The organism is Variovorax terrae (assembly GCF_022809125.1).
GTDB classification, from domain to species: Bacteria; Pseudomonadota; Gammaproteobacteria; order Burkholderiales; family Burkholderiaceae_C; genus Variovorax_A; species Variovorax_A terrae.
The window spans coordinates 903,635-1,014,370 of sequence record NZ_JALGBI010000001.1 but is presented as its reverse complement, the minus strand read 5'-3'; the positions used below and the strand labels follow the sequence as shown (position 1 = coordinate 1,014,370).

The window sequence follows — 110,736 nt, the reverse complement described above, 5'->3', positions numbered from 1 at the left end:
CCGGGCAGCCAAGTGCAGGGCCCCATCCGGTTCGCCGTCGGCCAGACGGTGCTGGGCAAGGTGATTGTCGGCCGTAGCCAGCGCGGTATCTGCGCGATCTTCCTTGGCGAAGATGCACAGGCCCTGCGCGACCAGCTCGCAGCCGAATTCCCGACCATCGAGCTGCAAGCCGACGAGGATTCGCTAGAGCGAGAACTGAACCAGGTCATCGGCTTCATCGACAAGGACCAGTCCGAGGGCGTGGTCAATCTTGACATCGGTGGTACGGCGTTCCAGCAGAAAGTGTGGCAGGCGCTGTGCGGCATCCCGGCAGGCAAGACCCGCAGCTACGGCGATGTGGCACGCGATCTCGGTGTGCCGGAGGCCGTTCGCGCTGTGGCGGGCGCGTGCGCCGCCAATGTGCTGGCCATTGCCATTCCCTGCCATCGCGTGGTGCGCAGCGACGGCTCGATCTCCGGCTATCGCTGGGGTGCCGAGCGCAAGCGCACGCTGTTGGCCGAAGAGGCCGCCGGCAGGGCCACGGCGTCCGCGGCATGAAAGCCGCAGCGAGTCACGACCTGGCCCTGACGCTCGAGGCCTGCGACTGGGCGAACATCGGGCGTTCGCTCGACGCTCATGGGAACGCCGTGCTGCCCGGTCTTCTGACGGCCGAGCAATGCGATGCGCTCGCTGCGCTCTACTGCCGGGAAGAAGGCTATCGCACGCGGATCGTCATGGCTCGCCATGGATTCGGGCGCGGGGAGTACAAGTATTTCGCTTACCCGCTGCCACCGCTGCTCGACCAGCTGCGCCATGCGCTGTACCCCCGACTGGCGCCGATTGCCAATCGCTGGAACCTGCAGTTGGGCATCGACGTGCAGTACCCGGGCGACCTGGCCGCCTTCCTGCAGCGGTGTCACCAAGCCGGCCAGACCCGGCCGACACCGCTGATCCTTCAGTATGGCGAGGGCGACTACAACTGCCTTCACCAAGACCTCTACGGCGAGCATGTCTTTCCGCTGCAGGTGGTCATCCTGCTGTCGGAGCCTGGCAGGGATTTCTCCGGCGGCGAATTCGTCATGACGGAGATTTCGGCCCAGGGCCGGCGCGCGGACGTCGTTGCGCTACGCCAAGGGGATGCGGTGGTGTTCACCGTCAATCAACGGCCCGCCCCATCTTCCAGGCCAGGCCGGCGCGGCACCCGCAAGGTGGCCATGCGGCACGGCGTCAGCCGCATCCGCAGCGGCCAGCGCCACACCGTGGGCCTTATCTTTCACGACGCGAGGTGAACATGCAATCGCTCGAACTTTTCGAGGCCACTGCGCAGAACCAGCGCCTGGGGGCCGCCGCGATGGTGCTGCGCGGATTCGCTCTGCCTCATGTGCCCGATCTGATGCTTGCCATTGTGGGCATCGAGACAGCATCCCCCTTCCGGCACATGGTGATGCCCGGAGGCTTCACCATGTCGGTCGCGCTGACCAACTGCGGCGCGTTGGGCTGGACCACCGACCGGCGTGGCTATCGCTATACCACCGTCGATCCCGATACGGGCGAGCCTTGGCCGGTCATGCCGGAAGTTTTTGCCCGGCTGGCGAGCGGGGCTGCGGAGGCGGCGGGCTTTGACGGTTTCGAGCCCGACGCCTGCCTGGTCAATCGCTACCTGCCTGGCAGCAGGTTGTCGCTGCACCAGGACAAGAACGAGCGGGACTACGAGGCCCCCATCGTTTCGGTGTCCCTGGGCATGCCGGCCACGTTCCTGTTCGGCGGTCACGCGCGCACCGACCCCATAGTCAAGGTGCCGCTGCACCACGGGGACGTCGTGGTGTGGGGTAGCGCCGATCGCCTGCGCTACCACGGCGTGATGCCACTCAGGGACGAGCCCCATACGTTGCTGGGCAGCCAGCGCATCAATTTCACCTTCCGAAAAGCGGGATAGCTCCCGGAATTCAACCGCAAGAGACGGAGTGTCTTCCTGCCGTGGCGTCATTAAAGTGATCGCAGTTGCCGAGGTATCCGATGAACATGATTTCCACAGTCCTGAGGGATGAGGTGTCCGAAGCGCGTCGCCAGGTCGAGTCCCATTGCCAGTCGCTGGTGGATGCTGGCTCGGCGCATTGGCAGGTCAACGATGACGGTGATCCCGAGCTGCACATGGACAGCGGCGAGACGTACCTGTTCGGCGAACGGGGCGTGACCCGGCTGAAGTGAGCGGGCCAACGCCCAAAACCGATTCAACAAGGAGTGCATCATGAAACTGTTTCTGAACCCATTGGATTCGCCGCTGGGCACCATGCTGCTCGTCACCGATGCGCAGCAGGTCGTGCGGGCGCTCGATTTTGCCGACCACAAGGCGCGGCTGCACCGTGGCCTGCGCGAGCACTATGGCAAAGTGGAGCTGGTCGAGGCTCCGGCCCCCGCCGAGATTGCGCAGGCCCTGGCCCGCTACTTCGAGGGTGAGCTGAAGGCGCTGGACGTGCTGCGCGCGGCAACCGCCGGTTCGGAGTTGCAGCGCCGGGTCTGGGCCGCGCTGCGCCGCATCCCGGCGGGCACGACCACGACCTACGGCAAGCTGGCCAGGGAATTGGGGTTCGATGACCCGCGCGCGGCCATCGACATCGGCGCAGCCAATGGCGCCAACCCGATCGCCATCATCGTACCCTGCCACCGGGTCATCGCCAGCAATGGCGACCTCAAGGGCTACGCCTGGGGCCTGCACCGCAAGCGCTGGCTGCTGGAGCATGAGAAGGCGATGGCCGCCAGGGCGGAAGAGCCGAAGACCGCCACGCTGCCGGGGTTCTGATCTTGAGCGAAACCATTGCCGCCGACCTCTCACCTCGCGCGTACCGGCGGGCCGCCCAGTTCCTGTCCGAGCTGGACGGGGACTGGGCCCGCCACATCGCCGCGATCGGCCCCTGCCGCCATGAGGCCAAGCCCGCGCGCGAGCCCTATGAAGCCTTGGTGCGGGCCATTGCCTACCAGCAGCTGCACGCCAAGGCGGGCGACGCGATCCTGGGGCGTCTGCTGGCGCTCTACCCGGACGTGCCCTTTCCTGCGCCCGAGCAATTGCTGGCCACCGATCCGCAGGCGCAGCGCGCCTGCGGCTTCTCGGCAGCCAAGCTGGCGACCCTTCGCGGCATCGCCCAGGCGACCGTGGACGGCGTCGTGCCAAGTCTCGAGGAGGCCCGGTGCCTGCCCGATGCGGCCCTGATCGAGCGCCTGGTTTCCTTGCGAGGCGTCGGGCGCTGGACGGTCGAGATGTTCCTGATCTATTCGCTGGAGCGTTCCGACATCCTGCCGGTGGACGATTTCGGCGTACGGGAAGGCTACGGCCGCCTGAAGGGCCTGGAGAAGGCCCCCACGCCGCGCCAGATGCGTGCAATCGGTGAGGCTTGGAGCCCTTTTCGGACGGTGGCCGCCTGGTATCTGTGGCGCCTGCCAGCCGGTGAATATCGGCCGCAAGAATCGGAGTGCTTGCGATGGAAAGCCTGCGTATTCTGACTATGTGATTGATGATGACGGGACTTCTGCCATGAATATGACCCTTGCCTACGAAACCGACGACGAGCGCTGGGCGGCCGTGCAGGCACGCGATGCCGCTGCCGATGGCCAATTCGTCTACGCCGTGCGCACCACGGGCGTGTATTGCCAGCCCAGTTCGTCGGCGCGATTGCCTAAGCGCGAGAACGTGGAGTTCTTCGATACGGCGGAAGCCGCCGAGGCGGCGGGCTACCGCGGCAGCCGTCGCGCCCGTGGCGACCAGACCAGCGCGGCCGCCGAGCGCGCCGCCCTGGTGGCGCGCGCCTGCCGGTTGATCGAGTCCTCCGAAACCCCTCCCCCGCTGGATGACCTGGCGGCCGAGGTGGGCATGAGCCCGTTCCACTTCCATCGCCTCTTCAAAGCCGAAACCGGCTTGACGCCCAAGGCGTACAGCTCGGCCTACCGTGCCCGCAAGCTGCGCGAGGAACTGAGCAGCCCGCAGGCTTCCATCACCCATGCCATCTATGGCGCTGGCTTCAATTCGAACAGCCGGTTCTACGAAGCCTCCGAGCAATTGCTGGGCATGCGCGCACGCGACTACCGGGCAGGCGGCGCCGGCGCGGTCATCCGCTTCGCGGTGGGCCAGTGCTCCCTGGGCGCCATCCTGGTGGCCCAGAGCCAGCGCGGCATCTGCGCGATCTTGCTGGGCGACGATCCTGACCGGCTGGTGCGCGACCTGCAAGACCAGTTCCCCAAGGCCGAGATCATCGGCTGCGACGACGAATTCGAGCAGTTGATCGCCCAGGTGGTGGGCTTCATCGAAGCGCCTTCGATCGGGCTGCACCTGCCGCTTCATGTGCAGGGCACGGCCTTCCAGGAGCGCGTCTGGCGCGCGTTGCGCGAGATCCCGCCGGGCACGACCGTGAGCTACGCCGAAATCGCCGAGCGCATCGGCTCGCCCAAGGCGGTACGCGCCGTGGCCCAGGCCTGCGCCACAAACCACATTGCCGTGGCCATTCCCTGCCACCGCGTCGTGCGGCGCGATGGCGACCTGGCCGGCTACCGCTGGGGCGTGGATCGTAAGCGCGAGCTGCTGCGCCGCGAAGCCAACGACTGATGTGGAAATTTCTCATGACTTCACTCGACGCGACGCTCGATCGCCTGAATTGGGCTGACATCGGCATGCAGCTCGATGCCGAAGGCTATGCCCTGCTGCCCGGCCTGTTGGGCGCTGGCGTGGCGCGTGATCTGGCGCGTGGTGTGGCGCAACAGGCCACGGCGTCTGGCGCCAGCCGAGTGACTTTGGAATCCTGCGATCTGGGGCGCGGCGAGTTGTTCTACTTCGGTGCCGGTATGCCGGCGCCGCTGGAGCAGTGGCGCACGGCGCTCTACCGCCGCCTGGTGGCCGTCGCCAATCGCTGGAACGAAACCCTGGGCATCGATCATCGTTATCCGATGGAGCTGGAAGACTTTCTGCGGCGCAACCAGAAAGCAGGCCAAACGCGGGCGCAATCGCATATGAGCCGGCTTGGGGTTGAAGACCACATATCGCTGCACCAGCGCAATGACGGCGAGCTGGTGTTTCCCATGCAGGTGGTCGCGCTGCTGTCCGAGCCGGGCGCCGACTTCCAGGGCGGCGAATTCGTGATGACGGAGCAGCGCCCGCGCATGCAGTCGCGCCCCATGGTGTTGCCTCTAAAGTTGGGAGATGCGGCCATCATCGCCACAGCGGAACGCCCCTTCAAGGGAACAAAAGGCTACTACCGGGTCAACCTCAAGCACGCCATCAGCCGCGTGCGCCAAGGCGAGCGCATCGGCCTGGAACTGTCGTTCCACGATGCCTCGTGACATGGCAAGAGCACCGCGCATGCCGGCATCGGACAAGACATTCACGCTGGTGGGGCCGGATGGCAGGCCTTACTCCAGCCCGCTGCCCGGCACGCTCGGAGGGCATCGCGGCGGCAAGCTGTACGGCCGTCTCGATTGCCGTGCCGCGCTGCAGGCGATCGCCCGCGACGGCTATGTGAAGCACCGCGTTTTCTTTGCCGACGAGCCTACCGCCATCGCGGCCGGCTTCCGGCCGTGCGCCGTGTGCATGCCCCGGGAATACGCGGCGTGGAGGAAGACCCTGCCCGCCAAGGCCCCCAGCGATGCCCGAAGGGAAGCACGCTCATGAGCGCGCTACCGTCCATGTCCGCAGACGCGGACAGCCTCATGCCGCACGACCTGCCCGAAACCCGGATTGCCGCAGCGGACTGGCGTGCCGTTGAAGACAACCTGGGACGCGATGGCTACGCCGTGCTGCCCTCGCTATTGACACCGGCCAGGTGCGAAGAACTCGCGGGCTACTTCTTTCAGGACGCACGCTTTCGCAGCCGCATCGTGATGGAGCGCTACGCCTTTGGCCGAGGCGAGTACAAGTATTTCAGCTACCCGCTGCCCGATGTGGTCGGGCGTCTGCGCCAGTCGCTCTATCCCCGCCTGGCGCCCATCGCCAACCGATGGCACGCTGCCATGCGGATCGAAGAACGCTTTCCGGCGACCCATGATGAGTTTCGGGAAATCTGCCATGCTGCCGGTCAGCAGCGGCCGACGCCGCTTTTGCTGCGGTATCGGGCCGACGACTATTGCTGCTTGCACCAGGATCTGTACGGCGATCACGTCTTTCCGTTTCAAGCCATCTTCCTGCTCAACGAACCGGGGCGCGACTTCGAGGGCGGCGAGTTGCTGCTGACGGAGACCAACCCGAAGAGGCCCGGCCGGGCGGACGTGGTGCCATTGCGCCAGGGTGATGCCGTGGTGCTCGCCGTCAACCACCGGCCCGTTCGTTCCGCCCGCGGCTTCTACCGGGCCCATCTGCGCCACGGGGTCAGCCGGCTGCACGAGGGACAGCGGCATACGCTGGGCATCATCTTTCACGATGCCAGTTGACTCAGGTTCGTGCCTCGATGGTGCTTGACGAAAGACGAGCCCGGCCTCAGACCGTCGCCAGATCCCAGCGCGGCTTGACGTCGAACGCGTAGGTTCGCGTGGCGACCGCCTGCCCATCCTGCAGCCGCATGGCGGCGGCCATCGCGATCATGGCGCCGTTGTCGGTGCACAGGTGCAGCTCGGGGTAGTGCACGCGCACACCCAGCCGGGCGCAGGCCGCATTGAGCTGTTCGCGCAGCAGGCGGTTGGCGCCCACGCCGCCGGCCACCACCATGCGCTTGAGGCCCGTGGCCTTCAGCGCGGCCAGCGACTTCTTCACCAGCACCTCCGCAATGGCCGCCTCGGTGGACGCGGCCAGGTCGGCCTTGCGCGCCTCCAGTTCGCCGCCCAACTTCTTGGCCTGGGTCAGCACCGCGGTCTTGAGCCCGGCGAATGAAAAATCCAGATCGCCGCTGTGCAGCAGCGGCCGCGGCAGCTTGAACGCCGCAGCGTCGCCCTGCTGCGCCAGCCGCGACAGCGCCGGCCCGCCCGGGTAGCCCAGGCCCAGCAGCTTGGCCGACTTGTCGAAGGCCTCGCCGGCCGCGTCGTCGATGGTTTCGCCCAACAGCTCATAGCGGCCCACGCCGTCCACCCGCATGAGCTGGGTGTGGCCGCCCGACACCAGCAGCGCCACGAACGGAAACTGCGGCGGGTCCGCGCTGAGGAACGGCGACAGCAGATGCCCTTCGAGGTGGTGCACGCCCAGCACCGGCCGGGCCGTGGCGGCGCCGAGGGCACAGGCCACGCCAGCGCCCACCAGCAGCGCACCGGCCAGGCCCGGGCCGCGCGTGTAGGCCACCACGTCCACCTCCGCAAGGCTTCGCCCGGTCTCGGCCAGCACCTGTTCGGTCAGCGGCAGCACGCGGCGGATGTGGTCGCGGCTGGCCAGCTCGGGCACCACGCCGCCATAGGCCTGGTGCATCTGGATCTGGCTGTGCAGTCCATGGGCCAGCAGGCGCGGCACGCCCGGGCCCGCCGCTTCCACCAGCGCCACCCCGGTTTCGTCGCACGACGATTCGATTCCCAATACCAGCATGGGACCAAGTGTAAAGTGCGCGCGCGCCGGCAGCGCCGCGCAGGGTCTTGCGGCACGGATATTGCCTGCACCTGAGGCACGCCCATGAAATCCGGACTCAGCTTTCTCGTCGCCGCCCGCCAATGCGAGATTGGCGAACTCGAACAGCTCGCGCTCACCAGCGAGCTGGTGAGCGTCATCGGGCGGCTGATCCACGCGCTGCAGCGCGAGCGCGGGATGTCCAATGTCTTCCTCGGCTCGCAGGGCACGCGCTTTGGCGACCCGCGGCGCCAGCAGGTGGCCGAGTGCGAGCAGGTCGAGCAGCGGGTGCGCGAGCATTTCGACACGCTGGACACCGATGCCAGCCGGGTGCGCAACGGCGCGCGCCTGTTCAGCCGCATCGCCTTCGTGCTGCACGCGCTCGACGGCCTGCCCGCCCTGCGCCAACGCATCGGCGCGCAGGCCCTGCCGCCCGAGGAAGCCAGCGCCGCCTTCGTGCGCTTGATCGCCGGGCTGCTGAGCGTGGTGTTCGAGGCCGTGGACAGCGCCACCGACCCGGACATCTCGCGCGCCCTGGTCGCGATGTTCAACTTCATGCAGGGCAAGGAGTTCGCGGGCCAGGAGCGCGCCTTCGGCGCCGCCAGCTTCGCCTCGGGCCACACCGACCTCGCGCGCCAGCAGCAGTGGCGGCACCTGATCGAGTCGCAGGAGCGCTGCTTCGAGGTCTTCGCGGACTTCTCGGAGCGGCCCGTGCTCGACGCCTGGCACGCCAGCCAGCAGGATGGCGGCCTCGCGGAGCTGGAGCGCCTGCGCCGCATCGGCTGCGCGCCCAGCACGGATGGCGCGCTCGACGCCAACCTCAGCCAGGCCTGGTACGAGGGCTGCACGCGCCGCATCGACGCGATGAAATTGCTGGAAGACCAGTTGGCCGTCCATCTGCGCGGGCTGTGCAGGCGCAAGATCGCCCAGGCCCGCACCGAGCTGCGCGACCAGCAGGCCATCCTGGAGACGCTGTCGCGCGAGGCCGGCGCGGCCGGGCCCGGCACGCCGGCGCACTACGGCCCGCAGCTCGAGCGCTCCATCCTGGGCATGGTGCAGGAGCAGGCCCACCGCCTGCAGGCCATGAGCGACGAGCTGGAGACGGTGCGCGCCGCGCTCGACGAGCGCAAGCTGGTGGAGCGCGCCAAGGGCTTGCTCATGGCCAGACGCCGGCTCGGCGAGGATGAGGCCTACAAGATGCTGCGCCAGACCGCGATGAACCAGAACCGCCGGCTGGTGGATGTGGCCCGGGCGGTGCTGGCGATGGCCGACTACCTCTGAGCCGGCTGCGGGCCGGCGGCTGCTGCGCCGCACAAATTCCGTGCCTGGGCGGCGGCGATGCACCAGGATGGACCGCCGCCGCCACGCCCGCCAGGCGCCCTGGCCCCCTCACGCAAGAGCGAAACGCCAGCAGCCCCTTCCTCGGGTAAACCCTGGCACGCTTTCTGCTTGAAGCTCTTCAAAGCCGGGCCAATGGCGGTTCGGCGGCAAGTCGTCTTCCAAGGCTTCTTCGGACAACGGCGTCCATTTCCACCTGCCCCGGGGCAGGTGAGAGATGGGCGCCGTTTTTGTTTTTGATTCGTCACACCAGGAGTTGAGCATGACGCAACCGTCTTTGGGCCCCTCGGCACCCGCCCGTCGCGATTTCATCAGGAAGGCCGGCGCTGCCGGCGGCGCGGCCCTGTTCGGCGGGCTCGGCGCGCGCGGCGCCTGGGCCGCGGGCTCGGATGCGCCGGAGAAGAAGGAAGTGAAGATCGGCTTCATCCCGCTGACCGACTGCGCCAGCGTGGTCATGGCCTCGGTGCTGGGCTTCGACAAGAAACATGGCGTCACCATCATCCCCAGCAAGGAGGCGAGCTGGCCCGGCGTGCGCGACAAGCTGGTCAACGGCGAGCTCGACCTGGCCCACGTGCTCTACGGCCTGGTCTACGGCGTGCATCTGGGCATCGGCGGCCCGAAGAAGGACATGGCCGTGCTGATGAACCTGAACCAGAACGGCCAGGCCATCACGCTGTCGAAGAAGCTGGCCGACAAGGGCGCGGTGGACGGCCCCTCGCTGGCCAAGCTGATGGCCAGCGAGAAGCGCGAATACACCTTCGCCCAGACCTTCCCCACCGGCACCCACGCGATGTGGCTGTACTACTGGATGGCGGCCTACGGCATCCACCCGATGAAGGACAGCAAGATCATCACCGTGCCGCCGCCGCAGATGGTGGCCAACATGCGCATCGGCAACATGGACGGCTACTGCGTGGGCGAGCCCTGGGGCCACCGCGCGATCATGGACGGCATCGGCATCACCGGCGTGACCACGCAGGACATCTGGAAGGACCACCCTGAGAAGGTGCTGGGCTCCACCGCCGAGTTCGTCAAGAAATACCCCAACACCGCCCGCGCGGTGACGGCCGCCATCCTGGAGGCCGGCCAGTGGATCGACGCCAGCCTCTCCAACAAGATGAAGATGGCCGACACCATCGCCGACAAGTCCTACGTGAACACCAGCGTGGACGCGATCAACCAGCGCATCCTGGGCCGCTACCAGAACGGCCTGGGCAAGACCTGGGACGACCCCAACCACATGAAGTTCTACAACGACGGCACGGCCAACTTCCCCTACCTGTCGGACGGCATGTGGTTCCTCACGCAGCACAAGCGCTGGGGCCTGCTCAAGGAACACCCCGACTACCTGGCCGTGGCCCAGCAGATCAACCAGATCGCGCTGTTCAAGGACGCCGCCGCCGCCAGCAAGACGGCGGTGCCCAAGGAAACCATGCGCACCAGCAAGCTGGTCGACGGCACCGTGTGGGACGGCAAGAACCCGGCCAAGTACGCCGACGGTTTCAAGATCAAGGCCTGAAGGGGAACGCCATGGTCAGCGCCGTCTTCCACACCCCGCTCGAGGCCAGTGCCTCGCCCGACCCTCGAGTTGCTACAAAAACAATAGCACCCAATGACCACCCGACGCTGACATCCGCCCCAAAACCCTTGAAAAACCCGGCGCCGGCCCCGCGCGCGCCCTTCGACTGGCGCGGCCTGTGGCTGCGCGTGCTGCCGCCGGTGCTCGGCCTCGGCCTGCTGGTGCTGGTGTGGGAACTGGTGGCGATGAAGAACAGCAACGGCTTTCCCACGCCGGCCGACACCCTCCGGCAGGCGGTGGAAGTGTTCAGCGACCCGTTCTACAGCAAGGGGCCTAACGACCAGGGCGTGGGCTGGAACGTGCTGTCCTCGCTCAAGCGCGTGGCGCTGGGCTTCGGCCTGGCGGCGCTGGTGGGCATCCCGGCAGGCTTCCTGATCGGGCGCTTCACATTCCTTTCCCGCATGTTCAACCCGCTCATCAGCCTGCTGCGCCCGGTCTCGCCGCTGGCCTGGCTGCCGATCGGCCTGCTGGTGTTCAAGGGCGCCAACCCGGCGGCCATCTGGACCATCTTCATCTGCTCGATCTGGCCCATGGTCATCAACACCGCGGTCGGCGTGCAGCGCGTGCCCAGCGACTACATGAACGTGGCGCGCGTGCTCAACCTCTCCGAGTGGAAGATCATCACCAGGATCCTGTTTCCCGCCGTGCTGCCCTACATGCTGACCGGCGTGCGCCTGGCGGTGGGCACGGCCTGGCTGGTGATCGTGGCCGCCGAGATGCTCACGGGCGGCGTGGGCATCGGCTTCTGGGTCTGGGACGAGTGGAACAACCTCAACGTCAAGAACATCATCATCGCCATCTTCGTGATCGGCATCGTCGGTCTCGTGCTGGAGTTCGCGCTCATCAAGCTCGCCACCGCCTTCACCTTCGAGGAGGTCAAGTCATGAACACCGCCAAGTACATCGAGATCCAGGGCGTCGAGCAGACCTTCAAAACGCCCAAGGGTTCTTTCCCCGCGCTGCGCGGCATCAGCCTCACGGTGGCCCAGGGCGAGTTCGTCGCCCTGATCGGCCACTCGGGCTGCGGCAAGTCCACGCTGCTCAATTTGATCGCGGGCCTGGCCGCTCCCACGCAGGGCACGCTGATCTGCGCCAACCGCGAGATCAAGGGCCCGGGGCCGGAGCGCGCGGTGGTGTTCCAGAACCATTCGCTGCTGCCCTGGCTCACCTGCTTCGAGAACGTCTACCTGGCGGTGGAGCGCGTGTTCGGCGCCTCCAGCCGTGTGACCGGCGTGCCGGCCGAGAACAAGGCACAGCTGCGGGCCCGCACCGACGCCGCACTGGCGCTGGTGGGCCTGAGCGCCGCCGCGCAGAAGCGGCCCGGCGAAATCTCCGGCGGCATGAAGCAGCGCGTGGGCATCGCGCGCGCGCTGTCGATGGAGCCCCAGGTCTTGCTGATGGACGAGCCCTTCGGCGCGCTCGACGCGCTCACGCGCGCCAAGCTGCAGGACGAGCTGCTGGCCATCGTGGCCAAGACCCGCAGCACGGTGGTGATGGTCACGCACGACGTGGACGAGGCCGTGCTGCTGAGCGACCGCATCGTGATGCTGACCAACGGCCCGGCCGCCACCATCGGCGAGATCCTGGCGGTGGACCTGCCGCGCCCGCGCAGCCGCGTCGCGCTGGCCGAGGACACCCGCTACCTGCACTGCCGCAAGGCCGTGATCGACTTCCTCTACACGCGCCAGGCGCATGTGGAGAAGGCTGCCGCCTGACTGCCGGAGAACACCATGGACATGCGCGTGAAGAAACAGAAACTCGTGATGGTCGGCAACGGCATGGCCGGCGTGCGCACGCTCGAAGAGCTGCTCAAGGTCGCGCCCGACCTGTACGACATCACCGTGTTCGGCGCCGAGCCCCACCCCAACTACAACCGCATCCTGCTGTCGCCCGTGCTCGCGGGCGAGCAGACGCTGGAGGAGATCGTGCTCAACGGCTGGGACTGGTACCGCGACAACGGCATCACCCTGCACGCCGGCAAGAAGGTGATGCAGATCGACCGCGTGCACCGCACCGTGCAGGCCGTCGATGCCCAGGGCGGCGTCACCGAAGCGCCCTACGACCGGCTGCTGCTGGCCACCGGCTCCAACCCCTTCATGCTGCCGGTGCCCGGCCGCGACCTGCAAGGCGTGCTGGCCTACCGCGACATCGCCGACACCCAGGCCATGATCGAGGCCGCGGCCAGGTACAGGAAGGCCGTGGTCATCGGCGGCGGCCTGCTCGGGCTGGAGGCCGCCAACGGCCTGATGAAGCGCGGCATGGAAGTGAGCGTGGTGCACGTGATGCCCTGGCTCATGGAACGCCAGCTCGACGGCGTGGCGGCCCGGCTGCTGCAGAAGTCGCTCGAGGAGCGCGGCCTGCGGTTCCTGCTCGGCGCGCAGACGCAGGAGCTGGTGGGCGACCAGGACGACGGCAAGGGCGGCCGCGTGAAGTCGGTGAAGTTCAAGGACGGCACCGAAGCCGAGGCGGATCTCGTGGTGATGGCCGTCGGCATCCGGCCCAACACCGAGCTGGCCGAGAAGATGCGCCTGCACTGCAACCGCGGCATCGTGGTCAGCGACACCCTGCAGACCGTGACCGATGCGCGCATCTACGCGGTGGGCGAATGCGCCAGCCACCGCGGCATCGCCTACGGCCTGGTGGCGCCGCTGTTCGAGCAGGGCAAGGTGGTGGCCAACCATCTCGCGCAGTTCGGCATCGGCCGCTACACCGGCTCGCAAACCTCCACCAAGCTCAAGGTCACGGGCATCGACCTGTTCTCCGCCGGCGAGTTCATGGGCGGCGAAGGCACCGAAGAGATCGTGATGAGCGATCCCTTCGCCGGTGTCTACAAGAAGCTGGTGGTCAAGGACGACCGGCTGGTCGGCGCCTGCCTGTACGGCGACACGGTGGATGGCAGCTGGTACTTCAAGCTGCTGCGCGACGGCCGCAGCGTGGCCGACATCCGCGACAAGCTGATGTTCGGCGAATCCAACATCGGCGACGTGGGCCACGAAGGCCACAGCAAGGCCGCGGCCATGCCCGACGACGCCGAGGTCTGCGGCTGCAACGGCGTGAGCAAGGGCACAATCTGCAAGGCCATCAAGGACAAGGGCCTGTTCACGCTCGACGAGGTGCGCAAGCACACCAAGGCCAGCGCGAGCTGCGGCTCCTGCACCGGCCTGGTCGAGCAGATCCTGATGTTCACCGCGGGCGGCGACTATTCGGCCACGCCCAAGAAGAAGGCGGTGTGCGGCTGCACCGACCACAGCCACCAGGACGTGCGCGACGCCATCCGGACCCACCGGCTGGTCACGATCGCCGACACCTTCCGCTTCATGGAGTGGCGCACGCCCAACGGCTGCGCCACCTGCCGCCCCGCCGTCAACTACTACCTGATCAGCACCTGGCCCAAGGAGGCCCGGGACGACCCGCAAAGCCGCTACATCAACGAGCGCAGCCATGCCAACATCCAGAAGGACGGCACCTACTCGGTGATCCCGCGCATGTGGGGCGGCGAGACCACGGCGGCCGAGCTGCGCCGCATCGCCGACGCGGTGGACAAATACCAGATCCCCACCGTCAAGGTCACCGGCGGCCAGCGCATCGACCTGCTGGGCGTAAAAAAGGAAGACCTGCCCGGCGTCTGGAAGGACATCGGCATGCCCAGCGGCCATGCCTACGCCAAGGCGCTGCGCACGGTGAAGACCTGCGTGGGCAGCGAATGGTGCCGCTTCGGCACGCAGGACAGCACGCAGATGGGCAAGGACCTGGAGCGCGCCCTCTGGCGCATGTACGCGCCGCACAAGGTCAAGCTCGCGGTCAGCGGCTGCCCGCGCAACTGCGCCGAGGCCGGCATCAAGGACGTGGGCGTGATCGGCGTGGACAGCGGCTGGGAGATCTATGTCGCGGGCAACGGTGGCATCAAGACCGAGGTCGCGCATTTCTTCTGCAAGGTCAAGACCGCGGCCGAGGTGCTGGAGTACAGCGGCGCCTTCCTGCAGCTCTACCGCGAGGAAGGCTGGTACCTGGAACGCACCGTGCACTACGTCAACCGCGTCGGCCTGGACGCCGTGAAAAAGAGAATCCTCGACGACCCCGAAGGCCGCCGGGCGCTGTGGGAGCGGTTGCAGTTCAGCCTGGACGGCGAGCCCGACCCGTGGTTCGAGTTCGACAAGGCGGCCGTGGACACGCGGCAGTTCGCCCCGCTGGGCGCCTGAGGCAGCCACCCTGAACATGCCCATGAAACGCAGAACCCTTCTGATCGCCAGCGCCTGCGCCGCGCTGCCCCTGGCCGCACAGGTGGCCGACGTCAACGACGCCATCAACAAGGCCGGGCGCCAGCGCATGCTCTCGCAGCGCATGGGCAAGGCCTACCTGGCCGTGGTGCAGGAGGTCGAGGTCTCCAGCGCGCGTGCCGTGCTGGACCGCTCGATGGCCCTGTTCGACCGCCAGCTCGCCGAGCTCAAGGGCTTCGCGCCCACGCCCGAACTGCGCGACACCTACGGCCGGCTCGAGCTCGCATGGTCGGACCTCAAGGCCTCGCTGGTCGGCGCCCAACCCAGCCGCAACGGCGCCAGCCAGGTGATCCAGAACGACGCCCGGGTGCTGGCGCTCGCCAACCAGGGCACGGTGCAGTACGAGCAGCTTTCGGGCCAGCCGCTGGGCAGGCTCGTCAACATCGCCGGGCGCCAGCGCATGCTGTCGCAGCGCATGGCCAAGTTCTACATGGCCGGCGCGATGCAGGTCGAGCCCCAGCTCGCGGCCGCCGAGCTGGCCAAGGCGCGCAGCGAATTCCTCACGGCCATGCAGACCCTGCGCAGCGCGCCCGAGGCCACCGCAAGGATCCGCGACGAACTCGCCCTGGCCGACGGCCAGTGGGTGTTCTTCGACCTCGCGCTGCAGCGCCCGCAGGCCAGCACGGTGCACGCCAGGGCGCTGTCGGACGTGTTCGTGTCGAGCGAGAACCTGCTCACCATCATGGACCGCGTCACCGGTCTGTACGCCAACCTGAAAGCCTGAGGTTCCATCATGAGCGACTGGAAAGCCATCTGCCGCATCGACGACATCCCCCGGCTCGGCTCGCGCCGCGTGTCGCGCCCGCACGGGCTGGACGTGGCCGTGTTCCGCAGCGAGCAGGACGAGATCTTCGCGCTGCTCGACCGCTGCCCGCACAAGGGCGGCCCGCTGTCGCAGGGCATCGTGTTCGGCACCAGCGTGGCCTGCCCGCTGCACAACTGGACCATCGGCCTGGCCGACGGCTGCGCCCGCGCGCCCGACGAGGGCTGCACGCCCCGCTTCAGCGTGAAGGTGGAAGCGGGCCTGGTGCACCTGGACGCGCACGAGCTGCAGACGGTGGGCACCGGGCTGGCGCGTCCCACCGCCGGGCCGGCCCACCATCCGGCCGCCGCCTGAGCCATGACGGGGTGGGCGCGATGACGGAGACTCGATCGACCTGTCCCTATTGCGGTGTGGGCTGCGGACTCGCCTGCGGCGGTCCGCTTTGCGGAATCCGTGAAACGCCGCAGCCCCGAGGATGGGCGCGATGACGGAGACTCGATCGACCTGCCCTTACTGCGGCGTGGGCTGCGGCGTCATTATCGAAAGCGAGGGCCCGCAGATCACCGGCGTGCGCGGCGACCCCGACCACCCCGCCAACTTCGGCCGGCTGTGCACCAAGGGCTCGACCCTGCACCTCACGGCCAGCGCCGCCGTGACGCGGCAGACGCGCCTGCTGCAGCCGATGCGGCGGGCCGGGCGCGGCGAAGCGCCGGTGCCCGTCTCATGGGACGCGGCCCTCGACCACGCCGCCGGCAAGTTTGCGCAGCTGATCCATGACCACGGCCCCGATGCCGTCGGCTTCTACATCTCGGGCCAGCTGCTGACCGAGGACTACTACGTCTTCAACAAACTCGCCAAGGGCCTGGTCGGCACCAACAACGTCGACACCAACTCGCGCCTGTGCATGAGCAGCGCGGTCGCCGGCTACAAGCAGACGCTGGGCGCCGATGCGCCGCCCGCCTGCTACGACGACGTGAGCCACGCGCAATGCCTGTTCATCGCGGGCAGCAACGCGGCCTGGGCCCACCCCATCCTGTTTCGCCGCATCGAGGAGGCGCGCGCCGCCAACCCGGCGCTGAAGATCATCGTGGCCGACCCGCGCCGCACCGGCACCGCCGAGATCGCCGACCTGTTCCTGCCGCTACAGCCCGGCACCGACGTGATGCTGTTCAACGGCCTGCTGCACATCATGCTGTGGGAAGGTTGGACGCAGCCCGGCTACATCGCGGCCCACACCTCGGGTTTCGACGAACTCAAGGCCCTGGTGCGCGACTGCACGCCCGACCTCGTGGCGCAGACCTGCGGCATCGCCAGGCAGGACCTGTTCACGGCGGCCCAGTGGTTCGCCACCTCGGCGGCCACCCTGAGCCTGTACTGCCAGGGCCTGAACCAGTCGAGCAGCGGCACCGCCAAGAACACGGCGCTGATCAACCTGCACCTGGCCACCGGCCAGATCGGCAAGCCCGGCGCCGGGCCGTTCTCGCTGACCGGCCAGCCCAATGCGATGGGCGGGCGCGAGGTCGGCGGGCTGGCCAACCTGCTCAGCGCGCATCGCGAGCTCGCCAACCCGCAGCACCGCGCCGAAGTGGCCGCGCTCTGGGGCCTGCCCTCGGTGCCCGAAAAACCCGGCAAGCCGGCCGTGGAGATGTTCCAGGCCGCGGCCGACGGCGAGATCAAGGCGCTGTGGATAGCCTGCACCAACCCCGCGCAGTCCATGCCTGACCAGGCCATGGTGCGCCGGGCGCTCGAGCGCGCCGAGTTCGTCGTGGTGCAGGAAGCCTTCGCTACCACGGCCAGCTGCGCCCATGCCGACCTGCTGCTGCCCGCCACCACCTGGGGCGAGAAGACCGGCACCGTGACCAACAGCGAGCGCCGCATCAGCCGCGTGCGGCCCGCCGTTCCCGGCCCGGGCCAGACGCGGCACGATTGGGCCATCGCCGTCGATTTCGCGCACCGGCTCGAACAGCGGCTGCGCCCGGGCCAGCCCACGCTGTTCCCGTACCCGCTGGCCGACGCGGGCGTGGAGGCGATCTGGAATGAGCACCGCGAGTCCACCCGCGGCCGCGACCTCGACATCACCGGCATGAGCTACGCCGCGCTCGACGAGCGGCCGCTGCAGTGGCCAATGCGCTCGGGCGACACCCAGGGCCGGGCCCGGCTCTACGAGGACGGCCGCTTCCCCACCGCCGACGGCCGCGCGCGCTTCGTCGCCAACGCCTACCGGCCGGTGGCGGAGCCGCGCGAGTCGCGCTACCCGTTCGCGCTGACCACCGGGCGGCTGCGCGACCAGTGGCACGGCATGAGCCGCACCGGCACGCTGGGCCGCCTGTTCGGCCATGTGGCGGAACCCGCCGTGCAGCTGCACCCGCAGGACATGGCGCGGCGCCAGCTGCGCGACGGCGACCTCGTGCACGTGACCAGCAAGCGCGGCTCCATCGTGCTGCCGGCGCAGGCCAGCGCCGAGGTCGGCCTGAGCCAGGCCTTCATCGCCATGCACTGGGGCGAGGAGTTCCTGAGCGGCGTCAGCAGCACCGGCAAGCCGCTGGCGGGCGTGAACGCGCTCACCACCTCGGCCGCCTGCCCCGATTCGAAACAGCCCGAACTCAAGCATGCGGCCGTCAAGATCCTGAAGGCCGAGCTGCCCTGGTCGCTGCTCGCCATGGCCTGGCTGCCGGGCGAGCAGGTGCTCGCCGCGCAGACCGGGCTGCGGCGAATGATGGCGCTGTTCCCCTTCGCCGCCTGCGTGCCGTTCTCCAGCCAGGTGCCGCTGTCGCAGCAGGCCAGCGCGCGCCATGGCCTGCTGTTCCGGGGGGCCGCCTTCGAGGCGCCGCCGGCCGAGGTGCTCGCCCAACTGGAGCAATGGCTCGGCCTGGACCGGGCCGACACCCTGCGCTACGCGGACGCACGCCGCGCCCAGCGCCGCGCGGCCCGCCTCGCGCGCCACGGCGACGCCGTGACGCTGGACGGCTTCCTGCTGGCCGGCGACACCTCGGCCGAGGCCTGGATCCGCGCCGTGCTGCAGGACGGCCTGCCCGCGCAGGCCTATGGCCGCCTGCTGCTGGCGCCGGGCGCCAGGCCGCCGGTGGCCGTGGTCTCGCGCGGCAAGCCGGTGTGCACCTGCCTCAACGTCACCGACGTGGCGATCCGCGCGCAGCTCGCCGGCTGCGCGGGCAGCGAGGGCGAACGGCTCGCCGCGCTGCAGGGCGCGCTGCGCTGCGGCACCCAGTGCGGCTCCTGCGTGCCGGAGCTGCGGCGCCTGGTGCGCGACACCGAGGCCGCGCCGGCCTGAGCCCGCGTCATTCGCCATATAGCCCGAAGTCATCAGGCATCGCAGACAATCGACGGCACCCATGGGAATCAGCCAGTACATCAAGGAAATCGGCCGCGGCAAGCAGGGCGCGCGATCGCTCACGCGCGCGCAGGCGGCCGACCTGTTCGGCCAGGTGCTGGACGGCACGGTGACCGACCTCGAAGTCGGCGGCTTCTGCCTGGCCATGCGCATCAAGGGCGAAACACCCGAGGAGATGGCGGGCTTCCTCGATGCCACCTACACCCGCCTGAACCGGCTGCCCGCCAGCGACCGCCCGCTGGTGGTGCTGCCCAGCTACAACGGTGCGCGCAAGCTGCCGGTGCTGACGCCGCTGCTGGCCCTGCTGCTGGCGCGCGAGGGCCTGCCGGTGCTGGTGCACGGCACGGCCACCGAGTCGAGCCGGGTTTTTGCCTCCGATGTGCTGGAGGTCCTTGGCGTGCGGTCATTGTTAGCTATCAATAAGATAGCAAACAGCACCGTGGCCCATGCCCCGACCGAGCTGCTGAGCCCCGGCCTCAAGCGCCTGCTCGACGTGCGCCGCGTGGTGGGCCTGCGCAACCCGGCGCACAGCCTCGTCAAGCTCATGAACCCGAGCAAGGGCACGGCGCTGGTGGTGAGCAGCTACACCCATCCCGAGTACGCCCTCTCCATGGCCGCCACCTTCGAGCTCATGGGCGCGAATGCCCTGCTGCTGCGCGGCACCGAGGGCGAGGTAGTGGCCGATGCGCGCCGCACGCCGCAGATGCAGGGCTTCATCGCGGGCCGTCCCGTGCTGCTGCAGGAGGGCGTGAAAGGCACGCTGCCCAGCGTGCCCGACCTGCCGCGGGACATCGATGCCGCCAGCACCGCGGCCTACACCCAATCCGTGCTGGCCGGCGCCAGCCCGCTGCCGGCCTCGATCGCGCAGCAGGTGGAACACATCTTGCACTTGGTCTCACAGCTATGAACACAGGCAAAGTCACTCTCGTCGGCGCGGGCCCTGGCGACCCCGAACTGCTCACGCTCAAGGCCGTGAAGGCGATCCAGGCCGCCAGCGTGCTGCTGGTGGACGACCTCGTGAGCGACGCCATCGTGGCCTACGCAGCGCCCAGCGCGCGCATCGTGCACGTGGGCAAGCGCGGCGGCTGCAAGAGCACGCCGCAGGCCTTCATCGAGAAGCTCATGGTGATGGCCGCGCGCGAGGGCGAGAACGTGGTGCGCCTCAAGGGCGGCGACCCGTTCATCTTCGGGCGCGGCGGCGAGGAGGTCGAGCACCTGCGCGCGGCCGGCGTCGAGGTGGAGGTCGTCAACGGCATCACCGCCGGGCTGGCCGCCGTCACCAGCCTGGGCCTGCCGCTCACGCACCGCGACCACGCCCACGGCGTCGTGTTCGTCACCGGCCACGCGCGCCCTGGCGAGGCCGGCATCGACTGGGCGCAGCTCGCGGCCACGGCGCGCGACGCGCGCCTGACCCTGGTGATCTACATGGGCGTGGCCGGCGCCACCGAGATCGAGCGCGAGCTGCTGCGCGGCCTGCCGGCCTCGACGCCGGTGGCCATCATCCAGAACGCCACGCTGGCCAGCCAGCGCCACGCGGTGGCCACGCTGGGGCGGCTGCAGGCGACCCTCACCGCTGAAGGGCTGGCCAGCCCCTCGGTCATCGTCGTGGGCGACGTGGTGCGGGGCGCCCAGGCGGCCGGCCTGCCCGCGCTCGAGCGGGCCGCCTGAACCAAACCCCACTGGGCGTGCGCCGATAATCGGCGGCATGGGTCATTCGCGCACTGCCAAAGCCGAGAGTCACGAGCGCATCGTGAAGGTCGCTTCCGAGCGCTTCCGCGAGCGCGGGGTCGATGGCATCGGCATGGCCGACCTGATGAAGGAGGCCGGCCTGACCCACGGCGGCTTCTACAAGCACTTCAACTCGCGCGCCGAACTGGTGGCCGAGGCCATCGAGCGCGCCCTGCGCGACGGCAGCGCGGTGGCCGACAGCATCGCGGCCGACCCGAAGGCGAGCCTTGGCTGGCTGATTGACGGCTACCTGAGCCTCACGCACCGCGACAACATCGCCGCGAGCTGCGCCGTCACCACGCTGGCCGGCGACGTGGTGCGCAGCGGCGAGCGCGCCCGCTCGGCCTATGCCGCGCAGGTCAACCGCTATGCCGAGCTCATCGGCAAGCTCATCACCACGCTGCCCGCCGAAGAAAAGCGCGCGCCGGCCCTGGCGGCGCTGGCCACCCTGGTGGGCGCCACCGCCATGGCCCGCGCCGTCAGCGATGAGAAGCTGTCCCGGGAAATCCTGCGGGCGGCGGCGGCCGACCTGAAAGCCCGGCTGGGCTGAGCCCGGCCCCCCGCGCTCCACCCATACCCCACCGGCGCCCCTGCGACAGGAGCGCCACCCAGCCCCGGCGCGCCCATGTTGACGATCTGGATGTCAATCGCTATCCTCTTACCATTATGGATGTTGATTGACATCCATAATCACGCCCCTCCCGGAAAGGACATCGAGCATGCAACGCTTTCTTGCGCTACGTTTCCTGGCAGCCGCAGCCACCCTTGCACTGGCCGCGGGCTGCGCCACCCCGGTTTCTTCCCCGACAGGCTCCTCCACAGAAAGGCACACCACCATGACTCTCGACCAAACCAAGCAGGCCCTGCTGGGCGACTGGGTGAGCATCGCGCCCGAGATCCGCCCGAGCGCCACCAAGAACCCGGATGGCACGCTCAAGCCGTTCTACCTGCAGCGCCGCTTCCGCTACCTCGACGGCGACCGCTTCGAGCTGTCCATCGTCAACTCCGCCGACCCCTACGGCAAGGTCCCCCTGGCGCGCATCGACCTGCGCGGCCACATGGGCTGGCGCGGCGAGCACCCGATCGCCGCCGGCGCCCAGAAGGTGGATTTCGTCGCCGACGAAGCCTACGAAGTCACCCCGCTGCTGCAGGGCTTCGCCGACCTGCTCAACAAGGTGGCCGGCCCGGGCTACGACGCCTGGCAGGTCGGGGCGAAGCAGAGCATCTTCGGCAAGAACTTCGCGCCGTTCGGCTTGGTCGCAGGCCGCCACTTCATGGAGTACGACCTCGTCTACTTCAGCCATGGCCTGCTGTTCTGGGGCGCGCGCAACGTGGACGGCCGGGGCTTCGACACCGAAGACAACCGCCCCACCAACCTGCAGATTCCGCTGGCCAGGCCCTGAGCACCCGTACGCCCAGCGACGGGCCTGCGACGGCGCAGGCCCTTCCCTTTCCCCTTGACCCACCACGCCCCCGAGCCGGATGCCGTCCGGCCCGGATCGGCGCGCGCGGCCGCAGCAACCAAGGGTTTTCCCTATTTATGCCAAATAAAACATATTCATAAACTATTGTTCATGTCCATGAACGAAGTCAAGAGCGCCAAACGGGTGCTGGAGATCCTCCAGTTCTTCGCGGCCTCCCAGGCGCCGGCCAGTCTGTCGCAGATCTCGGCCGCGCTGGGGTTTCCCAAATCGAGCTGCCTGGCCCTGCTGGACACGCTCGAAGCCGAGGGCTATGCCTACCAGGCCAGCGGGCGCTACTACCTCACCCGGCGCTGGCTCAACGAGGCCGAGCTGGTGGCCGCGCACGACCAGGTCGCCGCCCGGATCCGGCCCGTGCTGGAGCAGTTGCGGGCCCAGCTGCAGGAAACGCTGATCCTGGCCCAGCGCTCGGGCGACCGCGTCATGTACCTGGACGTGGCCGAGGCCGACCGGACCGTGCGCTTCGCCGCCCATGTCGGACAGACCAAGCCCCTGCATGCCTCCGCGTCAGGGCGGGCGCTCCTGGGCCTGATGCCGCTGCCCGAGCGGACCCGCCTGGTCGACCGGCTGCGGCTGGAGGCCTACACCGGCACCACCGTGATCGACCGGGCCTCGCTGCTCGAAGTCATCGAGCAGGGCAACCGGCGCGGCTGGCACGCCAACCTGGCCGAGCACCAGGCCGACACGCTGTCGGTCGCGGCGCCCCTGGTGCTGCACGGCATGGCGTTCTCGCTCGTCGTCGGCGCGCCCATGGGCCGGTCGGGCGAACGTGTCGACGAGATCGGCCAGGCGCTCGCGGCCGCGAGCCGCAGCCTGGCCCAGAGCATCGAGCCCCCCAGAACCACCCCATCCACCAAGGAGTAGCCCGATGTCGGGACTGTATTTCGAAGAGTTTTCCCCTGGCCAGCAGTTCAACCACGACTGGACCCGCACGGTCACCGAGATGGACAACGTGATGTTCAGCTCGCTGACCATGAACGTGCAGCCGCTGCACCTGGACGCGCATTTCGCCGCCAAGACGGAGTTCGGCAAGCCCCTGGTCAACAGCCTGTTCACCCTGGGGCTGATGATCGGCATGACCGTCAACGACACCACGCTCGGAACCACCGTCGCCAACCTGGGCATGACCGATGTGGCGTTTCCCAAGCCCGTCTTCGCCGGCGACACCATCCACGTGCAGACCCGCGTGCTCTCGGTGCGCGAGAGCCAGTCGCGCCCGCGCGCCGGCATCGTGGAGTTCGAGCATTTCGCCCTGAACCAGCGCGACGAGGTGGTGGCCCGCTGCAAGCGCTCCGCGCTGATGCACAAGCGCCCGGCCTGAGGGAGCGCCCCGCATGACCCGTACCTTCCTGTTCGTGCCCGGCGACTCGCAGCGCAAGTTCGAGCGCGCGATCACCACCGCCGCCGACGCCCTGATCCTCGATCTTGAAGACTCTGTCGCCCCGGCCCGCAAGCCGGCCGCGCGCCCCCTCGTGCGCCAGATGCTGGCGCAGGTGCCCGCCACCCAGCAGGCCTGGGTGCGCGTGAACGCGCTGGACAGCGGCCACCTGCTGCAGGACCTCGCCGCGGTGATGCCGGCGCGGCCCTACGGCATCGTCCTGCCCAAATGCCAGGGGCGCGAGGCCCTGCTCCAGGCCGCGCACTACCTCGATGCCTTCGAGGCGCAGGCCGGCCTGCCCCAGGACAGCACGCGCATCCTGGCCATCGTCACGGAAACCGCGCAATCGATCTTCGGGCTCGGCAGCTACGCCCATGTGACGCCTCGCCTGTGGGGCCTCTCCTGGGGCGCGGAAGACCTGGCCGCCGACGTCGGCTCGCTGGGCAACCGGCACCAGGGCCGCTACACCGAGCCCTACCGGCTCGCGCGCTCGCTGTGCCTCTACGCCGCCGCGGCAGCGGGCGTGCGGGCCATCGACACCGTCTGCGTCGAGCTGGACGAGCCCACGGTGCTGGCCGACGAGGCGCAGGAGGCCTGCCGCGACGGCTTCGCCGGCAAGCTCGCGATCCACCCCCGGCATGTCGAGGCCATCAACGCGGCCTTCACGCCCGATGAAAGCCAGCTGGCCTGGGCCGCCAGGGTGCTCGAGGCCTTCGAGCGCAATCCGGATGCGGGCACCTTCAACCTGGACGGCAAGATGATCGACCAGCCCCATCTTCGCCTGGCGCGCCGGCTCATGGGGAGGGCCTGAGCGATGGCCGGTGCACTGGACAAAGTGCGGATCCTTGACCTGACCGGCGTCGGCATGGGGCCGATGGCCACGCAGATGTTGGGCGACATGGGCGCCGACGTGATCAAGGTGGAATCCGCCGCCGGGGACGTGTTCCGCCACGTCACGCCGCAGCGCCACGCGAAGATGAGCCACGCGCATCTCAACTTCAACCGCAACAAGCGCAGCGCCGTCATCGACGCGAAGACCGCCGAGGGCCGCCAGCAGCTGCTGGCGCTGCTGGAGGACACCGACGTCCTCGTCTCCAACATGCGCGCGCCGGCCATGCGCCGGCTCGGGCTGGACTACGCCTCGCTGGAGCAGCGCTTTCCGAGGCTGATCTACTGCGCCTGCTATGGCTACTCCGAGAGCGGCCCCTACGCGGGCCGGCCGGCGATCGACGACACCATCCAGGCCGTGTCGGGCCTGGCCTGGCTGCAGGGCGGCGCGGGCGCGGGTGCGGGTGCGCCGGAGTACGTGAAGTCGGTGGTGGCCGACAAGGTGGTCGGGCTCTACGTGGCCCAGGCGGTGGCCAGCGCGCTCTATGCGCGCGAGCGCAGCGGTGTCGGCCAGGCCATCGAGGTGCCGATGTTCGAATGCATGGTGGCCTTCATGGCGCTCGAGCACCTGGCCGGGCTGACCTACGTGCCGCCCGAAGGCAACGCGGGCTACGCGCGCCTGCTCAACGACTACCGGCGGCCATTCCGCACCCAGGACAGCTACATGAGCGTGGTGCCCTACACCGACGCGCAGTGGCAGCGCTTCTTCGCGCTGGTGGGCCATCCGGAGATGGCGCAGGACCCCCGCTACCAGACGCTCAACAGCCGCAGCCGGCATTTCCCGGAGCTCTACCGCTTCGTGGAAGAGTCGCTGGCCGGGCGCACCACCGCGGCCTGGTCCGAGGCGCTGGCCGATGCCGACATTCCGTTCGCCCCCGTCAACTCGTTCGACGACCTGCTGCGCGATCCGCACCTGGCGGCCACGCAGTTCTGGCACGAGTCCGAGCACCCGACCGAAGGCCGCATCGTGCAGGCCGGCCTTCCGGTCCGCTTCAGCCGCACGCCCGGCCAGGTGCAGCGCCATGCGCCGTCGCTGGGCGAGCACACCGATGAAATCCTTGGCGGCCTCCGCCGCCCCTGACCACCGACCGCCGCCACCGCGCGCGGCCATCACCCCCCACAGAGAGACACAGTCCATGAACATCAGACATCCACTCAAGACCGCCCTGGCCGCCGCCGCCCTGCTCGCCGCGGCCGGCGCCTCGGCGCAGGCCTATCCCGCTCCCGGCAAGACCATCCGCTTCGTGATCGGCTTCCCCGCGGGCAGCACCATCGACAACGTATCGCGCGTGGTGCTGGACAACATCCGCACCCGCACCGGCGCCACCATCATCATCGACAACAAACCCGGCGCGCTCGGGGTGCTCGGGGTCGAGACGGTGGCCAAGGCGCCGCCCGACGGCTACACCATGATGCCGGCGTCGAGCGCCACGCATTCCTCGGGCCCCTACCTGTCCAAGGCGGCGCAGCGCTTCGACGCGGTCAACGGCTTCACGCATGTGGGCCGGGTGGTGCGCTTCGACGTCGTGGTCGTCACGGGCGCGGCCCAGGGCCTGCAGACGGCCGGCCAGCTGATCGCCGCCGCCAAGGCCAACCCCACGGCCGTCTCCTACGGCTACGGCTCGGGCACTGGCCAGGTGGTGGCGGCGGCCTTCAGCCGCGCCGCGAAGATCCAGGTGCTGGGCGTGCCCTACAAGGGACAGCCGCCCGCCTTGACGGACCTGATCGGCGGGCAGGTCAGCTTCGTCGCGGCCGACCTGGGCGCCGTGCTGTCGCAGGTGCGCGCCAAGAACCTGACAGCCGTCGCCGTCGTCTCGAACAAGCGCTCGACCATCCTGAGCGACGTTCCCACCGCCCGCGAACTGGGTCTTGGCGAACTCAACCTGACCGGCTGGATCGGCATGGCGGGCCCCGCCAAGCTGCCGCCGGAGGTGGTGCAGTGGTGGAACACGCAGATCAGCACCGCCATGGCCGCGCCCGAGGTCATCGAGCGCCTGCGCAACATGGGCATGGAGCCCGACCTGCTCAACGGCGAGCCGTTCCAGCGCTTCGTCAAGGAGCAGTACGACGCCTGGGGCCAGCAGATCCGCGAAGCCGGCATCCAGCCCGAGTGAGCGCCATGGAGGCTTCGCCGCTGCAATCCCACCGGGAAGAAATCGACGCGCTCGACGAGCAGATCGTGACGCTGCTCGCCCGGCGCTTCGCCGTGACCCGCGAGGTCGGGCGGCTCAAGGCCTTGCACCAGCTGAACGCCGTGGACGCCGAGCGGGAGCGCCAGCAGGCGCTGCGCTACGAAGCGCTGGCCGGCAGGCATGGCCTCAATCCGGCCCTGGTGGCGCAGCTGTTCCGCCGCATCATCGATGAGGTCGTGCTCGACCACCGCGCCATCCAGTCCGCCATGGACGCGCGGCCGGCCGCCTGAACCACGGCGGCGGTGCGGCCGAGCCCCTCGGCCGGGGCCGGCAGGCCCGTTAACATCGGGGGCTTCTCCCATCCCCCTCGCCTTTCTCAGGACTTCCATTGACAACGCGCAAGCGCACGGGCGCGGCCTTCGCGCCCCTCCAGCCCACCACCCGTCCTGCTGCGGCCCGCCGGCCCGGCCCCGCGCTGCACAGCCCTCTGACGGCTCCAGGGGTGAGCGCCTGATGCAAGTCGACGTCGCCATCGTGGGCGCGGGCGCGGCCGGCCTGTTCTGCGCCGGCGTGGCCGGCCAGCTCGGGCTCAAGGTGCTGCTGATCGACCACAGCGAGAAAGTGGCCGAGAAGATCCGCATCTCCGGCGGCGGGCGCGCCAACTTCACCAACCGCGACCTCGACCCCGCCGCGCCGCACAAGCATTTCCTGGGCGAGAACCCGCACTTCTGCCGCAGCGCACTCAGCCGCTACACACCGCAGGACTTCATCGCGCTGGTGCAGCGCCACGGCATCCCCTTTCACGAGAAGCACAAGGGCCAGCTGTTCGCCGACCGTTCGGCCGACGACCTGATCCAGATGCTGCTGCGCGAGTGCGAGGCCGGCGGCGTGGTCCGCTGGCAGCCCTGTAGCGTCAAAAACATACGCTTTTCGGCCCAGGGTCCAGGTGGGGCGGTCATTGGTAGCTATGAAATCGATAGCAGCGAGGGCGTCGTCACGGCCTCCAGCGTGGTCATCGCCACCGGCGGCCTGTCGATTCCCAAGATCGGCGCCACCGATTTCGGCTACCGCATCGCCTGCCAGTTCGGCCTGCGGCTGGTCGAGCCGCGCCCGGCGCTGGTGCCGCTCACCTTCGACGGCGCCGCCTGGGCGCCCTACGCCCAGTTGGCCGGCCTGGCGCTGCCGGTGCAGATCGAAACCGGCGCCAAGAAGGCACGCGGCGCCTTCCACGAAGACCTGCTGTTCACCCACCGCGGACTGAGCGGCCCGGCCGTGCTGCAGATCTCGAGCTACTGGCGCGACGGCCAGCCGATCCGCCTGAACCTCGCACCCGACGCCGACCTGCCGGCCACCCTGGCGCGCGCCAAGGCCAGCTCACGCAAGCTGATCGCCAACGAACTCGCAGCCCTCGTGCCCGGCCGCCTGGCCGACGCCTGGGTGCAGCAGGACGCCGCCTGGCAGCGCCCCGTCAACGAGGCCAGCGACAAGGCGCTGGGCGGGCTGGCCGAACGGCTCGCGCGCTGGAAGCTCACGCCCACCGGCACCGAGGGCTACAAGAAGGCCGAGGTCACGGCCGGCGGTGTGGACACGCGCGACCTGTCATCCCAGACGATGGAGTCCAAACAGCCCGGCCTGTACTTCATCGGCGAGGTGGTCGATGTGACCGGCTGGCTTGGCGGCTACAACTTCCAGTGGGCCTGGGCCAGCGGCTACGCCTGCGCGCAGGCGCTGGCGGCCCGGCTCGCGCCGTCCTGAGCCGCCACAGCCTCCCGCATCGACCGGACCCGTACTTGCCCAGGACCGCCAAAGGGCTATAATCTAGGGCTTTGCTGGCAAACCCCAACGGCCTGATCAACATTTTGTTGGGGAACCCCGCCCGGGGCCCGATCTTCCCCTGGCACATTATTGAAATCATTACGTAATGACCACCATCCGTGTAAAAGAGAACGAGCCCTTTGACGTGGCACTGCGCCGCTTCAAGCGCACCATCGAGAAGCTGGGCCTGCTGACCGAACTGCGCGCCCGCGAGTTCTACGAGAAGCCCACCGCCGAGCGCAAGCGCAAGAAGGCCGCCGCCGTCAAGCGCCACTACAAGCGCGTGCGCAGCATGCAGCTGCCCAAGAAGCTGTACTGATCGCGACGGCCTCGGCCCTCAAGAACCCGCGCTCGGGACGCCAGGCGCGGGTTTTCTTTTTTTCCATGCCTTTTCAGCGGAGAACGCCATGTCCCTCAAAGACCAGATCACCGACGATATGAAAGCCGCCATGCGCGCCAAGGACGCGGAGCGCCTGGGCACCATCCGCCTGCTGACGGCCGCGATGAAGCAGAAGGAAGTCGACGAGCGTGTGACGCTGGACGACGCCATGGTCATCGCCATCGTGGACAAGCTCATCAAGCAGCGCAAGGACAGCGTCGAGGCGTTTGAGAAAGCGGCCCGGCAGGACCTGGCCGACAAGGAAGCCGCCGAGATCGTCGTCCTGCAGGCCTACCTGCCGGCGCGGCTGTCGGCCGAAGAAGTGGCGGCCGAAGTCCAGGCCATCGTGGCCGAGCTCGGCGCCAAGGGCCCGGGCGACATGGGCAAGGTGATGGGCGCCGTCAAGGCGCGCCTAGCCGGCAAGGCCGACATGGGCCAGGTGTCGGCCGCCGTCAAGCACGCCTTGGCAAACGGCTGACCACGCCTTCGCCGGTTCAAGCGCCCGGATCGTCCCGGGCGTCAAACCGGCCCTCCACCCAGGTGCTGCGGCTGCCGCCATGCCGCCGGTCGGCCTGCGCCCCCACCAGGTCCGAGCCGTAGACCACGGTCGCAGCCTCCTGCATCTTGCGCAGGCAGCGCGCCAGGGTGGCGATCTCCTCTTCGTTCAGGGTCGAGAGCATGGCCCGGTGGATCTTCACGACCTGCGGGAACCCATGCCGGTACAACTCGCGGCCCGCCGCCGACAGCACCACCTTCACCCTTCGCCCGTCGCCCGCCACGCGGCGGCGGAAGATGAGCTTCTTGTCCAGCAGGCCCCGCAGCGTGCGCGAGCCCTGCGAGCGGTCGACCGAGGTCCAGGCCGCGAGGTCGGACGGAGACAGCGGGCCGAGGGCCGCCAGCATCGCGATGAAGCCCCACTCCTCGCGGGTCACGCCGAACTCGCCTTCGCACAGGCGCGTCACCAGCGAGCCGCTCACGCCATAGAACTCCGACACGCGGAAGTTCAGCAAGTCAAAGATCGATGAAGGATGCGCCAGATTGGGCGGCATCGAGATCTCGACCGGCCTGTGCGCCCAGGTGGTCAGGCGCGGACGCCGCGCCTCCGCGGCCTCGCCGCGCCTAGGGGTAAGTCCCCGGGATAGTGGATTTTTTCCATTAGGGGTCGGATTCATACACTCGGATTCATGTCTAGCTATTCCACCCCCCAGCAGTACATCGCTGGCCGCTGGCGAGAGGGCCGCGGTGCGGCTTCGCTGCATGTTACCAACCCGGCCAACGGCGAAGTGCTGGCCACCTATGCGGCCGCGCACCCGCAGGATATCGACGAGGCGCTGTCAGCCGCCCAGGACGGTTTCTCGCGCTGGAGCGCGCTGACGGCCCTGGACCGCTCGGCCTGCCTGCGCAAGGCGGCCGCGCTGCTGCGCGAACGCGCGCCCCTGCTGGGCCTGCAGCTCACGCTGGAACAAGGCAAGCCGCTGGCCGAATCGGGCCGTGAAATCGAACAGGCCGCCCAGATGCTGGAGTGGTTTGCCGAAGAAGGGCGCCGCTGCTACGGGCACACCATTCCGTCGCGCTGGCCGACGACGCGGTTCCACACGCTGCGCCAGCCGATCGGACCGGTGGCGGCCTTCACGCCGTGGAACTTCCCGGTCATGCTGTCGGCCAGCAAGCTCGGGGCGGCGCTGGCCGCCGGCTGCTCGGTGGTGCTCAAGCCGGCCGAGGAAACGCCGCTGGCGGTGTCCGGGCTGGTGCGCTGCCTGGTGGAGGCGGGCGTGCCCGCCAACGCGGTGCAGTTGCTGCTGGGCGTGCCCGCCGAGGTCTCGTCCGCACTGATCGCATCGCCCACGATCCGCAAGGTTTCGTTCACGGGCTCGCAGGCCGTGGGGCGGCAGATCGCCGCACTGGCGGGCCAGCACCTCAAGCCGGTGACGCTCGAGCTCGGCGGCCATGCGCCCGTGATCGTCTGCGCCGATGCCGACCCGCTGGCCGCCGTCCAGACGCTGGTCCAGATCAAGCTGCGCAACGCCGGGCAGATCTGCGCCAACCCGTCGCGCTTCTTCGTGCACCGCAGCCGCTACGAGGCCTTCGTCGCAGCGTTCGCCAGCGTCGCGCGCGCCACCCGCATGGGCGACGGGCGCGACGCGGCCACCACCATGGGGCCGCTGGCCAGCGAGCGCCGCGTGCGCGCCGTGCGGGCCCTGGTGGACGACGCCCGCGCGCAGGGCGCGCGCCTGGTCTGCGGCGGCGAGCCGGGGCCGGGCCTGGGCTTCTTCTATGCGCCCACCGTGCTGGCCGAGGTGCCGGCGCACGCGCGCATCATGCAGGAAGAGCCCTTCGGCCCGCTGGTGCCGGTGGCGCCGTTCGACACCCTGGACGAGGCCATCGGCCTGGCCAACAGCCTGCCCGTCGGGCTGGCCGCCTTCGGCTTCACGCAGGACCTGCACAGCGCGCGCCGCATCGGCGAAGAAGTCCGTGCCGGCGCCGTCGCCCTCAACACCGTCGCGCTGATGCAGCCCGAAACCCCGTTCGGCGGCGTGCTGGACAGCGGCATCGGCCGCGAAAACGGCCTGCAGGGCATCGAGCCCTACCTCACCACACGCACCATCGCCACCGCTTAACCAGGAGTACCCCCTTGAACACCCCCACCATCGACGTGCGCAGCGCCAATGCGCAGCACATGTACCACCCCATGGTCGACCCCAAGGTCGCACAGCAGCACCCGCCCCTGATCATGGAACGCGGCGAAGGCGTGCATGTCTTCGACATCGACGGCAAGCGCTATCTGGATACCGTCGCCTCGCTGTGGAACGTCAACGTCGGGCACAACCGCCGCGAGGTGATCGACGCCATCACGGCGCAATTGGGCAAGCTGGCCTACTACTCGACCTTCCACAACACGTCCAACCCGCCGGCCATCGAGCTGTCGGCGCGGCTCACGGCCATGTTCGCGCCCGAGAAGATGAGCAAGGTGCTGTTTTCCTCTGGCGGCTCCGACGCCGTGGAGACTTCGCTGAAGCTGGCACGCCAGTACTGGAAGCTGGAAGGCCAGGCCGAACGCGTGAAGTTCCTGTCGCTCAAGGGGGGCTACCACGGCGTGCATTTCGGCGGCGCCTCGCTCAACGGCAGCCCGGCGTTCCGCACCGCGTACGAACCGCTGATGCCCGGCTGCTTCCAGATCGAAAGCCCCTACCTCTACCGCAACCTCTGGAACGAATCCGACCCCGCCAGGCTGGCCAGCCTGTGCGCCGCGGAACTCGAAAGCGCGATCCTGTACCAGGGGCCGAACACCATCGCCGCCTTCGTGGCCGAGCCGGTGCAGGGAGCGGGCGGCGTGATCGTGCCGCACGAAAGCTACTGGCCGCAGGTGCGCGCCGTCCTCGACAAGTACGGCATCCTGCTGATCAGCGACGAGATCGTGACCGGCTTCGGCCGCATCGGCGCCATGTGCGGCGCCCGCGCCTGGGGCGTGGCGCCCGACATCATGGCCATGGCCAAGGGCATCAACTCGGGCTATGTGCCGCTGGGCGCCACCTTGATCAACGAACGGGTGGCTAGCGCCTGGGAGAGGCCCGGCGTCCCGGCGGCCCTGATGCACGGCTACACCTACTCGGGCCACGCGCTGGCCTGCGCAGCCGCCAATGCCAACCTGGCCATCGTGGAGCGCGAGAATCTGCCGGAGCGCTCGCTCGACACCGGCCACTACCTGCTGGAACGCCTGCACGAGCTGATGCGCTACCCGCATGTGGGCGATGTGCGCGGCAAGGGATTGATGGCCGCGGTCGAACTGGTCGTGAGCCGCGAGAGCCGCGAGATGCTGATGGCCTACAGCCCCTATGCGCAAGCCCTGATGGCCGCCGCCCGCCAGGAAGGTGCGATCATCCGCGTCCAGGGCAACCGGCTGATTCTGTCGCCGCCGCTGGTCTTCACGTACGACCACGTCGATGAGGCGATGCACATCCTCCACCGTGCATTTGCCGTTGCCGAAAACCTCTGACCCCTCCGCTTCAACGCACCCACCAGGAACCTGCCATGCCACGCTGGATCGCCACTGCCGCCGTCATCGCCACCGCTCTCGTGTCACTGCCCCTGACCGCCGCCGCACAGGAAAAGTGGCCCGCCAAGGCCATCGAGATCATCTACACGTTTCCGCCCGGCAACGATGCCGATGCCGTCTTCCGCGTGTTGGCGCAGGGCATGAGCAAACGGCTGGGCGTTCCGGTGCAGGTCATCAACAAGCCCGGCGGCGGCGGCGTGGTCGGCACGGCCGAGCTCACCAAGGCCAAGCCCGATGGCTACACCATCGGCTCCTGGACCGCCGGCCCGGGCGTCACGCAGGTTCTGGCGGGCAACACGCCCTACAAGCAGGCCGACTACGCGCCGCTGGCGGGTGTGTTCGTCAACGACTTCGTGCTGGCCGCGCGCGGCGACATCCCGGCCAGCAACCTGAAGGAGTTTGCCGTCTGGGCCAAGGCGCAGGGCAAGCCGATCATCATCGGCTCCTACGCGGCGGCCTCCAGCCCGGCGCTGATCGCCGCCAAAATCGCGCGCCAGGACGGCTGGCCCTACAAGATCGTGGCCTTCCCGAATCCAAGCGCCAAGGAGCTGACCGCCGGCGACGCCGACCTCGCCACCACGGGCGCCGAAATGGCCGCGCCGTTCGCGCGCGCCAAGCAGATCAAGGTCCTCTCGACCTGGATGCCCACACGCAGCAAGCACTATCCCGACACCGCCACCCTCAAGGAAGCGGGCTACGGCGAGCGGTTTCCGTGGATCGGCCTGATCGCGCCCGCCAACACGCCCCGCGACATCACGCACAAGCTCAGCGAGACGGTGCGCGAAGCCATGGGCGACAAGGAGATGGTCGACCTGCTCGGCAAGCTCGGCGTCCCTGCGCTGTACATGACGCCCGAGCAGATGGCCCAGCGCATCCAGTCCGACACCCAGTGGATGGGTGAACTGATGACCGAGCTCGGGATGACAAAGAAGTGACCCGCCCGCCCGCCTCCGCCCTCCCGCCGCGCGGCCTCGACCCGCGGCGCACCCTGCTGTTCCTGCTGGCGCTGCTGGCCGCCGCCGCGCTGGTGGCCACGCCCTGGCTGATCACGCCCTGGCCGCAGAACGCGCCCTGGTACGAATCCCCGGGCGCGTTTCCGCGGTTCGCGCTGGTGCTGGTGATCGCCGGCGCGCTGACCGAACTGCTGGCGCGCCAGGACGCCGAGCGCGATGCCGATTCCGACGAAATGGACGCCAGCGCCTCGCGCCCGGTCCTGATGGCCGTGGCCGTGGCACTGTTCGTCGCCTACTCGCTGGCCACGCCGGTGCTGGGCTTCCTGACCAGCACGCTGCTGTTCTCGCTGGTCACGGCACGGGCCGTGCGGCTGCCCTGGCGCGCCTCGGTGCTGCTCGCGGTGCCGCTGGCCGTGGTGCTGTGGCTGGTGTTCGCCAAGGGGCTGAACATCGCGTTTGGCGGCTGGCTGTGAGGGACCTGCCATGGAGTTCCTGAGCGACTTGTCCTCCGGCCTGATGGCGCTGGCCTCGCTGCCCGTCGCGCTCGCGATCCTGGTCGGCGCGGCGCTGGGCATCATCGTGGGCGTCCTGCCGGGCGTGGGGCCGGGCGTCACCATCGCGGTGCTGCTGCCCTTCACCTACGGCATGCCGCCGCTGGTGGGCATCTGCCTGCTGCTGGGCGTTTATTGCGGCGCCTTCTATGGCGGCGCCGTGACCTCGATCCTGATCCGCACGCCGGGCGAGGCCTCGTCGATCATGACCATGCTCGACGGCTATCCCATGGCGCGGCGCGGCGAGGCCCAGCGCGCCCTGTCCCTGGCCTTCATGTCGGCCTTCGTGGGCGGCATCGTGAGCGCCCTGCTGCTGGGGCTGGCGGCGCGCCCGCTGTCCGTCGTCGCGGGCCGCTTCGGCGCCGCCGAAAGCGTGATGGCCATCGTGCTGGCGGCCCTGTGCGTGGCCAAGGCCTATCGCCGCCAGTTCTTTCCGGCGCTGATGATGACGGGGCTGGGCTTCTTCATCGCCACCGTGGGTATCGATCCGAACTCCAACGAGCTGCGCTACACGCTGGGCACCGGCGAGCTGCTCAACGGCCTGCCGCTGGTGCCTGTGGCGGTCGGCCTGTTCGGCATGGCGCAGGCGCTGGTCATGATTTCCTCGCCCCGCCCCACGTTCGATGCGACGCTGCTGTCGAGCGCCGGGCTTTCCTGGCGCGCGTTCCTCGAACCCCTGCGCTATCCGAAGACCATGGGCAAGGGCCTGCTGCTCGGCGCCGCCATCGGCGTTCTGCCGGCCGTGGGCTCGGTCCTGTCCACCTCGCTCGCCTACTTCTGGGCCAAGCGCGGGGCCACCGATCCGACGCCGTTCGGCAGCGGCAACCCGGAGGGCATCGTCGCCGCCGAATCGGCCAACAACTCCAATTCGGGCGGCGCGATGATCACGGTGCTCACGCTCGGCATTCCGGGCGATGCCATCACCGCGATCATCATGGGCGTGTTCGTCGTCCACGGCATCGTCCCCGGCCCCACGCTGTTCATCGAGCGCCCCGAGATCGTCAACGGCGTGTTCGCCGGGCTGCTGGTGCTGAACATCGTCATCCTCGCGCTGCTGGTGCTGACCATCCGGCCGCTGGCGCGGCTGGCCTATGTCGACGCACGGATCCTGGGCGTCGGCATCCTGGCGCTGAGCTTCGTGGGCGCCTTTGCCGCGGCCAACTCGACCTACTATGTCTGGGTTGCCACGGGCTTCGGCGCCTTCGGCTGGCTGTGCGCGCGGCTGAACATCCCGACCATTCCGCTGATCCTCGGCATGGTGATGGGCGACACGCTGGAAGCCTCGCTGCGCCAGGCCCTGAGCGTCAGCGAAGGTTCGCTGCTGGTCTTCCTCACGCGGCCCATGTCGGCCTGCATGGCCGCCGGCGCGGTGCTGCTGCTCGCCTGGCCGCTGATCGAGCGGCTCGCACGCCAGATCTTCGTGCGCCCTTCCTCCACCCAACGCCATCCCTCATGACCACCACTGGCTTCGTCACCGACGAACTGTGCTTCTGGCACGACCCGGGCAACTACGCCCTGATGCTCAAACCCGGCGGCTTCATCGAGCCCTACAACCGCCACATCGAGAACGCCGACCCGAAGCGGCGCCTGCTCAACCTGCTCGATGTGTCCGGCCTGCTCGGGCAGATGACCGCGATCGCCGCGCGCGATGCCGAACCGGCCGAACTCACGCGCCTGCATTCGCCCGACTACGTCGCGCGCGTGCGCCAGCTCGCGGAGGGCGGCGGCGGCGACACCGGCATGGGCGCGCCGATCTCCTCCAACGGGTGGAGCGCGGCGCGCCGCTCCGCGGGTTGCGCGCTGAGCGCGGTCGATGCCGTGATGCAGCAGCGCGTCGACACGGCCTATGCGCTCACGCGCCCGCCCGGCCACCACGCCGAGCCGGAGCAGGGCATGGGCTTTTGCATCTTCGCCAACGCGGCGCTGGCGGCAGAGCATGCGATCCGCCAGTACGGCGTGCAGCGCGTCGCCATCGTCGACTGGGATGTGCACTTCGGCAACGGCACGCAGAAATGCTTCGAGGCGCGCCGCGACGTGCTCACGATCTCGGTCCACCAGCAGGCGGGATTTCCGCTGGTCAAGGGAGAAGCGGACGAACTCGGCACGGGCGATGGCCTGGGCTACAACCTGAACGTTCCGCTGCCGCCCGGCTGCGGCTTCGGTGCCTACCGGCACGCGTTCGAGCAGATCGTCCTGCCCGCGCTGGAGGCCTACCGGCCCGAACTCATCATCGTCGCCTGCGGCTACGATGCGGGCCGGCTCGACCCGCTGGGGCGCATGATGCTGGACGGCCATGCGTTCCGCTGGATGACGGCGGCCATGCAGGACATGGCCCGGCGCCACGCGCAGGGCCGCCTGGTGATGACGCACGAGGGCGGCTATTGCCCGGTGTCCGTGCCGTTCTTTGGCCTGGCGGTGCTGGAGCAGTTGTCAGGGATCGCGACCGAGGCCACCTGCCCGTTCACCGCGCACCACGCGCTGATCCCGGGCCAGGCCCTGCAGGACCATCAGCGCCAGCTGGTCGCGGCGCTCACCGGGCACTTCGAGGACGTGCGCCAGCGCCACTGGAGCCACCCGGCGCCCTGACGGGCGGCGTCTTGCGCTGGGCCTCGCGCGACGCCGCCGCGCTTCGCAGGCAGTCGAGCATGAGCTCGCTCGCAGGCGTCGGCGGTCGTCCGCGCAGCGTCATGATGCCGACCGGCGGCAGTTCAATCGGCACCTTCACCTTCAGGATGGCCAGCAATCCTTCGCGCGCGAAGTGCCTGGCCACGCTCAGCGCCAGGAAGCCCACGGCCGGCCGCTGGCGCACGACCGACAGCGTCATCAGGAACGAAGCCGTCTCCACGATGTCGGCCGGCGGGACCAGGCGGTGCTTGTAGAACATCTGGCCCAGCTTGACCCGTGACGACGCCCAGGGCGGCGGCACGACCCAGGGCTGCTGCGCGAGCATGGCCCAGTCGGGCCTGGGCTCGGCCGCCAGCGGGTGCCCTGGGCTGACGACGATGCACATGGGTTCGGCGTACAGGGCTTCGGCTTCCAGGTCGGGCGAGGCATAGCCGGGCTCCAGGCGGCCGACGATCAGATCGATCTCGCCCACGCGCAGCCGGGGCAAAAGCCGCGTGAGATCCCCCTCCTCCACCATGACGGTGGTCAGCGCGCTGCGCCGCTTGAGCTCGTCGATGGCCGGCATCAGCAGGCCGGGGGTGGCCACGACCATCGCGCCCACGCTGACGCGCCCCATGCCGCCACTGGCCACCGCGTCGATCTCGTCGCGCGTGCGCCGGTAGTCGGCCAGCACGGAGCGGGCGAACCGGACCACCGTGGCGCCGTAGGCCGTCGGTTCCGTGCCGCGGGTGGAGCGATGGAACAGGTCCAGCCCGAACATGCGCTCGATCTCCACCAGCATCTTGGACACGGCCGGCTGGGTGACGGACAGGAACTCGGCCGCACGGCCCAGATGGCGGAATTCATCGAGCGCCACCAGCAGTTGCAGGTGGCGCAGCTTGAGGTTGGAGCGCAGGACCCGGTCGATGTCAGTCATGCCGGAAGCATAACCAACTCTTCATGAAGCCAGTCTTCTATTTCATTGGATTGGAAAGATGCTTTCAGCCACCATGCGACGTTTTCACACGATACCAAGACCACGGAGACTATCCCCATGCAAGCATCCCGCCGCAGGTTCGTAACCGGCTCCCTGAGTTCCCTGGCCCTGGCCGCCGCCGGCGTCCGCCCGGCCGCCGCCGCCGACTACCCCGGGCGCCCCATCACCTTCATCTGCCCCTGGCCTGCGGGCGGCACGGCCGACCAGTCGATGCGCACCATCTGCCAGGTAGCCGCGCGTGTGCTCAGGCAGCCGATTGCCGTGGACAACCGGGCCGGCGCAGCCGGCATGGTGGGTGCGAAGGCCATCGCCAGCGCCAAGCCCGACGGCTACACCATCGGCCAGATCCCGATCTCGGTCACGCGCTTCTCGCAGCTCGGCACACTCGCCGCCGACCCGCGCAAGGACTTCACCTACCTCGCCCGCACCTCGGGCCAGACCTTCGGCATCGCCGTGCTGCCGAGCTCGCCCTTCAAGACGCTCAAGGACATGGTGGCCCATGCCAAGGCCCAGCCCGGCCGGGTGACCTATGCGCATGCCGGCATCGGCGGTGCCACGCATGTCGGCATGGAAGAATTCGCGCTGGCCGCGGGCATCCAGCTCAACGCCATCGCCTACAAGGGCGGCGCAGCTGCGCTGCAGGACACCCTGGGCGGCCAGGTCGACATGCTGGCAGACTCCAGCAGCTGGGCGCCGCATGTCGAGAGCGGCAAGCTGCGCCTGCTGGCCACCTGGGGCGAGCAACGCACGCCGCGCTTCAAGGACACGCCCACGCTCAAGGAACTGGGCTTCAACGTGGTGGTGGACGCCCCCAACGGCATCGGCGCGCCCAGGGGCTTGCCGCCGGACGTGGAGAAGAAGCTGCGCGACGCCTTCCACTTCGCCGTGAACAGCGACGAGTTCAAAGCCGTCGCCGAGAGGATCGACGCGCCCCTCATGTACCTGGACGGCCCCGACTACCAGAAGTACGTGAAGGCCACGTACGACAAGGAAACCCTGCTGATCCAGCGCCTGAAGCTCAAGGAACTGCTGACCAAGGGCTGAGAACCGACCCCAAAGCCATCTGCCCACCATGACCGCCTCTGCCTCCCTGCTGCACCTGCACCCCCACGACAACGTCTACGTCGCCAAGACGTCGCTGGCGCTGGGCCAGGAGATTCCCGAACTCGGCGTGCGCACGCGCGCCCAGGTGCCCGCGGGCCACAAGATCGCCGCGCGCCGCATCGCCGCAGGCGAGCAGGTGAAGAAGTACGACACCGTGATCGGCGTCGCCACGCGCGACTTGGAGCCCGGCGATTACGTGCACAGCCACAACCTCCAGCTGGTGGACCACTATCGCGACCCGGCCTTCGGCGCAGACGTGCGGCCCGTCCAGTATGTGCCCGAGGGCGAGCGTGCCAACTTCCAGGGCTTCGTACGCGCGGACGGCCGCGTGGGCACGCGCAACTTCATCGGCATCCTGTCGTCGGTGAACTGCTCGGCCACGGTCATCAAGAACATCGCCGCGCATTTCACGCCCGAGCGGCTGGCGGCCTTCCCGAATGTGGATGGCGTGGCCGCCTTCGCACAGACCAGCGGCTGCGGCATGTCCTCGCCCAGCGAACATTTCGACGTGCTGCGCCGCACACTGGCCGGCTATGCGCGCCACCCCAACCTGGCGGGCGTGCTCATCGTGGGCCTGGGCTGCGAGCGCAACCAGGTGGATTCGCTTGTGGATTCGCAGGGTCTGGCCAAAGGCAACCTGATGCGCACGATGGTGATGCAGGACGTGGGCGGCACGCGCGCCACCATCGCGGCGGGCATCGCGGCCATCGAGGAGATGCTGCCCACAGCCAACGCGGCGCAGCGCAGCCCGGTGAGCGCGAGCCACCTCAAGATCGGCCTGGAGTGCGGTGGCTCCGACGGCTTCTCGGGCATCACGGCCAACCCGGCGCTGGGCGCGGCCATGGACATCCTGGTGCGCCATGGCGGCACGGCCATCCTGTCGGAAACGCCCGAGATCCACGGCGTGGAATTCATGCTCACGCGCCGCGCCATCAGCCCCGAGGTCGGGCAAAAGCTGCTGGACCGCCTGGCCTGGTGGGGAAAATACACTGCGGGGCATAACGCCCAGTTCAACGGCGTGGTGGGCCACGGCAACCAGGCCGGCGGCCTGGCCAACATCTTCGAGAAATCGCTGGGCTCGGCCATGAAGGGCGGCACCACGCCGCTGCGCGCAGTGTACGAATACGCCGAGCCCATCACCGAGCACGGCTTCGTCTTCATGGACTCGCCGGGCTACGACCCGGTGGCCTCCACGGGCCAGATCGCCAGCGGCGCCAACCTGATCTGCTTCACCACCGGGCGCGGCTCCATGTTCGGCAGCAAGCCCGCACCCACGATCAAGCTGGCCAGCAACACACCCATGTACCAGCGCCTGGAGGAAGACATGGACATCAACTGCGGCCTGATCGTGGACGGCGAATGCAGCGTGCCCGAAATGGGACAGCGCATCTTCGAGCAGATCCTGCGCCATGCCAGCGGCGAGGCCACCAAGAGCGAGGCCCTGGGCCTGGGCGACCACGAATTCGTGCCCTGGCACCTGGGCATCGTCAGTTGACAACTCCTGAAAACATAGCAGTCAGCGCTTGATGCATCAGCGCTGCCGGCCTCTTTCCCTGAAATCCATGCCCTTGACCCTCACCCGCCCCGAGCTGATCCGCAGCGCCAACTTCATCGGCGGCCAGTGGCAGCCTGCGGCGGACGCCGTGCTCCCCGTCACCGACCCGGCCACCGGCGCCGCCATCACCTGCGTCCCCGACTCGGGCGCCGCCGAGGCGCGCGCCGCGCTGGACGCCGCGCACGCGGCCTTTCCCGCCTGGCGCAAGCTGTCGGCCAAGCAGCGCGCCGCACTCATCAAGCGCTGGAACGACCTCGTGCTGGCCCACCAGGACGACCTGGGCGCGCTGATCTCGCTGGAGCAGGGCAAGCCCCTGGCCGAAGGCAAGGGCGAGGTGGCCTATGCCGCCAGCTACATCGAGTGGTTCGGCGAAGAGGCCACGCGCATGAACGGCGAGGTGATTCCCGCGCCCGTGCCGGGCCGGCGCATGTTCGCGCTGCGCGAGCCCGTGGGCGTGGTGGCCGCCATCACGCCGTGGAACTTCCCGGCCGCGATGATCGCGCGCAAGATCGCACCGGCGCTGGCCGCCGGCTGCACCGTGGTCTGCAAGCCCGCCGAGGACACGCCCCTCACCTCGCTCGCGCTGGTGCTGCTGGCGCACGAGGCGGGCGTGCCGCCGGGTGTGCTCAACATCGTCACCGCCTCGCGCGGGAAGACGCCCGAGGTGGTGGATGTGTGGCTCGACGACCCGCGCGTGCGCAAGATCACCTTCACCGGCTCCACGCCCGTGGGCAAGCACCTGGCGCGCCGCAGTGCCGACACGCTCAAGAAACTCTCGCTCGAACTCGGCGGTAACGCGCCCTTCATCGTGTTCGAGGATGCGGATATCGACGCGGCCGTAGACGGCTTCATGGCTGCCAAGTTCCGCAACGGCGGCCAGACCTGCGTGTGCCCCAACCGCGTGTTCGTGCAGCGCGGCGTGTTCGACGCCTTCGCCGGCAAGCTTGCTGCGCGCGTGGCAGCGCTGAAAGTGGGGCCGGCCAGCGACCCGGCCTCGCAGATCGGCCCCATGATCAACGACCGCGCCGTGGAGAAGATCGAGCACCACGTCAACGACGCCGTGGCCAGGGGCGCGAAAGTGCTCACGGGCGGCCAGCGCCTCACGCAGCTGGGCCCCACCTATTACGCGCCCACGGTGCTCACGGGCGCCGACGCCACCATGGCCTGCGCCTGCGAGGAAACCTTCGGCCCCGTGGCGCCGCTCACCGTGTTCGACAGCGAAGACGAAGTGATCGCCGCCGCCAACGACACGCCCTTCGGTCTCGCCGCCTACTTCTACAGCCAGAACGCGCGCCGCATCTGGCGCGTGGCCGATGCCCTTGAGAGCGGCATTGTCGGCATCAACGAAGGCGCGCTGGCCGCCGAGGCCGCGCCCTTTGGCGGCGTGAAGGAATCGGGCTACGGCCGCGAAGGCTCCACCCATGGGCTCGACGACTACCTGCACACCAAGTACGTCTGCCAGGGGCAGCTGGACTGAGGCACGCCATGACCACTCCCGTTTTTCACGTTCTCGTCACCGCCGAGCACTGGGCGCCCGAAGCCCAGGCGCTGGTCCAGGCCGCCGGCGGGCAGCTCCACTTCATGGCCGAGCCGATCACTGAAGACAGCCTGGCCACGCGGCTGGCGCAAACCAGCGCCCAGGCCCTGGTGCTGCGCGGCTCCAAGCCCGTGACGGCACAGGTGCTGCGCGCCGCGCCGGCGCTGCGCATCGTCGCCAAGAACGGCGCGGGCGTGGACAGCGTGGACCTGGAGGCCGCCCGCGCGCAAGGCGTGGCCGTGGCTGTGGCGCTGGCCGCCAATGCCCCGGCCGTGGCCGAACATGCGCTGGCGCTGATGCTGGCCCTCGTGCGCCAGTTGCCGCAGCTCGACCGCCAGGTGCGCACCGGCCACTGGGCCGGCAGCAGCTGGCAGGGGCGGGACTTCCGCGGCTCGACGGTCGGCATCATCGGCTACGGCGCCATCGGCCGCGCCACAGCGCAGTTGGCCACGGCCCTGGGCGCGCAGGTGCTGGTGCTGCGCCCGCCAGGGCAGGCCGATGGCTTGGCCTGCGAGCCCGATCTGCACCGCCTGCTGCCGCAGCTGGACATCCTGAGCCTGCACTGCCCGCTGACCGAGCGCACGCGCGGCCTGATCGGTGCGCGCGAGCTGGCGCTGCTGCGCCCGGGCAGCCTGCTGGTCAACACCGCGCGCGGCCCTGTCGTCGATGAGGCCGCGCTCGTCGCCGCGCTGCAGAGCGGCCACCTGGCCGGTGCCGGGCTCGACACCTTCGACACCGAACCGCTGCCGCCCGGCCATGCGCTCACCCTGTTGCCGCAGGTGCTGCTGACCCCGCACGTGGCCGGCGTGACGCGCCAGGCCGCGCTGCGCGTGGCAACCATCACCGCCCACAACCTCGTGGACCACCTGGCTGGCCGGCCCCTGCCTGCCGGCCACCTGCTCTGAATCCCAAAAATCATGCCCGCACACAACCCCTTCAAATCCGCCCTGGCCGCGCGCCAGCCCCAGATCGGCCTGTGGCTGTCGATGGCCGACCCGTATCTGGCCGAAGCCGCCGCCACCGCGCGCTACGACTGGCTACTGATTGACGGCGAGCACGCCCCCAATGACTTGCGCGGCACCTTGGCCGCGCTGCAGGCCGTAGCCCCCTACCCCAGCCAGCCCGTGGTGCGCGTGGTGGAAGGCCGCACCGCCCTCATCAAGCAGATGCTGGACATCGGCGCCAAGTCGCTGTTGGTGCCGATGGTGGACACGGCAAGCCAAGCCCGCGCCATTGTGGCCGCCACGCAGTACCCGCCCCGGGGCGTGCGCGGCGTGGGCAGCGCCGTGGCCCGCGCCTCGCAATGGAGCAGCCGCAGCGACTACCTGGCCGTGGCCGACGACGAAATCTGCCTGCTGGTGCAGGCCGAAACCACCACGGCGCTCTCGAACCTCGAAGCCATCTGCGCCGTGGACGGCGTGCATGGCGTGTTCATCGGCCCGGCCGACCTCGCCGCCTCGATGGGCCATCGCGGCAACCCCGGCCACCCCGAGGTGCAGGCGGCCATCGAGGGCGCCATGAAGACCATCATCGCCAGCGGCAAGGCCGCCGGCACGCTGACTTCCGACCCGGCTCTGGCGCGGCGCTACCTCGAGCTGGGCTGCACCTTCGTGGCCGTGGGCGTGGACGTGCTGCTGTTCGCCAGCGCGGCGCGCAAGCTGCGTACCGATTTCGGCGGCCAGCCCGTGGCCGACACAGGCCGCCCCAGCGCCGCGTACTGAGTGCCTGCACGCCCCCTTCCCCGATGCGATTTACCAAAAAGGAGACTTCAACGCTATGAAAAAACTGTTGTTCAAAGGATTGGCCGCCCTGTGCATGGGCGCCGCCGTGCTGCCCATCGCGGCACAGGAGTCCAAGACCGTCATGAAAATCGTGGTGCCGTTCAACCCGGGCGGCGGATCGGACCTGTTCGCCCGGCTGATCGCGCCCGGCCTGTCCGAGACGCTCAAGGCCACGGTGATCGTGGAAAACCGCGCGGGCGCGGGCGGCGTGATCGGCGCGGACTATGTGGCCAAGTCCAAACCCGACGGCAACACGCTGCTGCTGTCGGATGCGTCGGCCTACGCCATCAACCCGCACCTGTACCCCAGCCTGCCCTACAAGAGCAGCCAGCTCCAGCCGGTGATCGATGTCGCGCGCTTTGCCAACGTGCTGGTCGTGCCGGCCCACTCGCCCTACGCCAGCATGGCCGACATCGTGCGCGCCGCGAAGCAGTCGCCCGACAAGCTCACGATCGCCTCATCGGGCAACGGCAGCAGCACTCATCTGACCGCGGTGATGATGCAGCGCCTGGGCCGCTTCTCGCTCACGCACGTGCCCTACAAGGGCAGCGGCCCGGCGTTCACCGACCTCCTGGGCGGCCAGGTGGACATGATGTTCAGCGGCCTGCCGGCGGTGTCCGAATACATCAAGGGCAACAAGCTCAAGGCCGTGGCGATCGCATCGGCCAGGCGTTCGCCGTTCGCGCCCGAGGTGCCGACCATGGCCGAGGCCGGCCTCGCCGGATTCGAGTCCTTCATCTCGCAGGGCCTGTTCGCCCCCGCCGGCACGCCCGCGGAAACGGTCACCCGGATCAACGCCGCGGTGAACCAGCTCCTGAGTTCGCCCGAGATGGGCAAGCGCCTGGTGCAGTTGAAAGCCGAGTTCCAGCCGGGCAGCGCCGCCGACTACCAGAAGTGGCTGGACGCACAGTCGGACACCTGGGCCCGGCTGATCAAGGACGCGTCGATCAAGATCGATTGACTCCCATCCCCCCCCGAGGCCTGGCAACGCACCGGCTCGCGCGAAACCCGCCCTACTCCACCAGGATCGGCACCGACACCGCCTCGGCCAGGGCCTTGCCCGGATTCACGTTGTCCAGCAATTCAAGCCGCAGCGTATAGTCGCCGCGCGGCGGTGCCAGCCAGACTTCGGTCTGGCCTTCGGTGAAATCCAGCTCCACCGGCTTGGCCGCCCCCTTGGGATGCAGGCTCAGGCGGAAATGCCCGGTCTCCTTTTCCTGCTGCGACACATGGGCCACATTCAGGCCCGAGGCGTGGAACTGCACGCGAAACGGCGGCTTGAGCTTGGCGTTGTCGGCCAGGTTGAGCAGGCTGATGCCCTTCTTCGTGAGGCTTTGCGGGTCGATGCCCGCGTTCTTCTTCGTCACCGTCACGTTCAGCGGCTTGCTGTAGACGAAGTACGGCAGGTGCTTGTCGTCAGCCAGCAGCAGGCGCAGCTTGTAGCTGCCGGGCGGCAGCGTGAGCACGGTTTCCATCTGGCCCTTGCCGAAGTGGATGTACTGGTCGTTGAACGGCAGCGGCTGCTTGAAGTCCAGCGGCAGCTCGCGGTTGACCAGCAGGTGGTGGTGGCCGCCCTTGCCCTGCACCGGCTGGGTGATGGGCGCCAGCCCCCAGCCGCCCGAGAGGCCGAACTTCGCGACGAATGGCGTCTCGATCTTCATGCCCGGCTCCATGTTGGTGAAGTAGGCCTCGGCCGTCAGGCCAGGCAGGGCCGCCTGCCAGGGATGCCGCGGCGCGGACGCGGCCGCAGCGGCGGGCGCCGGCGCCTGCGCCTGCGCGGCCGATGCGGCCAGGCCCCACGCCAGGATGGACAGGATGGTTCTCGTCTTGCTCATGGCTCGCCCTCTTTTGTCTTCAAGGGATGAAAGCAGGTCCTCCTCATGGCCCCGCAAGCTGGCTTCAGCTGCCCGCCACCTTCATCCGGTTCACCAGGATCGACCCCACGGTCTTGGCCCCGTAGTTGTAGGCATCGGCCCCCACCGCCTCGATGCCCTTGAGCATGTCCTTGAGGTTGCCCGCGATGGTGATTTCCTGCACCGGGAAGGCGATCTCGCCGTTTTCCACCCAGAAGCCGCTGGCGCCACGCGAGTAGTCGCCGGTCACGTAGTTCACGCCCTGGCCCATGAGTTCGATCACGAACAGGCCGGTGCCGAGCTTCTGGAGCATGTGTTCCAGGTCGTCGCCCGGTTTCGTGTGGCGCGAGCGCAGCGTGAGGTTGTGCGAGCCGCCGGCGTTGCCGGTGGTCTTCATGCCGAGCTTGCGCGCGGAATAGCTGCTCAGGAAGTAGCCTTCCACGCGGCCGCCGGCCACCACCTGGCGCGGGCGCACCTGCACGCCCTCCTCGTCGAAGGGCGAGCTGCCCTTGCCGCGCCGGATGAAGGGGTCTTCGTCGATGTCGATGTGCTTGGGGAACACCTGCTTGCCCAGCGAGTCGAGCAAAAAGCTGCTCTTGCGGTACAGCGCGCCGCCGCTCACCGCCTGCACGAAGCCGCCCAGCAGGCCGGCCGCCAGCGGCGACTCGAACAGCACCGGGCATTCGGTGGTGGCGATCTTGCGCGATTTCAGGCGGCTCAGGGCGCGCTCGGCCGCATAGCGGCCCACGGCCTCGGGCGAGGCCAGCTCGTCGGGCGAGCGCATCGAGCTGTACCAGGCGTCGCGCTGCATGTCGTTGCCCTTGCCGGCGATCGGCGCCACCGAGATCGAGTGGCGCGAGCTGGCGTAGCCGCCGCGAAAGCCGTGCGTGTGGGCGCTGAAGAAATGGCTTTGCTGGGCCGACACGCCCGCGCCTTCGCTGTTGGTGATGCGGCGGTCGGTGCGCAGCGCGGCCTCTTCGCAGGCCAGCGCGAGCTGCGCGGCCTCCTCGCTGGTGATGGCCCAGGGGTGGAACAGGTCGAGCTCGGTCTGGGTGCGGGCGATGTCGGCCTCGTCGGGCAGGCCGGCGGCCGGGTCGACAGCGGTGAAGCGGGCGATGTCGTAGGCCGCCTGCACCGTCTGCTCGATGGCGGCATGGGAAAAATCGGAGGTGCTGGCGTTGCCGCGGCGGCCGTCCAGGTAGACGGTGACGCCGAGCGACTTGTCGCGGTTGCGCTCCACGGTTTCGAGCTCGCCCTTGCGCACGCTCACGCTCAGGCCGCAGCCCTCGGACGCCTCGGCGCCGGCATCGGTCGCCCCCAGCTTCCTGGCGTGGGCCAGGGCGGTGTCGACGAGCTCTTCAAAAAACGGGCGGCTGTAGCTGAAGCCGCTGGCGGCGCTGGGAACGGGTTTTTTCATATCGACGGCTATGATACTTGCCGGTGCGGCGCCGCCGCCGCCATGTACCCCTTACCCCATGTCACGTAAACCGAAAAAAGGCTATTTTGTGAGAGGCCAGTTCGTCGCCGAAGGCAGCGAGCTGGACCTGGAGCTCAAGCGCGAGCTCAAGGGCACGGACGAGCTCAGCAAGACCGACCTCAAGCGCGAAAGCACGGAGCTGCAGTCGCTGGGCGAAGACCTGCTCACGCTGCGCGCCGACCTGATGGCCCGGCTCGCCCTGCCCGAGAAACTCGTTGACGCCCTGGCCGAGGCCCGCCGCATCACCAATTTCGAGGGCAAGCGGCGCCAGATGCAGTTCATCGGCAAGCTCATGCGCAAGCTCGAGCCCGAGACCCTAGACACCGTGCGCGCCGCGCTCGACGAGCAGCACCGGGGCTCGGCCAGCGAAACCCTGGCGCTGCACCAGGCCGAGCAATGGCGTGACAACCTGATCGACAGCGAGGAGGCGCTGGGCCTGTGGCTCAACGCGCACCCCGATACCGACACCCAGCAGCTGCGCGCCCTGATCCGCCAGGCGCGCAAGGACGCCAAGCCGGCCCGGCCGGGCGAGGCGCCGCGCCACGGCCGCGCCTACCGCGAGATCTTCCAGCTGGTGCGCGGGCAGCTCGGCGGCGAGGCCGCCCCATGAGCGGCTTCGACCCGGTAAAGATCGGCATCGTCTCGGTGAGCGACCGCGCCTCCAGCGGCGTCTACGAGGACAAGGGCCTGCCCGCGCTGCAGGACTGGCTCGCGCGCGCCCTGCAGAACCCGCTCAGCTTCGAGGCGCGGCTGATCCCCGACGAGCAGGCCGTCATCAGCGCCACCCTGGTCGAGCTGGTGGACGCCGGCTGCTCGCTGGTGCTGACCACCGGCGGCACCGGCCCGGCGCTGCGCGACGTCACGCCCGAGGCCACGCTGGCCGTGGCGCACAAGGAGATGCCGGGCTTCGGCGAGCAGATGCGGCAAATCAGCCTGCGCTTCGTGCCGACGGCGATTCTGTCGCGCCAATGCGCCGTCATCCGTGACAGAAGTCTCATCATCAACCTCCCCGGCCAGCCCAAATCGATCCAGGAGACCCTGGAGGGCTTAAAAAGCGATCAGGGAGACGTCCTCGTGGCCGGCATTTTCGCAGCCGTGCCCTATTGCATCGACCTGATCGGTGGCCCCTACATGGAAACCCATCCGGCGGTGTGCAAGGCCTTCCGACCCAAATCCGCCCTTCGCCCTCCCCCCTGACCCCCAGGAACACCACATGAACTGCTGGAGCCCCCTCAATTCAGAGATCAACCGACCCGGAGTCCGCATCCCACGGTCATTGTTAGCTGCAATTTTGATAGCATCCGGCAGCGCCGCCTGGGCCGCCGAACCGAGCCTGCCCTACACCGTCCGGCCTTCCGACAAGCTCATCGTGCTGGCGCGCGAAATGCTCCACCGGCCCAGCGACTGGAACGAGGTGGCCCGCTTCAACAAGATGAAGGACCCCAACTTCATCAAGCCGGGCCAGCGCCTGGAGATTCCGCTGCGCCTGCTGCGCTCGGCTCCGGCCGCCGGCACGCTGGTCAGCGCCGAGGGCGACGTGCAGCTCGGGGGCAGCGCAGCCGCCACCGGCAGCGCGATCGGCGAAGGCAGCCGCCTGCAGGTCGGCGCCAACAGCTCGGCCGTGGTCGAACTGCACGACGGCTCGCGCGTGAAACTGCTGCCCAACACGCTGGCCGAGGTGGTGACCAGCCGCGACTACGCGCTGCGCGATGCGTCGGCCAGCGGCTCCAGCAACTGGTTTTCGGGGCTGATCCGCCTGTCGCAGGGCGCCATCGAGACCCTGGCGTCCAAGGTCGCCCGCCGCGCCGCGCCGCTGCAGGTCGAGACGCCGACCTCGCTGGTGGGCGTGCGCGGCACCGAATTCCGCGTGGCCTACGACAACTCCGCCGAGCGCCTGGCCCGCACCGAGGTGACCGAAGGCCTGGTGCGCGCCGACAACCCGGCCCAGCAAAGCGGCGCCGACCTGCCGCAGGGCACCGGCGCCGTGATCAACCCCGCGCAGAAGGCCGTGAACGTGGTGCAGCTGCTGCGGGCGCCCGACCTCGCCGGCGTGCCGGCCGAGGTACAGCTGCCGCAGGGACTGTGGCCGCTGCCGAGCCTGGAAGGCGCTTCGTCCTTTCGCGTGCAGGTGGCCAGCGACGCGAAATTCGACAAGATCGTGCGCGACCTCAAGGCCGCCGGCCCCGGCGTGGAACTCGCCGGCCTGACGCCTGGCGACTGGTATGCGCGCGTGCGCGGCATCGACGGCCAGGGCCTGGAAGGCTTCGACGCCGTCAAGCTGATCGCAGTCCGGGACGGCCGCTGGCCGGTCGGCAACACCGGCATCCGGGCCCTCAACGGCGACACGCTGCTGAACTTCGGCGTGGCGCCGGACGCCGTGTTCACCAAAATCGAGGCCGAACTGGCTCTGGACGCGGCGTTCACGCGCAGGGTGCGCCAGGACACGCTGACCACGCCGCTGTGGAACCTGGGCACGCTGGACGCTTCGACCGTGTACTACGTGCGGTTCCGGCTGGTCAACGCCAGCGGCCAGAGCCGGCCCAGCGAAACCTACCGCTTCCAGCTGCCGGGCAACTGGGGCACCACGGTGTTCGATGTCGCAAGCCCGCTGCAGCGCCTCAATTGAGCCTCAAAACACCGCGAGGTCCAGGCCCCGCGGTCGTTTGATGCTACAAAAATAATAGCTTTTTTGGTTATTTGCCGACGAGCTGCGTGAGCTTGTCGGCCTCGAAGGTCTCGCGGCGCGCCGCATCGTCGGGCACGCAGTCGGTGCCGGCCCGGCTGGCCGACAGCGCCTCGATCGCCCGCCACAGCAGCGCGATCTGGTGCTCCTGCGACGAGGCGTTGTCGATCAGCCCCTTCATCGCCTGCGACAGCGGGTCGTCCTCCAGCGTGATGCCGTAGGCCGAGAACTTGGTCTGCGCCGGCGTCACGTCGGCGCTCTCGCCGGTCTTGGACGGGATGATGCGCGCCGGGATGCCCACCGCGGTGGCGCCGGCGGGCACCGGCTTGATCACCACGGCATTGCTGCCGATCTTGGCGCCGTCGCCCACCACGAAGCCGCCCAGCACCTTGGCGCCGGCGCTCACCACCACATTCCTGCCCAGCGTGGGATGGCGCTTGGCGCCCTTGTAGAGCGAGGTGCCGCCCAGCGTCACGCCCTGGTAGATGGTGCAGCCGTCGCCGATCTCGGCGGTCTCGCCCACCACCACGCCCATGGCATGGTCGAAGAACACGCGCTCGCCGATCGTGGCGCCGGGGTGGATCTCGATGCCCGTGAGCCAGCGCGAGACATGGGAGATGAAGCGCCCCAGCCACTTGAACCCGTGGTGCCAGCACCAGTGCGCCGGCCGGTGCAGCATGATCGCGTGCAGGCCCGGGTAGCAGGTCAGCACCTCCCACGTGCTGCGCGCGGCAGGATCGCGTTCGAGGATGCAGGCGATGTCGGAGCGGAGACGGGAGAACATGACTTTGGGTGATGACGATATGAGGCGCAGTCTATAGCTTTGTCTTTGCCGCCGCTTGCGACATGGCCTTGGCGACACCACGCAGGATATGGATTTCCTCCTGGGTCAGCTGCGCGCGGTTGGCGAGCTGGTTCAGGCGCGGCATCAGCTTCTTGGGCGAGGCCGGGTCGAGAAAGCCGATGTCCACCAGCGACTGCTCCCAGTGCGCCAGCATGCCGGCCACCTGGGCGGCATCGGCATGGAGCGCGGGCGGCGTGGCCTCGCGCACCGCGAAGCCGCCCAGCGCCAGGCGCCATTCGTAGGCGATCACCTGGATCGCCGCGCCCAGGTTGAGCGAACCGAAGTCCGGATTGGTCGGGATGCTCAGGGCCACGTGGCAGCGGTACACGTCGTCGTTGTTCATGCCGAAGCGCTCGGAGCCGAACAAAAAGGCCACCGAATGCCCCGTGCCGCCGAGCGTCTCGAAATGCTCGCGCGGCGTGCGCGTGGGCGGGCCGAAGTCGCGCGGCGTCATGGCGGTGGCGCACAGGTGCGTCACGCCGTCCAGCGCCTCATCCAGCGTGTCCACGATGCGCGCGCGCTCCAGCACGTCCAGCGCGCCGCTGGCGCGCTGGATGGTCTCCTCGCGCCGCAGCACGTTGGGCCAGCGCGGCGCCACCAGCACCAGGTCGTCGAAACCCATGACCTTCATGGCCCGCGCGGCGGCGCCGACATTGCCGGCATGGCTGGTGTTGATCAGGATAAAACGGGTCTTCATCGGGGAGAAGGGCGGGCCCAGCGGGGCCGGAGTTAAAATCGGGGTATTGTCGCCGCCCGCATCGCCGGACCGGCCCTCCCCGCTCCTGGTCCGTGGGAGGCAGCGCCCGAAGCCGCCTCCGCAACCCCTTCACAATTCATGTCGTCCGCCAACCTGCACCCCATGCTCAACGTGGCCATCAAGGCCGCCCGCGCCGCCGGCGCCATCATCAACCGCGCAGCGCTCGACGTCGAGGCGGTGCGCATCTCGCAAAAGCAGGTCAACGACTTCGTCACCGAAATCGACCAGGCCAGCGAGCAGACCATCATCGAGACCCTGCTCACGGCCTACCCCGGCCACGGCATCTGGGCCGAGGAATCGGGCCGCGAGCATGGCGCGCGCGACTCCGAATTCGTCTGGATCATCGACCCGCTGGACGGCACCACCAACTTCATCCACGGCTTTCCGGTCTACTGCGTGAGCATCGCGCTCGCGGTGCAGGGCAAGGTCGAGCAGGCCGTCATCTACGACCCGACGCGCAACGACCTGTTCACCGCCACCAAGGGCCGCGGCGCCTACCTCAACGAGCGCCGCATCCGCGTGAGCAAGCGCACCCAGCTCAAGGAATGCCTGATCTCCACCGGCTTTCCGTTCCGCCCGGGCGACAACTTCCAGAACTACCTGCAGATGATGTCCGACGTGATGCAGCGCACCGCCGGCCTGCGCCGCCCCGGCGCCGCCGCGCTCGACCTCGCCTACGTGGCCGCCGGCTTCACCGACGGCTTCTTCGAGACCGGCCTGTCGCCGTGGGACGTGGCCGCCGGCTCGCTGCTGGTGACCGAGGCCGGCGGCCTGGTCGGCAACTTCACCGGCGAGTCCAACTTCCTCGAACAGAAGGAATGCCTGGCCGGCAACCCCCGCATCTACGGGCAGCTGGTGCCGCTGCTGGCCAAGCACTCGCGCTTCGCCGGCGTGGCCGACAAGATGCAGGTGGCCGAGGCCGCCGCACGCGCGCACGCCGCCGAGGCGCCGGCCGCCGACGGCTCCGAGCCCACTGAAACGCCGGCCGCCGCGCCCGTGCGCAAACTCACACGCGTGCGCAGCAAGGCCGCCGGCGACGCCCCGCAGGCCTGACCCCCGGCGGCGAGGCGCCATTGGCCGACAGGAGCCCCACCTCGAACCCGGCGAGCCCCGCTGGCGGGCGCCTCCGGCTGCACGCTCCCCTGCTCGACTGGCTGCGCCTTGCCCTCAGCCAGTACGTGACCAACGGCCTCTCGGTGGCGGTGGGCCTGGTGCTCATCGTGCTGGGCGTCTACGCGCTGGACGGGCTGTCGGCCGCCTCCGCTGCCTCGGTCGGCGTGCTGGTCGCCAGCCTGCCCGACGTGCCCTCGCCCAAGCGGCGCAAGTTCATGCAGATGCTGCCGGCCCCGGCGCTCGGCGCGCCGCTGTTCCTCGCGGTCCAGCTGGTGCAGCAGCAGCCGCTGGAGCTCGGCCTGGTGCTGGTGCCCGGCACCTTCCTCGCCTTCATGGGCATGGCCTGGGGCAAGCGCGGCGGCCCGATCAGCTTCTCGCTGATGTTCTCCATGCTGTTTTCCATGGCCACACCGCCGGGCCACCCCGACCAGGCGCTGATGCGCACTGGCTGGTTCCTGGCCGGCGGCGCGCTCTACCTGGTCTATGCCGTCCTCACCGCCCACCTGCTCAACACGCGCTACCGCGTGCAGCTGCTGGCCGACTGCCTGCTCGGCCTGGCCAGCCTGCTGCGCACCCAGGCCCGGCGCTTCGACCCGCAGACCGACAGCCCCGCCGCGCAGCAGGCCCTGCTGGCCGACGTCCTGCGCCAGCAGGCCGCGCTGGCCGACCTGCTGCAGAGCACGCGCGACGTGGTGCTGGAATCGCCCACCAAGCCGCACCGGCAACGGCTGGCCGGCATGCTGCTGGCGGTGCTGGAGGCGCGCGACCACCTGCTGGCCTGCGAGCTCGACCTGGACGCTTTGAGCCGCCACGACGACGGCCAGTGGCTGCCGGCGCTGGAGCAGAGCCTGCTCGCGCTGGCCGCCAGCCTGGAAGCACTGGCCACCAGCCTGCTGCTGGGCCGCACGCCGCAGCCCGTTGCCGACCTGCGCCCCGCGCTGGCCCGCCTGCAGGCCGCCGGCGCGGCCGCGAGCGAGCAGCCCGGCACCGGCGCGCTGCTGGGCAGCCTGACCGACCGCATCGGCCACATCAACGACGAAACCGTGAAGATGGCCGCCCTCGCGCGCGGCGACGTGCGGCCCGAGCTGGCCAATGTGCGCTCGAGCTGGCAGCTGTTCGTGAGCCCCACCCTCTGGTCCTGGAAGCCGCTGCTGGGCCAGCTCAGCTGGTACGCGCCCACGCTGCGCCACGCGCTGCGCGCCGCGCTCGCCATCGGGGTCGGCTACACCGTGTCGCTGCACCTGCCCTGGGCTTCCCACAAATATTGGATCCTGATCACCATCGCCGTGGTGCTGCGCGCCAACCTGGCGCAGACGGTGGAGCGGCGCAACGCGCGCGTCGGCGGCACGCTGCTGGGCTGCGTGCTGGTGATGCTGATCCTGTCCGCCCACCCCGAGCCGATGGCCCTGCTGCTGTTCGTGGCGCTGGGCACGGCGATCTCCCACGCCTTCGCCATCAAGCGCTACCTGTTCACCGCCATCGCCGCCACGGTCTCGGGCATGCTGCAGGCCCATCTGCTGATGGGCGGCATCAGCCCGGGCTTCGCGCTGGCCGAGCGGCTGGCCGACACGCTGCTGGGCGCGGTGCTGGCCTGGGCCCTGAGCTACGTGCTGCCGTCCTGGGAGCGGCGCCAGATCCCGGGGCTGGTGCAGCGCACGCTGGCGGCCCAGGCGCGCCATGCCCGGCTCGCGCTGGCGCTGGGACAGGCGCGCCAGCCCGACCTCGACTGGCGGCTGGCCCGGCGCGAAGCCTACGACAGCCTCTCCGCGCTGGTGCAGGCCACCGGCCGCGTGCTGGCCGAGCCGCGCTCGGTGCGCCCGCCGCTGGAGCCGCTGGAAGCGCTGCAGGCGCGCAGCTACCAGCTGTTGGCCCAGCTCACCGCGATCAAGTCGCTGCTCATGCTGCGCCGCGGCCAGCTCGACATGGACGAGGCGCAGCCGGCCCTGGCGCTGGCCGCGCAGCGCATCGACCACGCGCTGATTTCGCCCGGGCTGCCAGCGGCCGGCGCGGCACCTCCGGCCGCCGGCCCGGCGCAGGCCGTCGACAGCGCGCTGATGCCCGCGCCCGAGCAGTTGCCCGACAACCTCACCCCGGCCCTGCTGCGCCGGCTCGGACTGGCCTGCGACATGGCCGGCGAGCTGCGGCTGGCCGCCGCTCGGGTGCAAACGCCCACAGGCCCCCTGCATGACTGACTTCCTGCTGTCTTCCCCCTGGCTCGGCACGGCACTCGCCGCCGCTTTGGCGGTGCTGGCCGCGCTGGCCGTCCACCGGCTGGGCAGCCTGCTGCTGCTGCGCGCCACGCAGTCCACGCCCGTGCTGCACCACGTGCTGCGGGCCGGCCGGCCGGCCGCCGGCGTGGTGCTGCCGCTGTTCGCGCTGCAGGCCGTCTGGCAGGCCGCGGACGATGGGCTGCGCTTCATCGGCGGCGTGCGCCACCTCAATGGCCTGCTGCTGATCGCGGCCGTCACCTGGCTGGCCATGAGCGCCATCGCCGGGCTGGCCGCCGGCGTGATGGCCAAACACCCGGCCGACATGGCCGACAACCTGGAAGCCCGGCGCATCCACACCCAGGCGCGCGTGCTCTCGCGCACCGCCATGTCGATGGTGCTGCTGGCCGGCATCGCGCTGGCGCTGATGACCTTTCCCGGCGCGCGCCAGGTCGGCGCCAGCCTGCTGGCCTCGGCCGGCGTGGTGGGCATCGTGGCGGGCTTGGCGGCCAAGCCGGTGTTCAGCAACCTGATCGCCGGGCTGCAGATCGCGCTGACCCAGCCGATCCGCATCGACGACGTGCTGATCGTGCAGGGCGAATGGGGCCGCGTCGAGGAGATCACCGGCACCTACGTGGTGCTCAAGATCTGGGACGAGCGCCGGCTCATCATCCCGCTGCAATGGTTCATCGAAAACCCGTTCCAGAACTGGACGCGCTCCAGCGCGCAACTGCTCGGCACGGTGTTCCTCAACGTCGATTTCGGCATGCCGCTGGCGCCGCTGCGCGCCGAGCTCGAACGCCTGGTGCAGGACATGCCCGAGTGGGACCGCCGCGTGGTCAAGCTGCAGGTGACCGACACCACCGAGCGCACCATGCAGCTGCGCATCCTGGTCACGGCGCAGTCCTCGGGCCTGGCCTTCGACCTGCGCTGCAAGGTGCGCGAGGCCCTGATCGATTTCATGCAGCGCGAGTACCCGCAGCACCTGCCGCAACTGCGCGTGCAGGAGGCCGGCGCGCCGGCCCCCGGCCTGCCACCCTCGGCGTAACCCTTCCTCCGTGGCCCCTTTGCTCCCATGAACCACAACGACACGCCGCCCCATACGCCGATGATGCAGCAGTACCTCGCCATCAAGGCGGAGTACCCCGAGACGCTGGTGTTCTACCGCATGGGCGATTTCTACGAGGTGTTCTTCGCCGACGCCGAGAAGGCCGCGCGCCTGCTCGACATCACGCTCACGCGGCGCGGCCAGTCGGCCGGCGAGCCGGTGGTGATGGCGGGCGTGCCCTTCCATGCGCTGGAAAACTACCTGGCGCGGCTGATCCGGCTCGGCGAATCGGCCGCGATCTGCGAGCAGGTGGGCGACGTGGCCACCGCCAAGGGCCCGGTGGAGCGCAAGGTGGTGCGCGTGGTCACGCCCGGCACCCTGACCGACAGCGAGCTGCTCAGCGACAAGGCCGAGGCCATCCTGCTGGCCGTGCACCAGGGGCCGCGCAACGCCTGCGGCCTGGCCTGGCTCAGCGTGACGCAAAGCGAGCTGCACCTGGCCGAATGCGCGGCCGACGAGGTCGAGACCTGGATCGCGCGCATCGCCCCGAGCGAGCTGCTGTACGGCGCGGGCGTGACGCCGGCCTTCGAGCAGCGCCTCAAGGCCGTGCGCGGCGCAGGCGGCGGCGCCGCGCTGTCGCTCACGCTGCGCCCCGAGTGGCAGTTCGATGCCGCACTGGGCCAGCGCAAGCTGCTGGAGCAGCTCCAGGCCGCCAGCCTCGCCGCCTGGAACGCCGAGGCATTGCCCCACGCGCAGGCCGCCGCCGCCGCGCTGCTGGGCTACGCCGAGCACACGCAGGGCCGCGCGCTGTCGCACCTGCAGGGCATCCGGGTGCAGCGCGACGACGAGCTGATCGACCTGCCGCTCACCACCCGGCGCAACCTCGAGCTCACGCAGACGCTGCGCGGCGAGGACGCGCCCACCCTGTTCTCGCTGCTCGACACCTGCATGACCGGCATGGGCAGCCGCCTGCTCAAGCGCTGGCTGCTGGAGCCCCGGCGCGAGCGCGCCCAGGCGCTGCAGCGGCTCGACGCCATCGCCGCGCTGCGCGACAGCGGCTGGCAGAAGCTGCGCGAGCAGCTCAAGGGCGTGAGCGACGTGGAGCGCATCACCGCGCGCATCGCGCTGCGCCAGGTGCGCCCGCGCGAACTCGTGGCGCTGCAGCTCACGCTACAAAAATCAGAGCAACTGAGGTCCACCCCATGCGGACCTTCGGCACTTTTGAGCCAGATTTTCCAGGAATTGCAGCCGCCCGCGGGCTGCGCCGGCCTGCTGAGCCGCGCGATCCTCGAGGAGCCCGCCGCGCTGGTGCGCGACGGCGGCGTGATCGCCACCGGCTTCGACGCCGAGCTCGACGAGCTGCGCGCCATCCAGGACAACTGCGACGGCTTCCTGCTGGCGCTGGAGACGCGCGAGCGTGCACGCACCGGCATCCCCAACCTGCGCGTGCAGTACAACAAGGTGCACGGCTTCTACATCGAGGTCACCCATGGCGCGGTGGACCGCGTGCCCGACGACTACCGCCGCCGCCAGACCCTCAAGAACGCCGAGCGCTACATCACGCCCGAGCTCAAGGCCTTCGAGGACAAGGCCCTGAGCGCGCAGGAGCGCGCGCTGGCGCGCGAGAAATGGCTCTACGAGCAGGTGCTGGACCAGCTCCAGCCCTTCGTGCCCGCGCTCACGCGGCTGGCGCAGGCGCTGGCCGCGCTGGACGTGCTGTGCGCGCTGGCCGAGCGCTCGCTCACGCTCCAGTGGTGCGCGCCGCAGTTCACGCGCGAGCCCTGCATCGAGATCGTGCGCGGCCGCCACCCGGTGGTGGAGGCGCGGCTGGCCGAGACCTCGGGCGGCAGCTTCATCGCCAACGACACCACGCTGGGCGCGCGCCAGCGCATGCAGGTCATCACCGGCCCCAACATGGGCGGCAAGTCCACCTACATGCGCCAGGTGGCCATCATCGTGCTGCTGGCCAGCATCGGCTCCTGGGTGCCGGCCAGCGCCTGCCGGCTCGGGCCCATCGACGCCATCCACACCCGCATCGGCGCGGCCGACGACCTGGCCAACGCCCAGTCCACCTTCATGCTGGAGATGACCGAGGCCGCGCAGATCCTGCACAGCGCCACGCCGCAAAGCCTGGTGCTGATGGACGAGATCGGCCGCGGCACCTCCACCTTCGACGGCCTGGCGCTGGCCAGCGGCATCGCCGCCCAGTTGCACGACCGCACGCAGGCCTTCACGCTGTTCGCGACCCACTACTTCGAGCTCACCGAGTTTCCGGCCAAACATCGCGCCGCCATGAACGTGCACGTGAGCGCCGCCGAATCGGGCGCCGACATCGTGTTCCTGCACGAGATCCAGGCCGGCCCCGCCAGCCGCAGCTACGGCATCCAGGTGGCCCGGCTCGCGGGCATGCCCGCGGCCGTGGTCAACCACGCGCGCCATGCGCTGGAGGCGCTGGAAACCCAGCAGACCGAGGCACGTGCCCAGGTCGACCTGTTCGCCCCGCCCCCGGCGGCAGAGGCCCAGGCCCCCAGCGCCGTAGAATCGGCACTGGCAGCCGTGGACCCCGATGCGCTGAGCCCCCGCGAGGCCCTCGACGCGCTGTACGCCTTGAAGAAACTGGCAAGAAAATGACCCCCCACGCTCACCCGCATTCGCTGCCCGCCCAAAGCGGGCTCGCCTCCCTTGGGGCGGCCCGGCAGGAGACGACATGACCTACTGCGTCGGCATCAAACTCAACGCCGGCCTGGTGTTCCTCTCCGACTCGCGCACCAACGCGGGCCTGGACCAGATCAGCACCTTCCGCAAGATGATCGTCTACGAGAAGCCGGGCGACCGCTTCATGGTGCTGCTGTCGGCCGGCAACCTGTCGATCTCGCAGTCGGTGCGCGAGATGCTGCAGGTCGAGCAGCTCAAGGAGCACGAGGACAGCGAACCCATCACCATCTGGAACGCGCAGAGCATGTTCGACGCCGCGCGCGTGCTGGGCGCGGCCGTGCGCCATGTGTACGAGCGTGATGCCGATTCGCTCAAGGCCTCGGGCGTGGAGTTCAACGTGTCGCTGATCTTCGGCGGCCAGATCCAGGGCGAGGCCATGCGGCTGTTCCAGGTCTATTCGGCCGGCAACTTCATCGAGGCCACGCCCGAAACGCCCTATTTCCAGATCGGCGAGTCCAAGTACGGCAAGCCGGTGCTCGACCGCGTGCTGACGCCCCTCACCCCGCTGGACGAGGCCGCCAAGTGCGCGCTGGTGTCGATGGATTCCACGCTCAAGTCCAACCTCTCGGTCGGCCTGCCACTGGACCTGGTGGTCTACGACGTCGACCAGTTCCAGACCGACAAGGTGGTCTGCATCGACAACGACAACCCCTACTTCAAGATGCTGCACGACAGCTGGGGCCAGAAGCTGCGCCAGGTGTTCGACAGCATCGAGGACCCGCTGTGGAACGGCGGCCACACCGACGTGCCGCTCAAGATGCCGCAGAGCCGGCACCAGCCGCTCAAGAAGATCAGCAACCCGCAGGAAAAGCTCATTTAGTGCCGCTCATCGTCTTCTCCCACGCCAACAGCTTTCCCGCCGGCACCTACGGCGTCCTGTTCAAGAGCCTGCGGGCGCGCGGCTTCACCGTCAAGGCGGTCGATTCGTTCGGCCACGACCCGAAATACCCCGTCACCAACAACTGGCCGCACCTGGTGCAGCAGCTCGCCGACTTCGCGCAGCGCGAGGTCGACAAGGCCGGCGAGCCGGCCTTCTTGGTGGGCCATTCGCTGGGCGGCTTCCTGAGCCTGATGTGCGCCGCGCGCCATCCTGAGCTGGCCCGCGCCGTGCTGCTGATCGACTCGCCCATCCTCGGCGGCTGGCGCGCCACCACGCTGGGCGTGATCAAGCGCACGCAGTTGGTGGGCTCGGTCTCGCCGGGCAAGGTCAGCCGGCGGCGCAAGAACAGCTGGCCCGATGCCGACGCGGCGCTCGAGCACTTTCGCCACAAGAAGGCCTTCGCCCAGTGGGACCCGCAGGTGCTGCGCGACTACATCGCGCACTGCACGCGCGACCAGGACGGCCAGCGCGTGCTCGGCTTCGACCGCGACGTCGAAACCGCGATCTACAACACCCTGCCCGACAACCTGGACCGGCTGATCCGCCGCCATCCGCTCAAATGCCCGGTGGCCTTCATCGGCGGGCGCCAGTCGCAGGAGATGAAGCAGGTCGGCATGGCGATGACCGAGCAGGTCACGCGCGGCCGCATCATGATGCTGGACGGCAGCCACCTGTTCCCGATGGAAAAGCCGATCGCCACGGCCGCGGCGATCGAGGCCGCGCTGCGCAGCCTGGGCGCCTGAGCCGCCGTCCTAGCGGCTCACCAGCGCGCCGGTGCGGGCGTCGAACTTGAGCACACGCACCCGGCCGCTCGGCCCGGGGAAGCCGTCGAACACGGCGCGCACGAGATAGGGCACCAGGTCGGGCAGGTCCTCGTTGTCGCCCTCGTAGACGGCCGTGGACTCGAACACCGCGCGCGGCTTGCCGGGGCTGCCGGCCTGCGCGTCGAGCAGGCGCAGGTTCACGCGGTTGACCTGCACGGTGCGCGAGACCTCGCGATCACCCAGGTAGCGGGTGCCGAAGCGGTCGGGCCGCCAGTAGCCCGGGATCACGTTGCCATAGGTGTCGCGGTACGGCGGCACGAACAGCCCGGGGTTGCCGTAGACCGGCTCCAGCACTTTCTTCTCGCGGCTGGTGCCGGTGGCCGTCAGGTCCACCAGGAAGCGGCCCACCTGCCCCGGCGCGGCCGGCTTCAGGCCCAGCCGCTCCAGCTCGATACGCACATAGCCTTCGTAGGTGGACTGCTCCAGCTCGCTGAGCGCGCCCTCCGGATGCGGCTGGTAGCTGAAAGTGCTGCCGGCGGCATCGGCGGGCCAGACGTTGAAGTTCGTCACCTTGGCCGTGATCGGGCCGGCGCAGGCGGCCAGCAGGGCCAGCGCGGCGGCGGCCAGGGCCACCCGCGCGGCACGCAGGCCTGCCGAAAACCCGCTCATCTCAGCCCGCCCAGGTCACCAGGCCGCTCCAGGCCGTGGCCAGCACCACGATGCCGAAGGCGATGCGGTACCAGGCGAACGGCACGAAGCTGTGGCTGGAGATGTAGCGCAGCAGCCAGCGCACGCAGACCCAGGCGCTGAGGAACGAGAACAGCAGGCCGACCGCGAACAGCGGAATGTCCGCCATCGACAGCAGCGCACGCTCCTTGTACAGGCTGTAGACGCCGGCGCCGATCAGCGTGGGAATGGCCAGGAAGAACGAGAAATCGGTGGCCGCCTTGCGCGACAGGCCCAGCAGCATGCCGCCGATGATGGTGGCGCCGCTGCGGCTGGTGCCCGGGATCATGGCCAGGCACTGCACCAGGCCCACCTTGAGCGCATCCAGCGGGCTCATCGCGTCCACGTCGTGGATGCGGGCCTGGGCCTGCGGCCGCTTCTCGGCCCACAGGATGATGAAGCCGCCGATGATGAAGGTGCTGGCCACCACCACCGGCGTGAACAGGTGCGCCTTGATCGCCTTGGCCGCCAGCACGCCGATCACGGCCGCTGGCAGGAAGCCGATCAGTACGTTGAGCGAAAACCGCTGGGCCTGCCGCTCGGTGGGCAGCGCCACCAGCGTCCCGCGGATCTTCTGCCAGTAGACGATGATCACCGCCAGGATCGCGCCGGTCTGGATCGCGATGTCGAACACCTTGGCCTTCTCGTCGTCGAAGCCCAGCAGCGCGCCGGCCAGGATCAGGTGGCCGGTCGAGGAAATGGGAAGAAATTCGGTCAGGCCTTCCACCACACCCATGATGGCGGCCTTGATCAACAGCACGACGTCCACAAACGCTCCTTGAAACTCGCAGGATTATGCCCCCCGAGGCAGGCGCCCCACGTCCATGGGATGGCCGGCCCGGTCACTTGGTGTTAGAACGCCCCCATTGCGTTGCCACGGCATGAAAGCCCCCCCGACATGAAACACTCCCCGGCCCTCCTGCGCGGCCTGGCCCTCGCCGTCGCCCTGCTCGCCGCCAGCGCCACCGCCCAGGCCCCCGGCGACGCGCGCGTGGCCCTGGTCATCGGCAACTCCGCCTATGCCAGCGCACCGGCGCTGGCCAATCCGGCCAACGACGCCCGGGCCATGGGCGAGACACTGCGCGGCCTGGGCTTCACCGTCGTGGAGCTGCGTGACGGCAGCAAAGCCCAGATGGCCGAGAGCATCGCGAAGGTGCGCGATGCACTCAAGGGCAGGCAGGGCATCGGGATGCTCTACTACGCGGGCCACGGCCTGCAGATGGACGCGCGCAACTACATGGTGCCGGTGGACGCCCGGATGGCCAGGACCGCCGACGTGCCCCAGCAGACGGTGGACGTGAGCTCCGTGATCGAGGCCTTCAAGGCGGCCGGCAACCGCATGAACATCCTCGTGCTCGACGCCTGCCGCGACAACCCGTTCGGCGGCATCACCACCGGCCGGGGCCTGGCGCCGCTGGATGCCCCCAGCGGCACCTTCCTGGCCTACGCCACCGCGCCCGGCAACGTGGCCGAAGACGGCGACGTCAAGAGCGGCAACGGCCTGTACACCCAGTTCCTGCTGCAGGAGCTGAAGAAGCCGCAGGCCCGCATCGAGGACGTGTTCAAACGCGTGCGCTTTGCCGTGCGCAAGGCCAGCAACGGCCGGCAGATTCCCTGGGAAAGCACCAGCCTGGAGGAGGATTTCCAGTTCAACGACGGCCGCGTGGTGGCCGTGGCCAAGCCTTCGGCCGAGATCCTCCTGGCCGCGTTCACGCAGGAGCAGCAGGACTGGAGCCGCATCAAGGACAGCCGCAACGCCGACGACTTCTACGCCTTCCTCGCGCGGCATCCGAGCGGCACCATCGCCGAGGCGGCCAACGCGAAGCTGGACGAGCTGGTGGCCAGCCACCTGGTCGTGCAGGGCGCGGGCGCCGACCGCAAGGACCTGCCCTACAGCATCGCGCGCTACCGCCTGGGCGACGAGTTCGAGGTGCGCATCGTGTCGGGCTTCTCTTCGTCGTTCAACCAGACCGGCCGGGTCACGAGCGCCAGGGACGGCAAGGTGCTGGTGGAGCTGTCCTCGCCGGCCACCGGCGCCCAGCCGATGAAGATGCTCTACGACACGCAGGGCGGCTTCATCGGCATGCCCGACAGCTTCACGCACACGCCGCCGGCCTACCTCGCGCCGTCGGGGCTGCTGCAGGTCGGCCAGAGCTGGAAGACGGGTTCCGAGCAGGCGTACCAGAACAAGGCGCTGGCCGACTCCCTCGGCAAGACCACCTCGGTGGGCCAGGACCGCGTGGTCGCGCGCGAGCAGGTCACCGTGCCGGCGGGGACGTTCGATGCCTTTCGCATCGAGTCCGAGTCCACCAGCGTCAGCAAGAACCTGAACCTGAAGATCAGCGCCACGCGCTGGGTGGTGCCGGACCTGCCCGAGCCGGTGAAGGCCGAGAACGTCGTATCCGAGGGCCTGTTCAAGACCACCCGCACCTCGCGCGAACTCGTGCGCTACACGCGCGCGGCCGAGAGCGCCGACGTGATGCGCGTCTCGCAGGAGCAGGCGAGACGTGACGCGCAGGCCCGCGAGAACCAGCGCCAGGCCTGGACGCAGCTGCTGGCCCGCGCGCAGGCGGGCGACGCAGGTGCAATGGCCGACGTGGCCCGGCGCTTCGAGGAGGGCAAAGGCATGGCGGTGGACATGGCCCAGGCCGTGGCCTGGTACCGCAAGTCGGCGCAGGGCGGCAGCCCGGCAGGCATGGGCGGGCTGGGCGCCATGTACTACAACGGGCAGATCGGCGCGAAAGACGCGGCCCAGGCGCAGCCGTGGTGGAACAAAGGCGCGCAGGCAGGCGACGGGCGCAGCATGGCGGGGCTGGCCCTGCTCTACGAGACCGGCGAGGGCGGGATGCCGCAGGACGCGGCGCTCTCGCTCGAATGGCTCGGCAAGGCCGCGGCCACGGGTGACGCGCGCGCGCTCTACCGCATGGGCCTGCGGCTGCGCGAAGGCCAGGGCGTGGAGAAGGACCTGCCCAAGTCGTTCGAGATGTTCCGCCGGTCGGCCGGGCAGGAGTTCCCTGCGGGGCAGTACATGCTGGGATGGTCCTACTTCAAGGGCCTGGGCGTCGCGCAGGACGAGGAAAAGGCCGCGGCCGAATTTGCGAAGGCCGCCGAAGGAGGCATCGCTCACGCGATGAACGACCTCGGCACGCTCTACCAGCGCGGCGGGGGCGGCCTGCCGAACGACCCGCAAAAGGCGATGGAATGGTTCCGCAAGGCGGCGGCGCTGGGGCAGGTGAATGCCATCGAGAACGTCAAGAAGATGGAGGCGCGGGGCTTCCGCTGAACACGCCGCCGCACCCGGATTCCTGTTCAACGAGAGGCGCATCGCCGCCGAGCCCAGGGCGAAAAGGGGTGGCATGGCACGGGGCAGCGCCCTTCCTTTCCTGCCCCTTTCCTGCCCCGCTTTCCGGCATCCCGCACCGCCCACGGTGCATTTCGCGCCGCCATGGGCGGCGTTTCACTCCCCGTTTCGCGCATTTCATCGCATCCGCCTGGCCGCCGGCGGGCCGGCCCGGCACAGTTCACCCATCGAGAACAGAACCCGCCGGAACACGCCATGCAAATGACCCACACCATCGCCATCCACCTGAGCGCCGCGCTGAGCGCCGTCGCCGTGGGCCCGGTGGCGCTGTGGGCCCGCAAGGGTGCGGTGCAGCGCCCGCGGCTGCACCGCGCCTTCGGCTATGCCTGGGTCACGCTGATGCTCATCGCCGCCACCTCGGCCATCTTCATCCGCGACCACAGCCTGCCCAACATCGCCGGCTACACCCCGATCCACCTGCTCGTGCCGGTGACCTACCTGGGCCTGTTCGGCGCCTTCTGGGCGCTGGCCCATGGCGACATCCGGCACCACCGCCTGGCGATGCAGAGCACCTACGTCGGCGCCTGCCTCGTGGCCGGCGCCTTCACCCTGCTGCCCAGCCGCTACCTCGGCCAGCTCGTCTGGCATAGCTGGCTGGGCCTGATCTGAGTTCCTTCCCTTTCACTGGAGAAATCACCATGATGCAAATCCTGACCCATACCCCGGCCTGGGTGTTCGGCCTGTTCGCCGTGCTGCTGTGGTACGGCCTGTCGCAGCGGCTGGCGCGCACCGCCTCGCTCAAGCGCACCACCCTGCTGCCGCTGGCCATGCTGGGCTTCTCGGGCTACGGCGTGCTGTCGGCCTTCGGCGCCTCGCTGCCGGACGTGCTGAGCTGGCTGGCCACCGGCGCGCTGGCCGCCTTCGTGGTGTCGCGCATCCCGCTGCACGACCAGACCCGCTACGACGCCGACAGCCGCCGCTTCCACCTGCCCGGCAGCTATGTGCCGCTGGCGCTGATGATGGGCATCTTCCTCACCAAGTACGCGGTGAACGTGGCCCTGGCCACCCACCCCGCCCTGGGCCAGGACACCGCCTTCGCGCTGCTGGTGTGCACCCTGTACGGCGCCTTCAGCGGCATCTTCACCGGCCGCGCCCTGCGCCTGTGGAAGCTGGCCGCGCAGGAAAGCGACCGTGCCCCCTCGCTGCCCCGCGCCGCCTGACCCTTTTTGCCCAGGAGCCGCCATGATGTCCACCACTGCCCGCCTGAACGCCGACGAGATCGAGCGTTTGGCCCGAAAACGTGCCGGGGTCCGCATGGGCTGGTACATCCATGCTCTTGTTTTCATAGCAGTCAACACGCTGCTCACCGCGCTCTCGCTCGCCAGCGGGCGCCACTGGGCGATCTTCCCGGCCCTGGGCTGGGGCCTGGGCCTGCTGATCCATGGGGTCGTCGTGTTCCTGGCCCTGCCCGGCGGCGGCCTGCACGAGCGGCTGCTGCAGCAGGAACGCGCGCGCCTGGCCCACCAGCGCGATCCCTGGTAACCCACGAAGGACAGACGCCATGCCCCACCTCCTCCAACGCACCCTCGGCCCCGCGCTCACCCGCCTCGCGGCGCTCGGCCTGGCCCTGCCCCTGCTGGCCGGCCCGGCGCTGGCCCAGGTCGGCATGGCGCAGCTCCAGGCCGGCGAGCTGCCCGTCACCGTGGTGTACCCCACCGACGCGCCGGCCACGCGCCAGTCGTTCGGCCCGTTCGAGCTGCAGGCAGCCCTGAACGCCGCACCGGCGCGCGGCAACGGCCGGCTGGTGGTGCTGTCGCATGGCACGGGCGGCGACGCGTTCTCGCTGAACACGCTGGCCAGCACCCTGGCGCGCGCCGGCTTCGTGGTGGCCCAGCCCGAGCACCGCGGCGACAACTGGCGCGACCAGAGCGCCGCCGGCCCCGAATCGTGGAAGCGCCGGCCGAGTGAAATCAGCGAAGCCATCAACGCCATCGCGCAGGACACGCGCTTTGCCGGCCTACTCCAGCTCGACCGCGTCGGCGTATTCGGCATGTCCGCCGGCGGCGTGACCGGCCTGGCGCTGGCCGGCGGCGACTGGAGCCTGGCCACCATGCTGCAGCACTGCGCCGCCCATGTGCGCGACGACGCGGGCTTCTGCCTGTACGGCGCGCGCTCGGCCGAAGAAGCCGCCACGCGGGCCCAGGCCTACAGCCGCCCGCTGCCGCCCGGTGCTGAAGCGCCGCTGGCTGGCATGCGCGTGCACGACGCGCGCGTGGCCGCCGTGGCGCTGGAGGTGCCGGTGGGCGCGATCTTCACGCCCGGGAGCCTGGCCGCCATCCGCATCCCGGTGGGCCTGGTGGAGGCGCAAGCCGACCGCATCCTGAACCCGCAGTACCACTCGGGCTACGTGCTGGCGCAGTGCGGCGCCTGCCAGCGGCTGGACTCGATGGCCGGCGCGGGGCATTTCGACACCCTCTCGCCCTGGCCCGACAGCATCGCCCAGTCCATGGCCCGCATGCCCGGCGGGCAGCGCAACCCAGTGGTGGACGACGCGCGGCGCCAGCAAGGCTACGACCGCATCGCGGCTTTCTTCCGTGAGAAACTGCGGCCATGAGCGTGCTCATCCTGATCCTGAAGGTCGCGGTGGCCGTGGTGCTGGTCGCCTCGCTGGCCGAGGCGCTAGTGCTGTCGTGGCGGCATGCGCGGCACGGCGCGCCCGCCTATGACTGGAAAGCCACCGGCATTTCGCTGGTCGACTTCCTGGTGCGCGAATACCCGCTGCGCTGGCTGCTGCCGATCGGCGCCTTCTGGCTCGGCGGCATGGACTGGTTCTGGCAGCACCGGCTCTGGACGCTGCCGATGAACCACTGGACTGGCTGGGCCGCCTGCTTCCTCGGCCAGGAGTTCTGCTACTACTGGTACCACCGCGCCGCGCACCGCGTGCGCTGGTTCTGGTGCACCCATGCCATCCACCACTCGCCGAATCAGCTCAACCTGTCGGCGGCCTACCGCTTCGGCTGGACCGGCCAGCTCACCGGCACGCTGCTGTTCTTCATGCTGGCGCCGCTGTTCGGCCTGCCGCCGCGCGTGGTGCTGATGCTGCTCTCGCTCAACCTGCTGTACCAGTTCTGGATCCATGCCACCTGGATTCCGAAACTGGGCCCGCTCGAATGGGTCCTCAACACGCCCTCGGCCCACCGCGTGCACCACGCCTCCAACCTCGAATACCTGGACGGCAACTACGGCGGCGTGCTGATCGTGTTCGACCGCCTGTTCGGCACCTACATCCCCGAGCGCGCCGACCTGCCCTGCCGCTACGGCCTGGTGCGCCCGGTCACCGGCTACAACCTGCTGCACATCGAGTTCAGCCATTGGCAGGCGCTGTGGCGCGACCTGCGCTCGGCCGACTCGGCGCGCGCCGTCTGGGGCTACCTGTTCAAGCCGCCGGGCTGGCAGCCCCATGGGCCGGGCGAGACCACCGAGGCGCTGCGCGCCCGCGCCGCCACAGATGCCCAGGCCGAATGGCCGCAGGCGTTGCCGACACCCGATCCTTCGTGACACCCATGACGCACTTCAAACGCTCCACCCTGCTCGCGCTGGCCCTGGCGCTGTGCAGCACGCTGGCCGCTGCCAGCGTGGGCCTGACCCAGTTACCCGCCACCGGCGACGACGGGCCGATCACCCTGTTCTACCCCTCCGACAGCGCAGCGGCGCCCGTCAAGCGCGGCGCGGTCACCCTCGACGTCGCCTGGCAGGGCCAGCCCGTGCGCGGCAATGGCCGGCTGGTGGTGATGTCGCACGGCTCGGGCGGCGCGGCCTGGGAGCGGAGCGACCTGGCGCGCGACCTGGTCGAGGCCGGCTTCGTGGTGGCGCTGCCTGAGCATCAGGGCGACAACTGGCACGACATGAGCCAAGCCGGACCTGACAGCTGGAAGCGGCGGCCCACCGAGGTATCGCACGCCATCGACGCGGTGCTGCGCGATGCGCGCTTTGCGCCGCTGGTGGCGGCCGATCGCGTGGGCGTGTACGGCATGTCGGCCGGCGGCCACACGGCGCTCACGCTGGCGGGCGGGCGCTGGTCGCCTTCGCTGCTGCTCAAGCACTGCGAGGCGCACCTGGCCGAAGACTTCCAGAGCTGCGTCGGCCTCACCACGCAGCTGCGCGGCAACGTCTTCGACGGCCTCAAGAAGGCCATTGCCCTGTTCGTGCTGCGCCGCAAGCTGGACGACACGGCCTGGTACAGCCACGACGACCCGCGCATCCGCGCCTTGGCGGCCGAGGTGCCGTTCGCCGCGGATTTCGACATGGCCTCGCTGGCTGCGCCGCGCGTGCCGCTGGGCCTGCTGCGCGCCGGCCAGGACGCCTGGCTGGTGCCGCGCTTTCACATCGACGCGGTGATGGCGGCCTGCGCGTCCTGCGAAATCGTGGCCGACCTGCCGAGCGCCGGCCACGGCTCGCTGCTGTCGCCCCCGCCCATGGGCCTGGGCGGCCTGGCGGCCACGCTGCTCGGCGACCCGCCCGGCTTCGACCGCGCCCAGGTGCCGATGGCGCACCGGCAGATCGTGCAGTTCTTCAGCCGGCACCTGCTGCCGTGACGCGGGGCTCCCCCTAGAATCGGTCTTCCCCACCATGAGCACCTCCATGTCCCCTGAAGAGATCGAACGGCTCGCACGCAAGCGCGCCGGAGCCAAGCTGGGCTGGTACATCCATGCGTCGGTCTACGTGCTGGTCAACCTGTTCATCTTCGCGATCTCGCAGTACGGCTTCGGGCGCCGCCCCTGGTCGGTGTTCCCGCTGCTGGGCTGGGGCCTGGGCCTGGCGCTGCACGGCATCTCGGTCTTCCTGCTCGGCACGGGCAGCGGCCTGCGCGAGCACCTGGTGCAAAAGGAGCGCGAGCGCCTGCGGCGCCAGCACGGCGACGGCGGCACGCCCTGACCCTCCCACCCCCCGGGCCCATGCGCAACGCCATCACGCCCCTGCCCGCCGCCCTGCGGGCCATCCGCCTCGACAGCCTGGACATGTTCAGGCACTACCTGCAGACGCTGGCCTTCAGCCTGGCGATCTCGGCCGTGCTGTACTTCACCTCCTCGCCCGACAAGCCCTACGAGGTGCCGATGGTCTATTCGCTGTGCATCGGCACGGTCTCCTGGGCCATCATCGACTTCGGCCGCCACCTGATCGCCCCCAGCGCCGAAAGCGGCTGGCCCAGCGGCCTGTCCGGCATGGTGCTCACCGCCTTCGGCATCGTGGGCGGCTTCCTGGCCGGCACGGCGGCGGCCGACGCCTGGTTCGGCTGGTCGTCCTGGGACCAGTCGCCGGCCCAGCTGCGCACCACCTGGGTCTTCTCGCTGCTGGCCGGCGTGGCCGTCTGCTACTACTTCTACACCCAGGGCCGCAGCAGCTACCTGCACGGCAAGATGCAGGAGGCCGAGCGCCAGGCCACCGAGGCGCGGCTCAAGCTGCTGGAAACCCAGCTCGAACCGCACATGCTGTTCAACACCCTGGCCAACCTGCGCGCCCTGATCGCCACCGACCCGGCCGCCGCCCTGGACATGCTGGACCGCATGATCGCCTACCTGCGCGCCACGCTCGGCGCCTCGCGCACCGCCGAGCACCCACTGGCCGCCGAGTTCGAGCGGCTGCGCGACTACCTGGAACTGATCTCGGTGCGCATGGGCCCGCGCCTGCGCTACACGCTGGATCTGCCGCCCGAGCTGGCCGCGCAGCCCGTGCCCACGCTGCTGTTGCAGCCGCTGGTGGAAAACAGCATCAAGCACGGGCTGGAGCCCAAGGTGGAAGGCGGCAGCGTCACGGTGCGCGCGCGGCGCCAGGGCGCCTGGCTGCAGCTCGAAGTGGCCGACACCGGCGTCGGCCCCGGCGGCGAGCGGCCGTCCGGCGGCAGCGGCTTCGGCCAGACCCAGGTGCGCGAACGCCTGGCCGCCGCCTACGGCCCCTCGGCCACTATGGAATTCATAGCACCCGATGACGGCGGGACGCGGACCCTCCTCACTTTTCCTGCCAAAACATGAACCCGACCCCGACCGCCCTGCTGGCCGAAGACGAACCGCTGCTGGCGCAGGCCCTGCGCGCCGAACTGGCGCGCGCCTGGCCCGAGCTGGCCATCGCCGCCACCGTGGGCGACGGCGCCTCGGCCGTGGCGCAAAGCCTGGCGCTCAAGCCCGACGTGCTGTTCTTCGACATCCGCATGCCCGGCCTGAGCGGGCTGGAGGCCGCCGCCGAGCTGGCCGACGCCTGGGCGCCCGGCACGCCCTTCCCGGCCCTGGTGTTCGTGACCGCCTACGACCAGTACGCCGTGCAGGCCTTCGAGGCCCAGGCCGTGGACTACGTGCTCAAGCCCGTGCAGGCCGCCCGTCTCCAAAAAACCGTGTCAAAAGTGCGGGAAGTCCTGGCCCGGCGGTCTCCGGATGCTATCGATATGGAAGCAACCCTGGGCCACACCATGAAGCAGTTGCGGCATCTGCTGGAGGCCGGGCAGCCCGCCGCGCCGACCGGCGGGCCGCTGCGCATGGTGCAAGTCAGCGTGGGCAGCAGCATCCGCATGGTGCCGGTGGACGAGGTGGTGTTCTTCGAGGCCGCCGACAAATACGTGCGCGTGCTCACCGCCGGCCACGAGTACCTGATCCGCACGCCCCTCAAGGAATTGCTGCCCCAGCTCGACCCCAACGCCTTCTGGCAGGTCCACCGCGGCACCGTGGTGCGCACCAGCGCCATCGACAGCGTGCTGCGCGACGACCAGGGCAAGCTCAGCCTCACGCTGCACGGCCGCCCCGAGAAGCTGGCCGTGAGCCGGCTCTACGCCCACCTGTTCCGGCCGATGTAGCCGGGGCGGCGGCACCGCCGCGGCGCTCGCCTTCTCCTTCTTTTTCGGCACCGCCTGAATCCGGCGCGGATTCCGTTGCGTAACCGAACACAGCGCCGCCATCGCGTCGCCGTTTCGGTCCCACCCCAACCCAGGAGTCCCGCATGCTGCCTCGCACCTTCTTCGCCACCCCGGCCGTTGCCTTGCTCGCCGCCGCCTGCGCCAGCGGCCCAGCACCGATGAAATACTCGCAGAACGACCTGCCCGACGCCGTGAAGGTGCCGGCCGGCCACCAGGTCGCCATGGAAACCGTGGGCGTGGGCGAGATCACCTACGAATGCCGCGTCAAGACGGGCATGGCCGGCCAGTACGAATGGTTCTTCGTCGGCCCCGACGCCAGGCTCCTGGACCGCAGCGGCCGGCATGTCGGCCGCTACTACGGCCCGCCCGCCACCTGGGAGAACCTGGACGGCTCCCGGCTCACCGGCGCGCAAGTGGCCGTGGCGCCGGCCGGCGCGGGCAGCATCCCGCTGCAGCTCGTCAAGGGCAGCCCCGCGACGGGCGCCGGCGCGATGCAGGGCGTGAGCTACATCCAGCGCGTGGCCACGCAAGGCGGCGTAGCCCCGGCCTCGGCCTGCGATGCCGCCAGCCTGGGGCAGAAACAGGTGGTGAAGTACCAGGCCGACTACATCTTCTGGCGCGCCGCCTGACGGCGCGCACCGGGAGCAGGCAGGCGCGCCCCGCCGGGCTGCGACGCCGCTCCCGCCCGCCTACCCCGTGTCTCCAGGGTAGGAATCCGGCCCGGGCGAGCCTCTGATCCACGCCCTGGCCGGTTCAAGCCTGCGGATGCCTGTTCCGGGTCCGCAGGCTTTTTTTCGCCTGGCCGCTTTCCGGCCGATTCCTTCATGCCATGGGCATTCCGTCCTACACGCGGCGGCGCCGCGGCGGGTTGTACTGGAGTCCAGCAGACACCCCGATGCACACGGGGGAACAACGAGGAGGAGCAAGAAATGGCGCCGGCAGCGCAAAACCCCCAGCAGATGCAGATTCCAGGCAGCCTCGGCGGCTGCCAACCCCCGCTCACTTTCCCGCGGACCCCTCCTTCGCCGGGAGTGACGCTGGTTCCGGCCTCCGCCCGCGACCAGTGGCTTCAGCCCGCAGGCTCACGCCTGCGGGCTGTTTTTTCAGAAACCATTTTTGGCTGAATGAGCGGCAACGACTGCGCCGCCCCGGTCAGGCAGGGGAGGGCAAGCCCTTACCAGCGGCCCCCGCCATGGCGGCCTTCATGGCGATAACGCCAGCCCGGCGCCACCCAGCCCACACGGTACACGGGCATGGGGCGCACATACACCGGGGCCGGCTGCACATAGACCGGCTGCGGCGCGTAGTAGACCGTGCGCGGCTGCACGTACACCGGGGCCGGTTGCACGTACACGGGCTGCGGCTGCACATAGACCGGCTGCGGCGCGTAATAGACCGGCGGCGCATTCGACACCCCCACCACCACGCCGGGCGACGACACGCCCACGGACCACGACACCCCTCCGGCCCGGGCGGCCCCGGCGGTGGCGAGGCCGGCCACGGCCAGCACCGCAGCGGCGGCAGAGATGTAGACGGAACGGTTGAATTTCATGGAATGCTCCTGTTGGGAAGGCGCCAGCAGCGCCCTTGTGTCCATTAAACGCGCCAGCCGCCGGTTCGAATACCGCATGCACAGTGAAAGCCGTTGCCAGACGTAACATCCCGGCCCCGCCCTCTAGAATCGGAGGATGAGCTCCCCTGCCGACAAAGACACGACCAAACCCAGTAACTTCCTGCGCCAGATCATCGAACACGACCTGGCCGCGGGCACCTATGCCAGCCGCCACTTCGCCGGCAGCCCCGGCGACGCCGCCCACCAGGCCGCGGGCCAGCCCGACCCGGCGAAGATCCGCACCCGCTTCCCGCCCGAGCCCAACGGCTACCTGCACATCGGCCATGCCAAGAGCATCTGCCTGAACTTCGGCCTGGCCCGCGACTACGGCGGCGTGTGCCACATGCGCTTCGACGACACCAACCCCGAGAAGGAAGACACCGAATACGTCAACGGCATCCTCGACGCCGTGCACTGGCTCGGCTTCGGCTGGGACGCCTTCGGCACCAGCCACCTCTTCCACGCGAGCGACTACTTCGACTTCATGTACCGCGCGGCCGAGTACCTGATCGACGCCGGCCACGCCTACGTGGACGAACAGAGCGCCGACGAGATGCGCCACAACCGCGGTGACTTCGGCCACCCCGGCACCAACAGCCCCTTCCGCAGCCGCACGCCCGCCGAGAACCTGGCGCGCTTTCGCGAGATGCGCGACGGCCTGCTGCCCGACGGCGCCGCCGTGCTGCGCGCCAAGATCGACATGGCCTCGCCCAACATCAACATGCGCGACCCGGCCATCTACCGCATCCGCCGCGCCACGCACCACAACACCGGCGACAAATGGTGCATCTACCCGATGTACACCTACGCGCACCCGATCGAGGATGCGCTGGAGCAGATCACCCACAGCCTGTGCACGCTGGAGTTCGAAGACCAGCGCCCGTTCTACGACTGGCTGCTCGACCGCCTGTGCGAAGGCGGCCTGCTGGCCCAGCCGCACCCGCACCAATACGAGTTCGCGCGGCTCAACCTCACCTACGTGGTCACCAGCAAGCGCAAGCTCAGGCAGCTGGTGGACCAGGGCCACGTGAGCGGCTGGGACGACCCGCGCATGCCCACCCTCGTGGGCCTGCGCCGGCGCGGCTACACGCCCGAATCCATCCAGCTCTTCTGCGAGCGCAGCGGCGTGAGCAAGGCCGGCGGCTGGATCGACTACAGCAGCCTGGACATCGCGCTGCGCGACGACCTCGACCCCAAGGCCGCGCGCGCCATGGCCGTGCTGGACCCGGTGAAGCTCGTCATCACCAACTGGGACGAACTGCACGGCGCCGGCACGCTGGACGACTGCAGCGCCCCCGTGAACCCGCACGACGCCGGACGCGGCCGCCGCAGCTTCAAGTTCGGGCGCGAACTCTGGATCGAGCGCACCGACTACGAAGACGTGCCGCCCAAGGGCTACAACCGCCTGTACCCCGGCAACAAGGTGCGCCTGAAGTACGGCCACGTGATCGAATGCACCGGCGCCACCCGGGACGCCGCCGGCCACCTCACCGAAGTGCAGGCCACCCTGGTGCCCGACACCAAGAGCGGCACCCCAGGTGCCGATGCCATCAAGGTCAAGGGCGTCATCACCTGGGTCGGCGCGGCCGACGCCGTGCCGGCCGAAGTGCGCCTGTACGACCGCCTGTTCGCCGTGCCGCATCCCGACACGGGCGACAAGGATTTCCTCGAAGAGCTGAACCCGGACAGCCTGAAGGTGGTGACCGGGTATGTGGAGCCCTCGCTGGCCAACGCCAAGGGCGATGACAAGTTCCAGTTCGAGCGGCACGGCTACTTCGTGGCGGACCGCCAGGACCATGCGGCCGGCCGGCCCGTGTTCAACCGGGTGGCAGGCATGAAGGACAGCTGGGCCCGGTAAGGCGCCCGTGCGGGGGGGCGCCCGACCCTGGCAAAACGGACCGCCTGCGCTATTCTTGGTGCTTCTCAACGATCAGGGGGTCCCATGAAACAGTCAACATGGACGTGGGCGCTGCCGCTGCTGGCCTTGCAGGGCCTGTCGGCCTGCAGCCCGATGCCGGCGGCCGCGCCGCAGGATGGCACGGCGGACACGGCCGCGCTCGGTGCCTACCACTGGCAGCTGCGCGAGGCGCTCGATGCGAAAGGCGCGGCGCAGCCTGGGTGGACAGACACCGGCGCCAAGCCGGTGCAACTACGCTTTGCCGAGGGGCGGCTGGCCGTGGCGCGGCTGTGCAACGGGCTGTCGGCCAGCTACCGGCTGCAGGGTGGGCAGATGGAGGTCGGCCCGGTGGTGGGCACGATGATGGCCTGCCCCGACCCGGCGCTGATGGCGCTCGAATCCCGCGTCGGCCAGCAGTTGCCCCAGGTGCAAGGCTGGGCCGTGCGGCCGGCCGCGGCTTCTGGCGCCGCGCCGCAGCTGACCCTGAGCTTCCGTGACGGCGTACGCTGGCGGCTGGAGGGCTCGCCCACCGACGAAACCCGCTATGGCAGCGCCGGCGAGCGCATCTTCCTCGAGGTGGCGCCCGAGCGCGTGGCCTGCCCGCACCCGCTGATGCGCGACTACCGCTGCCTGCAGGTGCGCTCCATCACCTACAGCGAGCAGGGCCTGAAGACGGCGGTCGGCCCCTGGGAGAACTTCTACGACGAGATCCAGGGCTACACGCACCAGCCGGGTGTGCGCAACGTGCTGCGCATCCAGCGCTACAAGCGCAGCCAGGTGCCGGCCGATGCGTCGGCCTACGCCTACGTGCTCGACATGGTGGTGGAGACCAGCCGCGCGCCGTCATGAGCGGCGGGGCGCAAAACAGGATGCCCGTTTGTCGATTTCCCGCCCTTTCGTTCGTCATATCCATGTGACAACCACCTCTCAGGAGAATCGATATGAAGATCTACTGGATCAAGGCGCAGGCGCCGCGGCGGGTGCTGGCACTGGTGAAGCATCTCGGCCTGCAGGCCGAGTTCGTGCAGCCCGACCTGATGGCCGGCGGGCTCAAGACGCCGGACTACGTGGCGCTCAACCCCAACATGAAGGCGCCCACGCTGGTGGATGGCGACCTGGTGCTGTGGGAGTCCTCGGCCATCATGGCCCATCTGTGCATCCAGGCAGGCTCGGACATGTGGCCGGCGCACCATCCGGCCGAGCAGGTCGAGGTGCTGCGCTGGCTGTCCTGGAACGACTGCCACTGGGGGCCCGCGGTCTCGCCCTTCTATTTCCAGCATGTCGTCAAGCCGACCTTCGGGCTGGGGCCGCCCGACAGCGCCTCGCTGCCGCCGAAGGTGGCGGATGTCGTGCGCTACGCCAAAGTGCTGGACGGCCATCTGGCGGGCCGCGAGCACGTGGCCTGCGGCAGGCTCACCATCGCCGACTTCCAGCTTGCCTCGATGGCCTGCTACTGGCGCGAATCGGAGATGCCGCTGAAGGAGTTCCCCCAGATCGTGCGCTGGCTCGACGGGCTGATGCAGATTCCGGCCTGGGCCGATCCCTGGCCCGGTGAGACGCCGGCGTCCCATCGGTAAAGCGTAAACCACTTTGGCCCAGCCCCGGGGCTTGAGGCGCGCCTGTGCGAAGCCGCTTCGCGACTCAGGGTCTGCGGCGAACCGGCGCACGCCCCGCGGGGAATTGGGAGACACTGTGCACGTTCGGCCTTCCCCAGTGCGCCATCGTGCAAGACCTCGACTTCAGCACCCTTTTGTACCGCTATTTCTTTTTCGGCTGGCTGTTCCGGGACGCCAGCCGGGGCAACATGTTCGAACGGTCGGCGGCCTGGCGCTTCAACCAGGGCCAGGCGCGCTGGCTGCTCACCTACATGCGGCGCTGGCTGGGTTGCGGCCTGCTGCTCTACGGCCTGGGCAGCTTTGTCGAGCTGATGCTGAACGCGCCCGGGCTTTCCGCGCTGTTCTACGTGCCCAGCGCGCTCAGCGTGCCGGTCAACGCGGTCATCGGCGCGGCCTGGCTGGGCTTGAAGGCGCTGCCCGGGCCGCTCTGAGCCTCGCCGCGCCGCCTCATGCATCGGCCTGATATTGGGCCGCTACCCTTCCTCCAGCCCCGCCTTCAGCCTGCCCAGCGCCTGCTCCCACTGCTGGCCGATGACTTCCAGCGAACGCCGGGCCTCGTCGAGCTGCGTGGGATCGAACTGCCACAGCCGCTCGCGCCCCAGCTTCAGGTCCTGCACCAGCCCGGCGCCGGCCAGCACCTGAAGGTGCTTGGTGACGGCCTGCCGCGTGATCTGCGTGGTGGCGGTGAGCTGCGCGATCGAGAATGCGCCGCCCGCGCACAGCAGGGCGATCAGGCGCAGCCGCGTCGGATCGCCCAGCGCGAAGAACACGTGGGCGATGCCGGGCGCCAGCGGCCCCGGCGGCGGCGCACTGGCCGCGCTAGGAGGCAGTGCTGACATGGCGGTCGATGTTGCGCAGTTGCCCCTCCCAGCCGCCGCTGTTCATGCGGAAGGCCTCCATGCGCCGGCCGGGCGGCACCTTGTCGAAGCCCGATTCGACGACCTTGAGCAAGGTGCCCTCGCCCACGTCCTGCAGGGTGAAGGTCACCAGGGTGCGCTCTTCCTTCGAGTAGTCGATGGCGGCGTCCACCGCGTAAGGGTGCCAGCGGAACGCCATGAGCTGCTCGGGCTCCACGCGCTCGATGATCACGTCGAACACCACATGCTCGTAGCCGGCGATGGTGATCGGCCCGCGCGCGCGCTGGCCGGGCGCGAACACCTGGCCCTGGAGATTGGCGCCGAACCAGCGGCCGTACTCCTCGGCATTGGAGATCGCGTGCCACACGCGCGAGCGCGGCGCCCGGATGTGCACCTGGCGCTCGATGCGGTCGGTCACGGCGGAGGCCGCCGCGGCGTTGCTGGCGCCGCAGGCGGTTTCGGCCGGCACGAAGGGCGTGCCCCGCCCCGTGTCCATCAGGGCTTGCAGGCTGGCCAGGAATTGCTGCCATCCCTCTTGGCACAGGCCGTAGCAGCCGAGTTCGGGCGTGAGGCCGATGTGCTCGAAGTCCAGCGCCGTGCCCGCCGCGCCGTGCGGCGACAGGCTGAACACGATGTGCGTGCCCACCCATTCATCGGGCCGCGCCAGCCCCGGCACCTCCAGGTGCGCTTCCACGCAATGCCAGCGCACCTCGCGCCCGGGCACCAGGCGCTCGATCTGCATCACCTTGCGGTGGCGGCCAAAGCGGAAGGTCGCGCGCTCGCCGACCTGGGTGCCCGCCTCGCAGTCTTCGGTCCACCAGCGGCGCAGGCCCTGCTGTGTGGCCAAGGCCTGGTAGACCGCTTCGGGGGAAGCCGATAGCAGCAGCCGTTGACGATAGTGTTCCATGGAGGCTCCTTGTCGCGTTGAAATGCAATTGATTGGTTGCTTATTGTGCGTCAATCCCTCAATAAATGCAACCAATGAGTTGCCCTATTTGAATCCAGATGTTGAAAAGAAGCCCCCCGGGGAGCGCCCGGCACAGCCGCCGCTGACCACGGCTCACTCTCATTTCAATAGCACGATAGAACCGCCCGACAAGGACCTGGAGCCCTTTTCATCCCAATTTTCCGCAGGCAGACGCTCGCGCACTTATGCCCAGCGGCTGTGGGGCACTCTGTGGATAAGTCCTCGGATAAGTCGGCCATCCCGCGCCGGTGCTGGGCTGGCGGGGCCTGCTGCTTTCCTGGGCAGAGGGAGCGGCGGCACGGTGATCGGCGCGGCGGCGCATGCCGCTCCTATTTCGATAGCATGAAATAACCAGGGGACAAGGACATCCACCCGATTTCATTCATTTTCCGGCGCCAGCGGCGCGCGGCGGGCGGCCGCTGTCAGCTCTTGAGCCGGTAGCCCGTCCTGAAGATCCACGCCACCACGCCCAGGCAGATCGCCATGAACAGCAGCGTCATGCCCAGGCTGACCTCGACGCCGACGTCGGAGTGGCCATAGAAGCTCCAGCGAAAGCCGCTCACCAGGTACACCACCGGGTTGAACAGCGTCACCTTCTGCCAGAACGCCGGCAGCATGTCGATGCTGTAGAAGCTGCCGCCCAGGAAGGTCAGCGGCGTGATGATCAGCGTGGGAATGAACTGCAGCTTCTCGAAGCCGTCGGCCCAGATGCCGATGATGAAGCCCAGCAGGCTGAACGTGACCGAGGTGAGCACCAGGAACAGCAGCATGAAGCCCGGATGCATGATCTGCAGCGGCACGAACAGCGCGGCCGTGGCCATGATGATGAGCCCCAGCGCGATCGACTTGGTGGCCGCCGCGCCCACATAGCTGATGACGATCTCCAGCGTGGACACCGGCGCCGACAGCAGCTCGTAGATGGTGCCGGTGAACCTGGGAAAGTAGATGCCGAACGAGGCGTTGGAGATGCTTTGCGTCAGCAGCGAGAGCATCACCAGCCCCGGCACGATGAAGGCGCCGTAGCTCACGCCGCCGACCTCGGGAATGCGCGAGCCGATGGCCGAGCCGAACACCACGAAGTACAGCGAGGTGGAGACCACGGGCGAGACGATGCTTTGCAGCAGCGTGCGGAAGGTGCGCGCCATCTCGAACAGGTAGATGGCGCGGATCGCGTGCAGGTTCATGATCGTTCTTCTTCCTTCTCGCGCACCAGGCTCACGAAGATGTCTTCCAGCGAGCTTTGCCGGGTCTGCAGGTCCTTGAACGCGACGCCGGCGCGCTCCAGCGCCTGCAGCAGCGCCGCGATGCCCGAATGCTCGTGCCGGGCGTCATAGGTGTAGGTGAGTTCGGCGCCGGCGCAGGCCAGCTCCAGCGGCAGCGCGGCCAGCGCGTCGGGAATGCGCTCCAGCGGCTGCGCGAGCTGCAGCGTCAGTTGCTTCTTGCCGAGCTTGCGCATCAGCTCCACCTTGTCTTCCACCAGGATGATCTCGCCCTTGCTGATCACGCCGATGCGGTCGGCCATCTCTTCGGCCTCGTCGATGTAGTGGGTGGTGAGGATGATGGTCACGCCGGTATCGCGCAGCGTGCGCACCAGCGCCCACATCTCCTGGCGCAGCGTCACGTCCACGCCGGCCGTGGGCTCGTCCAGGAACAGCAGCTGCGGCTCGTGCGACAGCGCCTTGGCGATCAGCAGGCGGCGCTTCATGCCGCCCGAGAGCGTGCGGATGGGGTTGTCCTTCTTGTCCCACAGCGACAGGTCGCGCAGCACCTTCTCGATGTGCGCCGGCTTGGCGGGCTTGCCGAACAGGCCGCGGCTGAACGACACCGTGTTCCACACCGTCTCGAAGGCTTCGGTGGTCAGCTCCTGCGGCACCAGGCCGATCAGCGCGCGCGCGGCGCGGTAGTCGGCAGCGATGTCGTGGCCGTCCACCGTCACACGGCCGGTACTGGCGTTGACGATGCCGCAGACAATGCTGATCAACGTGGTCTTGCCCGCACCGTTGGGGCCGAGCAGCGCGAAGATCTCGCCGCGGCGGATCTCCAGGTCGATGTTCTTGAGGGCCTTGAACCCGGTGGCGTAGCTCTTGGAAAGGCCGGCGATGGAAAGAATGGCGTCTGGCATGTGGGCGCACGATACCCGATTTCGCGCCGGCGCGTGGCCGCCCTAGCCACCTCTGCGGACAACTCCTGCCACCTGCGCCACGGCGGCGTTGCGCACGGACTCGGCGGCGGCGCTTTCGGTGAGGTAGACCGCCACCACGAGAGGCGCACGCCCGCCGGGCGGCCAGAACACGCCCACGTCGTTGGTGGTGCCGCGCGCGCCACTGCCGGTCTTGCTGCCCATGCGCCAGCCGGCGGGCAGATCGGCGCGCAGGCGCTGGCCGTTGGTGCTCGTGGCTTCGAGCCAGCGCACCAGCTGCGCGCGGCTGGCGGGCGACAGCGCCTCGCCCAGCACCGCCGCGCGCAGCGCGGTGGCCATGGCGCGCGGCGTGGTGGTGTCGCGCGGGTCGCCCGGCCGGGCTTCATTGAGTGCGGGCTCGCGGCGGTCGAGCCGCGTCATCGGGTCGCCCAGCGTGCGCGCATAGCGCGTCAGCGCCGCGGGGCCGCCGAAGCTCGCCAGCAGCAGATTGGCCGCCGCGTTGTCGCTCACCGTGACGGCGGCCTCGCACAGTTCGCCCAGCGTCATGCCCTGGCCCGTGTGCTGCGCGGTGACGGGCGAGTGCGACAGCAGCACTTCGCGCCCATAGCGGATGCGGCGGTCCAGCCGCTCCTGCCCGGCGTCCACGCGCTGCAGCACGCACGCCGCGGCCAGCCACTTGAAGGTGCTGCACATCGGAAAGCGCTCGTCGAGCCGATGGCCCTCCAGGCGGCCGCTGGCGGTGTCCAGCACCGCCACGCCCAGCCGGCCGGCCGCGCCGGCCTCGATGGCCTGCCAGCGGCTGTTGGTTGGCAGCTGGTTGGCCGGCATCTGATCCGTGTTTTTCTGTTGGGCCCGGGCCAGCAGCGGGCTGCTGGCGGCGACAGCCCAGGCCAGCTGGCGGTTGAAACGGCGTCTGTCCATCGTGATCGGTCTCCTTTGAAAGCCGGCCAACGATAGCGGCCGCCCTTGCACTGCGCAAACGGTGATTTCGATGGAGAAACCACAGAAAATCTGGGGCATGAACCTGCCACTCAATGCCCTGCGCGCCTTCGAGGTATCGGCCCGCCACCTCAGTTTCACACGCGCGGCCCTTGAGCTCGGCGTGACGCAGACGGCCGTCAGCGCCCAGGTCAGGAACCTGGAAGAGCGGCTGGGCGCGCCGCTGTTTCGCCGCCTGCCGCGCGGCCTGGCGCTCACCGACGAAGGCCAGGCGCTGCTGCCGGTGCTGTCCGACAGCTTCGGGCGCATGGGCGAGGTGCTGGGCCAGTTCCAGGGCGGCCGCCTGCGCGAGGTGCTGACGGTGGCCGCCGTGGGCACCTTCGCCGTCGGCTGGCTGATGCCGCGGCTCGCGGCCTTCCATCGCAGCCATCCGTTCGTCGACCTGCGGCTGATGACGAACAACAACCGCGTCGACCTGGCCGGCGAAGGCCTGGACTACGCCATCCGCTTCGGCGACGGCGCCTGGCATGGCACCGAGGCCGATGCGCTGCTCGACGCGCCGCTGTCGCCGGTGTGCGCCCCCGAGGTGGCGCGGCGCCTGGGCGCAGCGGCCGATCTGGCGCGCGAGACGCTGCTGCGCTCCTACCGTGCCGACGAGTGGGGTCGCTGGTTCGCCGCCGCCGGCGTCGAGACGCCGCTGCTGCGCGGGCCCGTGTTCGATTCGTCGCTGACCATGGCCGCCGCCGCGGTGCAGGGCATCGGCGTCGCGCTGCTGCCGCCGGCCATGATCGCCGGCGACCTGCGACACGAACGCCTGGTGCAGCCCTTCGCCATCGAGGTGGTCACCGGTCGCTACTGGCTCACGCGCCTGAAGTCGCGGCCGGTCTCGGCGGCGATGCGCGAGTTCAGGCGGTGGCTGCTGGATGCAGCGGCAGTCGACGGGTGAAGCCCACAAGGCACGCCCTCGCCCGTTCGATCGGAGGCCTCAGGCCGGCGCGGTGGCGGCGCCCAGCGCGCGATAGAAGTACGTGGTGTCGCACAACCCGCCCTGCGGCCACAGCGCAAAGCCGGGAATGACGCCGCAGCGCTGCCAGCCCAGGCGCTCGTAGAGCCGCTCGGCGTCGCCGCTGGCCGTGTCCAGCACCAGCAGCGACTTGCCGCATTCGCGCGCCAGCGGCTCCACGGCCTGCATCAGGGCCTCGCCCACGCCGTGGCGCCGCGCGCGGCGGTGCACCAGCAGCTTGGACACATCGGCGCGGTGCGGCTGGTTGTCGGGCTGCGCCAGCACCAGCTGCACGGTGCCCACGATGCCGGCGCCGTCCTCGGCCACCAGCAGCGCGCGCTCGCCGCGCGCCACGCCCTCGGCCACCCCGCGCCAGAAGGCCAGGGCCGTTGGCCCCGGCAGGGGCAGCATGAAGCTCACCGAGGCGCCGCCCTCCACGCAGTCGATCAACACCTCGGCCAGCGCCGACAGCTGCGCCTCGGACACGGCCTGGATGCGGCGTACCTGGACGGGGCGGAAGGAAGCGGTTTCTTCGTGCGGCATGTCAGTTCTCCATGGCGCTGCGCGCCATCCGCGGTACATGAAAACCGGCGCGCCCCAGGCCAAGGCCACCGCGGAACCGGCTCTGCCGGGCCGCTGGTGGCGCCCTCTTGAGGGGGCTGAGAGGCCGCGGCTCCAGACCTGCCTGCGCAGGTCTGGACGGCCTCGAAGAGCCATGGCCTCTGGCCATGGCACCACGCCGCAGACGCTTCGGGGGTGCTTCACTTCATTTCCACGGGACGGCGGCAATCACCACGGCGTAGCGGGCCGTCCTGCGCGTGGGGTTGTGGTAGGTCACGGGGCGGTCCAGCCGGTGCGCCAGGCAGTCGCCAGCCTCCAGGCGATGGCGGTCGTCGCCCAGCGTGACCTCGATGCGGCCGTCAAGCACCCAGATCTGCTGATGGACCAGGGGCTCGCGGGCGCCGGTCTCGTAGGCCACGCGCGCCTGCGGCGGGAACGACACCTCCACGATCTGCAGGGGCGAGCCCACCCCGCTGGGCGAGACGTTGCGCCGCACATAGCCGGAATGCGGGTCGCGCCAGGGCGGCTGGTCGGCCAGGCGGGCCACGGGGTTCGCGGCCGGCTCTGGCGCGTCGAACAGCGAGGCCAGCGGCACACCGAGGCCGGTGGCCAGCTTGTCGAGCATCACGGCGGTGGGGCTGCTTTCGCCGCGCTCGATCAGCGAGATCATGGAGCGGCTGACGCCGCACTGCGCCGCCAGCGCATCGAGCGAGAGGCCCCGCGCGGCGCGCAGCCCGCCCACGCGCTGCGCGATGCGCTGGTTCAGGTCGGTGCCGGTGGTGTCATTCATGATTGGATGAATTTTCCAATATATTGGAATCTCCGTCAAACCCGATCCAGGCGCGCCAAAGTTATGCCCGCAGACTGTGAACCGAGCTGTGGACAACCCATGGAACAAGTGCAAAAAACCGCGCCAGCATTGGGCTGGCAGACCGTGCCCACCATTTAAGCAACGCAGAGGCGGTGCCCGGCATGCCTACCCGATCGTCATCAGGCTGGCATTGCCGCCGGCCGCGGCGGTGTTGACGCTGAGCGAGCGTTCGGTCACCAGGCGTTCCAGCGCGATGCCGCGCTCGCCGGGGCGCAGCCCCTGCACGCCCACGAGGGGCCCGGGCCGCTGCGCGATGCGGGCGCACAGCGCCTGCAGCGCTTCGGCGCTGCCATGGTGCAGCACCGCCTCGAACGGCAGCGCGGCCGCGTCCCCGTCCTGCGCCGCCGTGATGGCGGCCAGCACCTCGCTGGGCAGGCCGGCCGGCACCGGGGCCGGCCACAGCGCGCGCGCGCCCACGGCCAGCACCGCCGCCAGTTGCACCAGGCGGTCTTCGTCGCGCTCGGCCACGCACAGCACGGCCGAGCGCGGCCGCAGGCCATAGGTGTTGCGCTCGCCCGTGGGGCCGGCCAGTACGCGAACGCCATGAACGCACGCTTCGGCGGCGAAGCCCGCGCAGACGCCGGCCAGCGCCGTCCGCCCGCTGGCCTGGGCCCACTGCTGCAGGGCCGCCAGCGCCTGGTGGGGCGGTGCCTCGGGCGCCGCCGCTGCGAGGGCACGCCGCATCGCACCGTGCGGGCCCGCCGACAGCAGGCGGACCAGGTAGAGCGGCCCGCCGGCCTTGGGGCCGGTGCCTGACAGGCCCTCGCCGCCGAACGGCTGCACACCGACCACGGCGCCCACCATGTTGCGGTTCACATAGACATTGCCCGCGTGCGCGCGGCCGACCACATGCGCAATGGTTTCGTCGATGCGCGTGTGCAGGCCCAGCGTGAGGCCGTAGCCGGTGGCCTCGATGTCGGCCAGCAGGGCCTCGAGCTGCTGCCGCGGGTAGCGCACCACATGGAGCACCGGCCCGAAGACCTCGCGCTGCAGCTCGCCCAGGTTCGGCAGCTCGATCAGCGTCGGCGGGATGAAGGTGCCCTGGGCCAGCGCTGGCGCATCGGCTGCGCTCGGGCATTGGTACACCTTGCGCCCCCGGGCGCGCAAGGTGTCGATGTGGCGCTGGATGCCGGCCTGGGCTTCGGCGTCGATCACCGGGCCCACGTCGGTGGCCAACACCTCGGGCCGGCCCACGCGCAACTCGTCCATCGCACCCCGGAGCATCTCCAGCAGGCGGTCGGCGCCGTCCTCCTGCACGCACAGCACCCGCAGCGCGGAGCAGCGCTGGCCGGCGCTGTCGAAGGCCGAGGCCAGCACGTCGGCCACCACCTGCTCGGCCAGCGCGGAGGAGTCCACGATCATCGCGTTCTGGCCCCCGGTTTCGGCGATCAGCGGCACCGGCCGGCCGCGCGCATCGAGCCGCCCCGCCAGGCTGTGCTGCAGCAGCCGCGCCACGTCGGTGGAGCCGGTGAACATCACGCCCTGCACCCGCGCATCGCCCACCAGTTGCGCGCCCACGGTCTCGCCGCGGCCCGGCAGCAGTTGCAGCGCGCCGCGCGGCACCCCGGCACACCACAGCACGCGCACGGCCTCGGCGGCGATCAGCGGCGTCTGCTCGGCCGGCTTGGCCAGCACGGCGTTGCCCGCGGCCAGCGCCGCCGCGATCTGGCCCGTGAAAATCGCGAGCGGGAAATTCCAGGGGCTGATGCACACCACCGGGCCCAGCGCCTGGTGCGTGGCATTGTCGAACTCGGCGCGCACCTGGGCCGCGTAGAAGCGCAGGAAATCCACCGCCTCGCGCACCTCGGACACGGCATTGGCCGCCGTCTTGCCGGCCTCGCGCATCAGCAGGCCCATCAGGCGCGGCATGTCGGCCTGCAGCGCCTCGGCAGCGCCTTCCAGCGCGGCAGCGCGGGCGGCGGGTGCGGTGGCGGCCCAGCCGGGCGCGGCCTGCACCGCATGGGCCAGCGCGGCGTCCACCTCGGCCGCCGTGGCGTCGCGCACTTGGCCAACCTGATCGCGATGGTCCGCCGGGTTGCGCACCGGCGCCATGCCGGCGCCGGCCGGCGCGCCGTCCACCGCCAGCATCGGCCGGGCCGTCCAGGATTCGGCGGCACCGGCCTGCAAGCCGGCAGCCAGCCGGCCCAGCACCTCGTCGCTGGCCAGGTCCAGCCCGCGCGAGTTGACGCGCGCCGCGCCGTAGAGCTCGCGCGGCAACGCGATGGCCGGATGCGGCGCGCCCAGCACGCCTTCGCGCGCGGCGATGTCCTCCACGGCTTGCACCGGGTCCTGCACCAGCAGATCGAGGCCGATGGACGGATCGGCGATGCGGTTGACGAAAGAGGTGTTGGCGCCGTTCTCCAGCAGGCGGCGCACCAGGTAGGCCAGCAGCGTTTCGTGCGTGCCCACGGGCGCGTAGATGCGGCAGGGCCGGCCCAGCCGGCCATCGGCCACCGGCCCCACCACCTGCTCGTACAGCGGCTCGCCCATGCCGTGCAGGCACTGGAATTCGTACTGGCCGGGTGTGTAGCGGTCAGGGCCGGCAAGTTCATACACGGCCGCCAGCGTCTGCGCGTTGTGGGTGGCGAACTGCGGGTAGACCGCTTCGGGCGCGGCCAGCAGCTGGCGCGCACAGGCCAGGTAGGACACATCGGTGTAGGGCTTGCGGGTGTAGACCGGGTAGCCGTCCAAGCCTTCGACCTGGGCGCGCTTGATCTCGCTGTCCCAGTAGGCGCCCTTGACGAGGCGGACCATCAGCCGGTGGCCGCTGCGCCGGGCCAGTGCGATCAGATGGTCGATCACGAACGGGCAGCGCTTCTGGTAAGCCTGGACCACGAAGCCGATGCCGTTCCAGCCCTGCAGCGCGGGCTCGAAGCACAGGCGCTCCAGCAGGTCGAGCGAGAGTTCGAGCCGGTCGGCCTCCTCGGCGTCGATGTTCAGGCCGATGTCGTACTGCCGGGCCAGCACGGCCAGGCCGCGCAGCACGGGATACAGCTCGGCCATCACGCGCGCCTGCTGGGCACGGCTGTAGCGCGGGTGCAGCGCCGAGAGCTTGACCGAGATGCCCGGCCCCTCGTAGACGCCGCGCCCGGCCGAGGCTTGGCCGATCGCGTGGATGGCCTGCTCGTAGTCACACAAGTAGCGCTGCGCGTCCTGCGCCGTGAGCGCGGCCTCGCCCAGCATGTCGTAGGAATAGCGAAAACCCTGCGCTTCGAGCGGCCTCGCGTGCGCCAGGGCCTGGGCGATGGTCTCGCCGGTAACGAACTGCTCGCCCATCATGCGCATGGCCATGTCCACGCCCTTGCGGATCAGCGGCTCCCCGCCCCGGCCCACCAGGCGGCCCAACGCCGACGACAGGCCGGCCTCGCTGTGGGTGGCGACCAGCCTGCCGGTCAGCAGCAGGCCCCAGGTGGCGGCGTTGACGAACAGCGACGGGCTTTTGCCAAGGTGCGCCTGCCACTGCCCGTGCGCGATCTTGTCGCGGATCAGCAGGTCGCGCGTGGCGCGGTCGGGAATGCGCAGCAGGGCCTCGGCCAGGCACATCAGCGCCACGCCCTCCTGCGAGGACAGCGAGAACTCCTGCAGCAGCCCCTGGACCAAACCGGCGCGGCCGCTGCCGGCCTTGCGCTGGCGCAGCGTGCGCGCAAGGCGCTGCGCCAGCGCCTGGCTGGCCTGCGCCTGCACGGCAGGCAGCCGCGCCCGGGCCAGCAGCGGCGGCAGCGCCACCGGCTCAGGCAGGCGCCAGGCTTCGGTGATGGCCCCGCGCGACGGCGCGCGCGGCGCCAGTTCGGGAGCGAACGCCTGGAAAGCCGAGGGGCCAGGAAGGGAGAAGGAATCAGTCATGCGGCGAGAATTTCAATGGAAAAGATGGCATCATTCCGCTTTTTTCACCGAATTTCTCGTTGAAAATATCTATCTTTACCTCATAAAACACCAAATATCATGCCTGATGCAAGCCCCCTCGACCGCATCGACCTGCGCATCCTGCAGGCGCTGCAGAACGACGGCCGCCTGGCCAACCTGAAACTGGCCGAAGCCGTGGGCCTGTCGCCCACCGCGGTGCTGGCGCGGGTGCAGCGGCTCACGCGCGAGGGCTTTATCCTGGGCTACGAGGCGCGGCTCAACCCGCTGAAGCTGGGGGCCGGGATGCTGGTGTTCGTCGAGGTGCTGCTCGACCGCACCACGCCCAATGTGTTCGACCAGTTCAAGGCGGCCGTGCAGGTGCGCCCCGAGATCATGGAGTGCCACATGGTGGCCGGCGGCTTCGACTATCTGCTCAAGACCCGCAGCGCCGACATGAACGCCTACCGCGAGTTCGCCGGCAATGTGCTGTGGCAGCTGCCGGGCGTGCGCGAAACGCGCACCTATGCGGTGATGGAAGAAGTCAAGAACTCGACGCACCTGCACCTGCCGCAAGGGCCTCTCTCCTCCTTCTGAGAAACCTTCCTGCGCCGGGCCGGGATCATGCGGCCGCGGCGAGTGGGCTCTCTTCTTGTTCTTCTTGTATTTCCCGGCAGGCGCCTCCATCTGCCGCCCATGAGCGACTCACTCCACATCGTCTGCCCGCATTGCCACACCACCAACCGGGTGCTCGGCCATCAGCTGGGCAGCGCCCCCGACTGCGGGCAATGCAAGCGGCCGCTGTTCACCGGGCATCCCGTGGCGCTGGACGAAGCGGCCTTCGACAAGCACATCGCGCGCAACCAGATCCCTGTGCTGGTGGATTTCTGGGCGCCCTGGTGCGGGCCCTGCCGCATGATGGCGCCCGCCTATGAGCAGGCCGCCGCCGCGCTGGAGCCCCAGGTGCGCGTGGCCAAGGTGGACACCGAGGCCGTGCCCGCCCTGGGGGCGCGCTTCAACATCCGCAGCATTCCCACCCTGGCCCTGTTCGTGGGCGGCCGCGAGGTGGCGCGCCAGGCCGGCGCCCTGCGCACCGCGGCCGACATCGTGCGCTGGGTGCAGGGGCATCTGCCGCGCTGATGCCCGGCGGCGGGGCTCGGCCTCAGCGAGCGCCGGCAGGCGCCACCTTGTCCAGCGCCGTCGCCAGATGGTCCACCATGCGGTCCACGCTGTGCCACTTCTCCAGCCCGAAGAGGCCGATGCGGAAGGTCTGGAAATCGGCCGGTTCGTCGCATTGCAGGGGCACGCCGGCGGCGGTCTGCAGGCCGGCTTCGATGAACTTCCTGCCGTTCTGGATGCCGGGGTCGGTGGTGTAGCTCACCACCACGCCGGGCGCCTTGTAGCCGTCGGCCGCCACGCTGGGAAAGCCGCGCGACTCCAGCAGCGCGCGCACCTTGGTGCCGAGCTCGATCTGCTCGGCGCGCACCTTGTCGAAACCATAGTCGCGCGTCTCCAACATCACGTCGCGCAGGCGCACCAGCGCGTCGGTGGGCATGGTGGTGTGGTAGGCATGCTGGCCTTTTTCGTAGCCTTCGGCGATCTGCATCCACTTCTTGAGGTCGCATGAGAAGCTGCTGCTCGTGGTGCCCTCGATGGCCTGGCGTGCACGCTCGCTGAGCATCACCATGGCGCAGCAGGGCGAGCTGCTCCAGCCCTTTTGCGGCGCGCTGATGAGCACGTCCACGCCGGTGGCCTGCATGTCCACCCACATCGCGCCCGAAGCCACGCAGTCGAGCACGAACAGCGCGCCCACCTCGTGCGCGGCCTCGGCCACGGTCCGCAGGTAGCCGTCGGGCAGGATGATGCCGCTGGCGGTTTCCACGTGCGGCGCAAACACCACCTTGGGCTTCTCGGCGCGGATGGCCGCGGCCACCTCGCCGGCCGGCGCGGGCTGCCACGGCGCCTGCGAGCCCTCGCCGGTGCGGCGCGCCTTGCAGACCACGGCGCCGCCGCCCAGGCCGCCGGCGTCGAAGATCTGGCTCCAGCGGTAGCTGAACCAGCCGTTGCGCACGATCAGCACCTTCTGCTGGTTGGCAAACTGCCGCGCCACGGCTTCCATGCCGAAGGTGCCGCTGCCGGGCACCAGCACGGCGGTGTGCGCGTGGTAGACCTGCTTGAGCGTGGCCAGGATGTCCTGCATCACGCCGGTGAAGCGCTTGGACATGTGGTTGAGTGAGCGGTCGGTGTAGACCACCGAGAATTCGAGCAATCCGTCGGGATCGATGTGGGGCAGCAAGCCGGGCATGGTCAACTCCTCGATGTCAGTCTTGTGTAGAGCGAACGGGCCAGCTTAGCATGGCATGCCGGCGCCACGCGGCAACCAGCCCCGAACCCCGCGCCGGCCTGGAGCCCGCACGGAATGTCGAGGAATGGAAAGCCGGGCGCGCCACCGCGGGACGGCGCAGCCCCGTTCCGGCCGATCGAAACTACTGGAACTATTGGCCCAGCAGGATCTGCGCGATGATGCCCGTGGCCACCGCCACCAGCACGTAGTCAGCGCCGGTCTGCACCCACTGGTAGCCGCGAGGCGGCGGGCTCAGGTGGTGGCCGCGCCAGTCGTCCACCACGCTTTGCCGGCCGCGGAACTCGGGCGGCAGGCGCTGGCCGCGGCGGAAGTTGTGGTCCGGGCCGGCGCCGCGGGCGTTCGCCTCATTGGCCGCCCTCTCGAAGCCCGTCATCGGTTGGCGCGATTGCTGCCGCTCCATGCCCTGTCGGTCACCGCGGTCGCCGCGATCACCACGCTCACCGCGGTCGTCGCGTCCCTGGGCGGCAGCCCAGCCGCTGGAGGCCAGCAGGATCATGGCCAATGCGGAGACAAGAATTTTGTTGCGTTTCATGGAGCTCTCCTTGATGAAAGGCGGAATTCATTATGGTTCTGCCTGTTCATCGCCGCCTGTAGGCGGGAGCCTCCTTTACACCGGCGTTACACGCCGGCCGCTGGCTTGCCGGCCCGCGCGGCCTTCTTCGCCTTGCGCTGCGCCTCCAGCTCCTCCCCCGCCGCCAGCCACTGCGCATATTCCTGCGGCGTTTCGAGCGTGATGCGCCCCAGCGTGGCGCTGCGGAATTCGTGCATCACGATCTCGGCCGCCTTCTGCAGGTTGACGCGGCCCTTGCCGAGCAGGGCGCCGCGCTGACGGCCGATGGCTTCGAGCAGTTCCTCGTCCTTCAGCGCGGCGACACCGGCCGGCAGCTTGAAGCGCGCCGCCACGAGCCCGGCGTAGTGCAGCTGCACGTAGGCCAGCAGTTCCAGCGCCACCTCTTCCTCGTTGAAGGCATTGCGGCCGATGGCGCCGCTGGCTGCGAGCTTGTAGCCGCTCTCGGGCACGATGATGCGCGGCCACAGCATGCCGGGCGTGTCGTAGAGGTAGAAGTCGTCGGCCAGCGTGATGCGCTGCTCCAGCTTGGTGATGCCGGCCTCGTCGCCGGTCTTGGCCTGGCGCTTGCCGGTGAGGCTGTTGATCAGGGTCGATTTGCCCACGTTGGGAATGCCGCAGATCAGCACGCGCATGGGCTTGGCCAGGCCGCCGCGCCCGGGCGCCAGCTCGCGGCAGGCGGCGATCAGGCGCTGCGCCAGCGCGGCCTCGGTCGCTTCCAGGCCGATGGCGCGCGTGCCGGGCCGGGCGTTGTAGTGGGCCAGCCAGGCTTCGGTGCGCACGGGGTCGGCCAGGTCCTGCTTGTTGAGCACTTTCAGCGCGGGCTTGTGGCCGGTCAGCTCGGCCAGCAGCGGGTTGGCGCTGGAGCCGGGCAGGCGCGCGTCCAGCACCTCGATCACCGCGTCGATCTCCTTGACGCGCTCGCTGATGGCCTTGCGCGTGACGTTCATGTGCCCCGGAAACCACTGGATGGCCATCGTGTCGTTCTTTCTCTGTGTCGGGGAATGGAAACAGGCGCTAGCGGCCAGCCGGCGCCAGCACCTGCAGCAGCCAGCGGTTCAGGTCCGCGATCTCTTCCATGCACACCGAGTGCGGCATCGCGTACTCGTGCCACGCCACCGCATGGCCCAGCGCCAGCAGCGCATCGCGCGAGGCCCGGGCCGCGGCCAGGGGCACCACGTCATCGTGCCGTCCGTGCGCGAGGAAGACCGGCGCGGCGACGTTGGCGGCCTGCTGCTCGGCCGCGGTCTGGCTCGCCAGCGGCAGATAGCCCGACAAGCCCGCGATGCCAGCGAGGCGCTCGGCGTGGCGCAGCCCCGTCATCAGCGCCATGGCGCAGCCCTGCGAGAAACCCGCGAGCACGATGCGGCTGGCGGGAATGCCGCGCGCCTTCTCGCGCGCCAGCAGCGCCTCGATGGCAGCCTGCGACCGGCGCAGGCCCGGCTCGTCCTCACGGGCGGTGAGGTCGGCGCCGAGGATGTCGTACCACGCTGGCATCGGGTAGCCGCCGTTGACGGTCACCGGCATCACGGGCGCGTTGGGAAACACGAAGCGCACCGGCCCCACGCTGGCCAGATCGAGTTCATGCGCGATGGGCACGAAGTCGTTGCCATCGGCGCCCAGGCCATGCATCAGCACGATGCTGGCGCGCGGCTCGGCACCGGTTTCGATCTCAAGAGGGGCGAAGGACATGGCGGCTTGGGGCGGGGAGGATGGCGGCCCTGGATGGTAACGCGGATGGGTTGCTACATTTTCAATAGCAAACTTTCGCCGCCCGACAAGGACCTCGGTGCGATTTCTCTCTGAAAAAGAGGAACGGCCCGGCGCCGAGGCCGCCGAGCCCCGCTCAATCGGCGGCCAGGGCCTGCCGCAGCTGCGCCGCGCACAACTGCACGGCGACGTTCGCCTCGTCGATCAGCCGGCCCATGACGATGAAGCCATGGATCTGCCGCTCGAAGCACACCTGCGCCGCGCGGCCGCCCGCGGCGGACAGCCGCTGCGCATACTGCAGCCCCTCGTCGCGCAAGGGGTCGTAGCCGGCGGTGATCACGAAGGCCGGCGGCAGGCCGCCCAGGTTGCCGTGCAGCAGGGGCGAGGCGCGCCAGTCCAGATCGTGCGCTGGATCGTCGATGTAGTGGTCGTGGAAATAGCGCATGGTGTCGCTCGTGAGCAGGTAGCCCTGCCCCAGCGCCTGGTGCGAGGCTGCGCTGCGGCGCATGTCGGTGGCGGGATAGATGAGCAGCTGGAACCGCAGCGGCGGCCCCTGCAGGTCGCGCGCGGCGATCGCCATCACCGCGGCCAGGTTGCCGCCCGCGCTGTCGCCGCCCACGGCCATGCGCCGGCCATCGAGGGCCAGCTCGCCGGCGTGCTCATGGACCCAGCGCAGGGCCCCGAGGGCGTCGTCGACCGCCGCCGGGAACCGGTGCTCCGGCCCGAGGCGGTAGTCCACCGCCACCACGGCGCAGCCCGAGCCATTGGCCAGCTCGCGGCACAGCGTGTCGTGCGTGTCGAGATCGCCGATCACCCAGCCGCCGCCGTGGTAGTAGACCAGCACCGGCAGCGCCTCGGCCGCCGCGCTACCCAGCGGCCGGTACAGCCGCAGGCCGATCGTCCGGCCCTGCACGTTCGCCTCCAGGGACCGGGCCTCCGCCACCTCGGGCGGCGGCGGCTGAACAACCGAGCGGCGCTCCCGGTAGAGCCGGCGCGCCTCCCCGGGCGGCAGCGTGTGCGTGGGTGACACGCGGTTGTCCTGCATGAAGTCGAGCAATGCCTGGGCCTGGGGATGCAGCATGAAAAACGCCTCCATCGTTGATCGGTGGCCGCCAGTGTAGTGGCCGCTGCCGGCGCAGCCACTTAGGCAGGCGCCTCTACGGTTTTCGCCCCCTTTTCGCCTCCATTAGGGCGCGTGCCCTAGGGCGAAGCCCGAAAATTGGCCCATCCCCTCTTCTGGAGCCTCCGCCATGAACCCGCAAAACCTCTCCGCCGCCGCCACCCAGCTGATCGACACCTTCGGCAGCACGGCCCATCAGGTCATCACCGCCTACCGCCACGGCGGCGAGCGCCTGGCCGACGCCCTGGAGCAGCGCTGGAAGCGCGCGCTCAAGGAGTCCAGCCCCCAGCTCACCCCCGAAGTGCGCAAGAACGCGGCCCATGCGCAGCAGGTCTTCAGCGGCTACTACGCCCGGGGCCTGGCCCTGTCGGCCGACGGCGCCGAAACCGTGGTGGACACCCTGGTGGGCGCGGCGAAGATCGCCGCCGAGCGCGCCTCGGCCTTCGCCCAGGCCGGCCTGCGCAAGACCGCCTGAGCAGCCTGACCGCCCGGTGACGCACCGGGCACTTTATCGAGCCGGCCGCTTGCACCGGCGAGCGCGGCACGCGCCACGTGCCGCTTGCTATGCTGCACGCTTTGTTCTCCAGTGACACGCGAAATCATGCGCAAACTCCTGATCGCCGTGCCGGCCCTGCTCGTGCTCGGGCTGGCCGTGTTCTTCAGCGTCCCCACGGTGGTGGACCGCCGCATGAACGGCGTGGCGCTGCAGCCGCCTTACCACGCCAGCCAGCGCGCCCGCGCGCTGCATGAGCGCCTCTTCATCGCCGACCTGCACGACGACACGCTGCTGTGGTCGCGCGACCTGCTCACGCGCGCCGACTACGGCCACGTGGATCTGCCGCGCCTGCAGGAAGGGCGCGTCGGCCTGCAGGTGTTCTCCACGGTCACCAAGACGCCGCGCGGCCTGAACTTCGATCGCAATGCGGCCGACACCGACAACATCACCCTGCTGGCCATCGCCGAGCGCTGGCCGCCGCGCACCTGGGACAGCCTGCTGGAACGCGCGCTGTACCAGAGCGAGAAGCTGCACCGCGTGGCCGAGGCCAGCGGCGGCCGGCTGCGCATCGTGCGCACACAGGCCGACCTGGCCGCGGTGCTGAACGACCCGGCGGCCCCCGCCGGACGGCTCGCGGCCCTGCTCTCCACCGAGGGCCTGCACCCCCTGGAAGGCAAGCTGGAGAACGTGGACCGGCTCTACGACGCGGGCTTTCGCCTGGCCGGGCTCACGCACTTCTTCGACAACGAGATCGGCGGCTCGGCCCACGGGCTCGACAAAGGCGGCCTCACGCCGCTGGGCCGCCAGGTGGTGCGGCGCATGGAAGAGCGCCGCATGCTGGTGGATCTGGCCCACGCCTCGCCCCGGGTGATCGACGACGTGCTGGCCATGGCGCAGCGCCCGGTGGTCGTGTCGCACTCCGGCGTACAGGCCACCTGCCCGGGGCCGCGCAACCTGAGCGACGCGCACATCAAGGCCATCGCCGCCAACGGCGGCCTGATCGGCATCGGCTACTTCGACGGCGCGGTCTGCGGGCTCGATGCGGCCGCCATCGTCAAGGCCATCCGCCACGTGGCCACCGTCGCGGGCGTGGCGCATGTGGCGCTGGGCTCGGACTTCGACGGCGCCACGCACACGGCCTTCGACACCACGGGCCTGGTGCTGATCACCGAGGGCCTGCTGCAGGCCGGCTTCAGCGAGGCCGAGGTGGCCGACATCATGGGCGGCAACGTGCGGCGCTTCCTGCTGGCGCAGCTGCCGGCCGGCTGACGTCACCCGAAGCCGCGCCGGGCCGGCGCGGCGCGGCGCGGCGCGGCGCGAGTGGCAGAATGAACCATTCCCCTTTCTTCACCCACAACACGAGGAGACTTTCATGGCCATCACCGTCAATATCGATCTGGGCTACGAATTCGAGGTCAAGGCCAAGGCGGCCGATGTGTTCGCAGTGCTGTCGGACGTGCCCGCCTCGGTCAGCCACTTCCCCAAGGTGGAGAAGCTCACCGACATGGGCGACGGCGTCTACAAGTGGGAGATGGAGAAGGTGGGCACCGCGCAGGTGAACATCCAGACCATCTACGCCAGCAAGTACGCGAGCGACAAGGCCAAGGGCACCGTGAAGTGGACGCCGGTCAAGGGCGTGGGCAACGCGCTGGTGGGCGGCAGCTGGAAGATCACCGACAACAAGAAGTCCACCGGCCTCGTGCTCAAGATCGAGGGCACGGTGGACGTGCCGCTGCCCGGCCTGATGAAGATGGTGGTGGCGCCCGTGGTCGAGGGCGAGTTCGAGAAACTCGTGGACAAGTACATCGCCAACCTGGTCAAGCGCTTCGGCGGCGAGGCCTGACGCCGGCTGCGGCGGCGGGCCTCGCGCCCGCCCCTCGCGCTCACTCGCTGGGGCCGTACGTTTGTGCCGTACCATTCCCGTTCTGGCCCCATTCCGGGACCGATTCTGGAGGGCTTATGGCCAAAGGCGAACAACGCAGCAACAAGATGGTGAAGAAGCCCAAGAAGGACACTTCACCCCCCAAGCCCTCCAGCCCGTCGGACCGGCCCACCCCGCCGATCACCGCGGTGCTGCCGCGCGGCAAGCTCAAGAACAAGTAGCCAGCGGCCCCGGCCGCAGGGCGCTATTCTTTCAATAGCAAACTATCACCACCCGGCGCGGACCTTCGCCCGTTTTTCCTTCAAAAACACGATGTCCGGCGCCCAGCACAGCCCCGCGGCCGAACGCAACCGCCAGCCCATCCTCGAGGTGCTGCGCGAGTTGCTGCCCGCCCACGGGCGGGCGCTGGAGATCGCCAGCGGCACGGGCCAGCATGTGGCCTGGTTCGCGGCAGCCCTGCCCGGTTGGAACTGGCAGCCCACCGACGCGGACGCCGGCGTATTGCCGTCCATCGCCGCCTGGTGCGCCGAGGCCCCTGTGCCCAACGTGCGCGCGCCGCAGCGGCTGGATGTGATGGCGCCCACCTGGCCGGCCTTCGATGGGCCGTTCGATGCGATCTACTGCGCCAACCTGCTGCACATCGCCCCCTGGGCCACCTGCGCCGCGCTGATGCAGGGCGCGGCGCGCCATCTCGCGCCGCGCGGCCAGCTGATCCTCTACGGCCCCTATCTGCAGGAGGGCGTGCCGACCTCGCCCGGCAACCTAGCCTTTGACCGGAGCCTGCGCGAGCGCAACCCGGCCTGGGGCTTGCGCCGACTCGACGAGGTGGCCCGGCAGGCGGCGCTGGCCGGCCTGCCGCTGGCATCACGCTTTCAGATGCCGGCCCATAATCTGCTGCTGGCCTTCAAACGCCAGGGCGCTTCACCCCCCGTTCAACCCGTCTCCTGATCCAACGCATGCCCTCCACCTCCCCACGCCGCGGCCCGCCCGGCGCCAAGCCCAACAACGACCTGCTGTTCAAGGGCATCCTGTGCATGGTCATCGGCCTCGTGGTGCTGCTCGCGCCCATCTTCATTCCCTCGCCCGACATGCAGGCCATCGTGGGCGGCTCGGCCCTGGTGGGTTGGTTCGCGCTGGTGCTGGGCGGCGCGTTCGTCGTGCAATGGGCGCTGCGCCGGCGCAAGCCGCCGCGGGGCTGAACCACACCCCCCCGAAGCGCCTGCGGCGCGTCCGCCTCAAGGGGGTGCCACCAGCGGCCCGGCCAAGCCGGTTCCGCGGTGGCCCTGGACTGGGCCCGCACCCATGAAGAACTGAAGTGAAACTTCAGGCCAGCGCAGGCTTGCGCTGCGGCGCGCCCAGGCGGTCTGCCGAGACGTACTGCTGGCGGTACTGCTCGAACGGCAGGGTGTCTGCCGCCTCGATGGCCTTCTGGTCGGCAATGGACTGGCGCGACAGCGCCTCGTGGCTCGCCTGCTGCTCGGCACTGAAGGGCAGCGTCAGCAGCGTGCGCCGCGTCTGCTCCGACTGCGCACGCGTGAAGGCGATGAACGAATCGCCGTGGTCGCGCGCCATCGCGGCCAGCACGCGCGCCGATGGCAGGCTGGCGGCATCGCGCAGTGCCGCCTCGGCGGCGCGCACCGCCTCGCCGTGGGCGTTGCCGCCCTGCGCCGCGTCGAGCGCGGCGGCCAGGGGCGCGCACTGGGCCAGCACCTCGTGGCCCCAGTCGGTCAGCAGCACCTCGCGCCCGCCGCGCAGCAGGGGCAGGCCCGGCTCGCGCCCGCGCGCGGCCGTGTGGTGCTGGTTGTGCTTGAGCTCGGCGATCTCGGCCGGCGTGTCGGGCGGGCTGTCGGCCAGCAGGCAGTGCAGCAGGAACACGTCGAGGAAATGCATGGTCTGCGCCGTGATGCCCACCGGCACGAACGGGTCGAGGTCCATCAGGCGCACCTCCACGTACTCCACGCCGCGCTCGCGCAGCGCGTGCAGCGGGCGCTCGCCGGGGAAGATCACGCGCTTGGGGCGAATCGTGCCGTAGAACTCGTTCTCGATCTGCAGCAGGCTGGTGGCGAGCTGGTTGTAGTCGCCGCCGGGGTTGCGGATGCCCACGGCCTCGTAGGCCGGCCAGGGCCGCGTCAGCGCCTCGTGCAACGAGGCGGCATAGCCTTCGAGGCTGTTGTAGCTCACCGCCAGCGAGGCCTGCGCGTCGCTCTGGTAGCCCAGGCGCCCCATGCGCAGCGAGGTGCCGTGGGGCATGTGCATGGTGCCCTCGCCCAGCGGCTGCAGCTCGTGCGGGCGGCCCGCCACGAAGCTCGAGCACAGCGCGGGCGAGGCGCCGAACAGGTACAGCAGCAGGAACGCATGGCGGCGGAAGTTGCGGATCAGCGCGAAGTACTGCTCGCTGCTCACGCCCGGCAGCGACCAGTTGTAGTGGATGCCCGAGATGGTCTGCATGCGCCGGCCGTAGCGGTGCGCCAGGCCCATGCGGTAGACGCTCTTGGCGCGGCCCACGTTGGAAGAGCCGTAGCGCCCGATCGGGATGGTTTCGTCGGGCGGCAGGCCGCAGGGCATGCTGGAGACCCACAGCATCTCGTCGCCCACGGCGTCCAGCGCGCGGTAGGTGAACTGGTGCACCTGCGTGAGCTCGTCCAGGCAGGCCTGCACGCCCGCGTGCACGCCGGTGATCAGCTCGAGCTGCGATTCGCTGTAGTCGGTGGTGATGTGCGGGTGGGTGAGCGCCGAGCCCAGCGCCGCCGGGTGCGGCGTGAGCGCGAGGCCGCCTCCGGGCAGTGCGCGCAGGCTCTCCTTCTCGATGCCGCGGCGCATGCCCTGGAGTCTCTCGGGCGACAGCGCGCTCAGCCCCTCATGCAAACTGGTCATGACGATGGTTCTTGAATGTCTAAGGAGGCAGAAAGTACCACGGGTCGGCCCGGCCTGCCGGCGGCCCCGGCAAAAGCCTTGGGACCTCAAGCATCGCCTTTCACAGGCGTGCAGAACTGCGGCAGTTTGTGCCAGTCCCAGTAGGTCTGCATCAATTGCCGCGTCACCGGGCCGGGTTCGCCGCCGCCCACGGGCCGGCCGTCCACGCGCGTCACGGGCAGCACGCCGCCGCCCGAGCTGGACAGGAAGGCCTCGCGCGCGCCGCGCAGCTCGTGCGCCGGCAGGGCCCGCAGCTCCACCGCCAGCCCCTGCGCCTGGGCCATCTCGAGCACCGTGCGCCGCGTGATGCCTTCGAGCACGCCCTCCTTCGGCGTCACCAGCACGCCCTGTGCGTTGACGCAGAACACGTTGAAGCCCGGCCCCTCCACCACGTGGCCGGCGCCGTCGGTCAGCAGCACGGTGTCGCCGCCGGCGTCGAGCGCGCCCAGCAGGCCCATGGTGAGGTCGTTCCAGTGGTAGTTCTTGGCCGTCGGGTCCACGCTCTGCGCGGGGATGCGCTGCACCTCGCTCACCACCACGTGGAGCCCGCGCCGGCGCTGCTCCTCGTTGGCGATCCACACATAGGGCACGGCGAAGGCATAGAACTGGTTGACAGCCTGGCGCGGGTCGCGCGAGCCCCAGGGCGGCTGGCCGCGCGTGCAGAGCATCTCCACATAGGCGCTGCGCAGCCCCGCCAGGCGCACGCATCGGGCCAGGATGGCGGTGATCTGCGCGGGCGTCAGGCCCGGGTCCAGCCGGAAGCGCTCGCAGCTTCGCCCAAAGCGCTCCAGGTGCGCGTCGAGGCGGAAGAACGCGCCGTCCCACACCGTCACCACGTCGTAGGTGGCATCGGAGCGCAGGAAGCCCCAGTCGGTGATCGGGATCGCAGCCTCGGCGATCGGCACATAGCGGCCGCGCACGAAGGCGGCGCCTTGGGAGAAATCGGGCGGGGTCGTCATGGCCGGAGTATGCCCCGGCACCGCACGCGGCGGCGCGCCGCCGGTCGCTTCATTTTTGATAGCAGACAATGACCGCTGCACCTGGACATCGGGCTGTTTTCATGCATTTTTTCTCCCGAGAGGCCTGCCCCGCCTCGCCGGAGCCCGGCGGCGGCCTGCGAAACAGCCGCCTTGCCAGCCGACGACGTGTAGGACAAAACCGGCACGGCCTGTCGCTGCGCATCCATTTTGCGCAGCCGGCCGCGGCGGGATGGCACCGGACGCGCCGAATGGGTTCACAATGCAAAGTCCAACGGTTCAAAGGAGTGACTTTGATGAACAAAACGGTCTCCATTCTCCGTGCCTGGTCGGCCATCCTGGCCGTGACGGCAGCGTCCTATGCCCTGCCCGCCCATGCGCAGACGCCCGCGGCACCCGCCGGCACCGAGGCATCGAGCAGCATGAACGCCGGCACCAGCACCACGGCCACGAAACCCAAGCCCAAGCACAAGAAAAAGCACGCCAAGAAGAAGAGCGCGCCGAGCCCCGCACCGGCCGCCAGCACCGAAGCCGGTGCCAGCAGCGCCAGCACCTCGTCCGGCTCGTCCAGCGGCGGCGTGATGAACAGCGTCAAGTCCACCGCCAAGCGCGCCGCCACGGCCACCGAGAACGCCGCCGAGCGCGCCGCCGGCGCGGTGCGCCACACGGGCGAGAAGATCGGCGAGAAACTGCCGGCCGGCAAGCCCACCGGCACCACCGACGCCCAGGGCGCCGCACGCGCCGAAACCAAGCCCTGACGGGGCCACGGCATCCGCCCGCCAAGCCCGCTGCGGCGGGCTTTTTTGCGCCCGGACGGCGGCGCGGTTGCCGCCGTCGGCCCCGGCCGTTCTGCCCGCCGGCCCAGCGGACAAAGTGACAATGGCGGGGCGCGCGGCGTTCTGAGGCCTCCCACGGCGGGCCACACCGCGGATTCGATCACCAAGGAACACGGGGGAAGACAGGCATGGACTCGGTAGGCGTGGTGTTGGCAATGCTGCTGGCGGTGGTGGCCAGCGGCTACCTGGTGCGCATCATTCCGCTCTCGCTGCCGCTGCCTCTCGTGCAGATCGTGCTCGGCGCGGTGATCGCCGGGGTGTTCAACCACGGCGTCACGCTGGACCCGGAGTTCTTCTTCCTGGTGTTCCTGCCGCCGCTGCTGTTCCTTGACGGCTGGCGCATGCCCAAGGACGGGCTGTTCCACGACAAGGGCGTGATCCTGCAGCTCGCGCTGGGCCTGGTGCTGTTCACCGTGATCGGCGCGGGCTACCTGATCCACTGGCTGATCCCGGCGATGCCGCTGCCGGTGGCCTTCGCGCTGGCGGCCATCGTGTCTCCGACCGACCCGGTGGCGGTGTCCTCGATCACGGCGCGGGTGCCGATCCCCAAGCGGCTGATGCACATCCTCGAAGGCGAATCGCTGCTCAACGACGCCTCGGGCCTGGTGTGCTTTCGCTTCGCGGTGGCGGCGGCGCTGACCGGCGGCTTCTCGCTGGCCTCGGCCTCGCTGACCTTCCTCTGGGTGGCGCTGGCCGGCCTGGGCCTGGGCGTCGGCGTGACGCTGGCCGTGAGCTTCGCGCAGCGCTGGCTGTCGCAGCATTTCGGCGAAGAAAGCGGCTCGCCGATCCTGATCAGCCTGCTGATTCCGTTCGGTGCCTACCTACTGGCCGAGCGCCTGCAGGCCTCGGGCATCCTGGCCGCCGTGGCGGCCGGCATCACGATGAGCTACGTCGAGCTGACCGGCCGCGCGCTCGCCACCACCCGGGTGCAGCGCACGGCGGTCTGGAACACGGTGCAGTTCTCGCTCAACGGCATCATGTTCGTGCTGCTGGGCGAGCAGCTGCCCAGCCTGCTGCGCGGCGCGGCCGAATCGGTCGAGCAGAGCGGCCACCTCAATCCGGGCTGGCTCGCGGTCTATGCGCTGGCGATCAGCCTGGGTCTGACGCTGCTGCGCTTCGTCTGGGTGGCGGTGGCGCTGCGCCTCACGCTGTTCAGGGCGCGCCGGCGCGGCGAGCCGCTGACCCGGCCGCACTGGCGGCTGATCCTGGCCACCTCGCTGGCCGGCGTGCGCGGCGCGATCACCATGGCCGGCGTCATGACCCTGCCGCTGGCGATGCCCGACGGCGCGCCGTTTCCCGCGCGCGACCTCGCGGTGTTCCTGGCCACGGCGGTGATCCTGCTGTCGCTGGTGATGGCCAACCTCGGCCTGCCGCGGCTGCTGCGCGGACTCAAGCTGCCCGAGGAGCCGGCCGAACGGCAAGAGGAAGACCGCGCCCGCCGCGAGGCGGCCACGGCGGCGATCGCCGCGATCGAGCGGGCGCAGCGCGAGCTGCTGCGCGACACTGCCGAGGCCGACCTGCACAGCCAGGCCGCCGCGCGTGTGATCGCGCTGTACCAGCGCCGGCTCGACGGCGGCGCCTCCAGCGAGAGCGCCGAGCAGCTGCGCAAGGCCGAGCGGATCGAGAGCGCGCTGCGCCTGGCCGGCCTGCAGGCCGAGCGCGAGGCCGTCTTCCATCTGGCGCGCCATGCGCGGATCTCCGACGAGACCTCGCGCAAGCTGGTGCGCGAGATCGACCTGGTGGAGTCGCGCTACCGCTGAAGCGGCTCAGCCCGGGTGCGTGGCGGCGGCGAACAGGCGCTGGAACTGCGCCAGCTCGGTGGCGTTGAGATCGCTCACGGCCCAGTAGCGCATGCCGCCGTGGGCCCAGCGCACCTGCTGGAAGCCCTGCTGGCTGGCGGCATCAGGCGGCGTCTCGCGGCCCGAGGCGTCGGGCCAGACGTAGAGATTGACCACATGCTCGCGGCGCCGGTAGACCAGCACGGCCACCGGGCGCTGCGCCAGCGCGAGGTAGTCCAGCCGGCCGCCGACCAGCGTGAAGTCCTGCGCCGCCAGGTCGGCCACGGGCGGCGAGAAATCGAGCTTGCCGTTGAACCAGGGCTTGACGGTGTGCTGGTCGGTCGAGGGCACGTCCGTCAGGTGGCTCACCATCAGCGAGCGCACATGGCTTGCCACCACCTCGTCGCCCAGGCGCTGCGCCGGCGACGGCGCGCCCAGGTAGAGCGTGAGCGTGACCGCCAGCGCCATCAGGCTCGCCAGCGCGGCGCCCAGGTTGATCCAGGCCCAGGGCGCGCGCGCCCAGGCGCTGCGCCGCCGGCCCTCGTCGCGCACGGCCGCGCGTACGCGGCGCTGCAGCGCCGGCGGCAGCGCGTGGCGCAGGCCCTGGGCGCGCACGGCGTCGCGCAGCGCCTGCGCCTGCGCGAACACGCGCCGGCAGCCGTCGCAGCCCGCCAGGTGGTCGGCCACGGCGGCCGTGCCCTGCGGGTCGAGCTCGTCGTCAATGTAGGCGTTCAGCAGCGCCTGGATGTCGTGGCATGGCATCGCTTGTTGCTCCTGTGGACCCCGGCCCCAGCGATGCCGCCAGCAGCTTGCGCCCGCGCGCCAGCCGCGACATCACGGTGCCCAGGGGAATGCCGGCAATGGCGGCGATCTCCTTGTAGGACAGTCCCTCGATCTCCTTGAGCACGACCACTTCGCGAAAGGCGCAGGGCAGTTGCCGCAGCGCCTCGTTGACGCGCTCGCGCAGGTCCTTGCGCGCCAATAGCGCCTCGGGGTTCAGGTCCAGCCCCTCGTCGGCGAACAGCGTTGCCGACGGGTCGTGCAGCTCCTCGTCGAAGCCGAGGTCGGCGGCATGCGGGCGGGCCTCGCGCTGGATCGTATAGAAGGTGTTGCGCACGATGGCCAGCAGCCAGGCGCGGGCGTTGTCGCCGCGAAACGAGTCGAAGAAGCGGAACGCGCGCAGCACCGACTCCTGCACCAGGTCATGGCTGTCCTGCTCGTTGCGGCACAGCCAGCGCGCCAGGTTGTAGGCGGCCGGCAGGTGCGGCAGCGCAACGGCTTCGAACCGGGCGGTGTCGGTGGGGCGATTCACGGGTGGTAGACGCACGGAACCCCGGTTCTATTCCCGGGAGGGCCCGAATCTTTTTGGCGCGGCGCCGGGAATATTCGCCGCCCTTCGCCGGTTATACCTCCAGGGCGAGACGGACGGTCGTCGACATCGCCCCTTCCCCCTTCAAGGAGCCCGATATGACACGACCCACCCTGGACCGACGCGAGTTTCTCGCCCTGGCCAGCCTCGGCGGCGGCGCGGTGTTCGCTTCCGGCCTCTACGGCTGCGCCACCCCGGCAGCCGCTGGCGCCGAGGATTTCTTCTTCGTGCAGCTGTCCGACAGCCACTGGGGCTTCGAGGGGCCGCCCAACCCCGACGCGCGCGGCACCCTGCCCAAGGCGGTGGCGGCCGTCAATGCCTTGAGCGTGCCGCCGGACTTCATCGTCTTCACCGGCGACCTGACCCACACCACGGACGACCCGCGCGAGCGGCGCGAGCGCATGGCGCAGTTCCGCGACATCGTGTCGGGGCTCAAGGTGCAGGAGAGGCACTTCCTGCCCGGCGAGCACGACGCCTCGCTCGACCACGGCAAGGCCTTCCAGGAGTTCTTCGGCCCGACGCACTACACCTTCGACCACAAGGGCCTGCACTTCATCGTGCTGGACAACGTGTCCGACCCCGCGGCCCGCCTGGGCGACGAGCAGCTGCAATGGCTGCGCGGGCACCTGGCCACGCTGCCGCGCGACACGCGCCTGGTGGTGCTCACGCACCGCCCGCTGTTCGACCTGGCGCCGCAGTGGGACTGGGCCACGCGCGACGGCGAGCAGGCGGTGGCGCTGCTCATGCCCTTTGCCGACGTGACCGTGTTCTACGGCCACATCCACCAGGAGCACCACCACATGACCGGGCACATCGCCCACCATGCGGCGCGCTCGCTGATCTTCCCGCTGCCGGCGCCGCTCTCGGCGCCGCGGCGCCTGCCGCTGCCCTGGAATCCCGAACATCCCTACGAGGGCCTGGGATTCCGCGGCATCCAGGCGCGGGCCGCCACGCCGGCGCTCGCGCTCACCGAACTGCCCGTGGTGCGCGGATGAGGCCGCCCCTCGCACCCGCCGCCGGCCGGCGGCAGTTCTGCGCCCGCCTGGCGGGCCTCGCGGGCCTGGCCGCGGCGGGCGCCCTCGCCGGCGATGCGCTGGCCCAGGCGCCCGTGCGCGTGATCCGCATCAGCGCCCGGCGCTTCGTGTTCACCCCCGGCACGGTGCGGCTGAAGCTCGGCGAGCCGGTGCAGCTGGAGCTCACCACCGAGGACGTGCCGATGGGCTTCAGCGTGCCGGACTTCAAGGTGCGCCAGGACATCGTGCCGGGCACGACCCAGACGCTGCGGCTGCAGCCCGACAAGGCCGGCGAGTTCGTGTTCCTGTGCGACGTGTTCTGCGGCTCGGGCCACGAGACCATGAACGGCAGCCTCGTGGTGGAGGCCTGAGGAAGGCCGTGCTGGCGCCAAGGTGACGCACGCCGGCCGGCGGCGCGGCTACGCTTCATGGCTGACACAGGAGACCTTTGCCATGAACACCTCTGACCTCTTTTCCCTCAAGGGCCGCACCGCGCTCGTCACCGGCGGCTCGCGCGGCATCGGCCGCATGATCGCGGCGGGCTTTCTGGCCCAGGGCGCGCGCGTCTACATCACGGCGCGCAAGGCCGCCGCCTGCGACCAGACGGCGCGCGAGCTGTCGGCCATCGGCCCCTGCGTCTCGCTGCCGATCGACGTGTCCACGCTGGACGGCGCCCGCGCACTGGCCGCGGCCTACGCGCAGCACGAGGGCTCGCTCGACATCCTGGTCAACAACGCGGGCGCGGCCTGGGGCGCGCCGTTCGACGAGTTTCCCGAAGGCGGCTGGGACAAGGTGGTGGACCTGAACCTCAAGGCGCCGTTCTTCCTCACGCAGACGCTGCACGAGCCGCTGCGCAAAGCCGCCGCGCAGCGCCCGGCCAAGGTGATCAACATCGCGTCGATCGACGGCGTGTCGGTCAACCCGCAGGAGACCTATTCCTACGCCGCCAGCAAGGCCGGCCTGATCCACCTCACGCGGCGCATGGCGCTGCGGCTGGTGCAGGACAACATCGTGGTCAGCGCCATCGCGCCCGGCGCCTTCGCCTCCGACATGAACAAGGACGCGCGCGACCACGGCGACGAAATCTCCGCGCGCATCCCGGCCCGGCGCATCGGCACCGACGAGGACATGGCCGGCGCCGCGATCTACCTGGCCTCGCGCGCGGGCGACTACGTGGTGGGCTCGACGCTGGTGGTGGACGGCGGCGTGACGCACGCGCGCTGATTCACGCGGCGCATGGTGTGAAGGCGAGCCGGATCAACGCGCCGCCAGCCGCCACAGCGAGGTGACTTCGGCCGCGCGCGCCGCATGCAGCGGGTCGCTGGCATCGGCCGCCTTGGGGTGCTGCGGCCGCGCGTCGAGCCGGCCTTTCACCGTGAGGCCGGCGGCCTCGATCCAGCCCAACAGCTCGTCGCGCGTGCGCAGGCCCAGGTGCTCGGCCAGGTCCGACAGGATCAGCCAGCCCTCGCCGCCCGGCGCCAGGTGCGCCGCCAAGCCGCCGAGGAAGCCGCGCAGCATGCGGCTGCCCTCGTCGTACACCGCATGCTCGATCGGCGAGCTCGGCCGTGCCGGCACCCAGGGCGGGTTGCAGACGACCAGCGGCGCGCGCCCTTCGGGAAACAGGTCGGCCTCCAGCACCTGCACGCGCTCGCCCAGGCCCAGCCGCGCCAGGTTCTCGCGCGCGCAGGCCAGCGCGCGCGGGTCCTGGTCGGTGGCCAGCACGCGCTGCACGCCGCGGCGCGCCAGCACGGCCGACAGCACGCCGGTGCCGACACCGATGTCGAACGCCAGCGCCTGCGACGGCAGCGGCGCATCGGCCACGAGCTGCACGTATTCGCCGCGCACCGGCGAGAACACGCCGTAGTGCGGATGGATGCGCGCGCCCAGGGCGGCGATCTCCACGCCCTTCTTGCGCCACTCGTGCGCGCCGACCAGCCCCAGCAGTTCGCGCAGCGAAACCACGAAGCCCTCGGCTCCGGCCGGGCCGTAGGCCTCGGTGCAGGCCGCCCGCACATCGGGCGCGCGGCGCAGCGCGATGCCGTAGTCGGCCTGCAGCGGGATCAAGAGCATGGCCAGCACGCGGGCGCGCTGCGCCTGCGCCTGGCGATGCAGGTGAAAGGCCTCGGCCGGCGAGGCGGCGGGCGCGGGCGCCTTGCGCGGCCGGCGCTCGACGCGCCGCGCCAGCGCCTGCAGGAGCTGGCGCGCGTTCTGGAAATCGCCGCACCACAGCAGCGCCGTGCCCTCGCAAGCGAGGCGGTAGGCGGCATCGGCGCTGAAGCTGTTGTCCAGGGCCTCCACCACGCGCCGGGGCGGCGCGGCGCGGCTCTCCGAATGCCAGCGGGCCGAGCGGGCCTGCCCCTCGTGCGTCCAGTGCAGGGCCGGGGCCGGCTCGCTCATGGGCGTGTGGCGGCTCAGCTCAGGGCGCGCTTGAGCCGGATCTCTTCCAGCTTCACCGAGCCCATGGTGACGGTCTGCGCGGTGTTGAGTTCGCGCTTGAAGCCGGCGAGTTCGTGAAAGCGCAGCGCGCGCTCGTTGCGCAGCGGCACCCACACCGTGACCTGGGTGCAGCCTTCTTCCAGCAGCCCTTCGCGCGCGGCATCCCACAGCGCCAGGCCCACGCCCTTGTCCCAGTGCGAGGACAGCGCGTAGATGGCCCAGATTTCGCCGGTGGTGGGCTTGGATTTCGCGTCGCGCGAGCGGTCGAAGCCGACGAAGCCAACGATCTGGTCGCCGTCCAGCGCCACATGCACCTGCGGCTCGCTGTACTCGATGGCTTCGCGCCAGTAGGCCAGGCGTTTCTCGGGCGGCACCGTGCCCAGGTGTTCGTCGGGCACGAGGCCCTGGTAGGCGGCGCGCGAGGCGCTGGCGTGGATCTCGGCGACGGCCTTGGCATCGCGCAGGGTGGCAGGTCGAACCTGGTAACTGGACATGGCGGAATCAGGAATAGAAGTAGGAGTCGTGACGGGGAACAGCGGTTCCCGGGTGCAGGATTGTCACCGCAAACCGCGAGCGCGCCCGGCGGCGCCCGGCCGGGGTTGGGGCAGCCCGGTCAAACGCTACACTTTTGATAGCAAACTATGACCGCAGCACCTGGACATCGGCCTGTTTTCATTGTCAAACCGCCCCCGGAAGGCTGTTTCATGCCCTCCCCGGCCGATCAGGAGCGCCGGTCAAGCCAGACCGCGTAGAGTGCCGCCGCCAGGCCCAGGGTGGCCGACGCGAGCATCACGCAAAGCAGCGCCTGGGTGCCGCTGGCCTCGGTCAGAAACAAGCCTGAGGCCGAAGCGACCAGGGCGCCTCCCGCCAGCGTGAGCGACGCGGCCAGCCCGGCGGCGGTGCCGGCCAGATCGGGGCGCACCGACAGCGCGCCCGCATTGGCGCCCGGCATGGTCAAGCCATTGCCCAGTCCGATGAACACGCACGGCCCGAAGAACGCGAAGACATGCGTGGCCCCGCACAGGGACAGCAGCAGGCCCGCCAGCAGGCCGGCGCAGGTCAGCAGCCGACCGGCGAGCACCGTCGTGCTCAAGGGGTAGCGGGCGGCGTAGCGGCTTGCCAGGCGGCTGCCCACGATGAACCCGGCCGGGACCATGCCCATGAGCAGGCCGAGCCGGGCGCTCGAGCCTTCGAGCGAAGGGCCGGCGGCCGAGGCCGCGGCGCCCAGGAAGATGTACAGCGTTCCGATCGAGAACGCCATGCAAAGCACGTAGGCCCCAAATCGCGCCGAGCCCAGAAGATCGCCATAGCCCCGCAGGTAGCTCGCCAACGGCCGGGCGGCGCTCTTCGGCGGCGCCTTCAGATCGGCCGCGGCCAGGGCCAGCACGGCCGCCCCCAGGATGGCGAAGGCGACGAAGTTCGCGCGCCAGCCGAACACCTGGTCCAGCAGGCCGCCGAACGCCGGGCCGGCCATGGGCGCGATCGCCCACGAGGAAGCCACGTAGCCCATTTTGCTGGCGGCTTCGCGCTCGCCCGAGGACTCCCTGATGATCGCCAGCGAGACCGAATACCCCGTCGCGATCACCGCCTGCATCAGGCGGAACAGGAGAAAGACGCCGATGCTGGGCGCGAGCGCGCAGCCGACCGACGCCACGGTGAACAGCGCCACGGCCGCCAGCACCACCGGGCGCCGCCCGTACCTGTCGGACAACGGGCCGGCGACCAGCTGGGTGAGGGCCGCGACGACGGCAAAGCCGGCCACCGACAGGTTCACGAGCGCAAAGTCGGCGCCAAAGGCCTGCGCGATGTGAGGCAGCGACGGCGTGAACATGTTGACCGGCAGCGCGGCGATGGCCGACAGGAAGATGAGGGTCGTCAGGCGCGGGCCTGCGCGGGATGCGTTCATTTCAAGGTCTTCCACAACGAGGACGGATCTGGCGCATCGGCCCTGCGAACCTGTCGCACGGGGCGATGCGCCACCAGCTGCCGTCGCGGAAGTTCGGCCATCCGAGCTTGTTGAAGGCAGTCGAAGCCGTCAGTGAAACCAGGCTCTGTGGTGGCCCTGATCTCCTGAGTTGCTTTCGAGCGTCCGCTTGTGGCCGAGGCTGCGTGAAAACGCATTCGAAGCACGAGTATGCCGAACTTTGCGCTTCCCAGGAACCGCCACCCCCGGGAGGAAGGCCTTGCGCATCGGCCGGACCCGCCTGTCCGGCAAAATGGCCCCATGCCCGAGACCGCCTCGCCCCCCTCTGCCGCCGGCCTGGTGTTCAGCGCCCGGACCGAGCCCGAGGGCGAGCGCTTCGACGCGCCGGCCGGCCAGCCGCTGCTGCAGTCCGCGCTGCAGGCCGGCGTGGTGCTGCGCAGCTCGTGCCGCAACGGCACCTGCCGTACCTGCCTGTGCCGCGCCCGCGGGCAGGTGGCCTACCGCATCGAGTGGCCCGGCCTGAGCGCCGAGGAAAAGGCCGAAAACTACATCCTGCCTTGCGTGGCGTATCCGCTGTCGGACGTGGTGCTGCTGACGTGGGATCAGGGCTAGCAGGCGCTACCGCTGGCGCCGCGCCAACGCGCCCAGCGTCTGCAGCGCGCCTTCCAGCGCCTCGCTCCAGGGGTGCCCGTAGTTCAGCCGGATGCAGTGGCGGTAGTCGCGCCGCGCCGAGAAGATCGGCCCCGGCGCCAGGCTGATGCCCTGCTCCAGCGCCGCCTGGTGCAGGGCCAGGGTGTCGAAGCCCGGCTCGAACGCCACCCACAGGAAGTAGCCGCCGGGCGGGCGCGACACGCGCACCCCGGGCGGCAGGTGCCGCGCGATGGCCTGCAGCATCTGCGCCTGCTGGCCTTCGAGCAGGTGGCGCAGGCGGCGCAGGTGCTTGTCGTAGCCGCCGTGCTGCAGGTAGTCGGCCAGCGCCGCCTGGGCCGGCACGCTGGCCGACAGCGTGGTCATGAGCTTGAGCCGCTCGATGCGCTGGCCGAAGCGGCCCGGCGAGACCCAGCCGATGCGGTAGCCCGGCGCCAGCGTCTTGCTGAACGAGCTGCAGTGCATCACCAGCCCGCGCCGGTCGAAGGCCTTGGCCGGCAGCGGGCAGCGGCTGCCGAAGTACAGCTCGCCGTAGACGTCGTCCTCGATCAGCGGAATCTCGTGGCGCGCTAGCAGCGCCACCAGTTCCTGCTTCTTGGCCTCGTCCATGCTCGCGCCCATCGGGTTCTGGAACGAGGTCATGAACCAGCAGGCCTTGACCGGGTGGCGCTTGAGCGCCTCGGCCAGCGCGGCCAGGTCGAGCCCGTCGCGCGGGTGCACCGGGATTTCGAGCGCCCGCATCTTCAGCCGCTCCAGCGCCTGCAGCGCGGCGTAGAAGCCCGGCGACTCGATGGCGATCAGGTCGCCCGGCTGCGCCACGGCGGCCAGGCACAGGTTGAGCGCCTCCAGCGCGCCGCTGGTCACCACCAGCTCCTGCGCTGGCTGCGGCAGGCCCATGCCGAGGTAGCGCAGCGCGATCTGCTGGCGCAGGCTGGCGCTGCCCTGCGGCAGGTCGGCCGTGCTGTCCTGCGGGCTCAGGGTGCGCGCCGCGGCGGCCAGCGAGCGGGCCAGCCGCGGCAGCGGAAACAGCCCGGACGAGGGAAAGGCCGAGCCCAGCGGCACGATGGCCGGGTCCTGCGCGGCGCCCAGCACCGAGAACACCAGCTCGCTGATGTCCACCCGCGCCGACACCTGGGTGCGCCCGCCGCGCTCGGGCTCGGCCAGCGGCCGCATGCCGGTGCCCGCCACGTAGTAGCCGGAGCGCTCCCTGGCGCGCACCAGGCCCTTTTCTTCGAGCCGGTAGTAGGCCTGGAAGGCGGTGGAGGGGCTGATGTCGTGCTGCGCGGTGAGGGTGCGGATCGACGGCAGCCGCGTGCCCGGGGCCAGCCGGCCGGTGCGGATGTCGGTGGCCAGCAGATCGGCCAGCTGTTCGTAACGTTTCATGCCGCGGCGCTCAACTGATATCGC

General features: G+C 69.8%; 113 protein-coding genes and 1 pseudogene (1 of these 114 running past the window's edge). 82 read left to right on the top strand and 32 right to left on the bottom strand.

Annotation, left to right across the window (positions count from 1 at the left end; all coding sequences use genetic code 11):
• The 10 genes from MMF98_RS04770 to MMF98_RS04725 form a co-directional block, all read left to right on the top strand.
• Positions 1-537, top strand: the 3' portion of a protein-coding gene (locus MMF98_RS04770) for a methylated-DNA--[protein]-cysteine S-methyltransferase (protein WP_243304837.1). 45 nt of this gene lie to the left of the window's left edge; only the last 537 of its 582 coding nucleotides appear in the window; the start codon falls outside the window, past its left edge; its stop codon occupies positions 535-537.
• Positions 534-1,268 (top strand): 2OG-Fe(II) oxygenase, encoded by a 735-nt coding sequence (locus MMF98_RS04765; RefSeq protein ID WP_243304835.1) that lies wholly within the window; start codon positions 534-536, stop codon positions 1,266-1,268. The genes MMF98_RS04770 and MMF98_RS04765 overlap by 4 nt, the downstream gene beginning before the upstream one ends.
• 2 nt (positions 1,269-1,270) lie before the next feature.
• Positions 1,271-1,915 (top strand): DNA oxidative demethylase AlkB, encoded by a 645-nt coding sequence (gene alkB / locus MMF98_RS04760; protein ID WP_243304834.1) that lies wholly within the window; start codon positions 1,271-1,273, stop codon positions 1,913-1,915.
• Between the two features lie 80 nt (positions 1,916-1,995).
• Positions 1,996-2,187 carry a hypothetical protein gene (locus MMF98_RS04755; RefSeq protein ID WP_243304832.1) on the top strand — a complete coding sequence of 64 codons (192 nt, stop codon included), beginning with the start codon at positions 1,996-1,998 and terminating at the stop codon, positions 2,185-2,187.
• A 40-nt stretch (positions 2,188-2,227) separates the two neighbouring features.
• Positions 2,228-2,779 (top strand): methylated-DNA--[protein]-cysteine S-methyltransferase, encoded by a 552-nt coding sequence (locus MMF98_RS04750; protein ID WP_243304829.1) that lies wholly within the window; start codon positions 2,228-2,230, stop codon positions 2,777-2,779.
• Complete coding sequence (locus MMF98_RS04745) at positions 2,779-3,477, top strand: DNA-3-methyladenine glycosylase family protein (RefSeq protein ID WP_243307303.1); 699 nt, start codon at positions 2,779-2,781, stop codon at positions 3,475-3,477. The genes MMF98_RS04750 and MMF98_RS04745 overlap by 1 nt, the downstream gene beginning before the upstream one ends.
• Positions 3,478-3,508: 31 nt before the next feature.
• Positions 3,509-4,573 carry a bifunctional DNA-binding transcriptional regulator/O6-methylguanine-DNA methyltransferase Ada gene (ada, locus tag MMF98_RS04740; RefSeq protein WP_243304828.1) on the top strand — a complete coding sequence of 355 codons (1,065 nt, stop codon included), beginning with the start codon at positions 3,509-3,511 and terminating at the stop codon, positions 4,571-4,573.
• 14 nt (positions 4,574-4,587) lie between these two features.
• Positions 4,588-5,304 carry a 2OG-Fe(II) oxygenase gene (locus MMF98_RS04735; protein ID WP_243304826.1) on the top strand — a complete coding sequence of 239 codons (717 nt, stop codon included), beginning with the start codon at positions 4,588-4,590 and terminating at the stop codon, positions 5,302-5,304.
• A 19-nt stretch (positions 5,305-5,323) separates the two neighbouring features.
• A complete protein-coding gene (locus MMF98_RS04730) occupies positions 5,324-5,632 on the top strand; it encodes an Ada metal-binding domain-containing protein (protein ID WP_243304824.1) in 309 nt (102 codons plus the stop codon).
• Between the two features lie 38 nt (positions 5,633-5,670).
• Positions 5,671-6,387 (top strand): 2OG-Fe(II) oxygenase, encoded by a 717-nt coding sequence (locus MMF98_RS04725; RefSeq protein ID WP_243304823.1) that lies wholly within the window; start codon positions 5,671-5,673, stop codon positions 6,385-6,387.
• A gap of 46 nt (positions 6,388-6,433) precedes the next feature.
• Here the strand turns inward: MMF98_RS04725 and tsaD are convergent, their stop codons facing one another.
• The gene (tsaD, locus tag MMF98_RS04720) at positions 6,434-7,462 is read right to left on the bottom strand and encodes a tRNA (adenosine(37)-N6)-threonylcarbamoyltransferase complex transferase subunit TsaD (RefSeq protein ID WP_243304821.1); all 1,029 of its coding nucleotides are present in this window, start codon (positions 7,460-7,462) and stop codon (positions 6,434-6,436) included.
• An 84-nt stretch (positions 7,463-7,546) separates the two neighbouring features.
• Here tsaD and MMF98_RS04715 point away from each other — a divergent pair, with 84 nt between their 5' ends.
• From MMF98_RS04715 to MMF98_RS04615, 21 genes are all read left to right on the top strand, one after another.
• Positions 7,547-8,761, top strand: coding sequence for a nitrate regulatory protein (locus MMF98_RS04715; RefSeq protein WP_243304818.1), 1,215 nt, complete (start codon positions 7,547-7,549; stop codon positions 8,759-8,761).
• Positions 8,762-9,080: 319 nt separating this feature from the next.
• Positions 9,081-10,337 carry a CmpA/NrtA family ABC transporter substrate-binding protein gene (locus tag MMF98_RS04710; RefSeq protein ID WP_243304816.1) on the top strand — a complete coding sequence of 419 codons (1,257 nt, stop codon included), beginning with the start codon at positions 9,081-9,083 and terminating at the stop codon, positions 10,335-10,337.
• Positions 10,338-10,348: 11 nt separating this feature from the next.
• Positions 10,349-11,284: a nitrate ABC transporter permease gene (ntrB, locus tag MMF98_RS04705; protein ID WP_243304814.1), complete on the top strand. Its 936-nt coding sequence runs from the start codon at positions 10,349-10,351 to the stop codon at positions 11,282-11,284.
• Entirely contained in the window at positions 11,281-12,111 is an 831-nt protein-coding gene (locus MMF98_RS04700; protein ID WP_243304812.1) for an ABC transporter ATP-binding protein, read from the top strand. The genes ntrB and MMF98_RS04700 overlap by 4 nt, the downstream gene beginning before the upstream one ends.
• A gap of 15 nt (positions 12,112-12,126) precedes the next feature.
• On the top strand, positions 12,127-14,595 hold the full coding sequence (nirB, locus tag MMF98_RS04695) for a nitrite reductase large subunit NirB (protein ID WP_279343511.1): 2,469 nt from the start codon (positions 12,127-12,129) through the stop codon (positions 14,593-14,595).
• A 22-nt stretch (positions 14,596-14,617) separates the two neighbouring features.
• Positions 14,618-15,397, top strand: a complete 780-nt coding sequence (locus MMF98_RS04690) for a type IV pili methyl-accepting chemotaxis transducer N-terminal domain-containing protein (RefSeq protein WP_243304810.1) — start codon at positions 14,618-14,620, stop codon at positions 15,395-15,397.
• 9 nt (positions 15,398-15,406) lie between these two features.
• The gene (gene nirD / locus MMF98_RS04685; RefSeq protein ID WP_243304809.1) at positions 15,407-15,790 is read left to right on the top strand and encodes a nitrite reductase small subunit NirD; all 384 of its coding nucleotides are present in this window, start codon (positions 15,407-15,409) and stop codon (positions 15,788-15,790) included.
• 130 nt (positions 15,791-15,920) lie between these two features.
• The gene (locus MMF98_RS04680; RefSeq protein WP_243304807.1) at positions 15,921-18,725 is read left to right on the top strand and encodes a nitrate reductase; all 2,805 of its coding nucleotides are present in this window, start codon (positions 15,921-15,923) and stop codon (positions 18,723-18,725) included.
• A 61-nt stretch (positions 18,726-18,786) separates the two neighbouring features.
• The gene (gene ybiB / locus MMF98_RS04675) at positions 18,787-19,692 is read left to right on the top strand and encodes a DNA-binding protein YbiB (RefSeq protein WP_243304805.1); all 906 of its coding nucleotides are present in this window, start codon (positions 18,787-18,789) and stop codon (positions 19,690-19,692) included.
• Positions 19,689-20,453, top strand: a complete 765-nt coding sequence (gene cobA, locus MMF98_RS04670) for a uroporphyrinogen-III C-methyltransferase (protein ID WP_243304803.1) — start codon at positions 19,689-19,691, stop codon at positions 20,451-20,453. The genes ybiB and cobA overlap by 4 nt, the downstream gene beginning before the upstream one ends.
• An 82-nt stretch (positions 20,454-20,535) precedes the next feature.
• Positions 20,536-21,063 (top strand): TetR/AcrR family transcriptional regulator, encoded by a 528-nt coding sequence (locus MMF98_RS04665; RefSeq protein WP_243304801.1) that lies wholly within the window; start codon positions 20,536-20,538, stop codon positions 21,061-21,063.
• A gap of 286 nt (positions 21,064-21,349) precedes the next feature.
• Positions 21,350-21,916 carry a hypothetical protein gene (locus MMF98_RS04660; RefSeq protein ID WP_243304799.1) on the top strand — a complete coding sequence of 189 codons (567 nt, stop codon included), beginning with the start codon at positions 21,350-21,352 and terminating at the stop codon, positions 21,914-21,916.
• Between the two features lie 171 nt (positions 21,917-22,087).
• A complete protein-coding gene (locus tag MMF98_RS04655) occupies positions 22,088-22,858 on the top strand; it encodes an IclR family transcriptional regulator (protein WP_243304797.1) in 771 nt (256 codons plus the stop codon).
• Positions 22,859-22,862: 4 nt separating this feature from the next.
• A complete protein-coding gene (locus tag MMF98_RS04650) occupies positions 22,863-23,315 on the top strand; it encodes a MaoC family dehydratase (RefSeq protein ID WP_243304795.1) in 453 nt (150 codons plus the stop codon).
• Between the two features lie 13 nt (positions 23,316-23,328).
• Complete coding sequence (locus MMF98_RS04645) at positions 23,329-24,183, top strand: HpcH/HpaI aldolase/citrate lyase family protein (RefSeq protein WP_243304794.1); 855 nt, start codon at positions 23,329-23,331, stop codon at positions 24,181-24,183.
• A 3-nt stretch (positions 24,184-24,186) separates the two neighbouring features.
• Positions 24,187-25,341 (top strand): CaiB/BaiF CoA transferase family protein, encoded by a 1,155-nt coding sequence (locus MMF98_RS04640; RefSeq protein ID WP_243304792.1) that lies wholly within the window; start codon positions 24,187-24,189, stop codon positions 25,339-25,341.
• A gap of 55 nt (positions 25,342-25,396) precedes the next feature.
• Positions 25,397-26,374 carry a Bug family tripartite tricarboxylate transporter substrate binding protein gene (locus MMF98_RS04635; protein WP_243304789.1) on the top strand — a complete coding sequence of 326 codons (978 nt, stop codon included), beginning with the start codon at positions 25,397-25,399 and terminating at the stop codon, positions 26,372-26,374.
• 5 nt (positions 26,375-26,379) lie between these two features.
• Positions 26,380-26,682, top strand: a complete 303-nt coding sequence (locus MMF98_RS04630) for a chorismate mutase (RefSeq protein ID WP_243307298.1) — start codon at positions 26,380-26,382, stop codon at positions 26,680-26,682.
• Between the two features lie 223 nt (positions 26,683-26,905).
• Positions 26,906-28,147, top strand: a complete 1,242-nt coding sequence (locus MMF98_RS04625) for a BaiN/RdsA family NAD(P)/FAD-dependent oxidoreductase (RefSeq protein ID WP_243304787.1) — start codon at positions 26,906-26,908, stop codon at positions 28,145-28,147.
• A gap of 166 nt (positions 28,148-28,313) precedes the next feature.
• Positions 28,314-28,526: a 30S ribosomal protein S21 gene (gene rpsU / locus MMF98_RS04620; protein ID WP_012346814.1), complete on the top strand. Its 213-nt coding sequence runs from the start codon at positions 28,314-28,316 to the stop codon at positions 28,524-28,526.
• Positions 28,527-28,614: 88 nt separating this feature from the next.
• Positions 28,615-29,064, top strand: a complete 450-nt coding sequence (locus MMF98_RS04615) for a GatB/YqeY domain-containing protein (protein WP_243304785.1) — start codon at positions 28,615-28,617, stop codon at positions 29,062-29,064.
• 16 nt (positions 29,065-29,080) lie between these two features.
• Here the strand turns inward: MMF98_RS04615 and MMF98_RS04610 are convergent, their stop codons facing one another.
• Entirely contained in the window at positions 29,081-29,596 is a 516-nt protein-coding gene (locus tag MMF98_RS04610) for a MarR family winged helix-turn-helix transcriptional regulator (protein WP_243304783.1), read from the bottom strand.
• A gap of 174 nt (positions 29,597-29,770) precedes the next feature.
• On the opposite strand from MMF98_RS04610, the gene MMF98_RS04605 reads away from it, so the two are divergent.
• Genes MMF98_RS04605 through MMF98_RS04580 form a run of 6 tightly spaced genes read left to right on the top strand, consistent with a single transcriptional unit; the run spans position 29,771 to position 36,730 of the window.
• On the top strand, positions 29,771-31,204 hold the full coding sequence (locus tag MMF98_RS04605) for an NAD-dependent succinate-semialdehyde dehydrogenase (RefSeq protein WP_243304781.1): 1,434 nt from the start codon (positions 29,771-29,773) through the stop codon (positions 31,202-31,204).
• Positions 31,205-31,218: 14 nt separating this feature from the next.
• Positions 31,219-32,580 (top strand): aminotransferase class III-fold pyridoxal phosphate-dependent enzyme, encoded by a 1,362-nt coding sequence (locus tag MMF98_RS04600; RefSeq protein WP_243304779.1) that lies wholly within the window; start codon positions 31,219-31,221, stop codon positions 32,578-32,580.
• Between the two features lie 35 nt (positions 32,581-32,615).
• Positions 32,616-33,575, top strand: a complete 960-nt coding sequence (locus MMF98_RS04595) for a Bug family tripartite tricarboxylate transporter substrate binding protein (RefSeq protein WP_243304777.1) — start codon at positions 32,616-32,618, stop codon at positions 33,573-33,575.
• Complete coding sequence (locus tag MMF98_RS04590; protein ID WP_243304775.1) at positions 33,572-34,066, top strand: tripartite tricarboxylate transporter TctB family protein; 495 nt, start codon at positions 33,572-33,574, stop codon at positions 34,064-34,066. The genes MMF98_RS04595 and MMF98_RS04590 overlap by 4 nt, the downstream gene beginning before the upstream one ends.
• A 10-nt stretch (positions 34,067-34,076) precedes the next feature.
• On the top strand, positions 34,077-35,600 hold the full coding sequence (locus MMF98_RS04585) for a tripartite tricarboxylate transporter permease (protein ID WP_243304773.1): 1,524 nt from the start codon (positions 34,077-34,079) through the stop codon (positions 35,598-35,600).
• Positions 35,597-36,730 carry a class II histone deacetylase gene (locus MMF98_RS04580; protein ID WP_243304770.1) on the top strand — a complete coding sequence of 378 codons (1,134 nt, stop codon included), beginning with the start codon at positions 35,597-35,599 and terminating at the stop codon, positions 36,728-36,730. The genes MMF98_RS04585 and MMF98_RS04580 overlap by 4 nt, the downstream gene beginning before the upstream one ends.
• Here MMF98_RS04580 and MMF98_RS04575 read toward each other — a convergent pair.
• Complete coding sequence (locus tag MMF98_RS04575) at positions 36,675-37,685, bottom strand: LysR substrate-binding domain-containing protein (RefSeq protein ID WP_243304768.1); 1,011 nt, start codon at positions 37,683-37,685, stop codon at positions 36,675-36,677. The two genes, MMF98_RS04580 and MMF98_RS04575, sit on opposite strands and share 56 nt — an antisense overlap.
• 117 nt (positions 37,686-37,802) lie before the next feature.
• Between MMF98_RS04575 and MMF98_RS04570 the strand changes: the two genes are divergently transcribed.
• The 6 genes from MMF98_RS04570 to MMF98_RS04545 all read left to right on the top strand — a co-directional run bounded on the left by MMF98_RS04570 (position 37,803) and on the right by MMF98_RS04545 (position 44,683).
• A complete protein-coding gene (locus MMF98_RS04570; protein WP_243304766.1) occupies positions 37,803-38,789 on the top strand; it encodes a tripartite tricarboxylate transporter substrate binding protein in 987 nt (328 codons plus the stop codon).
• Positions 38,790-38,817: 28 nt separating this feature from the next.
• Entirely contained in the window at positions 38,818-40,344 is a 1,527-nt protein-coding gene (locus MMF98_RS04565) for a UxaA family hydrolase (RefSeq protein ID WP_243304764.1), read from the top strand.
• 67 nt (positions 40,345-40,411) lie between these two features.
• Positions 40,412-41,881 (top strand): NAD-dependent succinate-semialdehyde dehydrogenase, encoded by a 1,470-nt coding sequence (locus tag MMF98_RS04560; protein ID WP_243304762.1) that lies wholly within the window; start codon positions 40,412-40,414, stop codon positions 41,879-41,881.
• An 8-nt stretch (positions 41,882-41,889) separates the two neighbouring features.
• A complete protein-coding gene (locus MMF98_RS04555) occupies positions 41,890-42,846 on the top strand; it encodes an NAD(P)-dependent oxidoreductase (RefSeq protein WP_243304760.1) in 957 nt (318 codons plus the stop codon).
• A 12-nt stretch (positions 42,847-42,858) separates the two neighbouring features.
• Complete coding sequence (gene hpaI / locus MMF98_RS04550) at positions 42,859-43,662, top strand: 4-hydroxy-2-oxoheptanedioate aldolase (RefSeq protein ID WP_243304758.1); 804 nt, start codon at positions 42,859-42,861, stop codon at positions 43,660-43,662.
• Positions 43,663-43,717: 55 nt separating this feature from the next.
• Complete coding sequence (locus MMF98_RS04545; protein ID WP_243304755.1) at positions 43,718-44,683, top strand: Bug family tripartite tricarboxylate transporter substrate binding protein; 966 nt, start codon at positions 43,718-43,720, stop codon at positions 44,681-44,683.
• Between the two features lie 52 nt (positions 44,684-44,735).
• Here the strand turns inward: MMF98_RS04545 and MMF98_RS04540 are convergent, their stop codons facing one another.
• Entirely contained in the window at positions 44,736-45,557 is an 822-nt protein-coding gene (locus MMF98_RS04540) for a DUF4399 domain-containing protein (RefSeq protein ID WP_243304754.1), read from the bottom strand.
• A 64-nt stretch (positions 45,558-45,621) separates the two neighbouring features.
• Complete coding sequence (gene pmbA, locus MMF98_RS04535; protein ID WP_243304752.1) at positions 45,622-46,992, bottom strand: metalloprotease PmbA; 1,371 nt, start codon at positions 46,990-46,992, stop codon at positions 45,622-45,624.
• Positions 46,993-47,050: 58 nt separating this feature from the next.
• On the opposite strand from pmbA, the gene yjgA reads away from it, so the two are divergent.
• From yjgA to MMF98_RS04520, 3 genes are read left to right on the top strand one after another with little or no spacing between them, the layout of a single operon-like run.
• Positions 47,051-47,662, top strand: a complete 612-nt coding sequence (yjgA, locus tag MMF98_RS04530) for a ribosome biogenesis factor YjgA (protein WP_243304750.1) — start codon at positions 47,051-47,053, stop codon at positions 47,660-47,662.
• Entirely contained in the window at positions 47,659-48,249 is a 591-nt protein-coding gene (gene mog, locus MMF98_RS04525; RefSeq protein ID WP_243304748.1) for a molybdopterin adenylyltransferase, read from the top strand. Before yjgA ends, mog begins: the two co-directional genes overlap by 4 nt.
• A 16-nt stretch (positions 48,250-48,265) precedes the next feature.
• On the top strand, positions 48,266-49,678 hold the full coding sequence (locus tag MMF98_RS04520) for a FecR domain-containing protein (protein ID WP_243304747.1): 1,413 nt from the start codon (positions 48,266-48,268) through the stop codon (positions 49,676-49,678).
• 67 nt (positions 49,679-49,745) lie between these two features.
• On the opposite strand, the gene cysE is transcribed toward MMF98_RS04520, so the two are convergent.
• Positions 49,746-50,519, bottom strand: a complete 774-nt coding sequence (gene cysE, locus MMF98_RS04515) for a serine O-acetyltransferase (protein ID WP_243304745.1) — start codon at positions 50,517-50,519, stop codon at positions 49,746-49,748.
• 31 nt (positions 50,520-50,550) lie between these two features.
• Positions 50,551-51,276, bottom strand: a complete 726-nt coding sequence (locus tag MMF98_RS04510) for an RNA methyltransferase (protein ID WP_243304743.1) — start codon at positions 51,274-51,276, stop codon at positions 50,551-50,553.
• Between the two features lie 138 nt (positions 51,277-51,414).
• On the opposite strand from MMF98_RS04510, the gene MMF98_RS04505 reads away from it, so the two are divergent.
• From MMF98_RS04505 to MMF98_RS04480, 6 genes are all read left to right on the top strand, one after another.
• Positions 51,415-52,389, top strand: a complete 975-nt coding sequence (locus MMF98_RS04505) for an inositol monophosphatase family protein (protein WP_243304741.1) — start codon at positions 51,415-51,417, stop codon at positions 52,387-52,389.
• 20 nt (positions 52,390-52,409) lie between these two features.
• Positions 52,410-54,641 (top strand): FUSC family protein, encoded by a 2,232-nt coding sequence (locus MMF98_RS04500; RefSeq protein ID WP_423837559.1) that lies wholly within the window; start codon positions 52,410-52,412, stop codon positions 54,639-54,641.
• Positions 54,634-55,704, top strand: coding sequence for a mechanosensitive ion channel family protein (locus MMF98_RS04495; RefSeq protein ID WP_243304739.1), 1,071 nt, complete (start codon positions 54,634-54,636; stop codon positions 55,702-55,704). Before MMF98_RS04500 ends, MMF98_RS04495 begins: the two co-directional genes overlap by 8 nt.
• Before the next feature lie 27 nt (positions 55,705-55,731).
• The gene (mutS, locus tag MMF98_RS04490) at positions 55,732-58,335 is read left to right on the top strand and encodes a DNA mismatch repair protein MutS (RefSeq protein WP_243304737.1); all 2,604 of its coding nucleotides are present in this window, start codon (positions 55,732-55,734) and stop codon (positions 58,333-58,335) included.
• 76 nt (positions 58,336-58,411) lie between these two features.
• A complete protein-coding gene (locus MMF98_RS04485; RefSeq protein ID WP_243304736.1) occupies positions 58,412-59,239 on the top strand; it encodes a proteasome-type protease in 828 nt (275 codons plus the stop codon).
• Positions 59,239-60,042: an alpha/beta fold hydrolase gene (locus tag MMF98_RS04480; RefSeq protein WP_243304734.1), complete on the top strand. Its 804-nt coding sequence runs from the start codon at positions 59,239-59,241 to the stop codon at positions 60,040-60,042. Before MMF98_RS04485 ends, MMF98_RS04480 begins: the two co-directional genes overlap by 1 nt.
• A gap of 9 nt (positions 60,043-60,051) precedes the next feature.
• Here the strand turns inward: MMF98_RS04480 and MMF98_RS04475 are convergent, their stop codons facing one another.
• Together MMF98_RS04475 and MMF98_RS04470 are read right to left on the bottom strand one after the other, a co-directional pair.
• On the bottom strand, positions 60,052-60,732 hold the full coding sequence (locus MMF98_RS04475; RefSeq protein WP_243304733.1) for a DUF4136 domain-containing protein: 681 nt from the start codon (positions 60,730-60,732) through the stop codon (positions 60,052-60,054).
• Position 60,733: 1 nt separating this feature from the next.
• A complete protein-coding gene (locus MMF98_RS04470; protein ID WP_243304731.1) occupies positions 60,734-61,558 on the bottom strand; it encodes an undecaprenyl-diphosphate phosphatase in 825 nt (274 codons plus the stop codon).
• A 129-nt stretch (positions 61,559-61,687) separates the two neighbouring features.
• Here MMF98_RS04470 and MMF98_RS04465 point away from each other — a divergent pair, with 129 nt between their 5' ends.
• From MMF98_RS04465 to MMF98_RS04415, 11 genes are all read left to right on the top strand, one after another.
• Positions 61,688-64,072 carry a caspase family protein gene (locus MMF98_RS04465; RefSeq protein ID WP_243304729.1) on the top strand — a complete coding sequence of 795 codons (2,385 nt, stop codon included), beginning with the start codon at positions 61,688-61,690 and terminating at the stop codon, positions 64,070-64,072.
• Between the two features lie 273 nt (positions 64,073-64,345).
• A complete protein-coding gene (locus MMF98_RS04460) occupies positions 64,346-64,759 on the top strand; it encodes a DUF2306 domain-containing protein (protein ID WP_243304727.1) in 414 nt (137 codons plus the stop codon).
• Between the two features lie 29 nt (positions 64,760-64,788).
• Positions 64,789-65,310 (top strand): DUF6622 family protein, encoded by a 522-nt coding sequence (locus MMF98_RS04455; RefSeq protein ID WP_243304724.1) that lies wholly within the window; start codon positions 64,789-64,791, stop codon positions 65,308-65,310.
• Positions 65,311-65,332: 22 nt separating this feature from the next.
• Positions 65,333-65,632, top strand: coding sequence for a 2TM domain-containing protein (locus tag MMF98_RS04450; protein ID WP_423837558.1), 300 nt, complete (start codon positions 65,333-65,335; stop codon positions 65,630-65,632).
• A 19-nt stretch (positions 65,633-65,651) separates the two neighbouring features.
• Positions 65,652-66,704 (top strand): alpha/beta hydrolase family protein, encoded by a 1,053-nt coding sequence (locus tag MMF98_RS04445; RefSeq protein ID WP_243304722.1) that lies wholly within the window; start codon positions 65,652-65,654, stop codon positions 66,702-66,704.
• On the top strand, positions 66,701-67,648 hold the full coding sequence (locus tag MMF98_RS04440; RefSeq protein WP_243304720.1) for a sterol desaturase family protein: 948 nt from the start codon (positions 66,701-66,703) through the stop codon (positions 67,646-67,648). Before MMF98_RS04445 ends, MMF98_RS04440 begins: the two co-directional genes overlap by 4 nt.
• 5 nt (positions 67,649-67,653) lie before the next feature.
• Positions 67,654-68,685, top strand: coding sequence for an alpha/beta hydrolase family protein (locus MMF98_RS04435; protein WP_243304718.1), 1,032 nt, complete (start codon positions 67,654-67,656; stop codon positions 68,683-68,685).
• 34 nt (positions 68,686-68,719) lie between these two features.
• A complete protein-coding gene (locus tag MMF98_RS04430) occupies positions 68,720-69,025 on the top strand; it encodes a 2TM domain-containing protein (RefSeq protein ID WP_243304716.1) in 306 nt (101 codons plus the stop codon).
• 20 nt (positions 69,026-69,045) lie between these two features.
• Positions 69,046-70,119, top strand: a complete 1,074-nt coding sequence (locus MMF98_RS04425; RefSeq protein WP_243304715.1) for a sensor histidine kinase — start codon at positions 69,046-69,048, stop codon at positions 70,117-70,119.
• Positions 70,116-70,931, top strand: a complete 816-nt coding sequence (locus MMF98_RS04420; protein WP_243304713.1) for a LytR/AlgR family response regulator transcription factor — start codon at positions 70,116-70,118, stop codon at positions 70,929-70,931. The genes MMF98_RS04425 and MMF98_RS04420 overlap by 4 nt, the downstream gene beginning before the upstream one ends.
• A gap of 143 nt (positions 70,932-71,074) precedes the next feature.
• Positions 71,075-71,620 carry a DUF3455 domain-containing protein gene (locus MMF98_RS04415; RefSeq protein WP_243304711.1) on the top strand — a complete coding sequence of 182 codons (546 nt, stop codon included), beginning with the start codon at positions 71,075-71,077 and terminating at the stop codon, positions 71,618-71,620.
• Between the two features lie 545 nt (positions 71,621-72,165).
• On the opposite strand, the gene MMF98_RS04410 is transcribed toward MMF98_RS04415, so the two are convergent.
• The gene (locus tag MMF98_RS04410) at positions 72,166-72,543 is read right to left on the bottom strand and encodes a hypothetical protein (RefSeq protein ID WP_243304709.1); all 378 of its coding nucleotides are present in this window, start codon (positions 72,541-72,543) and stop codon (positions 72,166-72,168) included.
• A 136-nt stretch (positions 72,544-72,679) separates the two neighbouring features.
• Here MMF98_RS04410 and MMF98_RS04405 point away from each other — a divergent pair, with 136 nt between their 5' ends.
• The 4 genes from MMF98_RS04405 (at position 72,680) to MMF98_RS04390 (ending at position 76,547) form a co-directional block, all read left to right on the top strand.
• A complete protein-coding gene (locus MMF98_RS04405; RefSeq protein ID WP_243304707.1) occupies positions 72,680-74,461 on the top strand; it encodes a glutamine--tRNA ligase/YqeY domain fusion protein in 1,782 nt (593 codons plus the stop codon).
• A gap of 84 nt (positions 74,462-74,545) precedes the next feature.
• On the top strand, positions 74,546-75,349 hold the full coding sequence (locus MMF98_RS04400) for an META and DUF4377 domain-containing protein (protein ID WP_243304705.1): 804 nt from the start codon (positions 74,546-74,548) through the stop codon (positions 75,347-75,349).
• A gap of 92 nt (positions 75,350-75,441) precedes the next feature.
• Positions 75,442-76,077: a glutathione S-transferase family protein gene (locus tag MMF98_RS04395; RefSeq protein WP_243304703.1), complete on the top strand. Its 636-nt coding sequence runs from the start codon at positions 75,442-75,444 to the stop codon at positions 76,075-76,077.
• 146 nt (positions 76,078-76,223) lie between these two features.
• Positions 76,224-76,547 (top strand): hypothetical protein, encoded by a 324-nt coding sequence (locus MMF98_RS04390; RefSeq protein ID WP_243304701.1) that lies wholly within the window; start codon positions 76,224-76,226, stop codon positions 76,545-76,547.
• Positions 76,548-76,589: 42 nt separating this feature from the next.
• On the opposite strand, the gene MMF98_RS04385 is transcribed toward MMF98_RS04390, so the two are convergent.
• The 6 genes and pseudogenes from MMF98_RS04385 to bla form a co-directional block, all read right to left on the bottom strand.
• On the bottom strand, positions 76,590-76,955 hold the full coding sequence (locus MMF98_RS04385; RefSeq protein ID WP_243304698.1) for an ArsR/SmtB family transcription factor: 366 nt from the start codon (positions 76,953-76,955) through the stop codon (positions 76,590-76,592).
• Positions 76,936-77,391, bottom strand: coding sequence for an SRPBCC family protein (locus MMF98_RS04380; protein ID WP_243307295.1), 456 nt, complete (start codon positions 77,389-77,391; stop codon positions 76,936-76,938). Before MMF98_RS04380 ends, MMF98_RS04385 begins: the two co-directional genes overlap by 20 nt.
• Before the next feature lie 87 nt (positions 77,392-77,478).
• Positions 77,479-77,880 (bottom strand): annotated as a pseudogene (locus MMF98_RS04375) (SRPBCC family protein); the annotation flags it as partial.
• A gap of 482 nt (positions 77,881-78,362) precedes the next feature.
• A complete protein-coding gene (locus MMF98_RS04370) occupies positions 78,363-79,124 on the bottom strand; it encodes an ABC transporter permease (protein WP_243304696.1) in 762 nt (253 codons plus the stop codon).
• Positions 79,121-80,062, bottom strand: a complete 942-nt coding sequence (locus tag MMF98_RS04365) for an ABC transporter ATP-binding protein (RefSeq protein ID WP_243304695.1) — start codon at positions 80,060-80,062, stop codon at positions 79,121-79,123. Before MMF98_RS04365 ends, MMF98_RS04370 begins: the two co-directional genes overlap by 4 nt.
• A 42-nt stretch (positions 80,063-80,104) precedes the next feature.
• On the bottom strand, positions 80,105-81,001 hold the full coding sequence (bla, locus tag MMF98_RS04360) for a class A beta-lactamase (RefSeq protein ID WP_243304692.1): 897 nt from the start codon (positions 80,999-81,001) through the stop codon (positions 80,105-80,107).
• 97 nt (positions 81,002-81,098) lie between these two features.
• On the opposite strand from bla, the gene MMF98_RS04355 reads away from it, so the two are divergent.
• Positions 81,099-81,965 carry a LysR family transcriptional regulator gene (locus tag MMF98_RS04355; RefSeq protein WP_243304690.1) on the top strand — a complete coding sequence of 289 codons (867 nt, stop codon included), beginning with the start codon at positions 81,099-81,101 and terminating at the stop codon, positions 81,963-81,965.
• 39 nt (positions 81,966-82,004) lie between these two features.
• Here MMF98_RS04355 and MMF98_RS04350 read toward each other — a convergent pair whose 3' ends face one another.
• The 3 genes from MMF98_RS04350 to putA form a co-directional block, all read right to left on the bottom strand.
• Positions 82,005-82,565, bottom strand: a complete 561-nt coding sequence (locus tag MMF98_RS04350; RefSeq protein ID WP_243304687.1) for a GNAT family N-acetyltransferase — start codon at positions 82,563-82,565, stop codon at positions 82,005-82,007.
• 223 nt (positions 82,566-82,788) lie between these two features.
• Complete coding sequence (locus MMF98_RS04345) at positions 82,789-83,373, bottom strand: helix-turn-helix domain-containing protein (protein ID WP_243304685.1); 585 nt, start codon at positions 83,371-83,373, stop codon at positions 82,789-82,791.
• A 186-nt stretch (positions 83,374-83,559) separates the two neighbouring features.
• A complete protein-coding gene (gene putA / locus MMF98_RS04340; protein WP_243304683.1) occupies positions 83,560-87,297 on the bottom strand; it encodes a trifunctional transcriptional regulator/proline dehydrogenase/L-glutamate gamma-semialdehyde dehydrogenase in 3,738 nt (1,245 codons plus the stop codon).
• Positions 87,298-87,396: 99 nt separating this feature from the next.
• On the opposite strand from putA, the gene MMF98_RS04335 reads away from it, so the two are divergent.
• Entirely contained in the window at positions 87,397-87,891 is a 495-nt protein-coding gene (locus MMF98_RS04335; protein ID WP_243304682.1) for an Lrp/AsnC ligand binding domain-containing protein, read from the top strand.
• A gap of 99 nt (positions 87,892-87,990) precedes the next feature.
• On the top strand, positions 87,991-88,434 hold the full coding sequence (gene trxC / locus MMF98_RS04330) for a thioredoxin TrxC (protein ID WP_243304680.1): 444 nt from the start codon (positions 87,991-87,993) through the stop codon (positions 88,432-88,434).
• 22 nt (positions 88,435-88,456) lie between these two features.
• Here the strand turns inward: trxC and MMF98_RS04325 are convergent, their stop codons facing one another.
• The 5 genes from MMF98_RS04325 to MMF98_RS04305 all read right to left on the bottom strand — a co-directional run bounded on the left by MMF98_RS04325 (position 88,457) and on the right by MMF98_RS04305 (position 93,018).
• A complete protein-coding gene (locus MMF98_RS04325; protein WP_243304678.1) occupies positions 88,457-89,599 on the bottom strand; it encodes an aminotransferase class V-fold PLP-dependent enzyme in 1,143 nt (380 codons plus the stop codon).
• A 190-nt stretch (positions 89,600-89,789) separates the two neighbouring features.
• Positions 89,790-90,191: an RcnB family protein gene (locus MMF98_RS04320; protein WP_243304676.1), complete on the bottom strand. Its 402-nt coding sequence runs from the start codon at positions 90,189-90,191 to the stop codon at positions 89,790-89,792.
• 86 nt (positions 90,192-90,277) lie between these two features.
• Positions 90,278-91,204, bottom strand: a complete 927-nt coding sequence (gene ylqF, locus MMF98_RS04315; RefSeq protein ID WP_243304675.1) for a ribosome biogenesis GTPase YlqF — start codon at positions 91,202-91,204, stop codon at positions 90,278-90,280.
• 40 nt (positions 91,205-91,244) lie between these two features.
• Positions 91,245-91,919 carry an alpha/beta hydrolase gene (locus MMF98_RS04310; protein ID WP_243304673.1) on the bottom strand — a complete coding sequence of 225 codons (675 nt, stop codon included), beginning with the start codon at positions 91,917-91,919 and terminating at the stop codon, positions 91,245-91,247.
• Between the two features lie 154 nt (positions 91,920-92,073).
• The gene (locus MMF98_RS04305; protein ID WP_243304671.1) at positions 92,074-93,018 is read right to left on the bottom strand and encodes an alpha/beta hydrolase; all 945 of its coding nucleotides are present in this window, start codon (positions 93,016-93,018) and stop codon (positions 92,074-92,076) included.
• A 169-nt stretch (positions 93,019-93,187) separates the two neighbouring features.
• Between MMF98_RS04305 and MMF98_RS04300 the strand changes: the two genes are divergently transcribed.
• From MMF98_RS04300 to MMF98_RS04275, 6 genes are all read left to right on the top strand, one after another.
• On the top strand, positions 93,188-93,532 hold the full coding sequence (locus MMF98_RS04300; RefSeq protein WP_243304669.1) for a hypothetical protein: 345 nt from the start codon (positions 93,188-93,190) through the stop codon (positions 93,530-93,532).
• A gap of 126 nt (positions 93,533-93,658) precedes the next feature.
• On the top strand, positions 93,659-94,822 hold the full coding sequence (locus MMF98_RS04295; RefSeq protein ID WP_243304667.1) for a dipeptidase: 1,164 nt from the start codon (positions 93,659-93,661) through the stop codon (positions 94,820-94,822).
• Positions 94,823-94,925: 103 nt separating this feature from the next.
• Positions 94,926-95,396 (top strand): SRPBCC family protein, encoded by a 471-nt coding sequence (locus MMF98_RS04290; RefSeq protein ID WP_243304665.1) that lies wholly within the window; start codon positions 94,926-94,928, stop codon positions 95,394-95,396.
• A gap of 116 nt (positions 95,397-95,512) precedes the next feature.
• Positions 95,513-95,656, top strand: coding sequence for a hypothetical protein (locus MMF98_RS04285; RefSeq protein ID WP_243304663.1), 144 nt, complete (start codon positions 95,513-95,515; stop codon positions 95,654-95,656).
• Positions 95,657-95,747: 91 nt separating this feature from the next.
• Positions 95,748-96,383 carry a DUF938 domain-containing protein gene (locus MMF98_RS04280; protein WP_243304661.1) on the top strand — a complete coding sequence of 212 codons (636 nt, stop codon included), beginning with the start codon at positions 95,748-95,750 and terminating at the stop codon, positions 96,381-96,383.
• Positions 96,384-96,391: 8 nt separating this feature from the next.
• Positions 96,392-96,634: a hypothetical protein gene (locus MMF98_RS04275; RefSeq protein WP_243304658.1), complete on the top strand. Its 243-nt coding sequence runs from the start codon at positions 96,392-96,394 to the stop codon at positions 96,632-96,634.
• A 124-nt stretch (positions 96,635-96,758) separates the two neighbouring features.
• Here the strand turns inward: MMF98_RS04275 and gshA are convergent, their stop codons facing one another.
• Together gshA and MMF98_RS04265 are read right to left on the bottom strand one after the other, a co-directional pair.
• Positions 96,759-98,309, bottom strand: coding sequence for a glutamate--cysteine ligase (gene gshA / locus MMF98_RS04270; protein WP_243304656.1), 1,551 nt, complete (start codon positions 98,307-98,309; stop codon positions 96,759-96,761).
• Between the two features lie 86 nt (positions 98,310-98,395).
• Complete coding sequence (locus MMF98_RS04265) at positions 98,396-99,307, bottom strand: aminotransferase class IV (RefSeq protein ID WP_243304654.1); 912 nt, start codon at positions 99,305-99,307, stop codon at positions 98,396-98,398.
• 314 nt (positions 99,308-99,621) lie between these two features.
• On the opposite strand from MMF98_RS04265, the gene MMF98_RS04260 reads away from it, so the two are divergent.
• Together MMF98_RS04260 and MMF98_RS04255 are read left to right on the top strand one after the other, a co-directional pair.
• On the top strand, positions 99,622-100,083 hold the full coding sequence (locus MMF98_RS04260; RefSeq protein ID WP_243304652.1) for a hypothetical protein: 462 nt from the start codon (positions 99,622-99,624) through the stop codon (positions 100,081-100,083).
• A gap of 206 nt (positions 100,084-100,289) precedes the next feature.
• Positions 100,290-101,921 carry a Na+/H+ antiporter gene (locus MMF98_RS04255; RefSeq protein ID WP_243304651.1) on the top strand — a complete coding sequence of 544 codons (1,632 nt, stop codon included), beginning with the start codon at positions 100,290-100,292 and terminating at the stop codon, positions 101,919-101,921.
• A gap of 6 nt (positions 101,922-101,927) precedes the next feature.
• On the opposite strand, the gene MMF98_RS04250 is transcribed toward MMF98_RS04255, so the two are convergent.
• A complete protein-coding gene (locus MMF98_RS04250; protein WP_243304649.1) occupies positions 101,928-102,701 on the bottom strand; it encodes an anti-sigma factor family protein in 774 nt (257 codons plus the stop codon).
• Positions 102,658-103,251 carry a sigma-70 family RNA polymerase sigma factor gene (locus tag MMF98_RS04245; protein WP_243304648.1) on the bottom strand — a complete coding sequence of 198 codons (594 nt, stop codon included), beginning with the start codon at positions 103,249-103,251 and terminating at the stop codon, positions 102,658-102,660. Before MMF98_RS04245 ends, MMF98_RS04250 begins: the two co-directional genes overlap by 44 nt.
• Before the next feature lie 155 nt (positions 103,252-103,406).
• Between MMF98_RS04245 and MMF98_RS04240 the strand changes: the two genes are divergently transcribed.
• The 3 genes from MMF98_RS04240 (at position 103,407) to MMF98_RS04230 (ending at position 105,545) form a co-directional block, all read left to right on the top strand.
• Positions 103,407-104,303, top strand: coding sequence for a metallophosphoesterase family protein (locus MMF98_RS04240; RefSeq protein ID WP_243304647.1), 897 nt, complete (start codon positions 103,407-103,409; stop codon positions 104,301-104,303).
• Positions 104,300-104,692, top strand: a complete 393-nt coding sequence (locus tag MMF98_RS04235) for a cupredoxin domain-containing protein (protein ID WP_243304645.1) — start codon at positions 104,300-104,302, stop codon at positions 104,690-104,692. Before MMF98_RS04240 ends, MMF98_RS04235 begins: the two co-directional genes overlap by 4 nt.
• Positions 104,693-104,774: 82 nt before the next feature.
• Entirely contained in the window at positions 104,775-105,545 is a 771-nt protein-coding gene (locus MMF98_RS04230) for an SDR family oxidoreductase (protein WP_243304644.1), read from the top strand.
• Between the two features lie 33 nt (positions 105,546-105,578).
• Here MMF98_RS04230 and MMF98_RS04225 read toward each other — a convergent pair whose 3' ends face one another.
• From MMF98_RS04225 to MMF98_RS04215, 3 genes are all read right to left on the bottom strand, one after another.
• The gene (locus MMF98_RS04225; RefSeq protein WP_243304642.1) at positions 105,579-106,718 is read right to left on the bottom strand and encodes a N5-glutamine methyltransferase family protein; all 1,140 of its coding nucleotides are present in this window, start codon (positions 106,716-106,718) and stop codon (positions 105,579-105,581) included.
• 14 nt (positions 106,719-106,732) lie between these two features.
• The gene (locus MMF98_RS04220; protein ID WP_243304641.1) at positions 106,733-107,251 is read right to left on the bottom strand and encodes a GNAT family N-acetyltransferase; all 519 of its coding nucleotides are present in this window, start codon (positions 107,249-107,251) and stop codon (positions 106,733-106,735) included.
• A 227-nt stretch (positions 107,252-107,478) separates the two neighbouring features.
• Positions 107,479-108,663 (bottom strand): MFS transporter, encoded by a 1,185-nt coding sequence (locus MMF98_RS04215; protein WP_243304638.1) that lies wholly within the window; start codon positions 108,661-108,663, stop codon positions 107,479-107,481.
• Between the two features lie 318 nt (positions 108,664-108,981).
• On the opposite strand from MMF98_RS04215, the gene MMF98_RS04210 reads away from it, so the two are divergent.
• A complete protein-coding gene (locus tag MMF98_RS04210; protein WP_243304637.1) occupies positions 108,982-109,293 on the top strand; it encodes a 2Fe-2S iron-sulfur cluster-binding protein in 312 nt (103 codons plus the stop codon).
• A 6-nt stretch (positions 109,294-109,299) separates the two neighbouring features.
• Here the strand turns inward: MMF98_RS04210 and MMF98_RS04205 are convergent, their stop codons facing one another.
• Positions 109,300-110,712 carry an aminotransferase-like domain-containing protein gene (locus MMF98_RS04205; RefSeq protein WP_243304636.1) on the bottom strand — a complete coding sequence of 471 codons (1,413 nt, stop codon included), beginning with the start codon at positions 110,710-110,712 and terminating at the stop codon, positions 109,300-109,302.
• Between the last annotated feature and the right edge of the window lie 24 nt (positions 110,713-110,736).

Coding starts and splice junctions, on each gene's coding strand:
- MMF98_RS04765 (WP_243304835.1), top strand. CDS start 534: ATGAAAGCCGCAGCGAGTCACGACCTGGCCCTGACGCTCGAGGCCTGC.
- alkB (WP_243304834.1), top strand. CDS start 1,271: ATGCAATCGCTCGAACTTTTCGAGGCCACTGCGCAGAACCAGCGCCTG.
- MMF98_RS04755 (WP_243304832.1), top strand. CDS start 1,996: ATGAACATGATTTCCACAGTCCTGAGGGATGAGGTGTCCGAAGCGCGT.
- MMF98_RS04750 (WP_243304829.1), top strand. CDS start 2,228: ATGAAACTGTTTCTGAACCCATTGGATTCGCCGCTGGGCACCATGCTG.
- ada (WP_243304828.1), top strand. CDS start 3,509: ATGAATATGACCCTTGCCTACGAAACCGACGACGAGCGCTGGGCGGCC.
- MMF98_RS04735 (WP_243304826.1), top strand. CDS start 4,588: ATGACTTCACTCGACGCGACGCTCGATCGCCTGAATTGGGCTGACATC.
- MMF98_RS04730 (WP_243304824.1), top strand. CDS start 5,324: ATGCCGGCATCGGACAAGACATTCACGCTGGTGGGGCCGGATGGCAGG.
- MMF98_RS04725 (WP_243304823.1), top strand. CDS start 5,671: ATGCCGCACGACCTGCCCGAAACCCGGATTGCCGCAGCGGACTGGCGT.
- tsaD (WP_243304821.1), bottom strand. CDS start 7,462: ATGCTGGTATTGGGAATCGAATCGTCGTGCGACGAAACCGGGGTGGCG.
- MMF98_RS04715 (WP_243304818.1), top strand. CDS start 7,547: ATGAAATCCGGACTCAGCTTTCTCGTCGCCGCCCGCCAATGCGAGATT.
- MMF98_RS04710 (WP_243304816.1), top strand. CDS start 9,081: ATGACGCAACCGTCTTTGGGCCCCTCGGCACCCGCCCGTCGCGATTTC.
- ntrB (WP_243304814.1), top strand. CDS start 10,349: ATGGTCAGCGCCGTCTTCCACACCCCGCTCGAGGCCAGTGCCTCGCCC.
- MMF98_RS04700 (WP_243304812.1), top strand. CDS start 11,281: ATGAACACCGCCAAGTACATCGAGATCCAGGGCGTCGAGCAGACCTTC.
- nirB (WP_279343511.1), top strand. CDS start 12,127: ATGGACATGCGCGTGAAGAAACAGAAACTCGTGATGGTCGGCAACGGC.
- MMF98_RS04690 (WP_243304810.1), top strand. CDS start 14,618: ATGAAACGCAGAACCCTTCTGATCGCCAGCGCCTGCGCCGCGCTGCCC.
- nirD (WP_243304809.1), top strand. CDS start 15,407: ATGAGCGACTGGAAAGCCATCTGCCGCATCGACGACATCCCCCGGCTC.
- MMF98_RS04680 (WP_243304807.1), top strand. CDS start 15,921: ATGACGGAGACTCGATCGACCTGCCCTTACTGCGGCGTGGGCTGCGGC.
- ybiB (WP_243304805.1), top strand. CDS start 18,787: ATGGGAATCAGCCAGTACATCAAGGAAATCGGCCGCGGCAAGCAGGGC.
- cobA (WP_243304803.1), top strand. CDS start 19,689: ATGAACACAGGCAAAGTCACTCTCGTCGGCGCGGGCCCTGGCGACCCC.
- MMF98_RS04660 (WP_243304799.1), top strand. CDS start 21,350: ATGACTCTCGACCAAACCAAGCAGGCCCTGCTGGGCGACTGGGTGAGC.
- MMF98_RS04655 (WP_243304797.1), top strand. CDS start 22,088: ATGTCCATGAACGAAGTCAAGAGCGCCAAACGGGTGCTGGAGATCCTC.
- MMF98_RS04650 (WP_243304795.1), top strand. CDS start 22,863: ATGTCGGGACTGTATTTCGAAGAGTTTTCCCCTGGCCAGCAGTTCAAC.
- MMF98_RS04645 (WP_243304794.1), top strand. CDS start 23,329: ATGACCCGTACCTTCCTGTTCGTGCCCGGCGACTCGCAGCGCAAGTTC.
- MMF98_RS04640 (WP_243304792.1), top strand. CDS start 24,187: ATGGCCGGTGCACTGGACAAAGTGCGGATCCTTGACCTGACCGGCGTC.
- MMF98_RS04635 (WP_243304789.1), top strand. CDS start 25,397: ATGAACATCAGACATCCACTCAAGACCGCCCTGGCCGCCGCCGCCCTG.
- MMF98_RS04630 (WP_243307298.1), top strand. CDS start 26,380: ATGGAGGCTTCGCCGCTGCAATCCCACCGGGAAGAAATCGACGCGCTC.
- MMF98_RS04625 (WP_243304787.1), top strand. CDS start 26,906: ATGCAAGTCGACGTCGCCATCGTGGGCGCGGGCGCGGCCGGCCTGTTC.
- rpsU (WP_012346814.1), top strand. CDS start 28,314: ATGACCACCATCCGTGTAAAAGAGAACGAGCCCTTTGACGTGGCACTG.
- MMF98_RS04615 (WP_243304785.1), top strand. CDS start 28,615: ATGTCCCTCAAAGACCAGATCACCGACGATATGAAAGCCGCCATGCGC.
- MMF98_RS04605 (WP_243304781.1), top strand. CDS start 29,771: ATGTCTAGCTATTCCACCCCCCAGCAGTACATCGCTGGCCGCTGGCGA.
- MMF98_RS04595 (WP_243304777.1), top strand. CDS start 32,616: ATGCCACGCTGGATCGCCACTGCCGCCGTCATCGCCACCGCTCTCGTG.
- MMF98_RS04585 (WP_243304773.1), top strand. CDS start 34,077: ATGGAGTTCCTGAGCGACTTGTCCTCCGGCCTGATGGCGCTGGCCTCG.
- MMF98_RS04580 (WP_243304770.1), top strand. CDS start 35,597: ATGACCACCACTGGCTTCGTCACCGACGAACTGTGCTTCTGGCACGAC.
- MMF98_RS04575 (WP_243304768.1), bottom strand. CDS start 37,685: ATGACTGACATCGACCGGGTCCTGCGCTCCAACCTCAAGCTGCGCCAC.
- MMF98_RS04570 (WP_243304766.1), top strand. CDS start 37,803: ATGCAAGCATCCCGCCGCAGGTTCGTAACCGGCTCCCTGAGTTCCCTG.
- MMF98_RS04565 (WP_243304764.1), top strand. CDS start 38,818: ATGACCGCCTCTGCCTCCCTGCTGCACCTGCACCCCCACGACAACGTC.
- MMF98_RS04560 (WP_243304762.1), top strand. CDS start 40,412: ATGCCCTTGACCCTCACCCGCCCCGAGCTGATCCGCAGCGCCAACTTC.
- MMF98_RS04555 (WP_243304760.1), top strand. CDS start 41,890: ATGACCACTCCCGTTTTTCACGTTCTCGTCACCGCCGAGCACTGGGCG.
- hpaI (WP_243304758.1), top strand. CDS start 42,859: ATGCCCGCACACAACCCCTTCAAATCCGCCCTGGCCGCGCGCCAGCCC.
- MMF98_RS04545 (WP_243304755.1), top strand. CDS start 43,718: ATGAAAAAACTGTTGTTCAAAGGATTGGCCGCCCTGTGCATGGGCGCC.
- MMF98_RS04540 (WP_243304754.1), bottom strand. CDS start 45,557: ATGAGCAAGACGAGAACCATCCTGTCCATCCTGGCGTGGGGCCTGGCC.
- pmbA (WP_243304752.1), bottom strand. CDS start 46,992: ATGAAAAAACCCGTTCCCAGCGCCGCCAGCGGCTTCAGCTACAGCCGC.
- yjgA (WP_243304750.1), top strand. CDS start 47,051: ATGTCACGTAAACCGAAAAAAGGCTATTTTGTGAGAGGCCAGTTCGTC.
- mog (WP_243304748.1), top strand. CDS start 47,659: ATGAGCGGCTTCGACCCGGTAAAGATCGGCATCGTCTCGGTGAGCGAC.
- MMF98_RS04520 (WP_243304747.1), top strand. CDS start 48,266: ATGAACTGCTGGAGCCCCCTCAATTCAGAGATCAACCGACCCGGAGTC.
- cysE (WP_243304745.1), bottom strand. CDS start 50,519: ATGTTCTCCCGTCTCCGCTCCGACATCGCCTGCATCCTCGAACGCGAT.
- MMF98_RS04510 (WP_243304743.1), bottom strand. CDS start 51,276: ATGAAGACCCGTTTTATCCTGATCAACACCAGCCATGCCGGCAATGTC.
- MMF98_RS04505 (WP_243304741.1), top strand. CDS start 51,415: ATGTCGTCCGCCAACCTGCACCCCATGCTCAACGTGGCCATCAAGGCC.
- MMF98_RS04495 (WP_243304739.1), top strand. CDS start 54,634: ATGACTGACTTCCTGCTGTCTTCCCCCTGGCTCGGCACGGCACTCGCC.
- mutS (WP_243304737.1), top strand. CDS start 55,732: ATGAACCACAACGACACGCCGCCCCATACGCCGATGATGCAGCAGTAC.
- MMF98_RS04485 (WP_243304736.1), top strand. CDS start 58,412: ATGACCTACTGCGTCGGCATCAAACTCAACGCCGGCCTGGTGTTCCTC.
- MMF98_RS04475 (WP_243304733.1), bottom strand. CDS start 60,732: ATGAGCGGGTTTTCGGCAGGCCTGCGTGCCGCGCGGGTGGCCCTGGCC.
- MMF98_RS04465 (WP_243304729.1), top strand. CDS start 61,688: ATGAAACACTCCCCGGCCCTCCTGCGCGGCCTGGCCCTCGCCGTCGCC.
- MMF98_RS04460 (WP_243304727.1), top strand. CDS start 64,346: ATGCAAATGACCCACACCATCGCCATCCACCTGAGCGCCGCGCTGAGC.
- MMF98_RS04455 (WP_243304724.1), top strand. CDS start 64,789: ATGATGCAAATCCTGACCCATACCCCGGCCTGGGTGTTCGGCCTGTTC.
- MMF98_RS04450 (WP_423837558.1), top strand. CDS start 65,333: ATGATGTCCACCACTGCCCGCCTGAACGCCGACGAGATCGAGCGTTTG.
- MMF98_RS04445 (WP_243304722.1), top strand. CDS start 65,652: ATGCCCCACCTCCTCCAACGCACCCTCGGCCCCGCGCTCACCCGCCTC.
- MMF98_RS04440 (WP_243304720.1), top strand. CDS start 66,701: ATGAGCGTGCTCATCCTGATCCTGAAGGTCGCGGTGGCCGTGGTGCTG.
- MMF98_RS04435 (WP_243304718.1), top strand. CDS start 67,654: ATGACGCACTTCAAACGCTCCACCCTGCTCGCGCTGGCCCTGGCGCTG.
- MMF98_RS04430 (WP_243304716.1), top strand. CDS start 68,720: ATGAGCACCTCCATGTCCCCTGAAGAGATCGAACGGCTCGCACGCAAG.
- MMF98_RS04425 (WP_243304715.1), top strand. CDS start 69,046: ATGCGCAACGCCATCACGCCCCTGCCCGCCGCCCTGCGGGCCATCCGC.
- MMF98_RS04420 (WP_243304713.1), top strand. CDS start 70,116: ATGAACCCGACCCCGACCGCCCTGCTGGCCGAAGACGAACCGCTGCTG.
- MMF98_RS04415 (WP_243304711.1), top strand. CDS start 71,075: ATGCTGCCTCGCACCTTCTTCGCCACCCCGGCCGTTGCCTTGCTCGCC.
- MMF98_RS04410 (WP_243304709.1), bottom strand. CDS start 72,543: ATGAAATTCAACCGTTCCGTCTACATCTCTGCCGCCGCTGCGGTGCTG.
- MMF98_RS04405 (WP_243304707.1), top strand. CDS start 72,680: ATGAGCTCCCCTGCCGACAAAGACACGACCAAACCCAGTAACTTCCTG.
- MMF98_RS04400 (WP_243304705.1), top strand. CDS start 74,546: ATGAAACAGTCAACATGGACGTGGGCGCTGCCGCTGCTGGCCTTGCAG.
- MMF98_RS04395 (WP_243304703.1), top strand. CDS start 75,442: ATGAAGATCTACTGGATCAAGGCGCAGGCGCCGCGGCGGGTGCTGGCA.
- MMF98_RS04385 (WP_243304698.1), bottom strand. CDS start 76,955: ATGTCAGCACTGCCTCCTAGCGCGGCCAGTGCGCCGCCGCCGGGGCCG.
- MMF98_RS04370 (WP_243304696.1), bottom strand. CDS start 79,124: ATGAACCTGCACGCGATCCGCGCCATCTACCTGTTCGAGATGGCGCGC.
- MMF98_RS04365 (WP_243304695.1), bottom strand. CDS start 80,062: ATGCCAGACGCCATTCTTTCCATCGCCGGCCTTTCCAAGAGCTACGCC.
- bla (WP_243304692.1), bottom strand. CDS start 81,001: ATGGACAGACGCCGTTTCAACCGCCAGCTGGCCTGGGCTGTCGCCGCC.
- MMF98_RS04355 (WP_243304690.1), top strand. CDS start 81,099: ATGAACCTGCCACTCAATGCCCTGCGCGCCTTCGAGGTATCGGCCCGC.
- MMF98_RS04350 (WP_243304687.1), bottom strand. CDS start 82,565: ATGCCGCACGAAGAAACCGCTTCCTTCCGCCCCGTCCAGGTACGCCGC.
- MMF98_RS04345 (WP_243304685.1), bottom strand. CDS start 83,373: ATGAATGACACCACCGGCACCGACCTGAACCAGCGCATCGCGCAGCGC.
- putA (WP_243304683.1), bottom strand. CDS start 87,297: ATGACTGATTCCTTCTCCCTTCCTGGCCCCTCGGCTTTCCAGGCGTTC.
- MMF98_RS04335 (WP_243304682.1), top strand. CDS start 87,397: ATGCCTGATGCAAGCCCCCTCGACCGCATCGACCTGCGCATCCTGCAG.
- trxC (WP_243304680.1), top strand. CDS start 87,991: ATGAGCGACTCACTCCACATCGTCTGCCCGCATTGCCACACCACCAAC.
- MMF98_RS04325 (WP_243304678.1), bottom strand. CDS start 89,599: ATGCCCGGCTTGCTGCCCCACATCGATCCCGACGGATTGCTCGAATTC.
- MMF98_RS04320 (WP_243304676.1), bottom strand. CDS start 90,191: ATGAAACGCAACAAAATTCTTGTCTCCGCATTGGCCATGATCCTGCTG.
- ylqF (WP_243304675.1), bottom strand. CDS start 91,204: ATGGCCATCCAGTGGTTTCCGGGGCACATGAACGTCACGCGCAAGGCC.
- MMF98_RS04310 (WP_243304673.1), bottom strand. CDS start 91,919: ATGTCCTTCGCCCCTCTTGAGATCGAAACCGGTGCCGAGCCGCGCGCC.
- MMF98_RS04305 (WP_243304671.1), bottom strand. CDS start 93,018: ATGCTGCATCCCCAGGCCCAGGCATTGCTCGACTTCATGCAGGACAAC.
- MMF98_RS04300 (WP_243304669.1), top strand. CDS start 93,188: ATGAACCCGCAAAACCTCTCCGCCGCCGCCACCCAGCTGATCGACACC.
- MMF98_RS04295 (WP_243304667.1), top strand. CDS start 93,659: ATGCGCAAACTCCTGATCGCCGTGCCGGCCCTGCTCGTGCTCGGGCTG.
- MMF98_RS04290 (WP_243304665.1), top strand. CDS start 94,926: ATGGCCATCACCGTCAATATCGATCTGGGCTACGAATTCGAGGTCAAG.
- MMF98_RS04285 (WP_243304663.1), top strand. CDS start 95,513: ATGGCCAAAGGCGAACAACGCAGCAACAAGATGGTGAAGAAGCCCAAG.
- MMF98_RS04280 (WP_243304661.1), top strand. CDS start 95,748: ATGTCCGGCGCCCAGCACAGCCCCGCGGCCGAACGCAACCGCCAGCCC.
- MMF98_RS04275 (WP_243304658.1), top strand. CDS start 96,392: ATGCCCTCCACCTCCCCACGCCGCGGCCCGCCCGGCGCCAAGCCCAAC.
- gshA (WP_243304656.1), bottom strand. CDS start 98,309: ATGACCAGTTTGCATGAGGGGCTGAGCGCGCTGTCGCCCGAGAGACTC.
- MMF98_RS04265 (WP_243304654.1), bottom strand. CDS start 99,307: ATGACGACCCCGCCCGATTTCTCCCAAGGCGCCGCCTTCGTGCGCGGC.
- MMF98_RS04260 (WP_243304652.1), top strand. CDS start 99,622: ATGAACAAAACGGTCTCCATTCTCCGTGCCTGGTCGGCCATCCTGGCC.
- MMF98_RS04255 (WP_243304651.1), top strand. CDS start 100,290: ATGGACTCGGTAGGCGTGGTGTTGGCAATGCTGCTGGCGGTGGTGGCC.
- MMF98_RS04250 (WP_243304649.1), bottom strand. CDS start 102,701: ATGCCATGCCACGACATCCAGGCGCTGCTGAACGCCTACATTGACGAC.
- MMF98_RS04240 (WP_243304647.1), top strand. CDS start 103,407: ATGACACGACCCACCCTGGACCGACGCGAGTTTCTCGCCCTGGCCAGC.
- MMF98_RS04235 (WP_243304645.1), top strand. CDS start 104,300: ATGAGGCCGCCCCTCGCACCCGCCGCCGGCCGGCGGCAGTTCTGCGCC.
- MMF98_RS04230 (WP_243304644.1), top strand. CDS start 104,775: ATGAACACCTCTGACCTCTTTTCCCTCAAGGGCCGCACCGCGCTCGTC.
- MMF98_RS04225 (WP_243304642.1), bottom strand. CDS start 106,718: ATGAGCGAGCCGGCCCCGGCCCTGCACTGGACGCACGAGGGGCAGGCC.
- MMF98_RS04220 (WP_243304641.1), bottom strand. CDS start 107,251: ATGTCCAGTTACCAGGTTCGACCTGCCACCCTGCGCGATGCCAAGGCC.
- MMF98_RS04215 (WP_243304638.1), bottom strand. CDS start 108,663: ATGAACGCATCCCGCGCAGGCCCGCGCCTGACGACCCTCATCTTCCTG.
- MMF98_RS04210 (WP_243304637.1), top strand. CDS start 108,982: ATGCCCGAGACCGCCTCGCCCCCCTCTGCCGCCGGCCTGGTGTTCAGC.
- MMF98_RS04205 (WP_243304636.1), bottom strand. CDS start 110,712: ATGAAACGTTACGAACAGCTGGCCGATCTGCTGGCCACCGACATCCGC.